The organism is Actinacidiphila sp. bgisy145, assembly GCF_057708125.1.
On record NZ_JBYIRL010000024.1, the window covers coordinates 1 to 111,047 of the forward strand.

The following is a 111,047-nucleotide window of genomic DNA, read 5'->3' on the forward strand; positions in this document are numbered from 1 at the left end:
TCCGGGTCCCGGCCCCGGCCGCGCGTGCGGGCCCGCACCGGGGGCGACGGCCCGGCTCGAACACCGCTACGATGCCGCGCCATGAGCGACGACGTGCGCAACCTCGTACTGGTCCTGGCCGGTCTGGTCATCGGCGGTCTGCTCGGCTGGCTGGTCCGCGGCTACCTGTGGCGCCGCCGGCTGCACCGCAAGCAGCGGTTCTTCGGGCTGCCGACGGACTCCGAGTGCCTGCTGGTGGTGCCGCGCGACCCGGGTGCGCGCGGCTGGAGCCTGGCCCGGCACGACGCCTTCGCGCTGCTGGAGCTCGCCGCGGTGATCAAGGAGTGCGGGGCGCACGCGGAGGTGCTGGCCCACGACACCGCCTGGCAGGGCTTCGGCGCCCGCACCGAGTTCTGCATCGGCGGGCCGACCGCCAACTTCCGGCTGGCCGCGCACCTGCGCTCGATGCTGCCGGGCGTGGAGATAGACACCGACCCGGCGCAGGGCCCGGAGCAGGGCGCGATCACCGTGGCCGGCGAGACGTACCGGCTGGAGAAGGGCGCGGTGGAGTACGTCCTGCTGGCCCGGCTGTCGTCCGCCCGCGACTCCGGCAACGAGCGGCCGGTGTTCCTGGCGTCCGGCCAGCGCGGCACAGCCAACCAGGCCGCGACCCGCTACCTGGCCCGCCACCACCCGCGGCTGATCCGCAAGTACGGCCTGGACTCGACCTTCTGCCTGCTGCTGCGGGTGGTGAACTCCCAGGCGTACGGCTCGGACGTGGTGGAACTCGTCGCGGACGTCACCAAGGCGGCGACCACCGCCCCCAAGGCGGGCAAGAGCTAGGGACGGTACGGCCGGGCCGGTGGTGCGGCGCGGGGCGTCAGGGCGTCAGCAGCACCTTGACGGCGCGGCGCTCGTCCATCGCCCGGTAGCCCTCGGCCGCCTGTTCCAGCGGGAGCGTGAGGTCGAAGACCCGGCCGGGTTCGATCTCGCGGTCCCAGATGAGCCGGATCAGCTCGGGCAGGTATTCGCGGACCGGGGCCGGGCCGCCGTGGAGGTGGACGCCGGTGCTGAAGAGCAGGTCGCCCGGGATGCTGACGCCGTGGGAGACCCCGACGAAGCCGACGTGCCCGCCCGCCCGCGCGGCGTGGATCGCCTGCATCATGGCCTCCTGCGTGCCGACCGCCTCGATGACGCCGTGCGCGCCGAGGCCGCCGGTCATCGCCTTGACCTTGGCCGCTCCCTCGTCGCCGCGCTCCTCGACGATGTCGGTGGCCCCGAACTCCCGGGCCAGCCGCTGCCGGTCGGGGTGGCGGCTGAAGGCGATGATCCGCTCCGCGCCCAGTTGCCGGGCGGCCAGGACGCCGAGCAGGCCGACCGCGCCGTCACCGACGACGGCGACGGTCCTGCCGGGCCCCGCCTGCGCGGCCACCGCGGCGAACCAGCCCGTGCCCAGGACGTCGGAGGCGGCGAGCAGGGACGGGACGAGATCGGCGTCGGGCAGGCCCGGGGTGGCCACCAGCGTGCCGTCGGCCAGCGGGACGCGCGCCCGCTGGGCCTGCGTGCCGATCGAGCCCATGACGGTGCGGTGCACACAGTGGGACTGGTAGCCCGCCCGGCAGATCTCGCAGGTGTTGTCCGAGGTCCAGAACGAGCCGACCACGAAGTCACCGGCCTTGACCGTCCTGACCTGCGGGCCCACCTCCTCCACCACACCGACGTACTCGTGCCCCATGACCTGGTGGTCGACCTGCTGCACACCGCGGTACGGCCACAGGTCCGAGCCGCAGACGCAGGTGGCGGCCAACCGGATGACCGCGTCCGTGGGCTCCTCGATCCTCGGGTCGGGGCGGTCCTCGACGACGATCTCACCGGGCCGGGTCATCACTACTTGACGCATGAAAGCTCCGTCTCACTTGCAGTTGCTTCCGGGCAGCGCGGATCAGCGGGCGAAGGCCGGGAGGGCGCTTCGCGAGCTGATCGTTTCACCTGGCCGGCTTGAGTTGCCCGACCAGCGCGCGCGCCTCGGCGGCCAGTCGTTCGGCCTCGGCCTCGTCGCCGGCGGCCACGGCGTGCCAGTAATCGATCTTGATCGTGACGTACTTGCGCCGGGCCCTGACCAGCCGGGCTTCTTCGGCCAGCCGCTCGGCGCGCTCGCTGAGCAACGCGATCTGCTGCGCCGCCGCGGCCGGGCCGAGCCGGCCGTTCTCGACGTAGTGCCGCATGTCGCTTACCGGCATGCCGGTCGCCGCCATGCACGCGACCGCGGTCAGCAGCTCCACGTCCGCGTCCGTGTAGACGCGGTGCCCGCTGCTCTCGCCGCGGGCGACCGGCGCGGTCACGCCGATCGACTCGTAGTAGCGCAGCGTGCTGGCGGGCAGCCCCGCGAGGGCCGCGGCTTCCTTGATCGTGTACGTTCGCTCGCCGATTCCTGCTGTCACCCCATCGACGGTAGAAACTTCGAGTGCTTGAAGTCAAAGAACGCGCTGACCTGGGGGTTCCGCCTCCGTCGGCCGCCGCCCCTTGGGCGGGAGGACGGTAGCGGTCGGGCCCGGCCTAGTTGGCGAGGCCGATCACCATCCACATGATCCCGGCGCCGCCCACCGTGCACAGCAGCGTGGAGGTGGACGGGTGCGGGCTGTGGGCCTCGGGGAGGATGTCGGAGGTGGCCAGGTAGAGCAGGAAGCCGGCGAAGAAACCGAGGTAGAGGCCGAGCACCCCGGCCGGGATGGTGAACGCCAGGGTGATCGCGGCGCCGGCCACCGGGGCCAGCGCGTCGGCGGTCAGCAGCACCTGCGCCCGGCGCCGGCCGTTCCCGTAGAGCCGGGTGATCGTGTACGTGTTGAAACCGTCGGCGAAGTCGTGCGCGACGACCGCGATGGCCACGACGATGCCGACGGTGTCCCCGGCCTGGAAGGCGGCGCCGATCGCGAAGCCGTCCATCACGCTGTGCCCGACCAGGGCGCACGCCGCGGCGACGCCCACCCCCTTGACCGGGTCGTGCGCGTGGCTGTGGCCGTGGGTGTGCGAGGCGTACTCGCCCTCGTGGGCGCGGTGGATGGCGACCGCGCGCTCCACGACGTGCAGCGCCAGGAAGCCGGCCACGAACATCAGCAGGCCCGCGGGCACCCCGAAGACGTGCCGGGGCTGGTTCTCCAGCGCCTCCGGCAGCAGGTCGAAGCCGACGACGCCCAGCATGAGCCCGGCGGCGAGCCCCAGCACGAGATGGCGGCGGTCCCCGATGTGCTGCGCGACGACGCCGCCGACCAGGGTCATCACGAAGGCGCACATGGCTATCAGGACCGGCATGCGGTAATGATCCAGGACGGCGTCCGCGCTGGCGAATCCGGGTCGGCTTGACAGGGTGCCGGCCGGCGCGCGGACCAGGCGCGAAGTGCGCGGGCGTCCCGAGCGGCGCGGTCGGCGGCCCGGCGGCGGGCCCGGGGCGGGCCCCGGCGGGTCACGCCCGGTGACCGGCCGGTGCGGGTTCCGCTTTTCCCGGCCGCCGCCCGTGTGCCGGTGTTGATCGCGGGCATGCGTGGTGTGAGGAGGTGCCGAAATGTCTCTTTCCGAGCAGCACATGGTCCAGCTCGCGCTACCGGCCGGTTCGATCGGCCCCTTGGTGATCGGAATCTGCATCGTGATCGTCCTGATCGCGGCCGTGGTGTTCGGGATGCGGCGGATGGGCCGCGACCCCCGGGTGCCGACCGGTACCCGGCCGCGTTCGGGCGCGTGGGCGACCCGCCAGGAGCACGACCAGGGCGCGCCGCCGGACCACGGTCCCGGGCACCAGGGCGACGGCCGGCGCACCCACGACGCGCGGAAGATCGAGGCCGACGAGATGCCGCAGGACGGGCGGCGGCGGTTCCCGCACGAGGTGCACGACTCCGGCGTGCGCGCGGGCCGGGTGCCGAGCCACCCGCGCCGCCACAGCGGCCCCAACGTCGATTAGCGTCTGTCGTTCGGCCCCGCTCCTTCTCCCGCGGAGATCCGAACGACAGACCCTCAGTCGACCCGGCCGGATGCCGCGGTGCTGGGCGCTCCCGTGAGTTCGGGGGCGCCCAGCACGCGGTCGACCAGGGTGTCCCGCTCGGTCTGCGGGATCGCGGTCCACCGCATGCCGCGCAGCGCCCCTTCGAGCGCCAGCAGGGTGTGGGTGCGGGCGTCCTCGGGAAGCTCCGGGCGGATCTTCTCGAAGGCGCGGCCCGAGCCGAGCCGGCGCAGTTCGCCGGCGTCGCCCACGCCCGCGCGGCGCAGCCGGTCGGCGAGCACCGCTCCGATGTTCGGCAGTTGCTGAAGGGAGTCCACGTCATTCCTCCGTACAAGCCGGTGGTGAAGGTGGTCTGAAAGCTGAGGGAGCGTCAGAAACCGTCGGGGGACGCTCCGGTGTCCGTTGGCGCCATCATGCACGCGCGGCGCGCGCCTTCGCCCGATCCGCGGCGGACACGCCCGTGGCGGTCCCCCGCGCTGATGACCCCGGTGGGCCGCACGCCGCACGGCCCGCCTCCCGCGCCACCACCCCTACCTCCGGTCACACCTGGAGGTCGACCACCACCGGCGCGTGGTCGGAGGCACCCTTGCCCTTGCGCTCCTCGCGGTCCACATAGGCGTCGGAGACGGCGGTCGCGAACGGCGCGTTGCCGTAGACGAGGTCGATGCGCATGCCGCGGTTCTTGGGGAAGGCGAGCTGGCGGTAGTCCCAGTACGTGTACGGGTGGTCGTACTTCAGCGGGCGGGGGACCACGTCGCTCAGGCCGGTGCCGCGCAGGGCGGCCAGGGCGGCACGCTCGGCGGGGGTGACATGGGTGGCGCCCTCGAACGCGGCCGGGTCGTACACGTCGGCGTCGGTCGGCGCCACGTTGTAGTCGCCGAGGACGGCGAAGGGGCGCTGCCCCGCCGCGTCCCCGGCGACGGCGGCGGTCAGCGCCTCGAACCAGCGCAGCTTGTAGGCGAAGTGCGGGTGGTCGACCTCCCGGCCGTTCGGCACGTAGACCGACCAGACGCGGACCGGGCCGCAGGTCGCGGCCAGCGCGCGGGGCTCTGCGAGTTCCTCGTACTGCGGGCCGTCGGGCAGGCCGTGCACCACGTCGGCCAGGCCGACCCGGGAGAGCACCGCCACGCCGTTCCACCGGCCGGTGGCCTCGACGGCGGCCTCGTAACCGATCGCGCGCAGCTCCTCGTGCGGGAACTGCTCGGCGGTGCACTTGGTCTCCTGGAGGCACAGCACGTCGGTGCCGCTGCTCTCCAGCCAGGCCAGCAGCCGGGGCAGCCGCGCGGTGATCGAGTTGACGTTCCAGGTCGCGATACGCATGCCCCCCAACCTAGCCGCTGGGTACGACAGACCCCGCGCGCCTCAGACGGCGAGGGCCTCCCCCGGGGCCAGCCGCAGGTGGTCGGCGCCGCCGAGGTTGCCGATCTGCATGTCGTAGATCGGCCGGGCGAGGTCGGTCAGCAGGGCGTCGTGCACGTCGACCGAGCGGCGCGGCCTGACCTCGCGGACGTAGTCGATCACCTCGGAGATCTTGCTCCAGGGCGCCTGGACCGGCAGCAGCAGCGTGTCCACGGCGTGGCCGGGCAGGGTCAGCGCGTCGCCCGGGTGGAAGACCGCGCGGTCGATCAGGAAGCCGATGTTCTTGATCCGCGGGATGTCCGGGTGGATCACGGCGTGCAGCTCGCCGTGCACCTGCACGTCGAATCCGGCGGCGGTGAAGCTGTCGCCGTGGCCGACGGTGTGCACCCGGCCGGGGAAGGCCGCGGACATCGCGTCCGCGACGCTCGCCAGTGTCCACAGCTCCGCGGCCGGGTTGGCCTCCAGCCCCGCCCGCAGCCGGTCCTCGCTGAAGTGGTCCGCGTGCTCGTGGGTCACCAGGATCGCGTCGACCCCGGCGACCGCGTCCGGCTCGGTGAACGCGCCCGGGTCGATGACGAGGGTCCGGCCCTCCCGCTCCAGCCGCACGCACGCATGTGATTTCTTGGTCAGCTCCATGTGCCCATCCTGCCCGGCCCCGCTCCGGCCCGCCCGTCACCCCTTGCCGGTGGCGGTCTCCTCGGCGATGACGCTGCGGGCGCGGTCGACGGCGGCGCGGGCGGCGGGCAGGCCGCAGTAGACGGAGGTCTGCAGGAGCGTCTCCTCTATCTCGGTGGGGGTCAGGCCGCCGCGCAGCGCCGCCCGGGTGTGGTCGGCCAGCTCCTCCAGCTGCCCGAGCACCGTCAGGGCGGTCAGCGCGACGAAGTTGCGGGTGCGCCGGTCCAGGCCCGGGCGGGTCCAGGTCTCGCCCCACCCCCAGCGGGTGGCGTAGGAGTCGAAGCCGCTGCCGAACGTCTTCGCCCGGGCGACCGCGGCGTCCACCTCGGCCTCGCCGATCATCTCCCGGCGGATGCGCAGGCCCTCCTCGTAGGCGTCGGGCCCGGGCGGCGGGGCGGCGGGCGCGGGCAGCCGGGGCGCGACCGGGGGCGGCGCGGGCGCGTACGGGACGGTGCCGGAGGTGCGGTCGGCCGTCCAGGCGGTCTCGAAGTGCCGGACCAGCAGGGTGCCGACGGCGGCCGGCTCCTCGACCGGCGCGAGGTGCCCGGTGGCGGGCACCACCGCGAGCCGCGCGTCGTGGATGCCCGCGACGAGCAGCCGGGCGTCGGCCGGGGGCGTCTCGGTGTCGTCGGCGCCGGCCACCACCAGGGTGGGCACGGTGATGCTGCCGAGCTGCTCGCGGATGTCGAACCCGGCGAGCGCCTCGCACGCGGCGACGTAGCAGGAGCTGTCGGTGGTCTTGACCATCTGCACGGCCCACTGGGTGATCGCCGGCTGGGTGGCGCGGAACGGCCCGGTGAACCAGCGCTCGGGGGTGTTGACGGCGGTGCGGTCCAGGCCGTTGGCGCGGACCACCACACCGCGCTGCCGCCAGGTGTCCGCGCTGCCGAACCGGGCCGCGGCCGACACCAGGGCCAGCGCGGCCAGCCGGTCGGGCCGCAGCAGCGCCAGCCGGGCCCCGACCGCCGCGCCCAACTCGCAGCCGGCGTACCCGAAGGTGTCGACCTCCTCGTCGTCGAGGACGGCCAGCAGCCGCCGGGCGAGGTTGTCCACGGTGGAGGCGGGCTCGGCGGGCGCGCCGCCGTGCCCGGGCAGTTCGTACCGCAGCACCCGCCACTGCTTGGTGAGTTCGGGCAGCTGCCGGTCCCACATGTGCCAGGTCGAGCCGAGCGCGGGTCCCAGGACCAGCACGGGGGCGTCGTCGGGGCCGTCGAACCGGTACTGCAACGGGGGTTGCAGGTCGTCGCGTTCGTCGTCCGGGTCGGTCGCGGAGTCGTCGTCGCCGGTCAGCGCGCCGCCCCGGTCGCCGTACGGGGGGTACGCGGCCGCGGCGTACGTGCCGAGCCGGTCGGTCTCGTCGGTCGCGTCGCTCATCGCCTCACGCTATCGAGTAAAAGGGCGGGACATGGCAGGGGCCTGACTCGCGGGTGGCGCTCAGCCGCCCCCGAACCCGTGCTGGAAGTTGACGGTCGACACGACGTAGACCCGGGGACGGTCGGGGTTGGTCATGTCGACGGTGATGTCGTGGTCGGGCTTGTCACCCGGCTGGTGCAGGCTCTCCCCCGCCCAGGTGCGGGGGATGGCGAAGTTCCAGCCCGCCGCCTTGCACTGGGCGGCGGACATGGCCACCGTGCCGGTGCGCAGCGCGGCGCGGCTGGTGCCGATCCGGGCGAGGAAGGTGTCCAGGCCGCCGGCGGTGGTGACGAACTCGGCGTACAGCTCGCTGTTGTCCCAGGAGTTGGTCTCCAGGTAGCGGACGTAGCGCGAGCCGCGCGGGATGGTCACCTGGTAGATCCGCTGTTGGAGCTGGGTCGGGTACACCTGGGTCAGCGCGCGGCCGGCCGCCTCCTGCCGGGCGTCCTCGCCGCTGCCGCGGCTCTGCGCGGCGGACACCCCCACGTAGCCCATCGGCACCAGCACCAGCAGCGGCACCACGGTCCAGCGCACCCAGCGCGGCGGAGTGCGCGGCGGCCGGGGTCCGGCGGCCGCGAACTCCGCCTCGGCCTCGGCGAGTTCGTCCGCGACGGCCGGTTGCGGGCCGCCGCTGTGCTGCGGTGGGGTCACGGCTGGGCCGCCTGCCTTCCGAGGGTGCGTCCGTACCGTTCGTAGCGCTCGACCCGGCGCCGGTTGGCGCGGCGGAACCGGCGGGCGACCAGCCGCGCGAGGTCCGCGGCGCCCACCATGCCCGCCTCCGGGCCGAGTTCGGCCTTGGCGATGCGCGCCTCGGGCCGGTAGCCGCGGCCGGTCAGGGTACGCCGGAACGCCTCCCGGGCCGGGGCGATCAGCAGGTCGTCGGCGGCGCTGACACCGCCGCCGATGACGAAGCAGGACGGGTCGAGGGCAGCGGCGAGGTTGGCGATGCCGACGCCGAGCCACTGGCCGATGTCCTGGAACAGCTCCACGCACATCGGGTCGCCCTCGCGGGCCAGTTCGGTGATGAGCGGCCCGGTGATGTCGCGGACGCTGCCGCCGACCCGGTCGTTGATGCCGTACGCCACCGGGGAGTCGGCGGCGGCCATCTCGCGGGCCTCGCGGACCAGGGCGTTGCCGGAGCTGTACTGCTCCCAGCAGCCGCGGTTGCCGCAGGCGCAGCGGTGCCCGCCGGGCACCACCTGCATGTGGCCGAACTCGCCGGCCACCCCGTAGCGGCCGCGCTTGACGTGGCCGTCCTCCAGGATGGCGCCGCCGATGCCGGTGCCCAGGGTGATCATCACCAGGTCGGCCTCGCCGCGCCCGGCGCCGAAGCGCCACTCCGCCCAGGCGGCGGTGTTGGCGTCGTTGTCGACCATGACGGGCACCAGCAGCCGTTCGGAGAGCCGGTCGCGCAGCGGCTCGTCCCGCCAGGCCAGGTGCGGGGCGAACAGCACCCGGGAGCGGTCGGCGTCCACCCAGCCGGCGGCGCCGATGCCGACGGCGTGCACGTCGTGCCGCTCGGACAGGTCGAGCACCAGCTCCACGATGGTGTCCTCGACCACCTTGGGGCTCTTGGACTTGTCGGGGGTCTCGGTGCGCAGCGTCTCCAGGATCTGCCCGTCCGCGTCCACCACCCCCGCCATCACCTTGGTGCCGCCGATGTCGATGCCGACGGTGGGCACGCGGGGCGCGGTCAGGTGGGAGCGGCGCTCCCGGCGGTCGCGCATCCCGACGCTCTGCCACACCGTGGCGCGCGCTGCGCCGCCGCGGTAGACACGTTCTCGATTGGCACTCAAGCGCTGGTCTCCGGGTCGGCTGGGTCGGTGGCGGGCAGTGGCTTCGGCGTCTTCGGTGTCTCGGGCGCCTGTTCCGCGGACGGGGCGGACGGGGCGGCGTCCGTTGCCATTGTGCCGCCTCGCCGCGTCCGGTTCAGCTCGTGGGTCAGTTCGTCCAGCTCGCTGCCGCCGGCCATCTCCCGCGTCAGCTCGTCCAGCGTAATGTCCTTCTTGAGGTGGCTGCCGGACATGGTGCCGCGCTTGAGCAGCACGAAGCGGTCGCCGACCAGGTAGGCGTGGTGCGGGTTGTGCGTGATGAGCACCACACCGAGCCCCGCGTCGCGTGCGGCGGCCACATAGCGGAGCACCATCCCGGACTGCTTCACGCCGAGCGCGGCGGTCGGCTCGTCGAGCACCAGCACCTTCGCGCCGAAGTGCACCGCACGGGCGATCGCCACGCACTGGCGTTCGCCGCCCGACAGGGTGCCGATCGGCTGGTCCACGTCGCGCAGGTCGATGCCCATGCGCAGCAGCGCCTGGCGGGTGGTGGCGCGCATCAGGGCGGTGTCCAGGCGGCGCAGCGGGCCGCGGCCCCTGGTGGGCTCGGAGCCGAGGAAGAAGTTCCGCCACACCGGCATCAGGGGGACCACGGCGAGGTCCTGGTAGACGGTGGCGATGCCGCGATCCAGCGCCTGCCGGGGCGAACCGTGCCGGACCGGTTCGCCGGCGATCGTGTACGTGCCGGTGTCGTGGGGGTGCAGGCCCGCGATGATCTTGATGAGGGTGGACTTGCCGGCGCCGTTGTCGCCCAGCACGCAGGTGATCTGCCCGGCGTGCACTTCCAGGGACACCTCGCGCAGCGCCCGTACGTTGCCGTAGGACTTGCTGACGCCGGTGAGCGCCACCAGGGCGCCGGGCGCGGCGCCGGAGGGGCCGGGGGCCTTGCCGTCGTCGACCGTGATCACTTGCTCGCCTCCGCCCGCCTGCGCACCCACGCGTTGAGCAGGGTGGCGAGCAGCAGCATCGCCCCCAGGAAGAACTGGAACCAGTCGGGGTTCCACTGCGCGTACACGATGCCCTTGCTCGCCATGCCGAAGATGAACGCGCCGACCGCCGAGCCGATCGCGCTGCCGTAGCCGCCGGTCATCAGGCAGCCGCCGATGACCGCCGCGATGATGTACAGGAACTCGTTGCCGACGCCCTCGCCGGACTGCACCACGTCGAACGAGAAGAGCAGGTGCTGCCCGGAGATCCAGGCGCAGAAGGCCACCGCCATGTACAGGCCGACCTTGGTGCGGGCCACCGGCACGCCGACCGCGCGGGCGGCGTCCGCGTTGCCGCCGGCCGCGAAGATCCAGTTGCCGGCGCGGGTGCGCAGCAGCACCCAGGTCGCCACGGCGACCAGGCCCAGCCACCACAGGATGGTCACCTGGAGGTCGACCGAGCCGATCGTCCAGTGCGAGGCGAACAGGTCGCGGCAGCTGGGGAAGCCCTGCATGTCGCCGATCGACTTGGTCGCCACGGTGCCGCTGATCAGCTTGGTCAGGCCGAGGTTGAGGCCGGTGAGCATCAGGAAGGTGCCGAGGGTGATGATGAAGCTCGGCAGCCTGGTGCGCACCAGCATGATGCCGTTGAACGCGCCGAGCGCCAGCGTCACCAGCAGCGACACCCCGACGCCGACCCAGGTGTTCGCGGTCATCTGGAAGCTGAACATCGAGGAGACCAGCGCGGAGCTGGTGACCATCACGCCGGCCGACAGGTCGAACTCGCCGCCGATCATCAGCAGCGCCACCGGCACCGCCATGATGCCGATCGTGGACGACGCGTACAGCACGGTGCCCATGCTGGAGGCGCGCAGGAAGGAGTCGGCGACGACCGAGAAGAACAGGAAGACCGCCGCCGCGCCGACCACCGCGCCCAGTTCGGGCCGTCCCAGCAGCCGCCGCAGCACCGATCTGGGCGCCAGGCGCTCGTCGCCCGCACCGATCACGTCGAGGACGTCAGTGCTCACCGGGTGCCCCGCTTGGTGTACTCCAGCAGCGCGTCCGCGTCGTCCTTGGTGACGATCTGCGGGCCGGTCAGGACCGGCTGGCCGCCGCCGAGGGTGTCCTTGTTGTAGCGGTACAGCCACAGCAGGTCGACCGCCTCGTAGCCCTGGAGGTAGGGCTGCTGGTCGACGGCGAAGCCGAGGGTGCCGTCCTTCAGGGCGGCGGCGACCTGGGCGTTGAGGTCGAAGGTGTCGATCTCCGCCTTCGAGCCCGCCTGCTGCTTGGCCTTGGCGGCGGTCGGGGCGAAGGGCGCGCCGAGCGTCACCACGGAGTCGATCGACGGGTCGGACTGGAGCTTCGCCTCGATCGCGGACTGCACGTCGGGCATGTTCGTGCCGTCCACGTAGAGCTTGTCCATGCGGCCGTGGAAGTGCGCCTTCACCCCGGCGCAGCGCTGCTCCAGGCCGACGTTGCCCTGCTCGTGCAGGACGCACAGGGCGTGCTTGCGGCCGCGCGTGTTCAGCTCGTCGCCGACGGCGTTGCCGGCGACCGTCTCGTCCTGCCCGATGTGGGTCAGCGCGCCGAACTGCTCGGACTGCTCGGCGCCGGAGTTGACGGTGATCACCGGGATGCCCGCCTTGACGGCCTTCGTCACCGCGGCCTTCATCGCGTCCGGCTTGGCGAGGGTGACGATCAGGCCGTCCACGTGCTGGTCGATCGCGGCCTGCACGAGCTGGGCCTGCTGGTCGCCCTGGTCGCTGTTGGAGTACAGGAACTTGATGTTGTCCTTCTGCGCGGCCTGCTTCGCGCCGCTCTGCACGATGTCCCAGAACGTGTCGCCCGCGCCGGAGTGCGTCACCATCGCGAAGGTCCAGTGCGGGGTGTTCACCGCGGAGCCGTTCGCGGCCAGCTGCTTGGCCCGGTCCTCCGCGCGCTTCCCGCCGGTGGCGCTGCACCCGGCCAGCGCCGCGGCGCACAGCGCCACCGCGAACAGGCCGCCGGCCAGCCGGCGCGTCCTGCGCTTCCCCCCGCGATCACCGCGGTCGCGTCCCGCCCTTGCCTGAGCCACGTGGCCCTGCCTTTCCTTCACGTTCAGTGGTGCCGCCGGGATGAGAGTGCTGCGTGAGACCCTCCCGGCGGCCCCAGTATCCGTCAACCCTCCGCACCTGCCGACTACCGCCTCCGGGTGACGCGCGCGGCCCGGCGGCGGGCGCGGTCTGACGCTCGCACGGGTGGCGGCGGGGCGGGAGGGCTGTTGGGAGGGGGTGGAGGGGGCATGATGGCGGGAGATCGTGTGGGCGACCGGGCAGGTGGGGGACGACGCGGAGGGGGCCATGATGCGGATCGGACTGGTGGGGGCCGGGCGGATCGGCGCTTTTCACGCCGGGACGCTGGCGGCGCACGGGGACGTGGCGGAGCTGCTGGTGGCGGACGCCGACCCGGCGCGGGCCGGGGAGGTGGCGGCCCGGCACGGCGGGCGGGCGCTGCCGGTGGCGGAGCTGTTCGCGGCGCGCCCGGACGCGGTGGTGATCGCGGCGGCGACCGGGACCCACGCGGAGCTGCTGGCGCGGGCCGCGCGGCTGGGGGTCCCGGTGTTCTGCGAGAAGCCGCTCGCGAGGGACCTGGCGGGCACCGTGGCGGCGGTGCGGGCGGCCGAGCGGGCCGGCACGCTGCTCCAGGTCGGGTTCCAGCGGCGCTTCGACCCGGAGTACGCCGCCGCGCGCGAGGCGGTGCGCGCGGGGAAGGTGGGCCGGCTGCACACCGTGCGCACGGTGAGCTCCGACGCGGTGCCGCCCCCGGCGTCCTATGTCCCGCTCTCCGGGGGCCTGTACCGGGACTGCCTGATCCACGACTTCGACGCGCTGCGGTGGGTGACCGGCCTGGAGGTCACCGAGGTCTACGCGGCCGGCGCCAATGTCGGCGCCGACTACTTCCGGGCCGCGTCCGACGTGGACACCGGCGCGGTGCTGCTCACCCTGGAGGGCGGGGTGCTGGCGACGGCGACCGCGACGCGGTACCACGCCGCGGGCTACGACGTACGGATGGAACTGGCGGGCACGGACGGGCAGGTGACCGTGGGCACCGGGCCGCGCGCGCCGCTCGGCGCTGCCCTGCCGCCGCCCGGGCCCGGCCCGCGGCGGCCGGCCCCGCCACCACCGCCCTGGTCCGGCTTCCTCGACCGCTTCGCCACCGCGTACGCGGCCGAACTCGCCGTCTTCCTGCGGGTCGTGCGCGGCGAGGCCGCCAACCCCTGCCCGCCGCGGGACGCGCTGCGCGCGCTGCTGATCGCCGAGGCGTGCGAGCGCTCCCGTGCCGAGCACCGCCCGGTGCGGCCGGCCGCACCGGACCGGCTCACCGAGGAGTGGGCGGCGGCCGCACCGGCGGCGCCGGGGGACTGAGGGCGGCAGAGCCGTCCGGGCGGGTAGGACGCGGGTAGGTCCTCGGACGGGGACACGACGCGGACACGGACGAGACCGGACGAGACCGGAGCAGCAGGCGCCGGGCCGAGCGGCGGGCCGGCGGGCGAGCCGAAGGGAGTGGTGGTGGCATGAGGCGCGAGCGGATCGCCGGGGCACCGATTTCCTGGGGGGTGTGCGAGGTGCCCGGCTGGGGCCACCAGCTCACCCCGGACCGCGTGCTGGCGGAGCTGGCCGGACTCGGCATCGGCGCGAGCGAGTTCGGCCCGGACGGCTTCCTGCCCGGGCCGCTGCTCGCCGAGCACGGCGTCACCGCGGTCGGCGGCTTCGTGCCCGCCGTCCTGCACGACCCCGGCCGGGACCCGCTGCCCGGCATCCGCGCCGCCCTGGACTCCTTCACCGCCGCCGGTGCCCGCACCCTCGTGCTGGCCGCCGCGACCGGGCAGGACGGCTACGACGCCCGGCCCGCGCTCGACGCGGCCGGCTGGCGCACGCTCCTCGCCCGCCTCGACGCCGCCGCCGACCTCGCGGCCGGCCTCGGTGTGACCACCGCCCTGCACCCGCACGTCGGCACCATGGTCGAGGGCCCCGCCGACGTGGACCGCGTCCTGGACGGCAGCCGCACCGGGCTGTGCCTGGACACCGGGCACCTGCTCGTCGGCGGCACCGACCCCGTCGCCCTCGCCCGCCGCGCCGCCGACCGCGTCACCCACGTCCACCTCAAGGACGTCGACGCCGCCCGCGCCGCGGCCGTCCGCGACGGCGCCGCCACCTACACCGCCGCCGTCGCCGCGGGCCTGTACCGGCCGCTCGGCACCGGCGACCTCGACCTGGCCGCGCTCCTCGCCACCCTCGAGGCCGCCGGCTACGACGGCTGGTACGTGATGGAGCAGGACACCGTCCTCACCGCAGAACCGCCCCCGTCCCGGGGCCCGGTCGACGACGTCCGCACCTGTCTGACCTGGCTGGCCGCGCAGTGACGGCCTCCGACCCCGCCCCCGACACGGCACTTGGCACCGCCCCCGGTACGGCCCCCGACACGGCTGCGGCCGACCGCCCCCGGCGCCCGCACGACGTGCTGACCCTCGGGCGGGCCGGCGTCGACCTCTACCCCCAGCAGAGCGGCGTCGGCCTCGCCGAGGTCGAGACGTTCGCCAAGTCCCTCGGCGGCACCGCCGCCAACGTGGCGGTGGCCGGCGCCCGCCTCGGCCTGCGCACCGCGACCATCACCGGCGTGGGCGCCGACCCCTTCGGCGGTTACGTCCGCACCGCGCTGCGCGGCTTCGGCGTCGACGACTCCTTCGTGCGCACCGTGCCGGGCACCCAGACCCCGGTGGTGTTCTGCGAGCTCTTCCCGCCCGACCACTTCCCGATCCACTTCTACCGCCGCCCGATCGCCCCCGACCAGTGCCTGACCCCGCAGGACCTGGACCTGGCCGCGGTACGGGCCGCGCGGGTGCTGTGGATCACCGGCTCCGCACTGGCCGTCGAACCGACCCGCAGCACGCTGTTCGCGGCGCTGGACGCCCGGGAGGAGGGCACGGAGGTCTGGTTCGACCTGGACTGGCGCCCGGTGTTCTGGGCCGACCCCGCCGACGCCCCGGCCCTGTACGCCCGCGCGCTGTCGTACGCGACGCTCGCGGTCGGCAACGTCGCCGAGGCGGAGGTCGCCACCGGCAGCCGCGACCCGGCGCGGGCCGCGGAGCTGCTGCTGCGCCGAGGGGTGCGCACGGCCGTGGTGAAGCAGGGCCCGGCCGGCGTGCTGGGCCGTACCGCCACCGAGTCCATCACGGTCCCGCCGGTGCCGGTCCGGGCGGTCAACGGGCTCGGCGCCGGCGACGCGTTCGGCGGCGCGCTGTGCGCCGGGCTGCTGGCGGGCGAAGGGCTGCGGGACGTGCTGCGGGCGGCGAACGCGGCGGGCGCGCTGGTGGCGTCGCGGCTGGCGTGCGCGGACGCGATGCCGACCCGCGCGGAGATCGACGCGGCACTGCGGAAGGAGCCGGTGTGAGCACGGAAGAAGCCGGTGCGGGCACGGAAGGAGCCGGTACGGGCACGACGGACTGCGACCGGCCCCGGACACGGGCCCGGCATGTGCCGGCCGGAAGCACGGCACGGGACGGCTACGACCTGTGGGTGGACCCGCGGTCGGCCGGCTGGGAGCACTCCGCGCTGCGGGTGCTGACGCTGGCGCCCGGCGGCTCGGCGGACTTCGCGGCGGGCGACAGCGAATGGGTGGTGCTGCCGCTGGGCGGGGGCTGCACCGTGGACGTGCAGGAGGCCGGGCCCGGCGCGCGGCCGCGCTCGTTCACCCTGCGCGGCCGCGCCGACGTCTTCTCCGGCACCACCGACTTCTGCTACCTGCCGCGCGACAGCCGCGCGGTGATCGGCAGTACGGACGGCGGCCGGTTCGCGCTGGCGGGGGCGCGCTGCGCGCGGCGGCTGCCCGCACGCCGGGTCCCGGCGTCCGCGGTGCCGGTGGAGCTGCGCGGCGCGGGCAGCGCGAGCCGCCAGGTGAACAACTTCGCGGCGGCCGACGTGCTGGACTGCGACCGGCTCATCGCCGTCGAGGTGCTGACCCCGGGCGGCAACTGGTCGTCGTACCCGCCGCACAAGCACGACGAGGACGGGCCGCACGAGACCCGCCTGGAGGAGATCTACTACTACGAGCTGCGCGGCGGCCCGGCCGCGATCGGCTACCAGCGCGTCTACCCCTCGCCGACGGGCAGCGGCGACGTGCTCGCCGAGGTGCGCGGCGGCGACGCGGTGCTGATCCCCGACGGCTGGCACGGCCCGAGCATGGCCGTGCCCGGCTACGACATGTACTACCTGAACGTCATGGCCGGGCCGGGCCCGGTGCGGGCCTGGCTGATCAGCGACGACCCGGCGCACGCCTGGGTGCGGGAGACCTGGCGCGACCAGCGGCCCGACCCGCGGCTGCCGCTGTACCGGGCGCCGCGCGCCGCCGAGGAGGAAGAGGAGGACGTATGAGGCTCACCGTCGCGCAGGCGCTGGTCCGCTTCCTGTCCGCGCAGTACACCGAACGCGACGGCGTACGGCACCGGCTGGTCGCGGGCATGTGGGGGATCTTCGGCCACGGCAACGTCGCGGGCGTCGGCCAGGCGCTGCTGGAGGCCGGGCCGGAGGCGATGCCCTTCCACCAGGGCCGCAACGAACAGGCGATGGTGCACGCCGCGGTCGGCTACGCGCGCACCACGCACCGGCTGTCCGCGATGGCCTGCACCACCTCGATCGGCCCCGGCGCGACCAACCTCGTCACCGGCGCCGCGCTGGCCACCGTCAACCGCGTGCCGGTGCTGCTGCTGCCCGGCGATGTCTTCGCCACCCGCCCCGCCGACCCGGTGCTCCAGCAGCTCGAAGTGCCCTGGGCGTACGACGTGTCGGTGAACGACGCGCTGCGGCCGGTCTCCCGCTTCTTCGACCGGATCTGGCGGCCGGAGATGCTGGCGCCCTCGCTGCTCCAGGCGATGCGGGTGCTGGCCGACCCGGCCGACACCGGCGCGGTCACGCTCGCCCTGCCGCAGGACGTGCAGGCCGAGGCGTACGACTTCCCCGACGAGCTGTTCCGGACCCGGGTGTGGCCGGTGCGGCGGCCGGTGCCCGACGCTGAGGCGGTCGCCGAGGCGGCGGCGCTGCTGCGCGGCGCGCGGCGGCCGCTGGTGGTGGCCGGCGGCGGGGTGCGGCACTCCGAGGCGGGTGCGGCGCTGGCCGCCTTCGCCACGGCGACGGGGATTCCGGTGGCCGAGACGCAGGCCGGCAAGGGCGCCGTGCGCTGGGACCACCCCGGCAGCCTCGGGGGTCTGGGCCACACCGGTACGGCGCCGGCGGACACCGCCGCGCGCGCCGCCGACGTGGTGCTCGGCATCGGCACCCGCTGGACGGACTTCACCACCGCGTCCGGCTCGCTGTTCGGCCCGCGGACCCGGTTCGTGAACCTCAACGCGGCCGCGTTCGACGGCCACAAGATGGCGGGGCTGGCGCTGACCGGTGACGCCCGGGCCGGGATCGAGGCGCTGGCCGCGGAGTTGGGCGGCCACCGGTTCCCGGTGCCCGAGGACCAGGCGGCGGCCGTCGCCGACTGGCGGGCCCGTACGGACGCGGTGTTCACCGGCGCGGGCCCGGACAGCGGACCGGCGGGGGGCCTGTCGCAGGGCGAGGTGATCGGCGCGCTCGACGCGGTGCTGCACGACCGCGACGTGCTGGTCAACGCGGCCGGCTCGCTCCCCGGCGACCTGCACCGGCTGTGGCGGGCCCGCGACCCCGGGCAGTACCACCTGGAGTACGGCTACTCCTGCATGGGGTACGAGATCCCCGCCGCGATCGGCGTGAAGCTGGCCGCCCCCGACCGCGAGGTGTTCGCGCTGGTCGGCGACGGCACCTACCTGATGCTGCCCACCGAGATCGTCACGGCCGTGCAGGAGGGCATCCCGATCAACGTGGTCATCGTGCAGAACCACGGCTACGCGTCGATCGGCGGGCTGTCCGAGCAGGTCGGCGCCGAACGCTTCGGCACCGCCTACCGCTTCCGCGCCCCCGACGGCTCCTTCACCGGCGCGCCGCTGCCCGTCGACCTCGCGGCCAACGCCGCCAGCCTCGGCCTGGAGGTCCACACCGCCCGCACCGCCGAGGAGTTGCGCGCCGCGCTGGCCGCCGCCCGCGCCTCGCCGCGCCCCACCGCCGTCCATGTCACCACCGACCCGGACCGCCCGGGCCTGCCCGCGCAGGCCTGGTGGAACGTCCCCGTGGCCGAGACCGCCACCCGCCCGGCGGCCGTCGCCGCCCGCGCGGCCTACGACGCGGCGAAGGGCGCGCGCTAGGCCGGCCCGGACTGCGCCCCCGGGGAGTCAGACGTCCCAGGTGCGGCGCAGGTCCGCGAAGAAGGAGTGGAACTGCGGGAACGTCTTCTTCACGCACCCCGGGTCGTCGAAGGTGGTGCCCGGGGTGCGCAGGCCCGCGACGGCGAAGCTCATCGCGATGCGGTGGTCACCGTGGCAGGCGATCTCCACCGGCCGCGGTGTGCCCGGGCGGATCTCGATCCAGTCCCGGCCGGTGGCGACCTCGATGCCCTGCGCGCGCAGGTTCAGCGCGCACGCCTCCAGCCGGTCGCACTCCTTGACGCGGGTGTTGTAGACGTCCTCGATCCGGACCGGGCCGTCCGCGAAGGGCGCGATGGCCGCGAGGGTCGGCATCGTGTCGGAGATGTCCCGCATGTTGGCGGTCAGGCCGTGCAGGGTGCCGGTGCCGGTGACCGTGGTGGCGTCGGCCGTCGTCTCCACGTGCGCGCCCATCCGGCGCAGCACCTCCACGAAGCGCAGGTCGCCCTGGAGGGCGTCGCGGCCCAGCCCCGGAACGGTGGCCGTGCGCCCGGCCAGCGCGGCCGCGGCGAAGACGTAACTGGCGGTGGAGGCGTCCGGCTCGATCGGGTAGTCCTGGGCGCGGTAGCCGCCCGGCGGGACCACGAAGGTGTCACCCTCGCGGGTCACGTCGACGCCGAAGCGGCGCATCATCGCGAGCGTGATCTCCACGTACGGCACCGACACGATGCCGGTCACCCTGATCCGCAGGCCCTCGGCGGTGAGCGGGCCGACCAGCAGCAGGGCGGTGAGGAACTGCGAGGACAGGCTCGCGTCCAGGTCGATCGCGCCGCCCTTGAGGCCGGCTGCCGCCAGCCGCAGCGGGAGGTGGCCCTCCTGCTCCTCGTACGCCAGGTCCACGCCCAGGGTGCGGAGCGCTTCGGTGAGCGGGGCGACCGGGCGGCGGCGCATCTGCGCCGACGCGTCGAAGCGGAAGGTGCCGTGGCCGGCGGCGGCGAGTGCCGGCAGGAAGCGGGCGGCGGTCGCCGCGTCCCGCGTGAACACCTCGGCCCGGTCCGCCGGGGGGCCGGCCGGGCGGCCGGTCACCCGCCACTCGCCCTCGCGCCGCTCCACCTCGTACCCGAGCCGGGTCAGGCCCTCGGCGAAGCCCTCCGTGTCGTCCGATACCAACGGGCCGCGCAGCACCGTCGTCCCGTCGGCCGCCGCCGCCAAAAACAACGCCCGCGCGGTCACGGACTTCGAACCAGGCACACCCATCACGGTCACCCGCCGATTCTACGATCCCCTGCGGGCGCGTCGTGGCGGGCCGCGGGTGCGCTCTGCCCCTCCCGGGTGCGTCGCGGTCCGCGGCTGCGTCGTGGCGGGCCGCGGGTGCGCCCTGCCCCTCCCGGGTGCGTCGCGGTCTGCGGGCGCGTTGTGGCGGGCCGCGCAGTTCCCCGCGCCCCTGGCGTACGTGCGGCTGCTCCGCAGCGCACAGCACCGGACCACGGCGAGCAACCACAACAGGGGCGCGGGGAACTGCGCGCGCAACCACCCACCGGGCGGCACCCGGCCGACTAGAGGCACCCCCCGGCGGGGAACCGTCAGGAGGAGTCGGCCAGGCGGTCGAGGAGTTCGGTGAGGCGCTTGGTGACCGTGGAGCGGTCACCGTCGGTGAGGGCGGAGCCCATGCCGACAGCGACCGCACCCGCGGCGACCCAGTCGGGCGCCTCGCTGACGGTGATGCCGCCGATGGGCAGCAGCGCGGCCTGCGGGATGATCGCGCGGACGTCCCCGACCCAGGCGGGGGTGAACGCGGTCGCCGGGTAGAGCGTGAGCGCGTCGGCCCCGAGCTCCATCGCCCGGACCGCCTCGGTGGGTGTGGCGACCCCGGGGAAGACCGGAATCCCGTAGCGGTGCCCGGTGCGCAGCACCGACTCCTCGAGGTTGGGCGACAGCAGGAAGCGGGCGCCCGCGTCGATCGCCATCCGCGCGGAGACCTCGTCGAGCACGGTGCCCGCGCCGATCACCGCGTCGTCGCCGACCTCGCGCACCAGCGTGGTGACGGCTTCCAGCGCGAACGGCGTGGTGAGGGAGATCTCCAACGTCGTCAGGCCGGCCGACAGCAGCGTGTCCGCGGTGGCGGCGGCCTGGTCGTAGCTCTCGCTGCGGATCGTGGCGAATACCCGCTGGGCCAGCGCGGCCCGGGTGATCTCCCAGCGGTACACGGCTGTCGGTCCACCTTCCTGCGCGGATGCCACGCGCGGGTCATGCGGGGCTGCGGGATGCACGTGATCAGACGCTACCTGCCGGGCGGTACCGCCTTGGACCCCGGCGGAGGAGCTGTCACCGCACCGTGACATGAGAGGAGCATGAGACCCGAGGTGCGGGCCGGTCAAGGCGGCCCGCACCGGGGAAGCGGAACCGCTCAGCCGGCGTGCGTGGAGAACAGCCCGCCGGTCGGCCCCTGCTTGTCGCCGCCCTGCGCCTTCTTCAGCGCGTTGGCCAGCCCCTCGATCGTCATGGACTGGAGGATGACCTGCCCGTTGCCCTCCAGCGTGGCCAGCGACAGGCCCTCGCCGCCGAAGACGGCGTTCATGATGCCCTGCCGGTTGAGCCCGCCGATGCGCTGCACGCCGTACTGGATGCCCTCCTCGAAGGCGACGATGCAGCCGGTGTCCACCTCGATCCGGCCGCCGAAGTCGGCCGGGTTGAGGTCGATGAAGTTGCCGGCGCCGGCGATGATCACGGTGCCGGTGCCGGTGAACTTCTCCAGGATGAAGCCCTCGCCGCCGCTCATGCCCTGCCGTCCGCCGGCGAAGGCGATGCCGAAGCGGACGCTCTCCTCGGCCGCGACGAAGGCGTCCTTCTCGGCGAACCAGGCGCGCGAGCCGTTGAGTTCCAGGGCGCGCATCTCGCCGGGCAGCACCCCGGCGAAGCCGACGGTGCCCTCGCCGCCGGCGGCGGTGAAGTACTGGAAGGCCAGCGACTCGCCGGCCAGGGCGCGCTGGCCGACCTGCATCGCGGTGCCCATCGCCTGGCGCAGCAGCCCGCCCATGCCGCCGCCCTGCCCGCCGGGGCCGCCGCCCTGGCGGTTGCCGCCGCCGGGGCCGCCGAGCCGGGTCTCCATGCTGACGTTGGCGGTCTTGAAGAGGAACTTGCCCGCCTCGCAGTACACGGTCTGCCCGGGGTCGAGGCTGCAGACGGCCATCTGCATGGCGTTGCCGACGATCTGCTGTCGAAGGGTCATGGGCGGGCTCCTGGGGGCATGCTCGGTAAAACGTGACAATACGGTGCGGAAGCGGGCGTTCCGCGGTGCCCGCGGTGCGCCCCGCACCGACGTGTCAACGTACCGTCCGGGCGGATCGGTTCCGTACCGGAGCGCCGGGAACGCCACCCGAACGTGACCCGCGGCCCGCCGCCTGGGGCGAGGGGCCGCGGTCCTGCGCGGGCAGCCGCACCGGCCGCTCGCCGCCGGTGTCGAGGAAGCGGGCCAGCGGCAGCGTCGCGGCGCCGACGGTGACGGCGTCCGCGCCGAGCCGGCCGAGTTCGATCGAGGTCTGCGCGCAGGGGTGGCGCAGCGCGTACGCGGCGGCCACCTCGCGTACGGCGGGCAGCAGCCGGGGGCCCAGCAGCAGCCCGGCCCAGCCGCCGATCACGATCCGCTGCGGGTTGAAGAGGTTGATCAGGTCGGCGATGCCCGCGCCGAGGTACTCCGCGGCCTCGGCGAGCACCTCGGCGACCTGCGGGTCGTGGTCGGCGGCGGCCAGCAGCGCGGCGAGCGCGGTCTCCTCGCTGACCCCGCGCGGCGCGTGCGGCCAGCGGCGGAGCAGCGCCTCGGCGCCGACATACGCCTCCAGGCAGCCGCGCGAGCCGCAGCGGCAGGCGCGGCCGCCGACCCGCAGGGTGGTGTGCCCCCACTCCCCCGCGCTGCTGCTGGCGCCGCGGTAGGGGCTGCCGTCGGCGACCACGCAGGCGCCGACGCCGGAGCCGATCAGGGCGATCACCACGTTGCGGAAGCCGCGGCCGCCGCCGAACCACATCTCGGCCTGGCCGAGGGTCTTGGCGCCGTTGTCGATGAACAGCGGCAGGTCGGTGCCGGCCCGCAGCAGGCGGCCGAGCGGCACCGCGTCCCAGCCGATGGTCTGGCCGTGCACCACGATGCCGTCGCCGATCCCGGCGGCGGCGTCCGGCGGCTCGCCCTGCGCCACGATGCCGGGCACGCCGATGCCGACGCCCAGCACCTCCCGCTCGTCGACGCCGGCCTCGCCGACCACGGCGGCGATGCCCTCCAGGGCGAGCCGGACCACCAGGTCCACGTCGTGCCCGCTGTCGGACAACGGCAGGTCCGCCGACGCCCGTTCGGTCAGGGCGAGGTCGAACAGCTCGACCCGCACCCGGGTCTCGCCGACGTCCACGCCGATCACGTGGCCGTAGCCGGGGGCGACCTGGAGCAGGGTGCGCGGGCGCCCGCCGTCGGAGTCGACGGCGCCCGCCTCCTCGACCATGCCGTCCGCGATCAACTCTCCAACGACGTTGCTGATCGAGCCGGCGCTCAGGCCGGTGTCCCGGCCCAGCTCCTGCCGGCTGAGGGGGCCTTCGAAATACAAATGACGCAGAAGCGAGGCACGGTTGCCGCGCCGCAGGTCACGCACCGTGCGCTTGGCCCGCTCAGCCATCTGGGCTCCCCTCTGCTCCGCCCCGCTGGAACCTATCGCTGCACGGGGTCTTGACGCCACCTTTTCTCACAAGTTAAATCACGGCCTGAATTAAGTCACAGGCGCTGTTCACTTCCTGAAGCGACCCCACCCCTGAGAGGGAACCGTTATGCGCACCAACAGAGTCTTCGCGGCCACCGCCCTCGTGGCCGCGCTGGGCCTCACCGCAGCCGCGTGCGGCGGTGGTTCGAGCGACAGCAGCAGCGGCAAGAACGGCAGCGACAAGGGCGTCACCCTGACGTACTGGGCGAGCAACCAGGGCACCAGCCTCGGCAACGACAAGCAGGTGCTCACCCCGGAACTCAAGAAGTTCGAGCAGCAGACCGGCATCAAGGTCAAGCTGGAGGTGATCGGCTGGGCCGACCTGCTCAACCGCATCCTCGCGGCGGCCACCTCCGGCCAGGGCCCGGACGTGCTGAACATCGGCAACACCTGGTCGGCCTCCCTCCAGGCCACCGGCGCCCTGCTGCCGTTCGACAGCGCCAACTTCACCGCCATCGGCGGCAAGGACCGCTTCGCCGCCTCGGCCATCGCCGCCTCCGGCGCGGCCGGCCAGGACCCGGCCGCGGTGCCGCTGTACTCCGAGTCGTACGGCCTGTACTACAACAAGAAGATGTTCGCCGACGCCGGCCTCCAGCCGCCGACGACCTGGGCCGAACTGGACGCCGACGCGAAGAAGCTGACCAAGGGCGGCGTGCACGGCATAGCCGTCGAGGGCAGCAACGGCGCCGAGAACATCCACCACGCGTTCGTGCTCGCCAAGCAGCGCGGCGCCGACTGGTTCGACTCCTCCGGCAAGCCCACCTTCACCGGCGACGCCAACGTGGCCGCGGTCAAGCAGTACGTCGACTTCATCGCCAGCGGCGAGGCCGCCAAGGGCGACGCGGAGTACGACCAGAACCAGACCATCACCGACTTCGCCACCGGCAAGGCGGCGATGATGATGTGGCAGTCCGCCGCCGCCACGATCAAGGCGCACGGCATGTCGCAGGACCAGTACGGCGTGGTGCCGGTGCCGACCCAGACCGCCGGCGCGACCGGTGACGCCGGGATCACCTCCATGGTGGCGGGCATCAACATCGCGGTGTTCAAGAGCACCAAGCACCAGTCCGCGGCGCTGAAGTTCGTGAACTTCATGACCAGCCCGGCCGAGCAGAAGATCCTCAACTCCACCTACGGCACGCTGCCGCCGGTCACCGCGGCGCAGAGCGACCCGGCGTTCCAGACGCCCGACCTGAAGACGCTGGCGAGCGTGCTGTCCAAGTCGGCCGCGCCGCTGCCGCAGGTGCCCAACGAGAGCCAGTTCGAGACCACCGTCGGCACCGCCATCAAGGACCTGTTCGCCGACGCCGCCGGCGGCAAGTCGGTCACCACCGCCGACGTCAAGGCCGCACTGGTCAAGGCGCAGTCGCAGATGCCCGCGTCCTGAGGATCGGCTCTCCCCCATGACTGCCACCACACCCCTGGAAAGCGCCCCCGAGGCCGGTCCCGACAGCGGCAAGCCCGCTGGCCGGGGCCGGCTCCGGCGGCGCGTCACGGCACGGCTGCGCCAAGGCGGCCTGCCCTACCTGCTGTTGCTGCCCGCGATCCTGCTGGAACTGCTGATCCACATCGTGCCGATGCTCTTCGGCATCCTGATCAGCTTCAAGGGCCTGACGCTCTTCTACATCCGCAACTGGAGCACCGCCCCCTGGACGGGCTTCGACAACTACAAGATCTCGGTCAAGTTCCACCAGCCGATCGGCGAGGCGCTGCTGCACTCGTTCCGGGTGACGCTGGAGTTCACGGTGCTGTCGGTCGGCCTGTCCTGGCTGATCGGCACCGCGGCGGCGATCCTGATGCAGGAGACCTTCCGCGGCCGGGCGGTGATGCGCGCGATCTTCCTGGTGCCGTACGCCCTGCCGGTGTACGCGACGGTGATCACCTGGACCTTCATGTTCCAGCAGAACACCGGCCTGGTGAACCACGTGCTCCACGACCAGCTGCACCTGACGTCGGACAAGTCGTTCTGGCTGATCGGCGGCAACAGCTTCTGGGCGCTGCTGATCGTCTCGGTCTGGAAGTCCTGGCCGTTCGCGTTCCTGGCGCTGATGGCCGGCCTGCAGAACATCCCGCGCGAACTGTACGAGGCCGCCGCCATGGACGGCGCCGGGGTGTGGCAGCAGATCCGGAAGATCACGCTGCCCTCGCTGCGCCCGGTCAACCAGGTGATGGTGCTGGTGCTGTTCCTGTGGACCTTCAACGACTTCAACACGCCGTACGTGCTGTTCGGTTCGGCGCCGCCGCACCAGGCGGACCTGATCTCCCTGCACATCTACCAGTCGTCGTTCATCACCTGGAACTTCGGCGAGGGCTCGGCGATGTCGGTGCTCCTGCTGCTGTTCCTGCTGCTGGTCACGGCGGTCTACCTGCTGCTCACGTCCCGGAAGCGAGGCGACGCCGATGCCTAGGACCTCAGTACCGCGGTCCCCGATGGCGCAGCCCAGGTCGTTCGTCTGGACCCGGCGCGTCGTGCTGACCCTGCTGCTGCTGTTCGTGCTCGTGCCGGTCTACGTGATGCTCAGCTCCTCGCTGAAGAGCCTGTCGGACGTGCAGGGTTCGTTCCAGTGGATTCCCCGGCACGTCACGGTCAAGCCGTACGTCGACATCTGGCACACCATCCCACTGGCGCACTACTTCGCGAACTCGCTGATCGTGTCGGTGAGCGCGACGGTGCTGTCGGTCGCGGTGGCGATCTTCGCGTCCTACGGTGTCAGCCGGTACCGCTTCGTGGGCCGCCGGCTGTTCACCGTCACGGTGCTGTCCACCCAGATGTTCCCCGGCATCCTCTTCCTGCTGCCGCTGTACCTGATCTTCGTCAACATCGGGAACGACACCGGCATCACGCTCAACGGCAGCCGGCTCGGGCTGGTCATCACCTACCTCACCTTCTCCCTGCCGTTCTCCATCTGGATGCTCGTCGGGTACTTCGACTCGATCCCCCGGGACCTGGACGAGGCGGCGAAGGTCGACGGCTGCGGGCCGATGGGCGCGCTGTTCCGCGTGGTGGTGCCGGCCGCGATCCCCGGCATCGTGGCGGTGAGCGTCTACGCCTTCATGACCGCCTGGGGCGAGGTGCTCTTCGCGTCGGTGATGACCAACGAGGGCACCCGCACGCTCGCGGTGGGCCTGCGCGAGTACGCCACCCAGAACGACGTGTACTGGAACCAGGTCATGGCCGCCTCGCTCGTGGTGAGCGTCCCCGTGGTCGCCGGATTCCTGCTTCTTCAGCGTTACTTGGTGGCCGGGCTGACCGCCGGCGCCGTCAAGTGACCCCCAGCGAAAGGCAACTCGTGAACGACCTGAGCGCTCTTCCCGCGGATTTCCTCTGGGGGGCGGCCACCGCCGCCTACCAGGTCGAGGGCGCGGTGGACGAGGACGGCCGGGCCCCGTCCATCTGGGACACCTTCTCCCACACCCCCGGCAAGGTCGCGGGCGGCGACACCGGCGACGTCGCCTGCGACCACTACCACCGCTGGAGCGAGGACCTGGGGCTGATGAAGTCCCTTGGCCTGGACGCCTACCGGTTCTCCATCGCCTGGCCGCGGATCGTGCCCGCGGGCGGCGGCGCGGTCAACCAGGCGGGCCTGGACTTCTACGACCGGCTGGTGGACGGCCTGCTGGAGGCGGGCATCACCCCGAACGCGACGCTCTACCACTGGGACCTGCCGCAGGCGCAGCAGGACCGCGGCGGCTGGCCGGAGCGGGAGACCGCCGAGCGGTTCGCCGAGTACGCGGCCGTGGTCGGGCAGGCGCTCGGCGACCGCGTCACGTACTGGGCGACCCTCAACGAGCCGCTGTGCTCGGCCTGGATCGGCCACCTCGAAGGCACCATGGCCCCGGGCTGGACCGACCTGACCGCCGCGGTCCGCACCTCCTACCACCTGCACCTCGGCCACGGGCTCGCGGTACAGGCGCTGCGGGCCGCGCACAGCGGACTGCAGATCGGCATCGTCAACAACCTCAGCCCGTGCCTGCCGGCCAGCGACCGCGCGGCGGACGTGGCCGCCGCCCGGCGCGCCGACGGCCACACCAACCGCTGGTGGCTCGACCCGATCCACGGGCGCGGCTACCCGCAGGACATGGTGGACCTGTACGGCGTCGAACTGCCGGTCCGGGACGGCGACATGGAGCTGATCGCGGCGCCGCTGGACTGGCTGGGGCTGAACTACTACTTCCCGCAGTACATCACGGACGACCCGACCGGCCCGGCACCGTGGGCGAAGATGGCCTACCGCCCGGGGGTGCCGCGCACCGCGATGGACTGGGAGGTCGACGCGGACGGCCTGGAGTCGCTGCTGGTCCGGCTCAAGGAGGAGTACGGGCCGCACAAGATCTTCGTCACGGAGAACGGCTCCGCCTACCGCGACGTGGTCGGCCCGGACGGCCAGGTGGACGACCCGGAGCGCACGCGGTACCTGGAGGACCACCTCGCCGCCTGCGCCCGAGCGGTACGGCGCGGGGTGCCGCTGGCCGGCTACTTCGCCTGGTCGCTGCTGGACAACTTCGAGTGGGCGTACGGCTACGACAAGCGCTTCGGCCTGGTGCACGTCGACTACGCCACGCAGCAGCGCACCATCAAGGGCAGCGGGCGGCGCTACGCCGACATCGTTGCCGGGCACCGCAGGAAGGGGCGTCGCGCGGCCTGACCCGCGCGACCGGTGGACCCGGCGGCGCGTCCCGCTCCAGGGGCGTGCCGCCGGGTCCGCTGCTGTCCGCGGCTCAGTTCCGGGCGGCCGGGCGGGTGATGAGGCGGCCGGCCGGCTCGCCCGTCGCGCGGGCCGGGCCGGCGCCGCCCACCTGCCCGGCGACGAGGCGGCCGCGCAGGTAGGTGGCGCGGACCACGCCGTGCAGGGTGCGGCCGGCGTAGGCGGTGATCGGGTTGCGGTGGTGCAGCCGGGCGGGGTCCACGGTGAAGGTCCGCTCCGGGTCGAGCACCGCGAAGTCCGCGTCGCGGCCCGGGGCGATCGCACCCTTGACCGCGTCGAGCCCGGCCAGCCGGGCCGGACCGGCCGACATCCAGCCGGCCACGTCGGCGAGGGTGTGCCCGCGCCGGCGGGCCTCGGTCCACACCGCGGGCAGGCCGAGCTGGAGGGAGGAGATGCCGCCCCAGGCGGTGGCGAAGTCCCCGGTGTCCTGGTGCTTGAGGTCGATGGTGGACGGCGAGTGGTCGGAGACGACGCAGTCGATGACGCCGTCGGCGAGCGCCTGCCACAGCACGTCCTGGTTGGCGGCCTGCCTGATCGGCGGGCAGCACTTGAACTCCGTCGCGCCGTCGGGGACTTCCTCGGCGGTGAGGGTGAGGAAGTGCGGGCAGGTCTCCACGGTCAGCCGGACCCCCTCCCGGCGGGCGGCGGAGATCAGCGGGACCGCGCCGGCGGAGGACAGGTGCAGGACATGCACCCGGGTGCCGCGTGCGGCGGCCAGTTCGATCAGCCCGGCGATCGCGTGGTCCTCGGCGGCCGGCGGGCGGGAGGCGAGGAAGTCCGCGTAGCGGCGGCCGCCGCGCTGCGGGGCGCCCTCGATCAGCGCCCGGTCCTCGGCGTGCACGATGAGCAGGCCGTCGAAGCGCGCCAACTCGTCCATCGCCTCCGCCAGTCCGGGCCGGTCCAGGTGCGGGAACTCCTCGACGCCCGAGGGCACCAGGAAGCACTTGAAGCCGAAGACGCCCGCGTCGTGGAGCGCCTCGAGGCCGGCGGTGTTGCCGGGCACCGCGCCGCCCCAGAAGCCGGTGTCGGTGTGCACCCGGCCCACGGCGGCGGCGCGCTTGACCTCGAGGTGGGCCGCGGTGGTGGTGGGCGGCAGGCTGTTGAGCGGCATGTCCACCAGGGTGGTGACGCCGCCGGCCACGGCGGCCGCGGTGGCGGTGGCGAAGCCCTCCCACTCCGCGCGGCCGGGGTCGTTGATGTGTACATGGGTGTCCACCAGGCCGGGCAGCAGCACGTCGTCGCCGAGGTCGGTGCAGCGGGCGCCGGGGGGCGGCACCGCGTCGTGCGGCAGCACCGCGGTGATCGTGCCGCCGGCGACGAGCACCGCTGCGGGCCGTTCGCCCTCCGGGGTGACCACCCGCGTCGAGCGCAGCACCTGCTCCTCCACCATGCGACCTCCGCCGTCCGGCCCGCTTCAACGTTCTGTTGACGGACATGGTGGGCAGCGCGCCCCGGGACGTCAAGGGCGGTAGGATTCCGCGAAGCGAAAACCTCCTTCCGCGCAGGAGGTGCGGCGCCCCCGGGCGCGGCCCGCCGCGAGGTCCGCCACAGGTCCGCCACAGTGGTCCGCCACAGGTCCGCCACGAACGAGGGGAACGCAGGTGCCTGCTGACCGCGCCGGAGGCGTGCAGTCGCTCGCACGCGCCTTCGACCTGCTGGAGCGGATGGCCGACGCGGGCGGCGAGGTCGGGCTGAGCGAGCTGTCGGCCGGCAGCGGGCTGCCGCTGCCGACCATCCACCGCCTGATGCGCACCCTGCTGGACTGCGGCTACGTCCGCCAGCAGCCGAACCGGCGGTACGCCCTGGGCCCCCGGCTGATCCGGCTCGGCGAGAGCGCGTCCCGGCTGCTGGGCACCTGGGCCCGCCCATACCTCGCCGAACTCGTCGACGCCACCGGCGAGACCGCGAACATGGCGCTGCTCGACGGCGACGAGGCGGTCTACGTCGCGCAGGTGCCCTCGCGGCACTCGATGCGGATGTTCACCGAGGTCGGGCGGCGGGTGCTGCCGCACTCCACGGGCGTCGGCAAGGCGCTGCTGGCGCAGCTCCCGGACGAGCAGGTGCGGGCGCTGCTCGGGCGGACGGGGATGCCGGCCGCGACCGAGCACACCCTCACCGACCCGGACGTCTTCCTCACCGCGCTGGAGCGGGTCCGGGCGCAGGGCTACGCCGTCGACGACAACGAGCAGGAGGCCGGGGTGCGGTGCCTGGCGGTCAGTGTGCCCGGTGCGCCGACCGCCACGGCGATCTCGATCTCCGGCCCGGCCGGGCGGGTGACCGAGGCGGCCACGGCCGCGATCGTGCCGGTGCTGCGGGACGTGGCCGGGAAGTTGGCGCTCGCGCTGACGACGTGAGGCGCGAAGGCGCGTCCGCGCGGGGAGCGGGTGCCGATGGAGCGCGTGCCCATGGAGCGCGTCAACAGGTCACCGCGGGCGCGGGGTTCAGGGGCGTGGTGGGGCCAGCAACTCGACGGCCTCGCGCAGGGCGTCGAGCGGGGCGGTGAGCGCGCTCACCGAGCCGATCACGGCCACCACCAGGAGTAAGGAGTGGCGCATCCGCTCGCAGTCCGCCGGGTCCGGCACCTGGTCCATGGCCGCGGCCGCCCGTGCCAGCGCGTCGAGTTCGTCCTCGGCGACGGCCCGGTCCGGCAGCGGCCGCCGGTAGGCGATCAGCTCCCGGCGCATCCGGCCGACCGCGGCCGCCAGGCCGGCGCCCAGCCCGCTCCCGGCCGGGCCCGTGTCCGCACCGCCGCACCCGTTGTCGAGCACGCGCGTCTCCCCCACCGCCACGTATGACCCACCCTTGCGTCGAACTGCGCCCGGGCGCCGTCCGGCAAGGGGCGCCCCGGGGCCGATCAGTATTCGCCAACCGGCGTTATTCCGCCACTGAGTTGACGAAATCTGCGCTGATTCCCGTACCCGGGGCGGAACGGCCGGCCACCTCGTGCCACACGGTGACGTCGAACACGGCTGCGGTGTCCGGGTTCTGACGGGTCGGCAGCTGACGGAACGTCACCAATGCGGTGACGGTGCCGTCGGCGGAGCGCACGCACAGCCGGGTGCCCGTGCCGAGCGTGGCCGCTTGGACGGAGTCCACGGCGTTCGAGGACTGGCAGGTGGCGGCGGTCCCGGCGCGGCCGGCGTCGATCAGGGCGAGGGTGTCCCGGGAGCGGTCCACGGTGAAGGCGCCGGCGTCCGCGGTCAGCCCGAAGTCGCCGCTGTAGGTGCCGGAGCCGACGGTCGGCGGGTCCGAGCGCAGCGACACCCCGTGGCCGGGCGGCAGCTTCAACTGCTGGTAGACCAGGCCGGTTTCGGGCGGTGAACCGGTGGCGCCGCCACCGGGCGGCGGCGAGGTCGCCCCGGGCGACGGCACCCCCTGGGCGGTCGGCGTCGTCGTGGGCGAGGGCTGCGGAAGGCCGCCCTGCGGCTCCTGGGACCCGACGGACGGCTGCCCGCCGCCCGAGGACAGCGCGACCGCGGCGGTGGCCGCGACCGCGACACAGGCGACCGCGGCCACCACGCCGACCGCCTTGCGCCGCTTGCGCGGCAGAGGCAGCGGCACATGGACGTACGGGGCGCGCGGCCACTGCTGCGGGTGCCACAGGTAGGTGCCCGGCGGACCGGCGGGGGGCGCGGGCGCCGGTACGGGAGCCGGTGCCGGTACGGGCGCGGCCTGGGGCGGCGCGGCGGGCGCGGGAGCTGCGGCGTCGGGCCGTACCGGCTGCGGGCGCGCGGCCTGGGACGGCGGCCCGGCCGGGGGCGGGGAGAAGTGCGGCGGGGGTATCGCCGGGAGGATCGCGGCGAGCAGCGGTGCGGGCAGCCAGGACACCGGGCGGGACTCGGGCGCGGCCTGCGCGCACATCGTGGTGATCTGGGCCAGCGAGGGCCGCAGCGCGGGGTCCTTGATCAGGCAGCGGGTGACGATCTCCCGCAGCTGGCCCGGGAGTTCGTTGAGGTCCGGCTCCGCGCTCTGCACCCGGGAGCCGTCGCCGAAGGGCGCGGCGCCGATCGAGGCGTACGCGGCTATCTGCCCGAGTGCGAAGACGTCGGTGGCGGGCCGGGCGGGCTGGCCGGCGGCCTGCTCGGGTGAGCGGAAAGCGGTCGCCTCACCGACCGCGGCGGGTCCGTCCGCCGCGCCGGAAGAGCCCGCGGCCGCACCCGCGCCCGGCTCCGTACCGGTCCCCGGCTCCGTACCTGTGCCCGCGGCCTGTTCGCGCGCCGCAGCGGCGTCCGCGCCCTCGCCCGTGCCCGTACCGGCAGCGGCACCGGCACCGGCACCGGCACCGGCACCAGCACCCTTGCTCGCGCCCGCCGGATCGGCGCCTTCCGCGACCCACGCCAGCCCGTGGCCCTTCACCCGGGGGCCGTCGCCGGCGAGCAGCACATGCGCCGGGCGCAGCCCGCCGTGCACCACGCCGGCGTGGTGCATCGCCTGGAGCCCCTCGGCGAGCGCGGCGACCAGCCGCAGCACCACCCCGGTGGGCAGCGGCCCCGCGCCCTCGACGGCGGCACGCAGCGACAGCGAGGGCACGTAGCCGGTGGCGATCCAGTACCGCTCGCCCTCCCGCCCGCTGCCGACCACCGGCACCGCGCGCGGCCCGGGCACCCGCGCCGCGGCCTGCGCGTCCTGGTGGAAGCGGGCGGCGAAGCCGTCGGCGGTGGTGAGTTCGGGGCGGATCACGGTGAGCGCGACCGGCTGCCCGCCGGGCTCGTAGGCGAGGTAGGTGACGCCCGCCGCGCCCGGCCCGTCCGCGCCGAGGCGCGCGCCGATGCGGTGCCCGGACACGCTCGCCGGGTCCTCGTCGGCGAGAGGTGCGAAGACCGGGCCGCGGAAGTCCGGCCCGAGGTCCTGACCGAAGTCCGGACCGGTGTGCGCTGGCCCCATCAGTCCCCTCAGTCCCCGTTCTTCACCTGGCAACCGCCCCCACCCGCAACAGGGCCAGACGATACCGGAACACGCCGCGCCGAAGGCGCCCTGTTCCGCGGCCGTGACACGCGGGGTATGCAGGACGGATGAACACACAGGGCGAGGTGGCCGGACTGCTGCTGGCGGCCGGTGGCGGGCGGCGGCTCGGCGGGCGGCCGAAGGCGCTGCTGGCCTACCGGGGGCGGCCGCTGGTGGAGCACGCGGTCGCGGTGCTGCGGGCGGGCGGCTGCGGGCCGGTGCACGTGGTGCTGGGCGCGGCGGCGCGGGAGGTGCGCGAGCGCGCCGAGTTGGCCGGCTGCGTGCTGGTGGACAACCCGCACTGGGCCGGCGGCATGGGCTCCTCGCTGCGCGCGGGGCTGGCGTCGCTGGCCGCCGCGGCGGCGGAGCCGGGCGGGCCGGTCGCGGCGGTGGTCTGTCTGGTGGACCAGCCGGGGGTGCCGGGCGCGGCGGTGGCGCGGGTGGTCGCGGCGGCCCGGGCCTCCGGGGACCTGCCGTCGGGACTGGCCGCAGCGGTCTACGGCGGCCGGCGGGGGCATCCGGTGCTGTTCGGGGCGAGCCGCTGGGCGGGGGTGGCGGGCAGCGCGGAAGGGGACCGCGGGGCGCGGACGTATCTGCGCGCGCACGCCGGGCAGACCGTGGCGGTGGAGTGCGGGGACCTCGGCGACCCGGCCGACATCGACACTCCGGCCGACCTGCGGCTGCTCGGCTGAACGGCGGGCCGCCCGCATCACAGAACGTTGAACTTCCGCACTGCGAAAACTATGATCCGCTGTGCAGAAGTGAGCGCGCGCCCCGGGTGTGCCCCGGCCCCGTGCCACCCCCGCCTCCCGGAGGAGTGACCCGCATGTCAGCAAGCGCGCCGTCCCCGGCCGCCGTCTCCGCGGCCGCCGGTCCCGTACCCCGCTCGCAGGAGGTGCTGACTCCCGAGGCGCTGACCTTCGTCGCCGAGCTGCACCGGCGCTTCGCCGCCCGCCGCGACGAGCTGCTGGCACTGCGCAGGGAGCGCCGCGCCGAGATCGCCCGCACCGCCACCCTGGACTTCCTGCCGCAGACCGCGCACATCCGCGCGGGCGACTGGCGGGTGGCCGACGCGCCGCCCGCGCTCCAGGACCGCCGGGTGGAGATCACCGGGCCGACCGACCGCAAGATGACGGTCAACGCGCTCAACTCCGGCGCCCGCATCTGGCTCGCCGACTTCGAGGACGCCTCCGCCCCCACCTGGCACAACGTCGTCAGCGGCCAGCTCAACCTGACCGACGCCTACGAGCGCCGGATCGACTTCACCTCGCCCGAGGGCAGGAGCTACGCCCTCAAGGACGCCGCCGAGCTGGCGACGGTGGTGGTGCGCCCGCGCGGCTGGCACCTCGACGAGCGGCACCTGACCGTCGACGGCGAGCCGGTCGCCGGCGCCCTCGTCGACTTCGGCCTGTACTTCTTCCACAACGCGCAGCGCCTGCTGGACCTCGGCAAGGGCCCCTACTTCTACCTGCCGAAGACCGAGTCGCACCTCGAAGCGCGGCTGTGGAACGACGTGTTCGTCTTCGCCCAGGAGTACACCGGCATCCCGCGCGGCACCGTCCGCGCCACCGTGCTGATCGAGACGATCACCGCCGCGTACGAGATGGAGGAGATCCTCTACGAGCTGCGCGAGCACGCCTCGGGCCTGAACGCGGGCCGCTGGGACTACCTGTTCTCGATCGTGAAGAACTTCCGGGACGCCGGCGAGAAATTCGTGCTGCCGGACCGCAACGCGGTGACGATGACCGCGCCGTTCATGCGCGCCTACACCGAACTGCTGGTGCGCACCTGCCACAAGCGCGGCGCGCACGCGATCGGCGGCATGGCCGCCTTCATCCCCTCCCGCCGCGACCCCGACGTCAACAAGGTGGCCTTCGAGAAGGTCAAGGCGGACAAGGACCGCGAGGCCGCCGACGGCTTCGACGGCTCCTGGGTGGCCCACCCCGACCTGGTGCCGATCGCCCGCGCCTCCTTCGACGCGGTGCTGGGCGAGCGCCCGCACCAGAAGGACCGGCTGCGCGAGGACGTGCACGTCACCGCCGCCGAGCTGATCGACATCGCCTCCCTGGACGCCCGCCCCACCTACGAGGGCCTGCGCAACGCGGTGCAGGTCGGCATCCGCTACATCGAGGCGTGGCTGCGCGGCTCGGGCGCGGTGGCGATCTTCAACCTGATGGAGGACGCGGCCACCGCGGAGATCTCCCGCTCGCAGATCTGGCAGTGGACCAACGCCGGGGTGGTCTTCGAGGGCGGCCGCCAGGCCACCGCGGAGCTGGTCCGGCAGGTCGCCGCCGACGAACTCCTCGCGATCCGGGACGAGATCGGCGAGGACGCGTTCATGGCGGGCAGGTGGGCCGAGGCGCACGACCTGCTGATCCGCACCGCGCTCGACGCGGAGTACGTCGACTTCCTCACCCTGCCCGCCTACCAGCACCTGGTGGGGTGAGCGCGGTGGCGGCGCCGGTGCTGCGCGACGCGACGGCCGCGGACTGGCCGCTGATCTGGCCGTTCCTGCAGCGGATCTGCGCCGAGGGCGAGACGTTCAGCTATCCGGTGGACCTCACGCAGGAGGTGGGCCGCGGCTACTGGATGCTCCCGCCGCCCGGCCGTACGGTCGTGGCCGCCGACGCCGGCGGCCGGGTGCTGGGCACCGCGAAGATGAACCCGAACCAGATGGGCAACGCCGGCCACGTCGCGAGCGCCAGCTTCATGGTCGACCCCGCGCACGCCGGGCGGGGCGTGGGGCGGGCGCTGTGCACGGAGGCGCTGCGCTGGGCGGCCGCGGAAGGCTACCGCGGGATGCAGTTCAACGCGGTGGTGGCGTCCAACACCCACGCGGTGGCGCTCTACCGGTCGCTGGGCTTCGAGGTGGTCGGCACCGTGCCCGACGGCTTCCGGCACCCGCGGCTGGGCTACGTGGGGCTGCACATCATGTACAAGTCGCTCTAGCGCCAGGGCCGCCGCCCGGCGGCAAGGGTCACCGGGCGGCAGCCGTGCGGCGGTTCTTCGGCGGTTCAGACCAGGCCGGCGATCCGCGCCAGGCGGCGGGCCTCGGCGCGGGTGAGCTTCGCGACGGCCTCCTCGTCGACCCGGGTGAGCCGGCCGTCCTCCACCACCGGGCGGCCGCCCACCAGCGACAGGGTGACCGGGGCGGCCGCGCCCAGCACCAGCGCCGCGACCGGGTCGGCGATCGAGGCGTGCCCGATGCCGTCGAGCCGCCACAGCACCAGGTCGGCGAGCTTGCCGGGCTCCAGGGAGCCGATCTCCCGCTCGCGGCCGAGCACTTGGGCGCCGCCGTAGGTGCCCAGGCGCAGCGCCTGCCGCGCGGTGAGCGCCTTCTCGCCGCCGCGCAGCCGGTTGACCAGCAGCGCGTTGCGCAGTTCGGTGTGCAGTTCGCCGGACTCGTTGGAGGCGGTGCCGTCGACGCCGAGGCCGACCGGGACGCCTGCGGTGAGTAGGTCCGGCACCCGCGCGATCCCCGCGGCCAGGCGCGCGTTGGAGGACGGGCAGTGCGCGACGCCGGTGCCGGTGCGGGCGAAGGCCGCGATGTCGGCGTCATTCATGTGCACGCAGTGCGCCATCCACACATCGCCGCCCAGCCACCCGGTGGACTCGAAGTAGTCCGTGGGGCCCATCCCGAACAGCTCGTGGCAGAACTTCTCCTCCTCCAGGGTCTCGCTGCCGTGGGTGTGCAGCCGCACCCCCTTGCGGCGGGCCAGCGCCGCCGCCTCCCGCATCAGTTCGGTGGAGACGGAGAAGGGCGAGCAGGGCGCGACGGCGATGTGCAGCATCGACCCGAAGGACGCGTCGTGGTGGGTGTCGATCGCGGCCTCGGTGGCCGCCAGCGCCTCCTTGGTGGCCTCCACCGCGAAGTCCGGCGGCAGCCCGCCGTCGGACTTCCCGCGGTCCATCGAGCCGCGGGCGGCGGTGAAGCGCACCCCGATCTCGGCGGCGGCCCGGATCTCCGCGCCGAGCAGGTCGCCGGTGCCGCGCGGGAAGACGTAGTGGTGGTCCATGGCGGTGGTGACGCCGCCGCGGACCATCATCGCCAGCGACCCGGCGGCGCCAGCGTACACCATGGGCTCGTCGATCCGGGCCCAGGTCGGGTAGAGCTCCACCAGCCAGTCGAAGAGGTTGCTGTCCTGGGCCAGGCCCCGGGTGAGCCACTGGTAGAAGTGGTGGTGGGTGTTGACCAGGCCGGGGGTGGCCAGGTGCCCGGTGCCGTCGACCCGGCGGGCGACTCCGGCGAGATCGGCGGGCGCGGGCCCGGCGCCGACCGCTTCGATGGTGCGGCCGGCCACCACGACGTGCCCGGAGGCGTACTCGGTGCCGGCGGCGTCCACGGTGGCGATCGCGCAGTTCTCGATCACCAGGCGCGGCCGCGCCGCGCCCCCCGCCGTACCGGTCGGGATCTGCTCTGCCATGCCTCGTGCCCTCTCAGTCCGTCACCGGGATCGCGGCCTGCGCGCCCTCGCGCAGCACGGTGCCCTCGATGAGCCCGTACGGGCGGTCGGCCGCGTAGTACACCTCGTTGTCGTTGGGCAGGCCGAAGGGGGCGAGGTCGACCAGGAAGTGGTGCTTGTTCGGCAGCGACAGCCGTATCTCGTCCACACCGGGGGTCTGCTCGATGACGCGGGCGCCCATCGCGTACAGGGTCTGCTGGAGGGAGAAGGAGTAGGTCCGGGCGAAGGCCGCCAGCAGGTGGCCGCGCACCCGCGGGTACTGCTCCTCCCAGGCGGGCACCGGCTGGTCGTCGCTGCTCCAGGCGTGCCGCCAGCGGGCGTGGACCTCGGTGGCGAGGATGCGGTCGCGGGTCTCGGCCAGGGTGGTGAACTCGTCCCGGACGAAGCCGTGGAACTCCGAGTCGGTGGTGTTCAGCACCACCAGGTCCTTCAGCCCGGACACGACCTGCCAGCGCTCGCCGTCGTAAGCGGCCTCGGCGGTGCGGGTCTCGCGGGCGTCGCGGACGAAGGAGTGGCCGCTGTCCTGCGGCCCGATCCGGTCCCAGGCGTACTCCTCGACGCGGACCCGGGCGCGGTGGACGGCGTCCTGGCTGCTGACGAAGTGCCGGGCCAGCCGGATCGCGAACGCCTCCGCGGACGCCACGCCGTACTTCTGCGCGAAGGCGTAGACGGTGTTCTTGGTGGCGTCGGTGGTCAGCACGTTGGCGTTGGAGCCGGACAGGTGGACGTCGTCCATCGCGCCGGACAGCGCGATCGACACGTTGAGGTCCTTCAGGTGGTGGGTGGCGCCGTCGCGGACCACCCGCACCACCCGCACCTCGGCCTTGCCGTACTGGTTCTGGCCGAGGCGGGTCAGGCGGGCGGGCGCGGGGCCGGTGTCCGGTGCGGTTCCGGCGTCCGGCGCGGGGCCGGTGTCCGGTGCGGTCATGGTGCTAGCTCCCTCGGTATACGGAGTAGCCGTACGGGCTGAGCAGCAGCGGTACATGGTGGTGCTCGCCGGGCGCGACCGCGAAGACGGCCGCCACTTCGGGGAAGAACGCGGCGCGGGCCGCGCCCGCCGGGTCCTCGCCGGCCGGTCCGGTGAGGTAGGGCGCGACGGCGAAGCTGAGCCGCGCCTGCACGGCGTGCGCGGGCAGGGCGGGCAGGTCCGCGCAGCGGCCGTCGGCGTCGGTGGCCGAGGCGGCGTGCGCCTGCCAGGGCGCCCGCGGCCCGGTCCTGACCGCCAGTTCGACGCCGACGCCGGCCGCGGGGTGCCCGGCGCTGGTGTCCAGCACGTGGGTGGAGACCGAGGCCGGAGCAGCCTGGCCGGGCAGCGGGTCCTGCGGCACTGCCGTCATACGGGGTCCTCCTCGATGCGGCGGGTGAGCCTGATCCGGTTGATCCTTCCCAGTTCGGCCCGGACGATCTCGCGTTCGGCCGCCGCGCTGTTGCCGATCCGCTCCTTCAGCGCCGCCAGCATCTCGGCGCCGGTGCGGCCGGTGGCGCAGATCAGGAAGACCTGGCCGTGCGCCTGCTCGTAGGCGAGGTTGAGCCGGCGCAACTCGGCCCGCTCGCCGCCGCCGACACCCCCCTGCTCGCGCGCGGACTGCGCGTCACCCGGGGTGGGGCGGCCGATCGGCGGATGGCCGGCCACGGCCTCGCGCAGGTCGGCGGCGGTCAGCGCCGCCATGGCCGCGTCGCTCGCGGCGAGCAGGTCGTCCAACCGGGCGTACGGGCGCCCGGCCGCGACCGCGGCGGCCCACGCCCGGGCGGCGCACACCTCGCGCAGCAGTTCGGCGGCGCGGTCGCGGTCCGCGTTGAACCGGGCCAGACCCGGCGAAGCGCTGGTCGTCACCCCCGCAAACTACGAGCACCCGCACGGGCGCGTCAACAGTTTGTTGAACCCGTCCGCGGATGGCCGATCCACGGCATACCCCGGCGTACCGCGGCTACTTCGCGTCGTGGGCCGCGTCCTGCCGGTTCAGGTAGTTGTAGACGGTGAAGCGGCTGACCCCCAGCGCGGAGGCCGCCGTCTCCACGCCGTGCCGCAGCGCGAACGCGCCGCGCTCCTCCAGCACCCGCACCACTGCCTGCTTCTCCCGGCGGCCCAGCTCGTCCAGCGGGCCGTGCCGGCGCCGCAGGTCGGCGAGCAGGTGGTCCAGGGAGTCGGCCAGGTGCGGCAGCCGCACCGCGAGCGCCGGCGCGCCCGCCCAGCTCAGCACCACGTCGTCGGCCCCGGCCTCACCGGGCGGCAGCGCCTGCCCGCCGATGGCGTCCACCAGCGGCTGCACGGCGGCGGCGAAGGCGAGCCGCCCGTCGGTGTCGCTCACCGCTCCGCCCCGTCCACCACGCTGACCTGGAGTGATATCCGGGTGGCGCCCGCCTCCGTGGTCCGCCGCAGCAGCTCGCCGACCGCCGCGACCACCGCGTCCCGCTCGCCCTCCGCGGTGTTGCCGAACGGGCCGACCTCGACCGCCGCCAGCGCCCCGCCGGACTCCGCGTCCCACAGCACCTCGCGCGCGGTCAGCGCGTGCGCGGGCGGCTCCGCCAGGTCGAACGGCTCGGTGGTGAACTCCAGTCTCATGCGCACGGCGGCCCCCACGGTATCTGCGGCTCCTTGGGCCCTCCACCGCGGAGGCGGCCCGCAGGCGACCCTAACGGACCCCGCCCCCCGCGTACCGCCGCGCCTACTCCATCCGCTCACTGGTTGCGAAGGAAGGGTCCCAGCGGCGCCGGCTTCCTGCACTATGGGTGCACGACGCCCCGGCCCCCGAACCCGCCGGGGCCGGACAGGAGTTGCGAGCGATGGCTGAGAGCGTGCCGGTGCGCTGCCCCGCCTGCGGGCAGGAGCACGGCTACACCGCCCCGACGTTTCCGTGCGCCTGCGGCAAGCCGCTCGCCCCGCCGGTGCTGGCCGGCGGCGCGCCCGTGCAGGTGGTGCACCGGTCCTGGGACGACTCCTGGGTCCGGCTGCGCTGCCCGGAGTGCGGGCGCTCCGACCAGTGGCCGCAGCCGGAGTTCGACTGCGTGTGCGGGGCGCTGGTGCGGCTGCCGGTCGCGGGCTGCGCCGCCGAGCAGGGCGAGGTGCGGGTGCCGGTGCCGCATGAGGCGGCTCCGGAGCCGACCGGGCAGGTGCCGCCGCCGACCACCCGCCGGCCGCCCTTCCGCCCGGTCACCATCCGCACCGCCCGGGACGCGCTGAGCGCCGCCGCCCAGTACCTGAAGTGGCTCGGCTTCGGGAACGTCCGGCTGGCCGGGGACCGCACCGCCAACGGCATCGACCTGCGCGGCGACGACCTGGTGGCCCAGGTGGACCCGGCGACGCTGCCGACACCGCTGCGGGACGTGGAGTGCCTGTGGCTCAACTGCCTGCACGAGGACGCCACCGGCGCGTTCTTCTCGCTGGCCGGATACGCCCACGACGCGCGGCTGCGGGCCGACCAGCTCGGGGTGCCGCTGTTCGTGCTGGACCTGACCGGCACGCCCCAGCCGGTCAACGACGCCGCCGACCAGCTCACCCGCTCCGGTCCGCACCGGCCCGTGTGACGGCGGCCCGGGCCGGTGCGGCGCGGCTGAGGTATCACTGGTGCGCCGCCGGGGGCGCGGTGAACTCCTCGCGCAGCTGCACCTTGCGCACCTTGCCGCTGACCGTCATCGGGAACGCGTCGAGCACCCGCAGGTGGCGCGGCACCTTGTAGTGCGCGAGCCGCCCGGCGCAGAAGCCGGCGATCTCGTCGAGGGTGGGCGGGTCGGCCGGGTCGCGCGGTATCACGCAGGCGAGGACCTCCTCGCCGTACCGCGCGTCGGGCACGCCGACCACCTGCACGTCGGAGACCTTCGGGTGGGTGTAGAGGAACTCCTCGACCTCGCGCGGGTAGACGTTCTCGCCGCCGCGGATGATCACGTCCTTGATCCGGCCCACGACGGCGACGTAGCCGTCCTCCCGCATCACCGCGAGGTCGCCGGTGTGCATCCAGCGCCCCTCGTCCACGGCTTCGGCGGTGCGTTGCGGCTCGTCCCAGTACCCGAGCATCACCGAGTAGCCCCGGGTGCACAGCTCACCCGGGGTGCCGCGGGGAAGGGTGATGCCCGAGGAAGGGTCCACGACCTTCACCTCCAGGTGCGGCAGTACCCGGCCGACCGTCTCGGTGCGGTGTTCCAGGTCGTCGTCCCGGCGGGTCTGGGTGGACACCGGCGAGGTCTCGGTCATGCCGTAGCAGATCGACACCTCGGCCATGTGCATCTCCGACATCACCCGCTTCATCACCTCGGTCGGGCACGGCGAGCCGGCCATGATCCCGGTGCGCAGCGAACTGAGGTCGTAGGAGGCGAAGTCGGGCAGGCCCAGCTCGGCGATGAACATCGTGGGCACCCCGTAGAGCGAGGTGCAGCGCTCCTGTTCGACCGCGCGCAGGGTCGCGGCCGGGTCGAAGACCGGGGCGGGGATCACGATGCACGCCGCGTGCGAGGTGATGCCGAGGTTGCCCATCACCATGCCGAAGCAGTGGTAGAAGGGCACCGGCAGGCAGACCCGGTCCTGTTCGGTGTAGCCGACCGTGCCGCCCACGAAGTAGCCGTTGTTGAGGATGTTGTGGTGGGAGAGGGTGGCGCCCTTGGGGAAGCCGGTGGTGCCGGAGGTGTACTGGATGTTGACCGGTTCGTCGCAGCTGAGCGACGCCTCCCGCACGGCGAGGAAGTCGGCGGGCAGGTCGGCGCCGGCGGCCATCAGCTCCGCCCACTGCGGGTCGCCGATGTGCACCACCTCGCGCAACCGCGGGCAGTCGCCGCGGACTTCGGCGGCCATCGCCCGGTAGTCGCTGGTGCGGTACTCGGTGGAGGCGATCAGCACCTCGACGCCGGACTGCCCCAGCACGAACGCCAACTCGTGCAGCCGGTAGGAGGGGTTGATGTTCACCATGATCGCGCCGAGCCGGGCGGTGGCGTACTGCACCAGCACCCACTCCGGGCAGTTGACCGCCCAGATGCCGACCCGGTCGCCCTTGTCCACGCCGTGCGCGGCCAGGCCCCGGGCCAGCGCGTCCACGTCGCGGCCGAACTCGCGGTAGGTCCAGCGCCGGCCGCCGGCGACGTCCACCAGCGCGTCGCGGTCGGGGTGCGCGGCCAGCGCCCGGTCGAGGTTGCGCCCTATCGTGTCGCCGAGCAGCGGTGTGCCGCCGGTGCCGTGGGCGTACGACGGCTGGGCGGGCGTGGTGTCGGCGACGGGCGTGTCGGTGTCGCTCACCGGTGGTCCTCCTCGCGGTATTCGCGGCTGCCGTCGCGTGCGGTCGCCTCGCGCAGCTCGATCCGGCGGATCTTGCCCGAGACGGTCTTGGGCAGGTCGGCGAACTCCAGCCGCCGCACCCGTTTGTAGGGGGCGAGCACCGCGCGGGAGTGCGCGAAGATCGCCTTGGCGGTCTCGCCGTCCGCCGCCCAGCCGGCCGCGAGCACCACGTACGCCTTGGGCACCGACAGCCGCAGGTCGTCGGGGGCGGGCACCACCGCGGCCTCGGCGACGGCCTCGTGCTCCAGCAGCGCGCTCTCCAGCTCGAACGGCGAGATCTTGTAGTCCGAGGACTTGAAGACGTCGTCGCTTCGGCCCACGTACGTGATGTAGCCGTCCGCGTCGCGGTGGCCGATGTCGCCGGTGTGGTAATAGCCGCCGGCCATCGCCTCGGCGGTGCGCTCCTCGTCGCCCGCGTAGCCGGTCATCAGGCCGACCGGGCGGGTGGACAGGTCGAGGCAGATCTCGCCGTCGTCGCCGGGCTCGCCGGTCTGCGGGTCGACCAGGGCCACCGCGTACCCGGGGGTGGGCCGGCCCATCGAGCCGGCCTTCACCAGCTGCCCGGGCGGGTTGGCGACCTGCACGGCGGTCTCGGTCTGCCCGAAGCCGTCCCGGATCACCACGCCCCACAGCCGGCGGACGTGCTCGATCACCTCGGGGTTGAGCGGTTCGCCGGCCGCGACGGCCTCCCGCGGCGGGTTCGCCAGCGCCCGCAGGTCGGCCTGGATGAGCATCCGCCACACCGTGGGCGGCGCGCAGAAGCTGGTCACCTCGGCCCGGTCCATCTCGGCCATCAGCCGGGCCGCGTCGAACCGGGTGTAGTTGTGCACGAAGACCGTCGCCTCGGCGTTCCACGGCGCGAACAGGCTGGACCAGGCGTGCTTGGCCCAGCCCGGCGAGGAGATGTTCAGGTGCACGTCGCCCGGGCGCAGCCCGATCCAGTACATGGTGGACAGGTGCCCGACCGGGTACGACAGGTGGGTGTGCTGGACGAGCTTGGGCCGGGCGGTGGTGCCGGAGGTGAAGTACAGCATCAGCGGGTCGTCGCCGCGGGTCGGCCCGTCGGGCAGGAAGAGCGGATCGGCGCGGTAGCCGTCCTCGAAGGCGTGCCAGCCCTCGGGGGCGCCGCCGACCGCGATCCGCGTGTAGTCGCCGGGCACGTCGGCGAACTTGGCGGTGTCGGCGGCGCGGACCACCGCGTGCCGGGCCCGGCCGCGGTCGATCCGGTCGCGCAGGTCGGCGGGGCCGAGCAGCGGGGTGGCCGGGATGGCGACCGCCCGCAGCTTCATCAGCGCCAGCGCGGTCTCCCACTGCTCGGTCTGGTTGCCGAGCATGACCAGCACCCGGTCGCCGGCGCGTACGCCGCGTTCGCGCAGCCAGTTCGCCACCCGGTCGGTCCGGGCGGACATCTCGCGGAACGTGGTGCGCGCCTGGCTGCCGTCCTCCTCGACGATCCACAGCGCGGGGCGGTCGGCGCGCGCGGGATCGGCGGCGATCTCGTCGAACCAGTCCAGCGCCCAGTTGAAGCGGTCCGGCCGCGGCGCGGTGTAGCCGTCGTACGCGGCCTGGTAGTCCGTGCGGTGCCGCAGCAGGAAGTCCCGGGCCTCCCGGAAGGTTCCGGTCGCGTCCGATGCCGCCATGTGTCCTCCTCGTCGACGGACCCCTGAGTAGCATCGTCGGGTAGTGACGTGGGTCTCACTACCCCCGTAAGGGGGTGAGGGGGTGAATGCGGGTGAACGGACGCGGTGAGTCGGTCGAGGTGCGTGCTGCGCTGCTGCGGATGCGCAGGTCGGGGCTGCTTCCGGTGTCGTTCGGCGGGTTGGTGCCGGGCGGCGGCGGGCTGCCGGCCGGGTACGGGGCGCGGCAGTTCCGGATCAGCGAGCTGGCGGGCACGGCCACCGAGTCGCTGCGCGGCCTCGCGATCACCACCGGCAACGGCCTGGGCGGCAAGACGCTGGCGATGGGCCGCCCGTACGCGGTCACCGAGTACCGCGAGTCGCGGGTGATCAGCCACGAGTACGACGCGGCGGTGGCCAGTGAGGGCCTGCGGTCGGTGCTCGCGGTGCCGATCGTGGTGCAGCGGCGGGTGCGCGGGGTGCTCTACGGGGCGCTGCGGCAGCCGTTCGCGCTGGGCGACCGGCCGCTGAACGTGGCGGTGGACGCGGCGCGGGAGCTGGAACAGGCGCTGGTGATAAGGGACGAGGCGCAGCGGCTGCTCTCCCTCGCGCAGGCGCCGGTGTCCGCGGACCCGCGGGCGTGGGAGGAAGTGCGGGAGGCGCACGCGGAGTTGCGGGCGCTGGCGGGGAAGGTGCCGGACCCGCGCCTGCGGGACGAGCTGCTGGGGGCGTGCACCCGGCTCGCGGCGGCCGGCGCGGCGCCGCCGGCCGCGCGGACCGGTCCGGCGCCCGGCGCCCCCCGGTTGACCCCGCGCGAACTCGACGTCCTCAGTGCGATCTCCTCCGGCGCGACGAACGCGGCGGCTGCCGCCCGGTTGCGGCTGCGGCCGGAGACCGTCAAGAGCTATCTGCGCTCCGCGATGCGCAAACTGGGCGCGCACACCCGCCTGGAAGCGGTGGTCGCCGCGCGGCGCGCGGGCCTCCTGCCGTAAGGGCGGCGCGTACTTCCCCCGCGGCGGGGGAAGCGGGCGGCCGCGACCCCGAAAACCCACCGGACGCGGCGCCGCTGACGGCCTACGCTCACGCGGAAGGCCCCCTGCCCTGAATGGAGTTCGCCGTGTCCGTCGACCGTCTGCTCGGCTTCGCCGGGATATCCCTGGTGCTGGTGCTGATCCCCGGCCCCAGCGTGCTGTTCGTCCTCGGCCGGGCGCTGGCGCACGGCCGCCGCACCGCGCTCGGCAGCGTCGTGGGCAACGCGATCGGCGCGTACCTGCTGGCGGCGGCCGTGTCGCTGGGCCTGGGCGAGGTGATGGCGACCTCGGCGGCGGTCTTCACGGGCGTGAAGCTGGTGGGCGCGGTCTACCTGGTCTTCCTGGGCGTCAAGGCGTGGCGCCACCGCGCGGACCTGGCGACGGCGACGGCGACGGCCGTGCCGCAGGCGGGCGCGGAGCCGGACCCGGGCGCGGAGCCGGAACCGGGCGCGGGCGCGGCTGTCGGCGTGCAGGCCGGTGCGGCGAGGGTGCCGGGGCGGGCCCGCAGTGACGCGCGCACCCTGTGGGAGGGCTTCGTCGTGGGCGTGACGAACCCGAAGACCTGCATCTTCTTCGCCGCTGTGCTCCCGCAGTTCGTGAACCGGGAGGCGGGCGGCGTGCACGAGCAGATGCTGCTGCTCGGGCTGGTCTTCACCGTGCTCGCCCTGGTCTGCGACAGCGCGTGGGCGCTGACCGCGTCGGCGGCCCGCACCTGGTTCGCCCGCTCGCCGCGCCGCATGGCGGCCATCGGCGGCACTGGGGGCCTGGCGATGATCGGGCTGGGCGTGGCGGTCGCGGCGACCGGCCGCGCGGACTCCTGAGCCGTACGCCGCAGAGCCGCGCCCAGGGCACGGCGGCGAGCCCGGGGCCCGGCGGAGCGCACAGCACGCTGACAGTCAGACGCCGCGGCTCCGGGCCGGGGTTGAGCCGGGAAGCTGTGAGCAGTCGCACACCCCGGCAGGCAGCGAAACGTTTGCGTTTCGATATTTCGCGTCGTACGGTCGATCGAGTACGTCAGAGTACGAAACCGTTTCGTTCCTCCTCGCGGTTCGCCGCCCGTCCCTCTTCCAGGAGTCACTTGCCATGTCGACTCATTCCCCGGCCGACCTGAACGTCGGCGACCCGGCACCGGGCAGCCCGGTCGCCCTGGACAAGCCGACTCCAGGGGCACCCTCGTCACACCGCTGGTGGGTCCTCGCGGTGATCGCGATCGCGCAGCTCATGGTGGTGCTCGACGCGACCGTCGTCAACATCGCGCTGCCCTCCGCGCAGGAGGCGCTCCACTTCAGCGACGGCAACCGCCAGTGGATCGTCACCGCCTACTCGCTGTCCTTCGGCAGCCTGCTGCTGCTCGGCGGCCGGCTCGCGGACCTGATCGGCCGGAAGATCGTCTTCCTCACCGGTGTCGTCGGCTTCGCCGCCGCCTCCGCACTGGCCGGCGCCGCCCCGAACTTCGCGGTGCTGGTCAGCGGCCGCGCCCTCCAGGGCCTGTTCGGCGCCCTGCTCGCCCCGGCCGCCCTGGCCCTGCTGAACACCACGTTCACCGACGCCAAGGAGCGCGCCAAGGCGTTCGGCATCTACGGCGCCATCGCCGGCGCGGGCGGCGGCATCGGCCTGCTGCTCGGCGGCGTGCTCACCGAGCACCTCAGCTGGCGCTGGACGCTCTACGTCAACCTGATCTTCGCCGTCGTCGCCTTCTTCGGCGGCATGGCGCTGCTCCGCAAGGGCGCCCCGGCGATCCGCCCGCGGCTGGACGTGCCCGGCACCGTCCTGGTCACCACCGGCCTGTTCAGCGTCGTCTACGGCTTCTCCAACGCCGACAGCCACGACTGGGGCTCTCCGCTGACCTGGGGCTTCCTCGCCCTGGGCGTGGTACTGCTGGCCGCCTTCAGCTGGTCGCAGACCCGCGCCGCGCACCCGCTGCTGCCGCTGCGTGTGGTGCTCGACCGCAACCGCGGCGCGTCGTTCGCCATCCTCGGTATCGCCGGTATCGGGATGTTCGGCGTCTTCCTCTTCCTGACCTACTACCTCCAGCTGTCGCTGCACTACACCCCGGTGAAGACCGGTCTGGGCTTCCTGCCGATGATCGGCTCGCTGATGGTCGCCGCCCAGCTCGCGACGAACACGCTGCTGCCGAAGTTCGGCCCGCGGCCGATCGTGCCGGTGGGCATGGCCCTGGGCGCGGTCGGCATGGCCTGGCTCACCCAGCTGGACCTGAGCAGCACCTACGCGGCGAACGTCCTGCCGCCGCTGATCGTGATCGGCTTCGGTATCGGCCTGGCGATGCCGACCGTGATGAGCGTGGCCACCTCCGGAGTGCGCGCCGACGACGCCGGTGTCGCCTCCGCGGCGGTCAACACCATGCAGCAGGTCGGCGGCTCGATCGGCACCGCGCTGCTGAACACGCTGGCCGCCAGCGCCGCGACCGCCTACGTCACGGACCACGCGACCAGCAACCCGCCGAGCAACCTGGTCCTGGCCCACGCCCAGCTGCACAGCTACTCGACGGCCTACTGGTGGTCCGCGGCGTTCTTCGCGGTCGGCACCGTGCTCGCGGCGCTGATGTTCCGCAGCGGCCGCGCGGACCTGTCGACCGAAGGCGACGCCGTGGCCGTGCACATGTAGCCGCGGCACCCCCGACACCCCGGCGCGAACCGAGCGGAAGCAGCCGGGGAAGCCGGGGGGCCGACGACCGGGTCATCGTGGGGACGGGACACCCGGCCGCCGAGCCCCCCGACGCCGACCACCGCCCCGCCCGTGCGGCACCCCCGTGCGCACCGCCGGGGCGGTGGCCTGCTCATACGGCTACGGCCCCGCCCCTGCCTCACGTAGAGGCGGGGCGGGGCCGTATCCATAGGAGCGATCCCGGCGTACGGCGCTGAGCAGGCGCCCGCCACGTCCGGCTCCGGGGGCTGCCACGTACGGGGTGTGACGGCACCGCGAGAGCCGGGAGACCGCTCGGCCGCAGGTGCGGGCGGGCCGTGCCCACACTGCCGCCAGTCCACTTACGAGCGTCCACTCGTAACGCCAGCACCCTAATGAGGTGCCTGCGCCGCCGTCAAATACGTTGCCGGACCGCGGTGTTGCCCCGGCCGATCCGGCGTCCGGCAGCCCGCGGGGCGGACGGTCCGGACGCTCCGCGCAGTGACGTTGCGCACGTCCGACCCGTCACCGCCGAGCCGCGCAGTTCACCCGTTCGGACCGCCGCCGCCCACCGGGGCGGCCACGGGCGGCCGGCGCCGGCGGGTTCCTGCCTGGTCACCGGCCGTGGGCGCCCCCGGGTCGTACACCTGTCCGGCTCCACCCCGCCGCCCGTCCGCGCCGCCCGCGCCCGCCGGTCCGGCGGGGACGCGGCGGCCGCGCCGGGTTACCGTGAAGCCATGCACGTGAGCCAGCACCAGCCGTCCGTCGCCGGTGGCGTCGAGGAGTCCGACGGGGCGACCGGCCGAGCGCTCTACGTACCGATCCGGCGCGGTCCGGCCGGCGACGTCGTACGGCTGTGGCGTACGCCCTTCGGCACCCGCACCGCGGTCGCCTTCACCACCGACCGGCGGCTGCGCTCGGTCCTCGGGCCGACCCAGCCCTGGATTCGGCTCTCGGAGTCCGCGCTGCGCCGCCTGGCCGAGCCGCTCGGCGCCCGGCACGTCACGATCGACCCGGTCCTCACCGCGCGGCCCCCGGCCTCCTGGGGCGCGCCCGACCCGGCCGGGCCGCGCACGGCGCCGCACTCCGCCCGCGGCACCCGCCCCGTCTCCCCCGCCTGACCCGGCACCCGGCGCCCCCGGGCCCGGCCCTGGGCGGGCCGGGCCGAGAGCCGGGCCCAGGTCAGGTGCAGGTCAGGGTCGGCGCTGCCCAGTCGCCGTGGTCGTTGCCGTTCCCGTCGCCGGCGTCGCCCACCACCAGGTCGACCACTTCGGCGCCGGTGACGTCCACGTCGATCGGCACGGCTGCCTGCTTTCCGCGCAGGGTCGGCGTGGTGACCAGGGTCTTCCCGTCGGCGACCACCGAGAAGGTGACCGTGCCCGCACCGCCCGTCTCGTCGTCGACCCCGACGTCCGCGGTGAGGCGGGTGCAGCGGCCGGCGAGGTAGAGCTGCACGTCGCTGACCGCGTTGGTGCCCAGGCCCTTGGCGGAGGCGACGCCGTCGATGCTGATCGGACGGCCGTCCCCGGCCGCCTGCTCGCCGACGCTGGTGTCGCGCTCCACCGGCCCCCAGCCGTTGGTGGACGACAGGAACACCAGGTCGCTCACGGCGCTCGTCCCGGCCGGCGGGGCCGCCGGGACCGCGGCGACGACCCGCTCGTCGGAACTGGCCGCCTCGCGTCCGCGCTGGACGTAGTGCGTGGTGGCGGTGAGCACCGCGGCGGAGGGCAGGGTGCCGTCCGGCGGCCGGACCTGCCAGGTGACGGTCGCCGACCGGCCCGGCGCGAGGCGCGCGGGCAGCCCGGCGCCGACGGCCGTCGCGCTCCACCCGTCGGGCACACCCAGCGAGGCGGTGAGGCCCGTGGCCGCCGGCTGCCCGGCCGGCACGCGCACCGTCGTGGTGGCGGTGAACGCCGTACCGGACTTCACGTCGTCGGGCACGTCGAGCGCGGTGGTGAGGCCGGGGGCGGTCGGCATCGCGTACTTCGCCGGGTCGTAGCCGGGGCTGGTGTTCTGCCGGACCTTCAGCGACGAGGCGTAGCTGCCGTAGTCGGTGAGCGCGACCTTGCCCAGGCCGCCGGTGCTGCCGTCCAGGTTCCACACCGCGATGGCGATGGAGTTGTCGCCGTCGGGGTTCAGGATGCCGTTCGGCACCGGGAACGAGTGCTGCGGGCCGAGGTAGTTGACGTAGTTGCCGACCTGCCAGCCGTTGACGAAGATCGTGGCGCGGTACTTGCGCGACGGGTCGTCGGTGAAGGTCAGCCCGAGCGAGGTGTCCTGGCCCTTGGGCAGGTTCAGCCGGGCGTCGGTGCGGTACCAGGAGACGCCGGGCCGGGTGTCGGTCGCCGGCAGGGTGGTGTTCGACCACGACGCGTCCGGGTAGCCCGGCAGCGACCAGCCGGCCCGCTCGCCGTAGAGGCCGCCGGTCGACAGGGTGCCGCGCACCGGGTCGATCAGGTCCTCCCCGCCCCGCACGCCCTGGAGCCGCCAGGTGACGGGGGTCAGCGGCGCGCCGATGAGGGCGGCGCTGGTCAGGCCGCGCGCGGACTTGTTGCCGTTGGACGAGTTGTAGTCCTCCTCGTGGCCCATGTTCACCGTCAGCACGGACACGACGTTGTCGCCGGTGGGTTTCAGCGCCCCGGCCGGGAAGGTGAAGTCGGCGCTGCCGGTGGTGGAGCTGCCGAGGAAGGTGCCGTTGAGCCAGGCGGAGAACGCCTGCGCCCCGCCGCCGGAGTCGGAGACCAGGTGGATGCCCTTCTCACCGTCGGCGGTGTGGAACCGGCCGCGGTACCAGGTGTTGCCGGTGTGGAAGCCGTAGTCGTCGGCGTAGAGCACCGGGAGCGAGGTGATACCGGAGGAGCTGGTGGTGGTCGACTTGTCGGCCGTCTGCCAGCTGGAGTCGTCGAAGCCGGGCGCCGACTCCGGGGACTCCTCGGCGTGCTTCCAGTTGGTCAGCGCCGGCAGCTTCACCGGGGCCGCGACGGGGATGGTGCCGCTGCGGCCGGCGGCGCCCGCGGTGGCCGTGGCGCCGCCCAGCGGGCGGCCGTTCCAGGTGACGCGGTCGGCGGAGGTGAAGACCTCGATGTCCTTGTCGTCGCCGTTGTCGCCGGTCAGGGCGACCGTGCGGCCGCCGTCCTGGCTGGTCGCGGTGCGCAGCAGGTGGCTGCCGCGGACCAGGACCGGCCCGGTGGCGGTGTCCTGCCGCCAGAAGGTCTCCGCGGTCGGCTTGTCGCCGACGAGCAGCAGGCTCGGCCGGGAGCCGCCGCCGCTGATGCCGATCCGGATCAGGCCCTGGTGCGTGTAGTTCAGCCGCAGGTCGCCGGTGGCGGCGTCCCAGGTCGTGGTGACCTTGCCGCCGGTGCTGGTCACGGTCGGCCGGGAGGTGTAGCGCAGCACCGTCTCGCCGTCGCTGCCCGCGTCGCCGTACAGCACGGAGACGTCCCGGCCGCCGATGGTCGCGGTGGTCATGATCTCGGAGGTGGAGTACTGGAGCCGGGAGTCGCCGAGCCGGTAGTCGGCGACGATGACGTGCGAGTCGCGGCCGTCCAGGGTGATCGCGGTGCCGGGCTGCTGCGGGACCACCGGGTAGGTCGGCACGGCGGTGGCGGCGGTGGGCACGTCGATGGCGTCGATGGAGACGAAGTCGTCGGTGGAGCCCGCGGCGTGGCTGCCTGCCACCACGATCTTCAGCGTGTGCGCGCCGGCGGCCAGTCCCGTCTTCTGGAAGACCACCGCCTGGTTCTCGCTGCCGGAGTCGTCGACGGTCGCGACCTTGGCGCCGTCGAGGTAGACGTCGGCGTAGCCGTGGTTGTCGGTCTTCGACCCGATCCAGCGGACCGCGGTGCCGTCGAAGGGCACGGTGACCGAGTCGCCGGCGGTGCGGGAGAACGTCTCGGTGTTCTTGTAGTCGCCGCCGGTGTAGCTCTGGTTCGCCACGTGCGACCAGTTGCCGGTGTACTGGAGTGCGGAGTCGGGGTCGTCCCAGGTGTAGCTGGTGTCCGTGACAGGCTTGGCGTTGAAGTCCAGCGCGATGTGCGTGGTGTCGACGGCGGTGGACGTGGAGTCGGCGTGCCGCAGCACATGGAACTGGGTGCCGGTGTCGGGGTTGCGCCGGGCGGTGTCCACGACCGAGGTGTCGTCCGGTGGTGCGGCCTTGATCGGGTCGGTCTTCGTCAGCGGGGCCATGGACTGGGTGAAGTACCCGATGAGCTTGTCCTCGTCGTACTTCGGGTCGAGCTGGCGGGTCTCGCGGATCGCGGCGCCGTAGTCGTAGGAGGTGTAGTTCTCCGGTTCGCCGAGCCAGCCCCAGTTGGTGCCGCCGTAGGTCATGTAGAAGCTCTGGGCGGTGGCGCCGACGGCGATGTTCTGCTTGTAGAACACGTCGGCGAACTTGTCGTCGATGAGCTGGGCGCACTTGTCGTAGCCCGGGCCGCCCCACGGGTCGAAGGCGCCGCCCTGGAACTCCGGGGTGTAGAGCGGCTTTCCGGCCGGGTGGTCGTAGCTGATGTCGGGGACGCCGTTCCACTTCGCCGGGTTGGAGCAGTTGAAGCCCTGCGGGTAGGAGTCGGGGCCGTCCACGTCCAGGGCGCCGGTCCCGGAGTTGAAGGTGCCGTTGTTGTTGCCGGTGAGCGGCACCGTGATGCCGTCGGCGCGGGCCTTGTCCTCCAGGTGCTGCATGTAGGCGCGGGCCGTCGCGGACCCGTCGTAGTACTCGTTCTCGACCTGGTACGCGATGACCGTGCCGGTGCCGTTGGTGAGCTGGTGCCGGGCGAGGATGCGGTCGATCTGCGTCAGCCACTCGTCGGCGTACTTCAGGAACTGCGGGTCGTCGGTGCGGTTCTTCTCGTCCTTGGTGGTCAGCCAGCCGGGCAGCCCGCCGCCGTCGACCTCGGCGTTGATGTACGGCGCCGGGCGGGCGATCACGTAGAGGCCGGCCTGCTGCGCCATGTCGAGCAGCTTGTCGACGTCTCGCACACCGGTGAAGTCGTACACGCCCGGCGCGGGCGAGTGGTAGCCCCAGTCGAAGTACAGGGAGGTGGCGTTGAACCCGGCGGCCTTCATCTTCTGGAAGATGTCCAGCCACAGGTCGGGGCTGGGCAGCCGGAAGTAGTGGAACTCGCCGGACCACAGGTAGGTGCGGGTGCCGTCGACGAGGAAGGAGTAGCCGTCGAAGGTGACGGTGTGGGGTGTCGCCGCGGCGCCCTTGGCAGCAGCGGGTACGGCGCCGGCGCGGTCGGCGCTCGCGGCGGCGGCCGTGTGCGCGGCTCCCGCCGCCATGGCGGGTGCGGTGGTGCCCGCGGACAGGGCGATCGCCATGGCCGCGGCGAGCCCGGCCCACCAGCGCCCTGTCCTGCGCCGCCCTGATCTGCCGGAACCTGCGTCGCCCGGGTGACTTCGCACTGCGGCCTCCACGCTCTCGGAAGAGTCAACTCCCAACAGAACCAACCGGAGTCGAACAATAAGAGCGGCTTCATGGCCGCACAATAGGCAGCACACAGGAACCCCTCGGGGCGGGCCGGGTGCGCGGGGGTCAGCGGCGGGGCAGGGTCAGCGGGCGCGCTGGAACGCCCGGCCCTCGTCGGTGATGACGGGGCCGGTGTGGAACAGGCCGGTGCTGGGGGCGCCGTCCTTGGCCGGCAGGCCGAACCAGGCGTAGCGCTGGAGGTAGGGCAGGCCGTCGAGCATGGTCGTGGCGGCGGTCAGGAAGGCGGCCTGCTGCTGGTCGCTCGGGTAGCGCGCGCTGCCGCCGGAGAAGTCGGTGAGCGCGAACTCGGTGAGCCAGATCGGCTTGTGGTAGCGGTCGTGGACGGCCTGGAGGTAGGACTTCAGCTGGGCGACGGCGTCGGGCGTGGTGAAGTCCCCGCCGTACCAGTGCAGGGTGATGAAGTCGACGCGGTAGCCCTTCTGCCGCGCGCCGGTCATGAAGCGGTCCAGCCAGCCGCCGGCGGTGTCCGCGCCGTAGGCGACCGCCGGGCTGCCGAGCACCTTCCCGGCGGACTCCAGCTTCGGCCACAGCGCCAGGGCCTGGTCGACGGTCATGTTCGACTGGCCTGACATGTCGGGTTCGTTGAAGCCCAGCAGGTAGGGTCCGGCCGCCTTCGCCTGCGCCAGCGCCGTGGAGGTCGCGCTGTCCGCGCCCCAGATCATCGGGACGAAGCCGGGGCCGCTGATCCCGTCGTGGGCGGTGGACCAGGTGTAGTACCAGCTCGCGCCGGACCGGGCGAGCGCGGCGTCGACGCCGTCGAAGGTCCACACGCCCACGCCCTTGCGGGAGGACGTGGCGGGCGCGGCGGGCGGCGCCGCGGGAGCCGGGGCGCGGGTGGCGGCCTTCGGGGTGGGTGTACGGGTGGCGGGGGCGGTGGTCGTGGGGGTCGCCTTCGGCGGCGTGGTCGGTGCCGAGGTGGTGGGGGTGCGGGTCGCGGTGGCCCGCACCGTGGTGGCGGCAGGGGCGGGCGCGGCGTGGGCGGCGGGCGCCGCCGGGTCGGTGGCCAGATGCACCGCGAGCAGGGCGCCCGCCGCGACGGCCGCGACCGCGGTGACGGCGGCGGCCGGGACGGCGACGGGCCCGTGCAGCAGGCGCGGCCGCAGCCGGTGGGCTCCCCGGTGCGCACCGCTCCGCTGTGGGGGGTGGGGGTGCGGAGCGGTGCGCTGGGTGGGGGGTGTGGGGGGTTCGGGGCTCGCGGGGGTCGCTGGGGCCGCGGGGGCTGTTGCGGGCAGCGGCGGCGGGCCGGCGTGCACAGCGGCGAGCGAGACCGGCAGCGGCAGCAGCGGCAGCCCGCTGAGCAGGCGCTCCATCGGCAGCAGCGCGGAGCCGGGCCGCCCGCACACCTGGCAGCGCCGGATGTGCCGGGCGAACCGCTTGCGCCACAGCGGGCTCGGCACGCCGTCCCAGGAGCCGGTCATCTCACGCAGGTCCGGGCAGGGTTCGGCCGCGCCCAGCGCCCGCACCACGATCCGCGAGGTCTCCAGTTGCTCCTTCATCCGCTGGACCTTCACCGCGGCGTGCTGCCGGGTGAGCCCGAGCGCGTCGGCCAGTTCGGCCCGGCCGATGTCGCCGGTCTCCTCCAGCCACCACAGCGCCAGCAGCGTACGGTCGTCGTGGTCCAGCCAGCGGGTCGCCTCGGCGATCTCCCGGCGCTGGTCGGTCAGGCCCAGCCGCAGGATCGTCACCGACGCGAAGTCCGAGGCGGGGTCGGCCACCAGCTCGGCCGCGTCCAGGTCGGTCCGCTGGTGCCAGGACGCCTTCCTGGCCTGCTCCCGGTCGCGCACCTGCCGCACCGCGATCGCCACCAGCCAGGACCGGAAGGCCGCCGGGTCGCGCAGGTCCGCCAGGCCCCGCACCACCCGCAGCAGCGTCTCCTGCACCACGTCGTCCACGTCGTCGTGGCCGTCCAGCGCCCGGCCGACGATGTTGTAGACCAGCGGCAGGCACTGCGCCACGAGCCGCTCCAGCGCCCGCTCGTCCCCGTCCCGCGCCGCGGACACCATCGCCGGGTCGGGCCCGCTCCGATCGCCTGCACGCATGCGTTCCGCCGTTCTGCTGTTCCGCTGGTCCGGTGTCCGTCGTTCTGCCTGGGCTGGGTGCCCGCACCACAGGAGACCGCCGCCGCCCGCCCCCGATAACAAAAACTTTCCCGCGCCCCCGGTGAAAAGCCCGCCGCTCCCCCGGTGCCTGCGGCGGCACTCGACGTCAAGTCCGCTTGAGGCACGAGGCTGACCGGCATGGCGTCCGCCGGACCGGAGCGGGTGCTGCCCGGACCGTATCGTGCGTGGCCGGCCGGCCGGGCGTTCCGGCGGCCGATGCCGGTGTTCACGCGGCGGCTGGTGGTGACCGACGCGGCGCTGCGGGCCGTACCGCGGTGGGCGTTCGGCGGGAGGGGCGAAGGGTCAGGGGTGCGGCCGGAGTTGGGGGACGGGCTGGAGGAGGGCGCGGCGGGTCGCCGCCCGGGTCCAGGCGGCGGTCTCGGCCGCGTCGGCGCACGCGGGGTCCCAGAGGCGGACGGTGAGGTCGCCGGGGAGTTCGTGGACGCGGCCGCGCAGGTCGCGCAGCACCCACACGGTGGAGCGCTTGGGCCGTACCGGCATGCCGACGACGGGGCCGTTGGGGGTGTCGGCCTGCCAGACCAGCGCGCGGGTGAGCGGTTCGAAGAGCGGGTCGTCGAGGTGGGCGGCGATCCAGCGGGCCACGGGCCGGCCGGGGTCGGCGTGCCGCAGCTCGGCGAGCAGGCCCAGGTGGGCGGCCATGTCGGCGCGCAGGGCGGCAAGTTGGGTCTGCAAGGCGGTGTGCAGCGCCGGGTCGCCGTGGCGGATCTTCGACGGGGGGTGGGCCAGGTGGCGGCCGTGCGGGTTGCGGAACTCCAGCCGCACGTCTCCGTCGGCGCGGACCCGGAAGACGGCGGTGTACGGGCCGGCCGGCACCTGGAGCGTGCGGCGGCCGTCGGCCGGCGGCAGGTGCGCGAGGCGGGCCTTGGCCTCGGTGGCGGCGCGGACCGCCGAGGCGGGCGCGCCCGTCAGCAGGCGGCGGTGCCGGCCGGGCGCCGGGTCGCGGGCCAGCGCGGCGAGTGCGGCCAGGCCCCCGCGCAGGAAGAGCGCGGGGCCCGCGCCGCTCGGCCCGCGGTCCACCGCGAGCAGGGCCTCCCCCAACTCCCGTACGGCCTCCGGGTCGTTGCTGACGCAGGCGGCCCAGGCGAGCCCGGCCAGCAGCCACCCGGCCCGCTCGCCGATCAGCCCGCGGTGGAGCTGTGCGGCGTGCTCGCAGTCGGCGGGCTCGCCACGGGCGGCCCGCAGCAACCGCCGTACGGCGCGGTGGGCTTCGGGCGAGTCGTGCAGCAACTCCCCCATGCCGCCGAGCCAGGCGTAGGAGGGCCGCACGCTCGTCACGCGGCCGAGCCGCTCAAGCAGGTCGAGCGCGGGCGGCCGGTAGAGGTCGGTGCCGAGCTCGCAGCGGGCCGCGGCGGCGAAGGGGTCGCCGTGCGGCAGGAGGGCGTCCACGTCGTAGGGCAGGCCGAGCAGGGCCCGCAGCCGGTCCAGGAAGGCGCCTGGCGCGGCCGGGTCGGACACCGGAGCGTCCGGCGCGCGGCCGTCGGCGGGCCGGCGTCCCTCACCCGGGGTCCAGGCCGCGGTGCGGCAGCCCATCCGCACGGTGAGCGCGGTGCGCAAATACGACACGAACGGCGCGCGCGCCTGCTCGGGCAGCTCCTCCAGTGCGGCCAGCGGTAGTTGGAGGGAGCGCTCGCCGTCCGTCCAGGTGCCCGCCGGCCGCGGTCCCTGGAGGGTGCCGGACAGCGCGGCGCGGAACAGCTCGTGCACCTGCGCGGGCCGCCACCCGCACTGCGCCGCCGCGAGCGCCTGGCCGACGTACCACTCGGCGTCGGCCGCGCCCAGCCCGCCGCGCTCCTGCTGCAACCGCAGGGCGACACGGCGCCGTTCGTGCGCGGGCAGCCGGGCCACGAGCGCCGCGCAGTGGTCGAAGGGCGGCGCGCCGCCCTTCGCCCGGTCCGGCTGCCGCCGGTTCGCCCGCTCGTCCTTCCCGGCCGCCTTGAGCAGGGCGCGCGCCAGCCGGGCCGGCCGCAGCGGGTCCTGCGGCTTGCCGTGCAAGGTCCGCGGGAAGAGCCTTCCTTCGTACGGGAGTTCGCCGCGCCGCCAGATCACCGCTCGCCCTCGCCTTCGTCTCCGCCCGGGTCTTCCCCTTCGCCCGGGTCATCGCCCTCGCCCGGGTCTGCGCCTTCCCCTGTGCGCCCCGCTCCCGCATCCCCCGCGCCACACCGCCTCGCGGACCGTTTCCGTCCGCAAGCCCCCGTACCGTGGCGCCCATGGTCACCGAACCGGTCAGCCGGCGCACCCTCAACCGGACCCTCCTGTCCCGCCAACTCCTCCTGGAGCCGGCCGACATGGGCCCGGAGGACGTCGTCTCCCACCTGCTGGGCCTCCAGTCGCAGAACGCCTCCTCCGCCTATCCGGGGCTGTGGACCCGCCTGGCCGCCTTCGACTTCGCCGCGCTCGGCCGCCTGCTCACCGAACGCCGCGTCGTACGGCTCGCGTTGATGCGCGACACCGTGCATCTGGTGACGGCTGCGGACGCCCTGCGGTTGCGGCCCTGGCTGCAACCGGCCCTCGACCGCGGGCCGCGCTCCGCCCCCTGGGCCGCCGGGCTCACCGGGGTGGACCGGGCCGAGCTGATCGCCGCCGGGCGCTCGGCGCTGGCCGAACAGCCGCTCGGGCCTGGCGAGTTGAAGGAACTGCTCGGGCCGCGCTTCCCGGCCGCCGACCCCGCCTCGCTCGTCACCGCGCTGCGCTGCTGGGCGCCCCTGGTCCAGGTGCCGCCGCGCGGCGTGTGGGGGGTACCCGGCGGGCTGCGGTACGCCTTCGCCGACGACTGGCTCGGCGCACCGCTCGACGCCGACCCGGACCCGGCCGGTCTGGTGCGCCGCTACCTCGCGGCCTTCGGGCCCGCCGACGCGGCCGACATGCAGAAGTGGTCCGGGCGCACCGGCCTCAAGCAGCTCTTCACCGCACTCGACCTGCGCACCTACCGCACCGAGGACGGCCGGCTGCTGTACGACCTGCCCGACGCCGCGCTCACCGACCCCGACACGCCCGTCCCCGCCCGCTACGTCGCCGACTTCGACAACCTCCTGCTCTCGCACACCGACCGCACCCGCATCCTCGGCGACGTGCCCAAGTCCCGGGTCATCTCCGTCAACGGCCTGGTCAGCGGCACCGTCCTGGTGGACGGCTTCGTCGCCGGCACCTGGCGCTTCACCCGCGACAAGGCCACCGTCACGCTCGCCGTCACCCCCTTCGCACCGCTGCGCCCCGCCGACCGCGACACCCTGGAGGCCGCGGGCCTGCGCCTGCTCGCCGCCGCCCACGCCGCCACCCCGCCCGACCTGCGCACGGTCCGCTTCACCCCGGCGTAGGACGCGTCCGCGAAGCCCCCCGGGACGTCGCGGGCGCACCGCCTGGACGCCGGGTCAGGCCACCGCGTGGATGGGGCGGCCCGAGTCACGGAGGGGGCGGCCGGTGGCGCCGTAGCGCAGGGCGACGATCTCGGCGGCGATGGACAGCGCGGTCTCCTCGGGGGTGCGGGCGCCGAGGTCGAGGCCGATCGGGGAGCGCAGCCGGGCGAGGGCGGTTTCGGACAGCCCGGCCGCGCGGAGCCGGTCGAGCCGTTGGAGGTGGGTGCGGCGCGAGCCCATGGCGCCGACGTAGGCGAGCGGCAGGCGCAGCGCCCGCTCCAGCAGGGGCACGTCGAACTTCGCGTCATGGGTCAGGACGCACACCGCGGTGCGCGGGTCGATCCGCCCGGCGGCAGCCTCGGCGTCGAGGTAGCGGTGCGGCCACTCCACGACGACGCGGTCCGCGCCGGGGAAGCGCGGCGCGGTGGTGAACACCGGCCGGGCGTCGCACACGGTCACGTCGTACCCGAGGAACTTCCCGGCCCGCACCAGCGCGGCGGCGAAGTCGATCGCGCCGAAGACGAGCATCCGCGGCGGCGGCACGCTGGACTCGACCAGCAGCGTCAGCGGCCGCCCGCAGCGGCTGCCGTCGCGTCCGACGGCCACGGTGCCGGTGCGCCCGGCCGCGAGCATCGCGTGCGCCTGCCCGGCGGCCGTACGGTCCCGCGGCCCGTCGCCGAGGGTGCCGTCGTACGACCCGTCGGCGCGTACCAGCAGGGCGCGGCCGAGGAGTTCGGCCGGGCCGTCGGCGACCCGGGCGAGCGCCGCGGCCCTTCCGGCGGCGGCGTCGGCCAGCGCGCGGGCGATCTCGGGCCGGGCGCGGGGGTCGATCCGCTGGACGAGGATGTCGATCTCGCCGCCGCAGCTCAGGCCGACGGCGAAGGCGTCCTCGTCGGAGTAGCCGAAGCGCCGCACCACGGTCGCCGGGCCCGCGCCGGACAGCGCGTCGCGGCACAGTTCGTAGACGGCGCCCTCGACGCACCCGCCGGAGACGCTGCCGGCCGCGGCGCCCTCCTCGTCCACGGCGAGCGCGGCGCCGGGCTGCCGCGGGGCGCTGCCGCCGGTGGCGAGCACGGTCGCGACGGCGAACGGCCGCCCGCGCGCGCACCACCGGTGCAGTTCGGTCGCGAGGTCCAGCATGGCGGTCCGCCTCCTTGCTCAACTCGGGTGCACACAGCGGGAATCGGGGGCCCGCGACTGCGGGCACGCGGGCTCAGGTGCCGGTGAGGTGCTCCGGCCGCACCGGTGTGCGGTTCAGCTCCAGCCCGGTCGCCTGCCGGATGGCGGCCAGCACCGCCGGGGTCGAGGACAGGGTGGGGGCCTCGCCGACGCCCCGCAGCCCGTACGGGGCGTGCTGGTCGGCGAGTTCGAGCACGTCGACGGGGATGGTGGGGGTGTCGAGGATGGTCGGGATCAGGTAGTCGGTGAAGGACGGGTTGCGGACCTTCGCCGTCCTCGGGTCGACCACGATCTCCTCCATGACGGCGATCCCGAGGCCCTGGGTGCTGCCGCCCTGAATCTGACCGGTCACCGACAGCGGGTTGATCGCCTTGCCGACGTCCTGCGCGCAGGCGAGTTCGACCACCTTGACCAGGCCGAGTTCGGTGTCCACCTCGACCACGGCCCGGTGCGCGGCGAAGCTGTACTGCACGTGCCCGTCGCCCTGCCCGGTGCGCAGGTCGAACGGCTGCGTCGGGCGGTGCCTGAACTCCCGTTCCAGGTCCACCGCTTCGCCCTCCAGCACGTCGGCGATGGCGGCCAGCACCTCGCCCCCGTCGGTCACCACGTGGCCGTCCTCCAGCAGCAACTCCGCGGTGGCCCACGCCGGATGGTGGGTGCCGAACCGGCGCCGGCCGATCTGGAGCACCTGTTCCCGTACGGCCTCGCAGGTGTGCTTGACCGCGCCGCCGGTCATGTACGTCTGCCGGGAGGCGGAGGTGGAGCCGGCCGAGCCGACGCGGGTGTCGGCGGGCTGGATCGTCACCTGGGTGACGCCGAGTTCGGAGCGGGCGATCTGCGCGTGCACGGTGACGCCGCCCTGCCCGACCTCGGCCATCGCGGTGTGCACGGTCGCGACCGCCTCGCCGCCCACCGCCTCGATCCGCACCCGCGCGGTGGAGTAGTCGTCGAACCCCTCGGAGAAGCCGACGTTCTTGATGCCGACCGCGTAGCCGACGCCCCGCACGACGCCCTCGCCGTGCGTGGTGTTGGACAGGCCGCCGGGCAGGGCGCGGATGTCGGCGCCCTCGGTGGTGCGCCACTGCTGCTCGGGCGGCAGCGGCCGCGCCTTGACCCGGCGCAGCAGTTCGGCGACCGGCGCGGGCGAGTCGACGCGCTGCCCGGTCGGCATGAGCGTGCCCTGCCGCATGGCGTTGCGCTGCCGGAACTCCACCGGGTCCAGGCCGAGTTCGCCTGCGACCTTGTCCATCTGGGCCTCGTAGGCGAAGCACGCCTGGACCGCGCCGAAGCCGCGCATGGCGCCGCAGGGCGGGTTGTTGGTGTAAAGCGCGAGCGCCTCGATGTCCACGTCGTCCACCGCGTAGGGGCCGACCGACAGGGAGGCGGCGTTGCCGACGACGGCCGGGGAGGAGGAGGCGTAGGCGCCGCCGTCCAGCACGATCCGGCAGCGGACGTGGGTGAGCTTGCCGTCGCGGGTGGCGCCGTGCTCGTAGCTCAGCCGGGCCGGGTGCCGGTGCACATGGCCGAAGAACGACTCGAACCGGTTGTAGACGATCTTCACCGGTCGGCCGGTGCGCAGCGCCAGCAGGCAGCCGTGGATCTGCATCGACAGGTCCTCGCGGCCGCCGAAGGCCCCGCCGACCCCGGAGAGCGTCATGCGGACCTTGCGTTCGGGCAGGCCGAGCACCGGGGCGATCTGCCGCAGGTCGGAGTGGAGCCACTGGGTGGCCACGTACAGGTCGACGCCGCCGTCCTCGGCGGGTACCGCCAGACCCGACTCGGGGCCGAGGAACGCCTGGTCCTGCATGCCGAAGACGTACTCGCCGCGCACCACCACGTCGGCGCGGGCGGCCGCGGCGTCGGCGTCGCCGCGCACGATCGGCTGGCGGTGCACGATGTTGGGGTGCGGCACGTGCCCGCTGTGGTGGTCGTCGCGGTCCTCGTGCACCAGCACCGCGCCGGGCCCGGTCGCGGTCTCCTCGTCGGTGACCAGCGGCAGTTCCTCGTAGTCGACGCGGATCTTCGCGGCGGCCCGGCGGGCGGTCTCGGGGTGGTCGGCGGCCACCAGCGCGACCGGTTCGCCGTGGTGGCGGACCTTGCCGTGCGCGAGGACCGGGGTGTCGCGGATCTCCAGTCCGTAGTGGCGCACCTCGGTGGGCAGGTCGTCGTAGGTGAGGACGGCGTGGACGCCGGGAGTGGCCAGCGCCTCGGCGGTGTCGATGGCGAGGATCTTCGCGTGGGCGACGGTGCTGCGCAGGGTGTGGCCCCAGAGCATGTCCTCGTGCCACAGGTCGGAGGCGTACGCGAACTCGCCGGTGACCTTGAGGATGCCGTCGGGGCGCAGCGTGGACGCGCCGACGCCGCCCGCGGTGCCGGCGGCGCCCTGGGTGAGGCTGGTCGGCGCCCGGTCGGGGGTGCGGGAGCCGGCGGGCCGGTCGGAGCGTTCGGGGGTACGGGAGTGCGCCGGGGACTGCCGTCGTTCGTCCATCGTCACACCGCCTGGCCGGTCCGGGCGGCCGCCAGGCGCACCGCGTCGAGGATCTTCTCGTAGCCGGTGCAGCGGCACAGGTTGCCCGACAGCGCCTCGCGGATGTCGCCGTCGGACGGTTCCGGGGTGCGCTCCAGCAACTCGTCGGCGGCGACCAGCAGTCCGGGGGTGCAGAAGCCGCACTGCACGGCGCCGGCGTCCACGAACGCCTGCTGCACGGTGGAGAGCCGGCCGTCGGGCCGCAGCAGCCCCTCCACGGTGGTCACGTCGCGGCCCTGGGCCTGTCCGGCGGCCACCAGGCAGGCGCAGACCGGCACCCCGTCCAACCGGACCGTGCAGGACCCGCACTCCCCCTGTTCGCAGGCGTTCTTCGCGCCCGGCAGCCCCAGCCGCTCGCGCAGCACGTACAGCAGGCTCTCGCCCTCCCACACGTCGTCCGCCTCCTGCGGGCGGCCGTTGACGGTCAACGTCACGCGCATGACTGGCTCCTCGGGTCGCCGCGGTACTCCTGCCAGGCCCACCCCAGGGTGCGGCGGGCCATCACGCCGAGCGCGTGCCTGCGGTAGGAGGCGGTGCCGCGCACGTCGTCGATCGGGTTGGCGGCGCCGGCCACCAGCTCCGCGAACTGCGCCGCCACCGACGGCGGCAGGGGCCCGCGGCTGTCCCACAGCCCGGCCTCGTCCAGCGCGGCGGCGAGGAACTCCTCGGCGGCCCTGGCCCGGATCGGGGTGGGCGCGGCCGAGCCGATACCGGTGCGGACCGTACGGTCGGCCGGGTGCAGCGCCAGGCCCAGGGCGCAGACCGCGATCACCATCGCGTTGCGGGTGCCGACCTTGGAGAACTGCTGCGGGCCGGTCGCCCGGGGCAGGTGGACGGCCCGGATCAGCTCGTCGGGTGCGAGGGCGTTGCGCTTCACGCCGAGGTAGAAGTCGTCGATCGGGATCATCCGGCTGCCGCGGACCGACTCGGCCTCGACCTGGCAGCCGCCGGCCAGCAGCGCGGGGTGGGCGTCGCCGGCCGGTGAGGCGGTGCCGAGGTTGCCGCCGACCCCGCCGCGGTTGCGGATCTGCGGGGAGGCCACGGTGTGGGCGGCCAGCGCCAGCCCGGGCAGGTCGGTGCGCAGGTGCTCGATGATCCTCGCGTAGGGGACGGACGCGCCGAGCCGTACGGTCTGCTCGCCGGTCTGCCACTCCTGGAGTTCGCCGATGCGGTTGAGGTCCATCAGGTGGGTGGGCCTGCGGTGGTCGAAGTTGATCTCGACCATCACGTCCGTGCCGCCGGCGATGGGCACGGCGGAGGGGTGCTCGGCCTTCGCGGCGAGCGCCTCCGGCCAGCTCGCGGGGCGCAGGAATTCCATACGGGCCCTCCTGTCGGAGCGCGGGGCTCGGGGTCCGGGGTCGGACTCGGATCGTGTTCGGGGTCGGACTCGGGTCGTGTTCGGGGTCGGGCTCGGTCAGGCTCGGGTCGGGCTCGTGGGTCCGGGCCGGCGTCGGGTCCGGCGGGGTCCGCTCCTGTGCTGTACACACGGGGTGCCGCAAGTACACGGCAGCGCGGCCGTTCGGGTGCAGTCACCGAACACATGAAGCGTTTGGCTGGCCGGGCGGCGGGTCTTGTACATTCCTCCGAAAGGGGCTGCCGCGGAAACGTCACGGCATCCCGCCGGCAACACCGGTGCCCCACACTTCGCGGGAGGCGGCGCCGGTGATCACCACGGCCGGCCCGCCGGTACGGACGACGAGGCAAGGGCGAGGCGAGGACGATGCGGCTGCGCGCACTGCTGGACACCGACGCACTCGGCCTGCGGCTGCTCGGCGGCGGTGACGAGCTGGACCGGACCGTCCGCGGGGTGATGACCACCGACCTGCGCGACCCCAGCCGCTACCTGAGCGGCGGCGAGCTGGTGCTGACCGGCCTGGCCTGGCGGCACGCGCCGTCCGACTCGGAGTCCTTCGTCCGGCTGCTGGACGCGGCCGGGGTGGCCGCCCTGGCCGCGGGCGACGCGGAGATCGGCACCATCCCGCAGGACCTCGTGGCGGCGTGCGCCCGGCACCGGCTGCCGCTGTTCGCGGTCGGCGAGCACGTGGCGTTCGCGACGATCACCGAGTACGTGGTCCGGCAGGTGTCCGGCGAGCGGGCCGGGGACCTGGCCGCGGTGGTGGACCGGCACCGGCGGCTGATGTCGGCGGGCCCGGGCTCCGGCGGCCCGGAGGCGGTGCTCGACCTGCTCGGCAGCGACCTGGACCTGCGGGCGTGGGTGCTCTCCTCGACCGGCCGGGAGGTCGCCGGCGCCGCGCACCCGCTGCCCGCCCCCGTACGGGCCGAACTGGCCGGCGCCCAGCAGGCCGCGAGCCGCACCGGGCGCCCGGCACCGTACCGGGTCGCCGCGCAGAGCGGCCGGGTCTACGCGCTGTTCCCGGTGCGGACCGCCGCGGGCGCCGACGTACGCGCCACGGTGCTGTCCGACTGGTTCCTGGCCGTGGAGGCGGACGCCGCGGACTGGCCGGGCGAACGGCTGGACCTGCTGCACGGGGTGGCGCAGCTCATCGCGGTGGAACGGGAGCGGCGGGACACGGCCCGGGCGGTGCGGCGGCGGCTGGCCGCGGAGGTCCTCGAGCTGGTCGGGAGCGGCGCGGCGGCCTCGGAGATCGGGGCGCGGCTGCGGGCCGCGACGCCGGTGCTGCTGCCGGGGGCGGGTGCGGTGCCGCAGTGGCAGATCGTGGTGGCCCGGGTGGACTGGGCGGGCGCGGGCACCGAGGCGGCACCGCCAGGACCGGTCGCGCGGGCCCTGCTCGAAGAGCTGCTGGCGGACCCGGCCGAGGCGGGCGCGGGCGCGGCGGACCGGGTGGCGGTGGCGGTCACGGAGGACGAGGCGGTGGCGCTGGTGCCGCTGGAGGCGGCGCCCCGGGCGGCCGCGGACGGCGAGGACGGCACCGCCGACTCGCCCGCCCCGGGCCGGCCCGTCGTGCTGCGGGCGGACCTGCTGCTGGCCGCCGTCCGCGGCCCGCTCGCCCGCGGCCTGGCCGACGACGGGCGCCTGACCGTCGGGGTGAGCGCCGCCGTGGACTCCCCGGAGGGGCTGCGCGGCGCGCTGGAGGAGGCGCGGCACGCCCGCCGGGTGGCCGCGGCCCGACCCGGCCCGGTCAGCGTCGCCGGGCACGACGAACTCGCCTCCCACGTCCTGCTGCTGCCCTTCGTCCCCGACGACGTACGCCGGGCCTTCACCGCCCGGCTGCTCGATCCGCTGCACGCCTACGACCGCAGGCACCGCGCCGAGCTGATCCCCACGCTGGTGGCGTTCCTGGACTGCGACGGATCGTGGACGCGGTGCGCGAGCCGCCTGCACCTGCACGTCAACACGCTGCGGTACCGGATCGGGCGGATCGAGCAGCTCACCGGGCGGGACCTGTCCCGCCTGGAGGACAAGGTCGACTTCTTCCTCGCGTTGCGCATGCGCTGAGCGGGCGCCCTGCCCGCGGTGGGCCCTCGGCGTGCGCGCGCCCTGCCCGCTCCCGGCCCCCGCCGTGCCCCCGCCGTGCCCGCGGTGTGCGCCCCATGTGCGCCGTTCGTGCGCTCGTGAAAGTGATCCCTTTCACAAGAACTGATCGCCGACCCCTTGGCGCGGGCCCCTTCCGCGTGCTGGACTTCCGCCACCGCGCACGCGCCCGCACCCCGGGCGCGCCCCGCGACGTACTGCAACGCGCCCGCACACCACATCGAGACGTACGCGCCCATACGTGTACGGACAACCGAACACAGGTAGATACAGGCACACACACGCACTTGCTCGCACTGGCTCGAAGACGCGCTTGGGGGAGATGCTGTGGCGGACACCGCCTTGTCGGAATCGGTGGTCGGGGTACCGGATGTGCGGCGGCTGCGGGCCCGCGGCTGCTGGGCGGAGGCGGCGGCGCTGCTCGCGCCCTTCGCGGCCGAGGACGCCGGGGCCGCGCTGCACAGGGCGGAACTCCTGGTCGAGGCGTGTTTCTACCAGGTCGACGGGTGGGCGGAAGCGGAGGACGCGCTGCGGACCGCCGAGGCGCTGGCCGGCACCGACGACGAGCGCGGCGCCGCCGCCTCCGAGCGCGGCTGCCTCGCCTACGGCGCCACCGTCTTCTCGGTGCACGACCGCGCCGACGAGGCCCGGTCCGCGTTCGGCCGCAGCGCCGCCCTGCTGGGGCCCGGCTCGCCCGGCCGCCCGCTGCTGGACTTCCGGCGCGGGCTCGTCGCGGAGAACATCGCGCGGAACCCGGCCGCCGCCCGCGCCGCCTACCGCCGCGCCCACGCCGGAGCCGTCGCGCACGGCGACGCCCTGCTCACCTCCTCGACCTGGCGCCACCTCGCCGGGCTCGCCGTGGCCGAGGGCGACCTCGCCGAGGCCCGGCACGGCTTCGCGGAGTCCCTGCGGATCAGGGTCGCGCTCGGGCACCTGGTCGGCACCGCGCCCGCGCTGCTCTCGCTGGCCACGGTCACGTCCGACAGCGTGGAGTCCGGGCGGCTGCGCGCCGAGGCGGCCCGGCTGCACGCGCTCCTGGGCGGCGTACCGGTCTGGCTTTCCCCCGAGCTCGCGCCCTGACCGGCCCGTGCGGGGCAGCGCCGTGGGGGGTGGGGGTGCGGGCTGGGGGGTGCGGGCTGGGGGTGCCGCCGCCCCGGAGCTGGGAGCGGGGGTCCTCGCGGGCCCCCGGTCCGGCAGGACCCGGGGCCCGCGGGACCCGGACAAGCGGGCCCTGGTTGCGCGCGGCGGCCCGGCGCAGGCTGGAGCCATGACCACCACACTGATCACCGGAGCCAACAAGGGGCTCGGCCGGGAGACCGCCCGCCGCCTCCTCGCCGCGGGCCACACCGTCTACGTCGGCAGCCGCGACCCCGAGCGCGGTCGGCGCACCGCGGAGGAGCTGGGCGCGCGGACCGTCGTCATCGACGTGACCGACGACGCCTCCGTCGCCGCTGCCGCCGCCGCGATCGAGGCCGACGGCGGGCTGGACGTCCTCATCAACAACGCGGGCATCGAGGCGCGGACCGAGGGCAACGGCATCATCGGCGCCGCGGAGCTCACCGTGGACACGATGCGGCCGCTGTTCGAGACCAACGTGTTCGGGACGGTACGCGTGACCCACGCGTTCCTGCCGCTGCTGGGCCGCTCCGCCGCACCCGTCATCGTCAACGTCAGCAGCGGCCTCGCCTCGCTGACCGGGCTCAGCACCCCGGGCACCCCGGGCTACGCCTACCCGGGCGTGGCCTACCCGGTGTCGAAGACCGCGGTCAACGCGCTCACCGTGCAGTACGCGAAGGCGTTTCCGGAGATCCGGATCAACGCGGTGGAGCCCGGCTTCACCGCGACCGACCTGAACGGGCGTACCGGCACGCAGACCGTGGAACAGGGCGCGGAGATCATCGTACGGATGGCGCGGATAGGCCCTGACGGGCCGACCGGCGGGTACTTCGACGCCAACGGGACGCTGCCGTGGTGAGGGTGGGGTAGCCGCGGGGGGCTCCGCCCGGGCGGTCCGGGCCGGGGCTCCGCCCGGGCGGTCCGGGCGGGGCGTTGCCGGCGCGAAGTACACTCCTGCGTGGCCGCTCTCCCACCTGCCCGGAACGGCACCACGAGAGGACGGCGCATGGCGAAGCGCGGCGCGGAACTGCGGAAGCACATCCTGTGGGCGGCGAAGGACGTCTTCCTGGAGATGGGCTTCGAGCGCGCCTCCATGGACGTCGTCGCCGCCCGCGCCGAGACCTCCAAGCGCAGCGTCTACGCCCACTTCGAGAGCAAGGACAACCTCTTCCTCTCCGTTGTGGACCTCGTGCGCGAGCTGTACCTCGAGCGGCTCGGCACCCCCGCCGACTACGCCGAGGACCCCACCGAGGCCACCGTGCTCTACTGCGGCCGTCTCCTCCAGATGCTGCTGTGGACCCCCACCGTGCGCACCTGCCGCCTGGGCATCTCCGAGGCCGCCCACCTCCCCCAGGCCGCCGCCGGCTACTACCACGCGGTCTTCGACGCCGCCCACGACCGCCTCGCCGCCTTCCTCACCGACCGCCTCGCCCTCTCCCCCGAGACCGCCGCCACCACCACCCGCGACCTCATCGCCCACACCGTCCACCCGCCCTTCACCCGCGCCCTCTTCGGCGTCGACCCCTCCCGCGACACGCCCCCCGACATCGCCGCCCTCCCCACCCACGTCGACCTCCCCCTCCTCCACACCGCCGTCACCACCCACCTCCCGCCTCAGACGGCGAACGACCAGGCCCCGCCGGGCGTGTAGAGGCGGCGCTCCTCCCCGGCAAGCCGCTGTGCCCGACCTGCCACGAGAGCCGACCGCGTCGTGCGCTGTGTGTGGTCGCTCCCGCAAAGCCGGTACGAGCGCGCACAACGCGACGCGATGGGCCACCTTGGCCAAGCGCGACTGGACGGAGTACATCGCCACCCGCCGTGAGCCGAACGCCTGAGCTCGCTGATGGCTCCAGAGCCAGTGACCTGTCATGCCCCCTGCTCGTACTGAGCATTTCCCGGACGGGTCGCACGCCAGAGACGTCTGAGGGCTTCCAGCTCAGTACGAGGAAAGTGCTCACCCCATTTGCCTCGGTGCCCGCGTTGTCATGCAGTTCGCCGTGGCTCAGCTCCACGATGCGAATCCACACCGTGGCGTCCTGCCGGTAAAAGACCCACCTGTAGGCGGTGGGCTCGGCTTCGAACTGCGTTCGGACCTCGGTCTGCCCGATCAGCCGGCGGCTGACGGCGTTCAGCAGGTCTTCCGGTGCATTGCTGATGGAGGACGCTGTGAGGTCTGCTTCCCGCTCGTGGTCGGCGATGGTGCAGTCGGCCCAGCCGCTGCCGCTGAGCCTCCAGGAAAGGCTCAGGTCACTCGCCATCGCGAAGCCGCCGACAGTTGGTCAGTCCCACCAGAACCCCCAGTCGTGGGCATTGACCAACTGCTTGGCGTATGCCGTGAGACTTCCGGACCCCTGCCAGACGTTGTCAGGGCAGAAGGCGAAGTGCTCGGCGGCGATGGCCAAGGCAGCGTCGGCATCGGCGGGCGGGGCGGCAACGCTCAATTCGAGGGTGCTGAAGCCGGCGCAGACCACGCGCGCACCGAAGCGGTGCTCCCAGTCGCGTAGGACAGCGGAGAACACGGCCGTGTCGTTGTCGTAGTTGGCGGGCCCTTGCCAGCCGGCGGTGGTCAAGGCGGCAGCTCCGGAAGAGGCGGCGATCAGACCGAGGCGGAGCCAGGGACGACGACCAAGGAGCACCGCTGCGTACTCGTCGGCGAGCTGATCGGGATCGCACCGCTGATTACCGCTTCGAGCGAGGCCCGGCCAGCTTCGGCCGAAGGGGGCGGTGACCGCCAGCTGTTGGTCCGGCGTGAGGTTGTCGTCGTCCTCGTGGATGTCGGTGTAACCGTGCCACCAAGAGGCGAGCAGCGAAGCGGGCTGATGGGCATCGGGCGAGGTGAGGGCCTCGGGAAAGAGCTCGCCGCTGCCCCAGGGCCGGTAGTCGTGTTCCTGGTGGTCGAGAGCGTCGAGCAGCAGAGGGAACAGGCCTGACTGCGAGTGCTCAGCACGCAGGGAAGTGACAAGGTCAACCGTGGCGGGCCCGTCGCTGAGCCACAGACTGTGGATCTCGCCTTGGCCTTCATCGGACAGTACGGTCCGGCCGCTGGGCAAAGCGGTAGCGAGACGGTACCGGTCTGGGCTCTGCGTGCGGAACAGAGGGTGCAAGTCGCGCGGCAGGGGTTCGGAGATCACGCGGGAACGCTAAGGCATGCCCGGCGGCAGCGGGCGCGAGGGCGGGGTCCTACCGCAGGTGGGCGAGCAGCCCCGGGTGCGCGAGGGACCAGCCGAGCAGGTCGCGGGCCTTACAGCCGACGGCGGGACTGTCGGCGGCGACGAAGGGCGCGAGGTAGCCGAAGTGCTCCGCCGCGCGGCCCGTAGAGACCTCGGCCGTAGGCAGGCCCAGCCGGTCCGCGAGGACGTCGGCGATGTCGCGCACAGCGCGATGCCCTCCTCGGCGACGGCGTGCAGCCGGGTTCCCGGGGCCGCGGACTGCACGACCGCGGCCGCCTGGCGCACCGCGGCCTCGAGGGCCTCATGGTCACCGAGGCCACCGCGTCGTACATCGCCCCCAGCCGCACTGACCGCACTTGCCTGCACCGGCTGGCGACGGCGAGCAGCGCCTCGATCAGCGCGCGGCCTGGAAACTTGTGGAGCAACCCCCTGCGGAAGATGCCCAGCGCGGCGAAGAAGGACATCCCCGATGCTTGATCTCATCGCCCCCGCCCTCACTCCCGAGCAGGGTGAACGCCTCACCCGGAGCGCCTACAAGCAGGAGTTCCGGGAACGGGAGGACGCGATCCGCGACGGGAGTTCCTGGAAGCTGGAACGCAGGCAGCACTTCGAGGAGCAGGGCAATCCGAAGAGTCGTCCTCGCCGATCAGGTGGCCGCGTCGGAGCGCACCCATCCGCTCCCCGAACTGGTCGTCCTCGACAGCGGCGTCCTGTTCCAGGTGCTGTACACCGAGACGGGCGCATCGAATGGCGCCATCCGCTACACCGACCGTGACCTGGTGACGCGCTGGGCGGACTACATCAAGGCGCTCCACGCGGCGGGCGAGGATGTGACCTCCTGACCGTGAGGTGGCGCACCTCGCCCCGCCGACGCTGAGCCCGGAATAGCCCGCCGGCTACGGGTTCGTCAGATCGGGAGGGCCCAGCCGGCGTCGGGGTCCGGGTCCGGGGGCGGGGCCGGGTTGAGGCGGACGCGCTGGGCGGTAGGGGTGACCGTGAGGGCGAACTCCTGTTGGTGCGGCTCCCCGGCGGCCTGCCAGCGCCGCACCGCCTCTTCGACCCGGTCCCACAAGCGGAGCGGCCCGCGCTGGATGACGGTCCACCCGCCCCGGGAGTCGGGGGCCGTACGCGCCTGGGACCCGCTGGACACGTCCCAGAGGATCTGCTCCGCTCCCGCCCCCATACGTTCGGCGGAAGGCGCCGCGAGCTGCGCGACCCACCCGCCGGTCCACCCGTCGAGCACCGCCGGGTCGATCCGGCTCGGCCGCTCCTCCCCCGGCAGCAGCACCAGCGCCGGGCGCGGCGGCCGGTCGTGCGGCCGGGCGATCATGAAGCTGGTGAACCCGGGCAGGAAACGGCCGGTCGCCTCCCCGGGCCCGGTCACGTCCAGCAGCGCAAGGGCGTTGGCGTAGCTCCATCCGGAGAGGGTGACCAGGATCTTCCCGCCCGGCCGCACCTGGTGCAGCCACGGCAGCGGGACGTACCGCACCGAACAGGTGGCGATCAGCCGGTCGTACGGGCCCCCGCCCGGGTCCCCGCGCAGCCCGTCACCGATGACGAGCCGGGGCGCGAACCCGGCCGCCGCCAGCGCCGCCGCGGCGGCACCCCCCACCTCCGGGTCGTACTCGACACTGGTCAGGCGGGCTTCCCCGAGCCGGTGAGCGCCGATCGCGGTCGAGTACCCCGTGCCCGTGCCGATCTCCAACACCCGCTGCCCGGGCCCGACATCGAGCTGCTGCCACATGCGCAGCACCAGCGACGGCAGGGTGGACGAGGAGGACGGCGAGCCGGTCACCGCTCCTCCGGCCACGTCCTCGGGCCGGACCCGGCCGTCCAGTTGGGTGACCAGCGTCCGATCGGAGTAGATCCCCTCCAGCCACCCGGGCTCGCCCTCCCGTACGGGCCGGTACGCCGTCGGCACGCTACCCGCCACCGCGCGGAAGTACGACCCGACGAACAACTCCCGGGGCACCGCGGCGGCGGCCCCACGCCACCCGGGTTCCAAGCAGCCGCCCCCCTCGGCAAGTTCCGCCACCAACGCCGCCCGCAACCGAGCCGATGTACTCACGTGTCGGACCGTCCCTCCAACTGGTCGGCAAGAGCGCAAGCAATCGCCATGGTGGTCTGCGCCGGCTGCCACGCCCACTGACCGTTCGGGTTGCACTCCAGGAAGTACCAGTCACCCGCCGCGCTGACAGCGAAGTCGAACGCGCCGTAAACCAACCGGAGTTCGCCAAGGTAGGCAACGACCGACCGTGTGACCGCCTCGGGTACCTCGATCGGTGTGCATGTCATCACATCCTGACGTCGGCGCCAGTCCAGATCGGGGCTGTCGATCCGGACTCCGAACAGCCGGTCCCCTACTGCCGTCACCCGCGCATCGAAACCCTTGTCCACCTTGGCCTGGAACATGTGCGGGCAGACGGAAACCGCATCGGTGATCTCGGCCGCGCGCACCTCTCGAACCCAGACGCTGTATGGCTGGCCGTCGATCCTGTACGGCGTGTTCCATACCGGCTTGTAGACCACTCCACCATGCTGCTGAGCGGCGAAGGTCCGAGCCTCCTCCGGATCGTTGGTGATCACCGTGCTCGGCACCAGGAAGCCACAGCGCTGCGCGGTCGCGAGTTGCACCGGCTTGAACTCCGCGGCCCGGTTGTCCCACGGGTGGTTGACATAGTGCGCACCCGGCAGTGACGCAAGAACTCCACCCACGCCCCACATTGCCTGCTCCGCGGCAAAACGACGGTCCTGCTCGCTCAGCCCCTGCGGACCCTCGTAGGGCGAGGGCCTGCGCATCCAAACGGCCCTGACCCGCATGGTGTCGAGTTCCCGACTCGCCGTGCGCAGCATGCCCCGCCTGTCGTCCATGAGGTACGCAGCAGTCAGCGAGGCGCCCGTGTGCAGGTCGGCACCGGGGTCGAGACGGACCACGGATATCCGCCGCTCGGCGAGGAGGCGCAGGACCACGTCCGCCGTCACGTCATACGGATTGGTGAGCACCAGTACCGACCTGCTGTCACTCATCAGTCGGAACTCTGGTCCTGGTCGTACGACTCGGCGCTGTCCGCGTCGGTCGCGCCGCCCGGCCCCGCCCCGTCGCCGGGGGTCGTCGTGGTGGGCGTGACGCCGCTCGTGCTGGTGCCGTGGTCGCCCAGTTCGACGGTCCGTCCCCGCTCATCCACAATGACAGCGATCTGCGTTTCCGGGTCGATCACGGGGGCGCACCGCGGGATCGCGACGGTGGACGTGTAGGGGCCCATTCGTCGCGTTCCCCACGGTGCTGGTGTCTGTGCCATCTGGATGCCTCCGTTTCCTGAGAGTGCCGCGCATTCGACGTCTTGGCCGCAGCGATTCTTTTCCAAGGCTACGGGGCGTTAGCTACGCACGTGGGGGATTTGCGCGAGATTCAGCGCGGCCTGACCCGTACACCTTGACGCGATCCGACGCCTCCGGACTATTCGGATCTTCCGACCGCGATGGCGATCTTGCGTTGGAGGGGGAGCTCGGTCCCGTGCCGCTCGGGATACCCCTATTGCCGCTTGCATCGGACAAGTTGCGGTGGATCACCGTTGCCACGGATTCGGGCCCCTACCCCGACGGCAGGGTTCAGGAGGACGGTTCGCGCCACGTTCACCCACTTCCATTCTGCGGGAAAGGGCGGGGTGGAAGTTCAGCGTTTGCGTTCCAGGGCCACGATGGGGCAATTGAGGGCGTCGGCGATTTTCGCCAGGTTCGGGGGCGTGGCATTGCGCCAGCCCGATTCTATTTCTCCCATCAACTGCTCGGAGATACCGATCTCCGTGGCGAGTTCGCGTTTCGTGAGGCCGACCCGCTCCCGGGCCCACGTGACCGCCTCGGGTTCGTGGTTGAGGCGGGTGGGGCGGCGGCAGACCCGGCGCTTTCCGCCCGGCCGGGCCCCCGGGCCGGGTACGTCGCCGCGCCTCACGGACAACGGCCTTCCGCGCCATCGCCGCCGGCGGCGGAACACTCGTCCAGCAAAGCACGGAGAAACGCGAGGGATTCCGCCGGAACAAGCGCGGCGTCCCGCAGCGAGTCGAACGCGATCCGCAACGGCTCGACCTCTTCCGGGTCGTTGGTGAGATGCCCGTTCCAACTGCCCTGCGTGTACGCCATGCTGGCCCCGTCCCGCAGATAGACCAACTCCAGCGAGCTGCGCAGGTGATGCGGCCCGGCCCCGAACGGCACCACGTGCAGCGCGACCCCCGGCCGCTGCGCCACCTCGATCAGGTGCTCCAGTTGAGCGGCCCAGGTCTTCGGGTCCCGCGCCTTGCGGCACAGCACCGCCTCGTCGATCAGCGCCCGGTAGTGCACCGGCTCCGGCCCGGACAACCGCGCCTGCCGGCCGAGCCGCGCCGCGACCAGCTCCTCCGCCTCCTCGTCACCGAGCTGCGCCAGGTGCAACTGCTCCCGCGCGTACGCCGGCGTCTGGAGCAGATCCGGCACCGTGCTCACCGCGTACTCCTGAATGCTGGCCGCGTTCGCCTCGAACGGCGCCAGCCCCAGCACCAGCCGGTCCTTCGTCTCGCGCTTCGCCAGCCACCACAGCCGCTCCAGCAGGTCCCCGGTCCCGTACACCAAGTCCAGCGCCCGCGCCGCCTGCACGGTGCCGAGCCGCCCGCCCGTCTCCAAACGGTGCAGATACGACTGCTCGTACCGGCACTTCTCCCCGAGCTGCACCAGGCTCATCCCCGACTGCTCGCGCCGAAAGGCCAGTTGGTTCGCGTACAACTCCCGCGCCGAGAACCACCCCCATCCGCTCAGGTCCATTCCCTTCCTACCCCCGTCGCCCCCGTCAGCCATCCGGTTCTCCTTTATCCGATTATCAGTTCACGTTGACCCGACACCCACACCCACGAACGCGTAATTGTGCGTAGTACGCCAAGAAGCGGCCTTGTCCGAACACGAATCGCGGCTATAAGGTCACTCCGTACGACGAAACGGGAACCATGTGGTCATCCCGCGTGGTTCCCGCTGCACGCAAGGGGGTGTGGCTAACCGACGCCGGCGCAACCGGCGTTACGACACCGCTCGCACGCGCACGGCGGCAATGCCGAACTCGTGCACACGGGCACATTTTCCGGAGCAACCTTGTAGCGCTTCCGCACGGTAATGCGTTTCCCGGACTTCGCATCGATCCGATACACGGCCAGCGTCATGCCCATGGTTCGCTCCTCTCCGTGTCGGCTTCACCGCCGAGCACGTTCAGAGTGGCCTACGGACGTGGGCCCTTCAACTAATCAGAAACGAAGGAAGAGTCGGGGGTCGGCATGGTCAACATCAAACAGCTGAACCCGGAGAGCAGCCCGCGCGCTGCCTTCGGCGCCCGTATGCGCAGGTTCCGGGAGCAACAGGGGTGGACCCAGGAAGAGTTGGCCGTCCGAGTGGCATGTTCCAGCCAGCATATTTCGGCCGTGGAAACTGGTCGCAAGCCGCCAACTCTCGGCTTTGCGAGGGGCCTTGACGTTGCCTACGGAACGGCCAACGGCCCCAACTCGTTCGAGCGCGAGCAGATCGAGCTTCGGCGCGGCTCTCTGCTGGAAGGCTTCCCGGAGTTCGTGGGCTACGAGAGCCGGGCCACGGAGATCCGTCTGTTCGAGGTTGGCCTGATCCCTGGGCTACTACAGACGCGTGAGTACGCGGAAGCACTGGCCGACGGTGACGTGCAACGCGGCACCATCACCACCGATCAGGCCGCCGAGCGAGTCCTTCTGCTCATGGACAGGCAAGCCGCTCTGGTACGGGTCCACCCGCCAGTGATGCTCGTCGTCTTGGACGAGAGCTGCATTCGCCAGGCCGTCGGCGGCGCCGACGTCATGGACGCCCAGCTCAAGCGGCTGGTTGAGCTTGCGGCCCTACCCAACTGGATCATCCAGGTCTCGCCCTTCTCGGTGGGTGCCCGGCGCGCGTTCGACCTCCCACTCACGCTGCTGACCCTTGCCGACAGGTCCGTTGCCGCGTACGCCGAGTCACAGGTACAAGGCCACCTCGACAAAGAAAGCACGTTTGTACTGCCCAAACTGACGGCCTACCATCAACTACAGGCTGAAGCGCTGTCGCAGGCGGCATCCGTGGCCATGATCAACCAGCTAAGAAAGGGCACGTCGTGACGACCGAATCCCCCCGTTGGTTCAAGTCTTCGTACAGCTCCAACGGCGGCCAGTGCGTCGAGGTCGCTGCCAACCTCATCGCCTCGCGCGGTGTGGTCCCCGTCCGTGACTCCAAGGACCCGAACGGCCCGGCCCTGGACTTCCCGGCCGCCTCGTTCGCTTCCTTCGTGGCGAGCGTCAAGTCCGGCGAGTTCCCCCTCACCTGACCGCCCGCCCCACCAGCAACACTTCCCCACGGCCCCGTCGCCTCCCCCGCAACGGGGCCGTGCCGCACCCCCGCAAGGTGTCACCACCCGCGCCCCCGGGTACGCATCGACGTGCCGTCACCGACAAAAGGGGCACCCCATGACGACCGCAACCCCGCAATGGTTCACGTCCTCCTACAGCGGCAACGGCGGCAACTGCGTCGAAGTCGCCACCAACCTCGCCACCTCCCACGGCACCGTCCCCGTCCGGGACTCCAAGGACCCGCACGGCCCCACCCTGAACTTCCGCGCAGCGGCGTTCGCTTCCTTCCTCACGAGCCTCAAGTCCGGCGCGTTCCCTCTCAGTTGAGCCGGGTCATGCCGTAGTCCGGGCGGCCGAGGCGGACCGGGACGCCTGGGGAGTAGAGCACGCTGACGGGCTCTCCGATTGGCGACGGCACGCCTGCCGAGGTGAGGAGGCTCTCTTCGCAACGGAGTAGTTCGGCCTGGTGAAGTGGCCAGCGGGGGTGGACGTTCGGGAGGTACACCGGGCGTCCGAGGAATGCGTTGTGCACGCCCCAGCGGGCGGTCAGGAACTCTTCGAGCTCGGTGGGTTGCTGAAGGCGGGCTCCCACCCGTATCGCGATGCTGCTGTGCGCGCCTCGGGGGCCGGGCCACCGCCGGCGGCTCGTGTAGGTGACCGTGTCCCCTTCGCGCCGCAGGTCCATCTCCGACCAGGCGTAGGGCAGGCGGAACGCGCCCCGGCCGACGGTCGCGGGGATCAGGCGGGACGCCTCCAGAGTGCGGAAGACGACGCCGCGCCGCCCGGCCGCGTCCACCGAGTACAGGCGGACGTTGGTCTCCGGGAAGGAGCCGAGGTAGGGGATGCCGGGAAGCCGGAACCATCCCACGCGGTGCATCCGGAAGGCGATGAGCCCGACGTAGGTGGCGCCGTTCAGGGTGTCCGGCCGCGTACCGGACGGCAGCAGCGGCGCCACGACCTCCGGGTCGGCGGCCCAGTGGAGGAAGGCCAGGTCGAGCCATGACTGGGTGAGCAGGGTGGCGCCCATCTCGCGAGGAGCGTCGGCCGTTATCGGCTCGGGTATCACGTCCGTCAGCGGCATCCGGCGAGTATGGCAGCGACGCCCGGCCCTCCCGCGGGCCGCCTGACACCTTACGGAGCAGCGTTGACGCAGCAGAGCAAGGACGAGCGGCCAAGCGTCGCCGCCGCCGTCATCGTTCACGAAGGCCGAGTCCTCATGGTCCGCCGCCGTGTGCGCGAGGGAGAGCTGTCCTGGCAGTTCCCGGCCGGAAAGGTCGAGCCCGGCGAAGAACGCGCGGACGCCGCCGTACGGGAGACCCAGGAGGAGACCGGGCTGACCGTGGCGCCGGTCAAGTCGCTCGGCGAGCGTGTCCACCCGAAGACGGGCCGCCTCATGTCCTACACCGCCTGCCGGATACTGAGCGGCACCACCCATGTCGCGGCCCCCGAGGAAGTGGCCGCAGTGGCCTGGGTCGCCCCCGGCGCCCTCCCGGAGTACGTGCCCTACGGCCTGTCCGAGCCGGTCCAGGCATACCTGGACACGGCCCTGCCCTCCTGAGCACCGCACCAACCGCCGGTCTCCTCCCGCCCCTCCCTCCCCCCTCTGCCGTGAGCGTCGCGCCCGGTGAGTTCCCGCTCGCCTGACCGTCGTCAATAGCCTCGCCGGCGCGGCCGCCGGCACCCCCGCCGAGGCCGTCCGTCACGCCTCCGAGGTGGCGTCCGCGCCGCGATGGCCGACGAGTTGACCGGGGGCTGGAACATGCGGACGCGGCCTACGCTGACCTCAACGCCCACCGCGAGGGTGGTGACCCGGGTGGTGGAGCACATGCTGGAACACGAACGGCTTCATCACAACGCACCGTAGTGTCTCGCCTCCCGAACACGCGTCGGTAGTAGCCGAGTTGGGTACGGTTTGACCGGCGGGCCGGTCGTTCTGCGGCGGAGGCGAATCATGAAGAGTGCACGCGTGGGGCTCGCGGCGTTCGAGACCAGAGCGGGCGAGGCTGCCCGGACGCTGCTGCACAACCAGGGGTACGACGGCGGGTGGGGCCTCACCCTGACCTCGGTTTCGTCGATCGTCAACACCAGCGAGGTCCTGCCGATCCTGCGGGCCGCGGGCATCGCCGGGCAGCCGGTTCGCCAGGGGCTCGACTTCCTCACCGGCGCCATCCCTGAGCACTCGCGGCCCCGCCCCAAAGGCGGCCGTGGCGAGCACACACGGTTCATCGCCTTCGGCCTGGCCGGACTGCTGTCCCATCCCCGTTTCTTCCACCACAACGGCGTCGCGGAGTCCGCGGCCTGGTGCGTCGGCTGGCTGGAGCACCACCAGGTCGACCACGGCTGGCCAGAAGTCCTCGGACTCGACGACACCTCGCTGCACCAAACCGCCCTGGTGGTGCACCGGCTCGCCGAGCTCAGAGATGTCCTCCATGACTTCGGCCCCGGACTCCTCTTACCCGGCGGGGTGGAGACCAGCGGCCTCCTGGAGCGCGTCGAACCGCTGATCGACCACGGAGTGCACGGCCTGCTCTACCACCGGCGCCCCAGCGGGGCATGGGGGTGGCGTACCTACATCGACACCGATCCGAGCCCGAGCAAGACCGCGCTGTGCCTGCTCGCGCTGTCGACCGTCTGCTCGGGCACCGGGCCGGGCGGCGAGCCCGCCTACCGGGACGGCCCGCGGGAGGAGGGCGGGGTGCACGGCCCGGTGCAGCGGAGGAGGCTGTCCGACGTGGTCACCGAGGCCGGCCAGTGGCTGCTGCACAACCACCACCGGTGGGAGGAGTTCGTCGAGGACGACAAGGACGTGCAGGGCACGGCCTGGGAACACATGGCGTACGCGCTGTGCACCCAGGCCGCCATCCGGGCCGGCGCCAGCCCTCGCGATCCCCGCCTCGCCAAGGCGTGGAAGTTGATGAACGACCTGTGGGACCCGGAGGCCGGACTGTGGAACGAGCCGGGCGCTTCGAGCAAGCGTGCCACCATCCGGGCCGCGTACTACACGGTGTCGGCCTACGAGGAAGCGATGCAGCGTCTGGTCCGAATGAACCTTGCCGACCCCGCCCCCGAGGACGCAAACGAGGTGTCGGCCGAGATGGCCATCGTCCATGTCGCCCTCGGTCCTGGCCGGACCGTCCTCCTCGGGGCAGGTGACTGCGAAGGAAAGGTGGCGTGTGAGCTGTCGGAGCGCCTGTTCGACCTGGCGAGGGTCATGTACAACGCTCCTGCGGCCGGAATGCCGACCGAGCAGATCGCGGCGAAGCTCTACGTCGCCCCGTCCTCGGTGCCCAAGTACGTTCAGCGCCTCAACCAGGCCGCCTCTGCCGCCTTCGGCGGAGTCCCGACCCGGCTACTGCTGGCCTGCACGGTGGACGGGGCCAGCGGGTACCGCCTCGCAGGGCGGTAGGCCGTCTACGACGCGGCGCGCTCCCCGGCCACCGGGTAGTTCAGCAGGGCGAACCGCGCCAGGGAACGGACCTGGTCGAAGGTCTTGAGGGTGTCGAGATCCTCCAGGCCGAACCAGGCGGCCCCATGCACCTCTTCGAGCTGCGCCTCCACGGCCTGTTCCCGGGTGCCGGGCTGCCGCTGGACGTAGAAGAACTGGACCAGCGCCGGCGTCGGGAAGCCTTCGCGCTCGATGTCCACGTAGAACGGCACGGGTTCAGGAGTGGCGTTGTGGTCGGCCGGGTGGATGGCCGACTGGCTGGAGATCGCCTCCACCAGCAGCCCCGTCTCCTCCTTGAACTCGCGCACCGCCGTGCCCGCGAAAGACTCCCCGGGCTCGATATGACCGCCCGGCGGAACCCATTTGTCGAAGCGGTTGTGGTGCACGAGCAGCACTTTGCCGCGCTCGACGAGGTAGCCCGAGCAGCAGTACACCAGACCGATATCGCGGGACGTCTGGCCGTCGTGGATCAGAATCGAGCGAGGCACCCCGTCACGATAGCCCACAGAGAACCACTCGAACTCCTGTGCAGCTGACGCGACTTCAGCGCAGTGTCAGCAGCGCGCCGATGACATGTCATCGGCAATGACAGCGCGATGTCATCACGTGCCCGTCACGGCGAGGTGGACAGTGGTCGTATCCCCGGCCCGAGGCTCCTGCTCCCGGCTGGCGATGCCCTGTCCGCCGAGGAGAGGACCCCGATGCGCTCTCGCCCGTCCCCGTGGCCTGCCCGGTACCAGCAGCGGTTTGCGGCCCCGCAGACCGTGGTGGTGCAACCCACGACCTGGTGCAATCTGGACTGCCGGTACTGCTACTTGCCCTTTCGCAAGCTCAAGCACCAGATGTCCCCGGATGTGGCCGAGGCACTGGCGCAGGCGGTGACCCAGTTCGATGACAGCGGACATCCGATCGGCATCGTCTGGCACGGCGGGGAGCCACTCGCCGTGGGCCAGCAGAAGTTCGCCGCCCTGCTCGCGCCGTTCCAGGCCCTGCGGCGGGCGGGCCGAGTCCACCACTATGTGCAGACCAACGCGACACTCATCACCGAGACGTGGTGCGACCTGCTGGCCGCGTACGAAGTCCGCGTCGGGGTGAGCATCGACGGTCCGGCCGCTTTGAACGCCGAGCGCGTCGACCTTCGGGGCAAGCCCGCCTTCGACCGCATCCTTCGCGGAATCGCGCAGCTGCGCGAGCACGGCGTCCCGTTCTCCGTCATCTCGGTGGTCGGCACCCTGGGCATCGCGATGCCGGAGGAGCTGCTGGAGTTCCTGACCTCCCTGGGCGGCCATTCGGTGGGCTTCAACGTCGAGGAGATCGAAGGGGCCAACACCGACCGGCAGCCGCCCACCGCGATCCAGGCCGAGGACTTCTGGCGCCGTACCCTCATCTGGACCCGTCGGCATCCTGGCGGTCCGGCGGTCCGGGAAGTCGAATGCCTCGCCGAGTACCTCCAGCTGATCCGTTCCGGCCGGAGAGCTGAGTGGGACGGTCGGCGCCTCGACCCGATCCCCACCATTTCCTGGAAGGGCGACGTGGTCCTGCTCTCCCCGGAACTCGCGGACACGGCGGCGCCCGAGTACGGCGACTTCGTAGCCGGCAACATCCTCGACCGCCCCCTGCCCGCGATCCTCCGGGACGCCCACCGGCTGCGCTACGTCCGCGACTTCCTCACCGGCCTGGACCGCTGCCAGGCCGAATGCGAGTTCTTCGACTTCTGCCGCGGCGCCCAGGCCGCCAACCGCTACTTCGAGAACGGAGACCTCACGACCACCGAGACCAACTACTGCCGGGTCTCCCGGCAGGCCCTGGTCACGGCCCTGTCCACGCTCGTAACCAAGGAGGCTGTTGCATGAAGATCCTGGACCGACTCGCCACTTCCGACGCCCCCGTCGTGATGGAGTTGATAGCTCCGCACGACGTCCCGACCCCGGTGATCGTTGAGACAGCGTGGGACAACCGGCCCACGTGGGACAACTGGGCAAAAACTCCGGCGCCCTTCGACAACCGCCCGACATGGGACAACTGGAACAAGAAGAAGTAGGCCGCGCTGAAAGGCTGTTGATGGACACCCGCACGATCCGCCGTACGAGCGTCACGCTCCCCGCCCTGAACGAGCCGGGCCGCTACCTCTCCAACGTCACCTCGCTGGAGGGCGGGCGTGGCCGGGTGGCGGAGTTCCAGTACGCCGACGCCGACCTGCGGGACCTCGACCTGGCCGACACCCACCTGGTGGACGGGCGGATCACCGGCCTCAAGACCCAGCGCACCCGCTTCGAGAAGCTCCGCGTCGACTCCGTGGAGTTCACCGGATGCGGCCTGTCCTCCCTACAGTGGACCGACAGCAAGCTCTCCCGAGCCGTCTTCCGCGACTGCAAGCTCATGGGCGCCGCCTTCGAAGACGTCGCGCTCGACAACGTCCTGTTCGAGAACTGCAAGCTCGACTACAGCACCCTCACCCGCGTCCGAGCCACCGGACCCGTGATCTTCTCCAAGTGCTCTCTTCGCGAGGCCACCCTCGCCGCCGCTGACCTCGGCGCCGCCCTGATCGATGACTGCGATCTACGGCTGACCGCGTTCGAAGGCGGGAAGTACCGCTGCCTCGACCTCCGTGGCAACGACCTCTCCCAGCTCCGCGGCCTGGCCTCGCTCAAGCAGATCGTCATCGACCAGGCCCAGACACTCCAACTCGCCGAGGCCCTCGCCACCGAGCTGGACGTCACCTTCGGTGAAGACCTCGACGACAAGTAGCCCCGCACCCGCCCTGGGGAGGCACGGCCATGGGCCCACGGCTCCTCTTCCACACCTTCGACGACATACGCGACCGGTGCGACCCCCTCGACGGTCGCTGGCCCACCACCCTCCTGGGGTGCGCGGCCAGCCCCGGCCACTGGGCCACCACCACGGAGGACTCCGCCACCGGTCGCCGGATCGGCCTGCATGTCGACAACTTCGACCGGCTACCGTACGCCCGACGCCACCAGGGCCGCCGCCGGCTCTGCCTCAACCTCGGCCCTGGCCCGCGCTACCTGCTCATCGGCGACCGCGACATTCAGCAGATCTGCCGCACGCTCCACGCCGACCCGGACCGGCACCACCCCCACACCGAGGACATCCGCCGGTACGTCACCGCAGGGCACCCGCTGCGCTGCCTGCGCATCCGCCTCGATCCGGGCGACGGCTACATCGCTCCGACCGAGTTCCTTGCTCACGACGGCTCGACCGCCGGGATCGACCAGCCCTCCGTGGCCGCCTTCTGGCTCGGCCAGCCACCAATCGCGTCATGGCCGGTCAGGACGTGAGGGCGCCGCACCCCTGCGCTCGACCCGAGGTTGGGAAGGTCCTGCAGTCGGAATCAGCGGAGCCGTGTCGTCGATCGCGGAGCCGCTGTACGGGAAGACCCGGGCTGCCATGCTCGCTGGAGGCCGGGAGCGGAGAGCCGCGGGCAACGGGCCGGGGCAGCGCAGTGGAACGCGATGGCCCGTCAGCTGCTGATCGCCAAGCGGGCGAGTCGGCGCGGACGCGGTGTCCGAATGGAGCCGCGCGGGGCGTTTACGTGGCGCCGTAGTTTGGGCGGGCGATGTCCGCGAGGAGGCCGGGGCCTTGGGGGTGCCAGCTGAGGCGTTCGCGGGTGAGGGCGCTGGAGGCGGGAGCGTCGGACTGTACGAAGTGGACGTGGGCGCCGAAGTGTTGGGCGGCGGCCTCGGGGGTGAGGCTGCGGACGGGGATGCCCAGGCGGCGGCCGATCACCTCGGCGATGGCCTTGACGGGTACGCCCTCCTCGGCGACGGCGTGGTAACGGGCGCCCGGCTCGCCCTGTTCGGCGGCTCGTTCGAAGGCGAGCCGGTAGACGCGGGCGGCGTCGACGTGGTGCACGGCCGCCCACCGGTTGAGGCCGTCGCCGACGTACGCGGAGACGCCAGTGCGTTCGGCGATCGCGGTGAACTGCGGGATGGTGAAGCGGTCGCCGTCGCCGTGGACGCACGGCAGGCGTACGACGCAGGTGCGTACGCCGGACGCGGCCAGCGCCGCCGCGGTGGCTTCGGCGGTGCGGCCGAGGGGGGACGCGCCGGGCGGGCGTACGTCGTTCTCGGTGGCCAGGGCGCCGGGGGCGAGGAAGGCGAACCCGGCCGTGACGACCAGCGGTCGGCCGCTGCCGGCGAGCACGCCCCCGATCGCCTCCAACGCGGCTTGCTCCGTACGGCTGTTGTCGGCGAAACGGGCGAGGTCGGAGTTGTCGAACGCGGTGTGGATGACGCCGTCGGTGCGGGCGGCCGCATCGCGCAGGGCGTCGAGGTCCTCCAGCGAGCCGCGGTGCGGGGTGGCGCCGGCGGCTGCCAGGCGTGCGGCGGAGGCGTCGGAGCGGGCGAGCCCGAGGACGTCGTGCCCGGCGGCGAGCAGGTCCCGTACGAGCGCGGCGCCGATGAAGCCGGTGCCGCCGGTGACGAAGACGCGCATCAGTCCTCCTCGGTGCGCGGGCGGCGCGGGCCCATGTAGTCGCGCAGCCGCGTGATCCGGCCGTCGGCGCCGCGGGTGACGACCCAGACGTAGCGGAGGTCGAACGGGGCGCCGGAGGCGGCGTCCTGGTGGTGGCCCTCGGCCTCGATGACGACGGTCCCGTCCGCCGCTTCGTGGACCCGTACGTCGGTGAGGGCGCCGAAGCGGATACGGCCGGAGAGCCCGGCGACGAAGGTGGCGATCTCCGCCCTGCCCTCGAGGCGCTGCGGCGCGCCCGGCGCCGCGAACGGGAACTCGTGGACGGCGTCCTCGGCGAACACGTCCGTCCAGGCGGCGGTGTCGCCGGAGGCCAGGCCCAGCAGGGCGGCGGCCAGCCACGGGGGCAGGTCGTCGTCCTGCGGGGAACCGTTCTCCGGGGTCTGCACAGGGGTCTCCACGGGAGCCTCCACTACAATTACGGACTGTGAGTCCCAAACACCGTAGCACCGTTTCGGACCGCCAGTCCGAAACGGAGACGACCAAGGCGTCGCCGACGGCGGCCCGGCGGCCCGGGCGGCCCGCGTTCCCCCGTGAACTCGTCCTCGAGGCCGCCGCCGCGCTGTTCGCCGACACCGACGCGCCCAGGTCCGTCTCCATGGACGACATCGCCGCGGCGGCGGGCGTCGGCAAGGGCACCCTCTTCCGCGCGTTCGGCAGCCGCGACGGCCTGCTCGACGCGCTCTTCGCCGCGCACGCGGCACCCCTGCGGTCCGCGCTCGAACAGCCCGACCCGCCCCTCGGCTCCGCCGCGCCCCCGCTGACCCGCGTCCTCGCCCTGTTCGACGAACTGGTCACCTTCAAACTCACCCACCGCCACCTCACCGCCGCCCGCGAACTCAGCGGCGCCGGGCTCCTGCGCGCCCCCCACTACGTCTGGACGCACGACGTCCTGCGCGCGCTCATCGCCCGCACCGACTCCCCCGCCGCCGCCTCACCCGCCTACACCGCCCACGTCCTCCTCGGCGCCCTCCGCGCCGACCTCGTGGACGAACTCCTCGCCTCCGGCCGCACCCCCGACGACATCCGCCACGACGTCGCCGCCCTCGTCCGGACCGTCCTCGCCGCCCCGCCCCACTGAGCGCGGCGCGGGGCGGGGCGGGGCGGCCGGGTGCGCCGCAGGCGGGCGCACCCGGCAAGCGCGGACCGTCAGAGCATCAGGGCATCCGGGCGTCAGAGCGTCTGGCCGATGGGGCGGATCGTGACCGTGTTGAGGTCGACGCCCGCCGGCTGGTCGAGCGCGAAGCCGATCGCCTCGGCCACCGCCTCCGGGCCCATCGCGACAGGCGGCGCCCCGCCCTCCCAGAACGCGGTGTCGATCAGGCCGGGGTTGACGAGCGTGACACCGATGCCGCGGGTCGTGACGTGCAGGCGGAGGTTCTCGGCGAGGCCGACCACGGCCCACTTCGTGGCGGAGTAGAGGTTGCCCGGGCTGTTCTTGACGCCGACCACGCTGCCCAGGAGCACCACCCGGCCGTGGGACCGTTCGAGGTGGGGCAGGGCAGCCTTGGCCAGCAGTGCCGGGCCGAGCACATTGGCGAGCACCATCGGCGCCCACAGCTCCGGGTCGCCGTCGTCGAAGACGCTGTCGCTGTCCGCGCGGAAGTGGTCCGCGGACGCGTAGCCCGCGTTCGCGATCGCCGCGTCGAGTGCCCCGAAGCGGTCCACCGTGGCGGCGACCGCCGCGTTCGTGGCGTCCCAGTCGGCGGCCTCGGCCACCAGGCCCAGGACGCGGTCGGCGTGGCCGACCTCGTCGAGGAAGGACTCGAGCCGGCCGGGGTCGCGCCCGGTGACGGCGACCTGGTGGCCGCGCCCGAGCAGGAGGCGGGCGGTCGCGGCGCCGATCCCGCTGGTGCCGCCGGTGATCAGGACCGTCTTCCCGGTGGCCGGCGAGGCGCCGGAGCCGGTACGCGTGTCGTGGGGTGAGGTGTTCATGGCCTCCACTCTGCGGGGCGGCGCGGGACCGCGACAGTTGCTCCGGAAGGTGGGGACGGCATCCCCTGGCACGGAGGGCGCCGCTCGGGGAGGCTGGGAGCATGTCGACCACGAGGTACGCCGAGCTCGGGGACTTCCTGCGTTCGCGGCGCGAGCGCATCCGCCCCGAGGACGTCGGGCTCGTGCCCGGGCCGCGGCGCCGCGTTCCCGGTCTGCGGCGCGGCGAGGTGGCCGTGCTGGCGGGCGCCTCGGTGGAGTACTACACCGAGCTCGAGCGCGGCGCCGGCTCGCAGCCCTCCGACCAGATGCTCGCGGCCCTCGCCCGCGCCCTGCGCCTGAGCCACGACGAACGCGACCACCTGTACCGGCTGGCGAACCGCCCGCTCCCGGACCAGGGCGGCACGGCGTCGCACGTCCACCCCGCGCTGCTCGACCTGCTGACGCGCATCGACCGGACCCCGGCGATGGTCTGCACCGACCTGCACGCCGTGCTGGTGCAGAACCCGCTGTGCGTGGCGATGCTCGGCGACCTGTCCACCCGCCCCGGCCGTGCGGGCAGCTTCATCCACCGGTGGTTCGCCGAGCCGGCCGCGCGGCAGGTCTACCCGCCCGAGGACCTCGCCGCGCAGTCGCGCTCGTTCGTCGCGGACCTGCGCGCGGCGGTCGGACGGCGCAGCCCCGGGGACGCCGAGGCGGCCAGGCTGCTGGCCGAACTGCGGCAGCTGTCACCGGAGTTCGAGGCGATGTGGGCCGAGCAGGACGTGGAGGTGCGCAGGGACGAGCGGAAACGGATCGTCCACCCCACCGTCGGCATGCTCGACCTCCACTGCCTCAGCCTCTTCAGCGAGGACGGCCGGCAGCGGCTGCTCTGGTTCGCCCCGCGCGCCGGGACCGACACCGCGGAGAAGCTCGCGCTGCTGACGGTCGTGGGCACCCAGGCGATGTACACGGAACCGGGCCGGTGAACCGGCGAACTGGTGAATGGTGAACCGGCTGATCCGGTGAACCGGCTGATCCGACAAGCCGGCGAACCGGCGGTGTCCTCGGCCGCGCCGACCGTCAGCCGGCGGCCTGCCGGGACGCGCCGGCGGGGGCGCGGTGCCGGTCCACGATTCCCTCGACGATCCGCATCAGGCGGTCCCCCACCTGGTCGACGCTGCCGTTCTGGGTGCTGACCTGCGCGCCTTCGAGGACGAAGGTGATCTCGGCCGCGGCCTGCTCGGGGTCGGGCAGCCCCGCCTCGGCGCACATGCCGACCAGCCTGCGCATCTGGTCGGCCTTGTGCTTCTCGATCACCTGGCGTGCGGGATGGGAGCGGTCGGGCAGTTCGGCGAGGGAGTTGATGAACGGGCAGCCCCGGTGCGAGATGCCGGGCAACCCCTCGGCGATGAAGCGGGCCAGCCCAAGGATCTGCTCCCCGGGCCGGCCGGGGTGTTCCGTCTCGACCCGGTCGAAGGCCGCCTGGTAGTCCGCGGCGACGATCCGCATCCACTCCGCGACCAGCGCGTCCTTGGTCTCGAAGTGCCGGTAGATCGCCATCTTGGTGGTCTCGGCCTTCTCGGCGATCGCCTGGACGCCCACCCGCCGGATTCCCTCGCGCTGGAACAGCTCCTCCGCCGCGTCGAGGATGCGCTCGCGAGGAGGCAGTTTCGCCACCCTGCCCGGTCTGCTGGTGGTCGATGCCATGACTGCTCCGTGACGTCCGGTCGGTGCCGCGGGGCCCCTGTCCCGCCGCTCCTACGGTACCAGTCCGTGCCACTTGATACCGTACAGTATCGTCAGCGACTCAGCAGTATCGTTCTTCCTGGTGGGAGTGGCAGTGAAAGTGACCGAGTACGTGGACTTCGACGCGGTCGGGCTGGCGGAGCTGGTGGCCCAAGGCGAGGTGACCCGCGCCGAACTGGAGGCCGCCGCACGCGAGGCCGCACAGGCGGTCAACCCGCGGATCAACGCCATCGTGGAGACCTGGCCGACCGACGACGAGCCCAAGCCCGAGCCCGAGCCCGGCTGCGCACCGCTGGCGGGGGTCCCGTTCCTGATCAAGGACATCGGGGTCACCATGGCCGGGCGGCGCACGGAGCTCGGCAGCCGCCTCGCGGCCGGCAACGTCGCCCGCGCCGACTCCGCCGTGATGCGGCGCCTGCGGCGCGCCGGCCTCGTGACGTTCGGGCGTACCGCGACGCCGGAGCTGGCCTACAGCATCACGACGGAGTCCGTGCTGTACGGCGCGACCCGCAACCCGTGGAGCCTGGGGCGGAGCGCGGGCGGGTCCAGCGGGGGCGCGGCGGCGGCCGTCGCCGCCGGGGTGGTCCCGATCGCGCACGGCACCGACGCCGCCGGCTCGCTGCGGGTGCCCGCCGCCCACAACGGCCTGTTCGGGTTGAAGCCCAGCCGTGGCCGCGTCTCCATGGGCCCCGACTTCGACGAGCTGTTCAGCGGACTGGCCGTGCACGGCAGCGTCAGCCGCACCGTACGCGACAGCGCGGCTCTGCTCGACGCGATCCGCGGCCCGGAACCGGGCGATCCCTATTTCGCCCCGCAGCCGTCCCGGCCGTACGCCGAGGAAGTCACCCGCCCTCCGGGCTCGTTGCGGATCGGCGTCCTCGCCCAGGCGTGGGGCGGGCGCCGCACCACCGCACCGGTGGCCGACGCCCTCTCCCGCACGGTACGGCTGCTGGAATCGCTCGGCCACCAGGTCGAGGAGGTCGAGGTCGGCCTCGGGGCCGCCTGGGAGGAGTACGTCCTGGCCAACGCCCGTCTGCACACGGCGAACCTCGCGGCCACGGTCGACGGTCTGGCCGCCGCCTTCGGCCGGCCCGTCGACTCCTCCACCCTCGAACCGGTGACCCTTGCCGGCTACCGCTACGGGCAGCAGGTCAGCGGCGCACAGTTCGTCACCGCGCTCACGATGCGGAACCAGGTCGCCCGGAGTCTGGCACGGTACTTCGACGCCCACGACATCCTGCTCACCCCGACCCTGCCGGAGCTTCCCGCACCGCTCGGCGCCCTCGCCCAGAGCGCGGAGACGCTGGACGGCCTCGGCTGGATCGACCGCATCTTCGACCGCTCGCCGTTCACCACGCCGTTCAACGCGGCGGGCACGCCCGCCATGTCCGTGCCGGTGACGGCGGACCCCGGCACGGGGCTGCCGATCGGCATGCAGTTCGCCGCCGGCTACGGCCAAGAGGGCCGCCTCTTCCGCCTCGCCGGCCAACTCGAACAGGCCGGCCCCTGGACGGGCCGGACTCCCCCGGTGTGGGCCGGGAATCCCCCGGCGCACTGAGGAGCGCTCCTACCTACCCCGGCGGCGGGAGGCCAGGAAGCTACGGCGGGCGTCGATCACCGGCGTGATGTCCACGAGCCGTTCGAAGGCCAGGTCCCCCATCGGGCCACGCCCGAAGGCCAGCAGGTGAACCCGTCCGGGGTCCGCCCGCAGCAGCCAGGCGCCGCCCGCCGACCGCAGGAGTCTCGCCTCGGCCGGGCGGCCGTCGATGCCGACCGTGATCTCCTCCCCCGGTGTGTCGGGGAACTCGGCGGCAGCGTCGGGCTCGAAGTCCTGCCCGGGCAGGTCCCGCCACGTCGTGATGTGCAGATGCGGCTGCCCGGTGTCCCAGGAGCCGTAGGCGAGGGTGAGCGATTGCAGCGAGCCGTCGACCGTATGGCCCTCGGCCAGCGTGCAGGGGGCGAGCCACGGGTCCCGTATCCGGTACACCGGCTCCGCACACGCCGCGAACGCCCGTTGCAGTTTCCGGTACCCGGCCTCCTGGAGGGCACGCCCCCGCTCGGGTGAATCCCCGGTCCGTTCCATGCCCCCACCCTTCCAGCCGCCCCAGCCCCGCAACAGCCCCCGTGCGGACCCGCGTTCGCCCGCGGGGCGCGTCACGACCGGCACCGATAGCCTCGGCTTCACGTGAACCGAGGGGGGAAAATGGGCTGGTACGGAGTTCGATCCGTCTACTTCCACGCAGATCTCGGCGCGTTCGAGGAGCGCGTCACCATCTGGCGGGCGTCCACTTCGGAGGAGGCCATAGCGCTCGCCGAGGCCGACTCCTCGGAGTATTGCGATGGCCTGGACGGTGTCAGCTACGCGGGATTCTCCGAATCCTTCGCAATGTACGACGTGCCGGAGAACGGCGCCGAAGTGTTCTCCCTCATGCGGCAGAGCGCTCTGCCGGCAGAGGCGTACCTCACCCGCTTCTACGACACCGGCGATGAACGCCGGACAGGCGGCTCGCCCGAAGGCGGCAGAGCGGACAAGGGAGTTGGCCGGCGGGGGGCGGCGGAGCGGGTGCGCTCGGTGGTGGGGCGGCTTCGGGGCGAGCGGGAGGTGTGGGTAGCGACGGCGCACCCTGAACACGGCCCGCACCAGGTGCCGTTGTGGTTCGTGTGGCACGAGGACGCGGTGTGGATGTGTACGAGCGCCGCTTCCGCGACCGTACGCAACCTGCGGACCGAGCCCCGGGTCCGCCTCTCCCTCCCGGACACCGCCGACGTGGTGCTGGTCTCGGGTACGGCCGCGTGCTTCCCGGCCGAGGAGGTGCCCCCGGGCGCGGCCGAGGCGTTCGCCGGGAAGTTCGGGTGGGACCCGCGCGCGGAGGAGGGCGCGTTCGTGTACCTGCGGGTGACGCCGGTGACCGTACGGGCCTGGCGCGGCGAGCCGGAACTGCGCGGGCGCACCGTCATGCGCGACGGCGCCTGGCTGGTGTGAGGCCCGCCGCACCGGCGGCGGCGAACAGCGGCCGGTGCGGCGGGTGAACTCACTGACGGATCACGTGAGTTTGAGGGTGGGCCGGTAGAGGTCGAGCCACAGCGCCAGGTCGAGGGTGCGTTCGAGGCCGCGGCGGGACGCCTGGGTGATCTGGGGGCTGTCGACGCGGACCGCCTCTTCGAGGACGCTGCGGCTGACGAGTTCGAAGACGGGGTGGCCGGGCTGCGCGAGGATCTCCTTGACGTGCTTCTGGAGGGCGACGGCGTAGGCCGGGTCCTGCGTGGAGGGGTAGGGGCTCTTGACGCGGTCGTAGACCGAGCGCGGCAGCACGTCGGCGGTCGCCTCGCGCAGCAGGCTCTTCTCCCGGCCGTCGAAGGACTTGAGTGCCCAGGGCGCGTTGTAGACGTACTCGACCAGGCGGTGGTCGCAGAAGGGCACGCGCACCTCGAGGCCGACCGCCATGCTGGCGCGGTCCTTGCGGTCGAGCAGAATCCGCACGAAGCGGGTCAGGTGGAGATAGGAGATCGTGCGCATCCGGAACTCGAAGTCGCTCTCGCCGGCGAGCCGTTGCACCTCGCCGGAGGCGGTCGCGTAGGAGTCGGCGACGTAGGACGCGAGGTCGAGGCTGTGCTTGAGGTCGTCGCGGAGGATCGCTTCGTCGTCGCCGAAGTGTCGGCCGAAGTTCTCCAGCCAGGGGAAGGTGAGGCCCTTGCGGGCCTCGGGGTCGAAGAACTGGAGGTAGCCGCCGAACACCTCGTCGGCCGACTCCCCCGACAGCGCCACGGTGGAGTGCCCGCGGATCGCCTTGAAGAGCAGGTAGAGCGAGGCGTCCAGGTCGCCGAAGCCCGCCGGCAGGTCCCTGGCCGCGATCACCTTCGAGCGCACCTCGGGGTCGGCGAGCTGGTCGGAGTCGAGCACGATGTCCTGGTGCTCGGTGCCGGAGGTGCGGGCGACGTCGTGGACGAACGGCGTGTCGGGGGTGCCGCGCAGCTCGTCGGCGACGAAGTTCTCGGCCTGCCCGACGAAGTCGACCGCGAAGCTCCGTACGGTCTCGCCGGTGCGGCCGAGCTGCTGCGCGGCCAGCGCGGTCATCGCGGAGGAGTCCAGGCCGCCGGACAGCAGCGTGCAGCGCGGCACGTCGGCCACGAGCTGGCGCCGCACGATGTCGTCGAGCAGGGTGCGGACGTGGCGGATCGTGGCCTGCTGGTCGTCGGTGTGCGGGCGGGTCTCCAGCCGCCAGTACGCGTTTGTGCGGATGCCGGAGCGGTCGACGGTCACCACGGTGCCGGGTTCGACCTCGTGCATGCCGTCCCAGAAGCCGTGCCCGGGGGTCTTGACCATGACGAGCAGTTCGCGCAGCCCGTCGAGGGTGACGGTCCGCTCGGCGAGCGGGTTGGCCAGGATCGCCTTGGGCTCGGAGCCGAACAGCACGCCGTCGGCGGTCGGGTAGTAGTAGAAGGGCTTGATGCCCATCCGGTCGCGGATCATGACGAGCTTCTGCTCGCGGTCGTCCCAGATGGCGAACGCGTACATGCCGTTGAGCCGCTCGGCGACGGCCGCGCCCCACTCCAGGTAGCCGTGCAGCACCACCTCGGTGTCGGAGTCGGTGGTGAACCGGTGGCCGCGGCCGGCCAGTTCGGCGCGCAGCTCGGTGAAGTTGTACGCCTCGCCGGAGTAGACCATGGCCACGGTGCCGCCGGGGGTCTCGACGCTCATCGGCTGGCGGCCGCCGGGCAGGTCGATGATGGCGAGCCTGCGGTGGCCCAGCGCCGCCGGGCCGCTGATCCAGGTGCCCCGGTCGTCCGGGCCCCGGCAGGACATCGTCTCGGTCATCGCGTCGACCGTCCGCCGTTCCCCGGCCAGGTCCCGCTGGTAGGCAATCCATCCGGTGATGCCGCACATGCGCTTCTCCGTCCACTCGGCACACGCAACGCGCCCGCAACACAGATTCATGTGTATTGAGCACCTAAACGGATGGTCGATCCGCCGCGGGCCGCCCGTCAACGGCCACCGGACGATAGGTGTATGCAGTAAGCAACTTTCGGTCATCATGCGACTGGCCTGCATGAACGAGCCCTAGGCGGCGCAGTGTTCACACTCCGCCGAGGCTATGGGCACGACTTTGCCGAGCGTTGGGGCAAGCGCCGCGGAACAGCGGAGGGACAGATTCCGCCGCGGGCTTCGTATCCGGACGTATACGACCCGCTCCTCCGCCGGCGGCCGGCGCGGTACTCGCGGGCAGCCCCGGCCGGGCCCCGGGTGAACGGCCGAATACCTCCCGCCCCGCTTCCGGCCACCTGGCCGGTTCCCCCGCACCGCGGACCGGTCGGGCCCCGCGGCCACGCCTCCGCCGCGCCCCGCCGGAAGCCCTATGCCCCCGGCCCGAAGTGCCGCCGCACCGCGTCCTCCACCCGCTCCGCCCCGCCGGAGGCGACCGCGTCGAGCAGCGCACCGTGCTCCGCGGCGTCGGCGGTCAGCCGCTCCCGTACGGCGAGCGCGCTCCCCTCGCGCCAGACCGCGGCCGCGGGCCACTGCGTACGGCAGTGCAGCTCGTCCGCCACCGCGACCAGGTGCCGGTTGCCGGCCAGCCCCAGCACCGCGCGGTGGAAGGCGCGGTCCGCCTCCGCGTACGCCCCGACGTCGCCGCACGCCGCCCGCGCCGCCGCCTCGTCCGCCAGCGGCCGCAGCTGCTCCCAGCGGGCGGGCGGCACCGTACGGGCCAGCCCGAGCACCACGGGGACGTCGAGCAGCGCCCGCACCTGCGCCAGTTCGGCGAGGTCGCGCGCGGTGTACTCCGCGACGCGGAACCCGCGGTTGGGCAGCACCTCGACGGCGCCCTCGCGGGACAGCGCCTGCATCGCCTCGCGGACGGGGGTGGCGGAGACGCCGTACCGCTCGGCGAGCGCCGGCGCGGAGTGCACGGAGCCCGGTGCGAGGTGCCCGGAGACGATCGCGGCGCGCAGCCCGTCGAGCACCTGGTCCCGTACGGACAGCCGCTCGGGACCGCGGGCGGGCGGCACCATCGGCGCGGCGTGCTCCACCGTGTCCCGCTCCTTCCTCCCCCGCGGGCCCCCACGGCGGCACCGCCCCGGAAAAACACCTGAACCCGGCCGGAGACGCCCGACCACTGCCCCGCGAAAACCATCTGACCTGCACCGTTACGGTCCAGCTGCCGTGTGCGCCGGCGCACTCACCCGTCCGGCGTACGGCCGCTAGCGTAAACCCTTCCGGGGGTGGTTAAGGTAAGCCTTACCATGCTTGCGACGAGCGCTTCCTACGCCCGGCTGTCCGCGGTCTTCCCGCAACTGCGGATCACCGCCGCCCCGCCGCCCACCGGCGCGGGCTGGATCGGCGCGCGCGACCTCGCCGACGGCGGCGCCGCACTCGACGCGTTCGTGACGAGGACCACAGCGGAGTCGACCCACCACCGGCCGCGCCCGCCGCGCCCCGACGTCGCGGCGACCCTCGCGCTGCACCGCTACCTGTGGCCGGCCTGCCTGCTCTTCACGGTGCCGTGGTTCCTGCACGGCCGGGTGCCGCGCCTGCCGGTCGACGACGTGGCCTTCCACGCCGCCTCGGGCCGGATCACCGTACGGACCCGGTCGTTCAGCTGCCTGCCGGACGACCCGGTCGCGGCGCTGCCCGGCGCGCGCCCCGCGCCGCACGCCGCCGCGCTGCGCGACGAGCTGCGGGCGGCGGTCGCCGAACACGTCGAGCCGGTGCTCGCGGGCTTCGGGCCGCTGCTGCGGCGCGGCCGACACGCCCTGTGGGGCATGGTCACCGACGAGATCACCGAAGGGCTGTGGTACGTCGGGCGGCTGTTCGACCAGGAGGAGCGCGCGGTGGCCGAACTGGCCGCGCTGCTGCCGGGCGACACCCACCCGTTCGCCGGCGGCGCGGGCTTCCGCCCGGCCACGGAAACTGACGTCCCGTCAGTCGTCGGCGGGTGTTCGACCGCCTCGCGCACCCGCCTCACCTGCTGCCTTTACTACACCATCAGCCCCGCGGACACCTGCACCACCTGTCCGCGGCGGCAGACCGGCGCCCGTCTCGACCGCCGCGCGTCCGCGGTCTGACCTTCCGCGCTACGATCACGCTCAACTAAGCCGTTCTGGCACGTGAGTTCGAGTACCCGGGGACCCGTACGCGTGCTCTTGTGCCGTAAGGTCTGCACCCATCCGGACTCTGCACGATGATGTCGGTCGTAAGCAGCCCCAACGGCCCGAGCGCGACGGAAGCGACACGAGGAATCGCATATGAGAATCACGGACATATCGCTGGACTGGATGATCTCGGCCGGTATCGGCCTGGTCGTCCTCGCGGCTTGCGTCTTCGTCTTCCGCAACCGCCGCACGTCCGGTGACAGCGCCGCCCAGGGCGACTCCTGGGAGCGCAGCGAGGAGCGCCGCCGCCGCAAGGAAGCGGTGTACGGCAGCGCCTCGTACGTGTTGCTGTTCTGCTGCGCCGCGGTGGCCGCCGCGCTGTCCTTCCACGGCCTGGTCGGCTTCGGGCGGCAGAACCTCGGTCTGACCAACGGCTGGGAGTACCTGGTGCCGTTCGGGCTCGACGGCGCGGCGATGTTCTGCTCGGTGCTGGCGGTCCGCGAGGCCAGCCACGGCGACGCGGCGCTCGGCTCGCGCCTGCTGGTGTGGATGTTCGCCGGCGCCGCGGCCTGGTTCAACTGGGTGCACGCCCCGCGCGGGGTGGAGCACGCCGGCGCACCGCAGTTCTTCGCCGGGATGTCGCTGTCGGCCGCGGTGCTCTTCGACCGCGCGCTGAAGCAGACCCGCCGGGCGGCGCTGCGCGAACAGGGCCTGGTGCCGCGGCCGTTGCCGCAGATCCGGATGGTGCGGTGGCTGCGCGCCCCGCGCGAGACCTACGGTGCCTGGTCGCTGATGCTGCTGGAGGGCGTGCGCTCGCTGGACGAGGCGGTCGAGGAGGTCCGCGAGGACAAGCGGCAGCGCGAGCAGACGGAGATACGGCGCCGCGAGCACGACCGGATGGAGCGCGCGAAGATCAAGGCGCTCACCCGACAGGGGCGGCCGTGGCCGCGCGGTGGCCGGGGCGGCCGCCAGGTCGAGTTGCCCGCGGCAGGCGCGGCGGGTACCGGCCAGGCCGCTTCGGAGCCTGCCATAGGCCCCTCGATGGAGCTGCCGTCCGGCGAACTGCCGGTGCGGGCGCGCCCGGCACTCCAGCCGGTGCGCGAGAGCACGGCGGCTCCCGCCAACTCGGCAGCGGAGCAGCCCGCTTCGTCCTCCGCCGAGCCGTCGGCGACGGGGTCGGGTCCGGCGCCGATCGACCTGATCGCCGAGGACGACACGCTGACTCTGCCGCGGTTGGACTCGCTGGAGCGCAAACTCCAGGACCTGGAGCGGCAGTTCGGCTGATCCCGGCAACGGTCCGGGCCGGTCGAGCTGTACGGGTCGGCTGGTCCGGGTGCAGGGCGCGACATGCGGCGGCGTGGCTGCCGGGCGGACAGCGGTCCGCCCGCGGCCACGCCGTTCGTGTACGCGCCCCCGGTGTGCGGCGCGCCGTGCGATCCGTGCGATCCGTGGCCGCCCTGCGCCGGTGGCGGCAGCAACTACGCCGCCTCTGACCGCAGTTCGAACCAGACCTCCTTCCCGCCCGCCGCGCACGGCCGCACTCCCCAGTCGTCGGCGAGCGCCTCGACCAGCAGCAGGCCGCGCCCCGAAGTGCCCTGGTCGTCGGGCCGTTCGGCGTCCCAGTGCCGCGGGCGCGGCAGGCGGGCCACGGTGTCGCGGACCTCGATCCGCAGCCGCTGCCCGGGAGCGCCGGCCGGGGTCTCCTGCGGCGTGAGCGTCGCGGTCAGCACGGCGCCCCCGCAGGTGTGCTGGAGTGCGTTGGTGAGGAGTTCGCTGGCCAGTAGTTCCGTCGTGTCCACCAGAGCGGCGGCGCCCCACTTCCGCAGGTTGTCCCGAAGGACCCTGCGGGTCTCGGCGACCGCGGGCAGATCAGCCCGCCGTACCGCGCGCCGCAACCGGTACCCCGTGATGTTCGTCCTGCTTCCCCCGTTCGGCCCGGTCTTCGTTCCCCTGTCGATAGGCATTCCCCCCAGGGATGCGTCCACTCATCCGATGCCTCCCGGCGGGCCGTTCGGCCCCGTCCGAGGGACCGAACCACCCGATCAGCGGGCACGAACCCGCCTACGGGCGCGGCACGTTGCGCAGGTTCGCCCGGGCGAGCTGGACCATCTTGCCGACGCCGCCGTCCAGCACGGTCCGGCCCATCGACAGCGCGAACCCGCCGATCTGCTCACCGGTGATCTTCGGCGGGATGGACAGCGCGTGCGGGTCGGTCACCACGTCGACCAACGCCGGACCCTTGTGCCGGAACGCGTCCTTCAGGGCGCCGCGCAGGTCCTTCGGCCGCTCCACCCGCACCCCGAAGGCGCCCGCGGCCTGGGCGATCGCGGCGAAGTCCGGGTTGCGGTTGGCGGTGCCGTACGCGGGCAGGCCCTCGACCATCATCTCCAGCTCCACCATGCCGAGCGAGGAGTTGTCGAAGAGCACCACCTTCACCGGCAGGTCGTGCTGCACCAGGGTGAGGAAGTCGCCCATCAGCATGCTGAACCCGCCGTCGCCCGACATCGAGACGACCTGCCGCCCGCGGTCCAGGAACTGCGCGCCGATCGCCTGCGGCAGCGCGTTGGCCATCGACCCGTGGGAGAACGAACCGATCACCCGCCGCCTGCCGTTGGGCGTCAGATAGCGCGCCGCCCACACGTTGCACATCCCGGTGTCCACGGTGAACACCGCGTCGTCGGCGGCCACTTCGTCCAGCACCGAGGCGACGTACTCCGGGTGGATCGGCACGTGCCGGTCCACCTTGCGGGTGTACGCCTTGACGGCGCCCTCCAGCGCGTCGCTGTGCTTCTTCAACATCCGGTCCAGGAAGGCCCGGTCGGGCTTCTCCCGCACCTTCGGCAGCAGGCAGCGCAGCGTCTCCCCCGCGTCGCCCCACACCGCCAGGTCCAGCTTCGAGCGCCGCCCCAGGTGTTCGGGCCGCACATCGACCTGCACGAGGGTCACGTCGTCGGGCAGGAAGGCGTTGTACGGGAAGTCGGTGCCCAGCAGGATCAGCAGGTCGCACTCGTGCATGGCGTCGTACGCGGCGCCGTAGCCGAGCAGCCCGCTCATGCCGACGTCGAAGGGGTTGTCGTACTGGATCCATTCCTTGCCGCGCAGCGCGTGCCCCACCGGGGACTTGATCTTCTGCGCGAGCGCCATCACCTCGTCGTGGGCGCCCGCGGTGCCGCTGCCGCAGAAGAGGGTGACCCGCCGGGCGCCGTCCACCAGCCGGGCCAGCGCGTCGATCTCGGCATCCCCCGGGCGGATCGCGGGGCGCCGGGTGACCAGCGCGTGCTCCTCGGTGCGCTGCGGCGCCTGGTGGGCCGCGATGTCGCCGGGCAGGCTGATCACCGACACCCCGCCCTGGCCCACCGCGTGCTGGATCGCGGTCTGGAGCACCCGCGGCATCTGGGCGGCGTTGGAGACCAGCTCGCTGTAGTGGCTGCACTCCTGGAAGATCCGGTCGGGGTGCGTCTCCTGGAAGTAGGTGGTGCCGATCTCGCTGCTCGGGATGTGCGAGGCGAGCGCCAGCACCGGCGCCATCGAGCGGTGCGCGTCGTACAGGCCGTTGATCAGGTGCAGGTTGCCCGGGCCGCAGGAGCCCGCGCAGGCCGCCAGCCGCCCGGTGAGCTGGGCCTCCGCGCCCGCCGCGAAGGCCGCGGTCTCCTCGTGCCGCACATGCACCCACTCCACGGCGCGGTTGCGGCGCACCGCGTCCACCACGGGGTTGAGGCTGTCACCGACCACCCCGTACAGCCGCCGCACCCCCGCCCGCGCGAGGATGTCGACGAACTGCTCGGCCACCGTCTGCTTCGCCATGCCCCCATCACCCCACGGATGGGGCGATCACGCATCCCAGACGGTCACCACCGTACGGTCGTCGGCATAGCCCTTGACCCGGGTCTGGGCGTCGGCGAGATAGGCCGCCAGGCCCGGCGGGCGGCCCTGGCCCCAGCGTCCGGCGAGGTGGTCGGCGAGCCCGGGTTCGCCGCGCAGCGGCTCGGCCAGCCCGGCGCTGCACATCACCAGCGCGTCACCCGGCTGGGCGACAGCGGCCCGGAACCGGAACGGCGCCGACGCCTCGTCCGGCGCACGGTCCAGGTCCTGCCAAGCACCCTCGCGGATACGGAACAGGCCGCCCTCACCCACCCCGAAGAACAGCCGGATACGGCACTCGGGGTCGACCGGCAGCAGCAGGCAGCGCACCGACGCGGTGTAGGCGCCCTCGTCCAGGCCCAGGTCCTCGCCGCGGGCGCGCAGCCGGCCGTAGCAACGGTCGGTCAGCCGGTGCAGGCCGGACTTCAGCGAGCCGCGGCGCGCGGCGCGGATGTCGTCGGCCAGCCGGGCCCGGCTGCGGCCGACCGCGCCCGCGATCCACCGCACCGCGTCCTGCGCGGCCCGGTGCGCGTCATCGGCGCCGCGCGCGCCGCTCGCCATCGCCACCAGCAGCAGCGCCCCCTCGCCCGTGCCGAACCGCGCGGTCAGCAGCGCGTCGCGGCGCGGCTCGCCCCGGTAGCGGGCGGAGTCGCCGCGCACCGCGGCGCTCCGCAGCGTCAGCACGCCGTACGCCGCGCCGTCCAGCACGGTGTCGGGCACCAGCGCGTCCAGCCCGTCCGGGTCCGCCTCGGGCCACGCGGTCGGCTCGGCGCCGTACGTCGGCGGGCCGCCACCGACCACGCCCACCTCGGTGGCCGCGTCCACCACCTGCACGGGCGCGGCCGCGGGCACCCACCCCGGCGGCAGCTCCGGCGCCCACCGGACCTCGCCCTCCCCGAACGCGGTGTCGCCTGCGGCGCCGGCAACGGGCGCTTCCGGTGCGGGCGTCGGCGGCGCGACGGGAGCGGGTTCGGGCGCGGGCTCCGGGGCGGGTTCGGGCTTTTCGGGTACGTGCGTTGACGCCTCCTCCGGCTGCGCCCGCCCCTCGGGCAGCTCCGGCTCCTGCGGCTCAGGGCGGTGCGCCGCCGGGTCCGGCACGAGGTCCGCGTACGGCGACGGCGACGCGGGCGCCTCGGCCGGGCGGGCGTCAACCGGGGCAGGAGGCGCGTCAACCGGCGTGCCGGGTACGTGCGTTGACGCCTCCTCCGGCTGCGCCTGCGCCTCCGGCTGCTCCGACTCCTGCTGCTCGGGGCGGTGCGCCGCCGGGTCCGGCACGAGGTCCGCATACGGCGACGGCAAAGCGGGCGCCTCGGCCGGGCGGGCGTCAACGGGCTCGTCCCGCACCGGAGTTGAGGTGCCTGCGGCCGGGTCGTCGACCAGGTCCACGTACGGCGGCGGCGCGGCGGGCGGCTCCGGTTCCGGGGCCGCTTCGGGGGTCGGTTCGGGGGTCGGATCGGGCGCCGGGGGCTGCTGGGACGACCAGTCCTCGGCCGGGGGCGGCGCGGTGGGCGCGGACGGAGTGGGAGGCGGCGGCGCCGCGCGGCGCGGGGTGACCCAGGCGTCCCACGGCGTGGCGGGCGGCGGGGCGTACGCGTCGGAGGCCCGGGGGTCGGGTGCGTGCGGCGGTTCGGGGGCGGGCTCAGCCGCCGGTTCGGGTACGGGCCCGGGTGCGGGCCCCGGCGCGGGCTCGGCCTCGTAGGCGGGCTCGGGTGCGTACGCCGCAGCCGCGCGCGGGTCCGGCGCGAAACCCGGCCGCGGCGGCAACTCCGGTGCGGCCGACGCCCGTTCCTCCACCTCTTCCGGAGCCGACTCGGGGCCGGGTGTCGGCTCCGGCTCGGGCGCCGGCTGCGGCGCCTGCGGGGGCGCCTGCGTGGGCTCCGCGAAAGTCGGCGCGGCCGCCCACGGGTCCCACGGCGGGGCCGGCGGCACCGCGGGCTCCTCCTGGCGCGGCGCCGGCGGCATCGGCGGCGGGACCACCGGACGGTTCGGCCGCGGCCAGGACGACGGCGGGGGCGGCGGCGTCGGGCGCCGCAGCCGCAGCGTCTCGGTCGGGGGCGGCGGAGGTGGCGTCATCGCGTTCAGCGCCGAGTCGAAGTGCGCGTCGAGGGAGTCGTTCCCGGCGCCCGATGCCCCGGCGGCGGCCCCCTCGTCGTACAACTGCCGCCACCAGTCGTCCTCTTGGCTGCCGCGTGCGTCGCCCTGCTGGCTCATGCACCTATTGTCCACCGCCGGGCGGACCGGGAAACGCGAAACGCCGGGTCGGCCCGGCCCCCTCCGTCAGGGCCGTCCCGGCGCACCACCGCTCGCACATGCCCCCCGGGTATGACATCCGCTGCGATGTGGATCACAGTGGCAGAAGGCGCCCGGTGGAGGCGAAAATAGGGGCGGCGGGAAACCGCCGCGGCTCGTTCCCGCCATGCCGTCGTCAACGCCGGTGTCGCGTACCGGTAGCGCGAAGCCGCCCATCCCGAGGGGGCCTTCGTTGCTCGGTGCCATCGGCCTCGACGAGGCACAGGAGTCCGCCTACCGCGCCCTGGTCGCGCTCGGCGCCGCCGAACTCGGCCAGCTGGCCGACCGGTTGTCCGTCACGGAGCAGGAGGCGGCGCGGCTGCTGCGCCGGCTGGAGGGGCACGGCCTGGTCGCCCGGTCCTCCGCCCGGCCCGGCCGCTGGGTGGTCGCACCGCCCGCGGTCGCGCTGTCCGCGCTGCTGGCCAGCCGCCGGCATGCCCTGGAGCAGGCGGAGTCGGCGGCGGCCGTGCTCGCCGCCGAGTTCCGCGCCGAGGCGGCCGAACCGGCCGTGCACGACCTGGTCGAAGTGGTCACCGGCAAGGAGGCGGTGGCACGGCGCTTCCGCCAACTCCAGCTCGGCGCCGAGTCGGAGGTGTGCGCGCTGGTCACCGGCCGGCCCGTCGCGGTCGACGGCGCCGACAACGACGCGGAGGCCGACGCCGCGCGCCGCGGGGTGGCGTACCGCGTCGTCCTGGAGCGGGACGCGGTCACCGGGCAGCACGGGCTCGCCGAGCTGGCCGCGGCCCTGGACCGCGACGAGCAGGTGCGGGTGGCGCCGCGGGTGCCGACCAAGCTCATGCTGGCCGACCGGACGCTGGCAATGGTGCCGCTGGGCCACCGCTCGGAGCCGGCCGCGCTGGTGGTGCACGCCAGCGGCCTGCTGGAGGCGCTCACCGAGCTGTTCGAGGGGGTCTGGCGGCAGGCCATGCCGCTGCGCCTGGAGCCCGGCGGCCAGGTCACCGAGGACGGCGGGGAGCAGCCCGACCGCACCGACCTGCGCATCCTGTCGCTGCTGCTGGCCGGCCTGACCGACGCCTCCACCGCCAAGCAGCTCGAACTCGGGCTGCGCACGGTCCAGCGGCGGGTGAAGCGGCTGATGGAGATCGCCGGGGTGCGCACCCGCCTCCAGCTCGGCTGGCACGCGTACGAGCGCGGCTGGATCGCCCGCGACCCCGCGTAGCCGCGCCCCCGCGGCCGTCGGCCGGGCGTAACGGTTCTCCGGCCGCCGGTCGGCTCCCGCTCCGTACGGGGCCGTGCCCGCTCCGTACGACGCCGCTTCCCCCTCTCCGTACGACGCCGGGGGCGCGCCACCCGCCCGGCCGGTGACGCATCCGCCCGGGGGACGCGATCCGGTAACACCACCGCCTCCGGCGCGTCGCCATGCGGCGGACGCGCCCGGATTCGGGCAGGCTGGCTCTCATGGGGACCGCACAGGTGTGCCTGATCGGCGCGGTGATGCTGCTCGGCGTCGTGGGCGTGTCGGCCCCCGGCGTGCCCGGGACGCTGCTGTGCTGGGCCGCGGTGCTGTGGTGGGCCACCTCGGAGCACACCACGCTGACCTGGGGCGTTCTCGCCGGTGCGACCGGGCTGCTGGCGGTGGCGCAAGTGGTGCTGTGGCTGATGCCGTCCCGCCGTATCCGCGACTCGGGCGTCACCTGGCGCACGGTGATGATCGCGAGCGGGGTGGCCACCGCGGGGTTCTTCCTGGTCCCCGTGCTGGGCGCGCCGCTGGGCTTCACCGGGGCCGTCTACGTCCACGAGCGGGTCCGGATCGGCGGCCACCGCGCCGCGTGGAGCGCGACCCGCCGGGTGATGCGCACGGTCGGCGGGTCGGTGCTGGTCGAGCTGATGGCGTGCCTGATCGTGACGGGTGCGTGGGTGGGCGCGGTGGTCGCGGGGTAGCGCGCCCTCGGCTCCCCCGGGCTCCCGTCGCCGGCTCTCCGAGCCCTGACCCGCGGTCCCCGCCCCCGCGCCCCCTGCCGTACGGCTCAGACCGCGGGGCCCTCGACGCCCCAGCTGATGATCTTGCGCGGGTGGATGCGGATCAGCTCGGGGCTCATGTGCTCGCCGTACCCGTGCGGGCCCTCGACCTGCTCGGCGGTGCCGCGGATCTCGACCCCGCGGGCGGTGCGCGGGTCGCCCGGCCGGGACATGTCGTCCACGACGAGCGACACGTTCGGGTTGACCGCGACATTGCGCCACTTGCGGGTGGTGCCCATCGCGAACCCGCCGATGTCCACGGCGCCGTCCGCCCGCAGGAAGAAGCCCACCGGGTTCGTCTGCGGGCGCCCCTGCGCGTCCACCGTGGCCAGCCGGGCGAGGAACTGCCCCCGCAGGTACTCCAGCTCGGCCTCGTTCAGTTCGGTCCGTGCGGTCCTGGTCGTCATACGGCCATCCTCCCGCCGTACGCGCGCCGGGGCATCCGCCGCGCGACCGTAAGGGGCTCCGTCGAACGGGCTCCGTCGCAGGGCCCCCGCCCGGGGTCTGTCCGGGGTCTGTCCGGGGTCCGCCCGAGGTCCTCCCGGGGTCCGGCGCCCCCGGCCCGGGGCCGACCTGGGTACGGACGAAGAGAGCGCTCTCATACGGCGCCGGCGACCCGATACGCTGTCGGTACCGAACCGGTCCCTAAGTTTTCGTTATCCGTGCGCGAAGGAGCCCTCCGTTGTCCGACCCGAGCTTCGCGCACCGCCCCACCCTGGAGGCCGTGGCCGCACGGGCCGGGGTGTCCAGGGCAACCGCTTCCCGCGTGGTCAACGGCAGCGAGGGGGTGCGCGCGCCGCTGGCCGAGCGGGTGCGCCGAGCCGTCGAGGAGTTGGGCTACGTCCCCAACCAGGCCGCCCGCGCGCTGGTCACCCGGCGCAACGACGCGATCGCGGTGGTCGTGGCCGAGCCGGAGACCCGTTTCTTCGCCGACCCGTTCTTCGCCCAGCAGGTGCGCGGCATCAGCAAGGAACTCACCGCGCACGACAACCAGTTGGTGCTGCTGCTCACCGAGGGCGCCGCCGACCACGAGCGGGTGGGCCGCTATCTGGGCGGCGGCCACGTCGACGGCGCGCTGATCTTCTCGCTGCACGACGACGACACGCTGCCCGCGCTGGCCCGCCGGGCCGGGGTGCCGACCGTGATCGGCGGCCGCCCGGACTGGTCCGACAGCGACACGCTCTACGTCGACTGCGACAACCGCGGCGGCGCGCGCGAGGCGGTGCGCCATCTGCTGGACCTGGGCCGCCGGCGGATCGGCCACATCGCCGGGCCGCTGGACCAGACCTCCTCGGTGGACCGGCTGGACGGCTTTCGCGACGCGCTGCCCGGTGTGGACCCGCGGCTGATCGTGGAGGGCGACTTCACACCGGACGGCGGCGCCCGGGCGATGGCGCGGCTGCTGGACGACTTCCCGGACCTGGACGGGGTGTTCGCGGCGTCCGACGTGATGGCCTCGGGCGCGCTGCGGATGCTGCGGAACCGGGGGGTGCGGGTGCCGGAGGACGTGGCGGTGGTCGGCTTCGACGACATCGTGTCGGTCGCGGACTGGACCGACCCGCCACTGACCACGATCCGGCAGGACATCGAGGAGATGGGCCGGATGATGGCGCGGTTGCTGCTGCGGCGGATCGAGGCGGGGGCGGGGCCGGGGGCGGGGCCGGTGTCGGGGGGTTCCGCCGGCGGGTCGGCGCAGGCGGGCGGCCTGGCGCTGTCGTCGATCGTGACGCGGACGCAGTTGGTGGTGCGGGCGTCGGCCTGATGGGCCTGCCGCCGTACGCCTTTTGTCCTACTGACGGACTGTCGTATTCCCACGAGCGAGCCAACGGGGCCGTTCGGACGGCTTGTTGGGAACGGGGTTGAGACCTCCTCACAACGGGAACATCACGATCGGGTAGCGAACGTGACGATGCGGTGAAGGCCGCGCGGATGTGAGGAGGCCGTGGCATGGCCTACAGCGTGATTTCGGGCATCGTGATCGTGGGGCTCGCCATCGCCCTGGTCATCGGGTCCTTCTGGAGCGAGGGCAGTCCGCTGGGTGTCCGGCGCCGCCACGGGAAGGGCGGCGGCGCCGGATGAGGTGACGGCGCGGGCGGTGCGGAGGTCAGTGGACCTCGCCGTGGCGGTGGCCGCCGCCTCCGCCCCGCTTGCGCACGTACATCTCCCGGCCGGCGACCGACCGCTGCTTCCACTCGCGGCGCAGTTCGGCGCGCAGCCGCTGGTCGGTGCGGGAGGCGATCCAGGCGTTCTCCCGCAGCAGCTTGCGGTAGCTGTCGAGGCGGCGCTCCGGCAGCGTGCCGTCCTCGAGCGCGGCGAGCACCGCGCAGCCCGGCTCGGTGCGGTGCGAGCAGTCCGGGAAGCGGCACCCCTCGGCCAGCTGCTCGATCTCGGCGAAGACCTGGCCGAGCCCGGTCCCGGCGTCCCACAGGCCGACACCGCGCAGCCCCGGGGTGTCGATGAGCACCCCGCCGCCCGGCAGCGGCACCATGTCCCGGGTGGTCGTGGTGTGGCGGCCCTTGCCGTCGGCGTCCCTGGTGGCCTGCACCTCCTGGACGGACACCCCGGCCAGCGCGTTGGTCAGCGTCGACTTGCCGGCGCCGGACTGGCCGAGCAGCACCGTACTGGCCGCGAACAGCACCTCGCGCAGCTCGTCGAGCCCTTCGCCGCTCTCGGCGCTGGCCACCACCACCCGTACCCCCGGGGCCGCGGCCTCGGCGTCCGCGAGCAGGTGGGTGGTGTCGGGCACCAGGTCGGCCTTGGTGAGCACCACGAGCGGCTGCGCCCCGCTCTCCCAGGCCAGCGAGACGAACCGCTCCAGCCGGCCCAGGTCCAGCTCCAGGGCGAGCGAGACGCACACCGCCACATGGTCCACGTTCGCGGCCAGTACCTGGCCCTCCGACCGCTTGGACGACGTCGACCGTACGAAGCGGGAGCGCCGCGGCAGCAACTCCCGTACGAAGCGCGGGTCGTGGCCCGCGGGGTCCACGGCGCCCCAGTCCCCCGTGCACACCACGCGCATCGGGTCCCTGGGCACCACGAACTCGGTGTCGGCCCGCACCACCCCGTCGGGCGTGAAGACGTCACACAGCCCGCGGTCCACCCGCACCACCCGCCCGGGCACCAACCCGCGCTCGGCGTACGGCACGAACTCCGCCTCCCACACGTCGTCCCACCCATAGGGCACGAGGGCATGCGAGGAAGCATCACGAAAAGAAAAAGACAACGGAAACCCTTCGAACAGGGCCCCGGCCCACGCGCCCCCAACAGGCGCGCCGCACAAGCAGGAAGAAGTCAGCCGGAGACCACAGAGGCGAACTGCACGATCAGCCGAATACGGGCAACACCCGCCACAGAAACAGCCATCGGGTCACACCTCCCTGATCACACACACGACCGACGCGGCCACCCCGACAGGCGCCGCTCTCTACCAACCCCCGCACCGTAGCCCCTCCCCCACCACCCCGCCACCGAATTACCCGCCCACTCACGCAGCAAGACCCACCCGCGCCAGTCCCACGCCTGGTCAGCCGAGTCACCGCGGCGGGCGACGGGCCAGCGGTGCCGCCCATGAACTGCTCCAGCGCGGGCACGAAGTCCCCGGACGACAGTCCGTTCAGGTAGAGCAGCGGGAGTACCCCGGAGAACGTCGGCGACCTGCAGCGCCACAGGGCCAGGATCCTGGAGGAGAATCGCTGGCGCTCGCCGGTGGCCTCGTCCACGCGACGGTCATTCACCTGGGGCGGGATGACCTCGACCGGGCCGGCCGCGGTGACCACGGTCCGGGACCTATGACGTCCGTTGCGGACCACCATGCTCCGCCCGCGCTCATCGGATTCGGCAGCCAACTCGGCTATGTAATGGTTGGCTTCCGCTTCCAGCGCGGCAGCGAGCATCCGGTATGCGCCTTCACGGACGACCTCGACTCCGCTACCCGTTCCGGTGTCGGCGGCGGCACCAGGGCCGGGGAGTCGTCGCCGACATGCCGGGAGGCGTTGAACTCGTCGACCGGGCAAACCAGCCGGACACCGAACGCTGCCTCGATCTCGGCCGCCTTGCGGGCCTGCAGGAACCGGTGGAACCCCTTGAAGATCTGCACATACTCGCGCCGGGTCGACGTCGACCGGCCCTTGACCGCCAGGTCGCCGACCACCCGGTCGATGTCCTCCGGCGTCACATCCCACGCGGGTCGGCCCAGAGCTGCGAGGGTTCGCTCCAGCAGGCCGATGTCATTGTTGATGGTCACCGGGCTGAACCCGCGGGCCCGCCAGGAGGCGACGAACGCGTCGACGCATGTGGTCTGGAACTGCCACGGGTCCGTCGCAAGCGGTTCCTGCGGGACGGCCCCGCCCGCGATGACCTGCAGTCTCGCCTCGGCCACCGGCACACCTTCCTCGCACCTGAACGGTCAAGGCAGCACCTTGAAAACCAGGGCGCTACCGCGAGAAGCAACGAGGACCTCAGGAGCGGGATACGGCCAGGTGGCAGCCGCAACTCTTGTGAGGGAACAAGTGCCAGCCCCAGATGGCTGGACCGAGACGTTTACGGACCCCCGACTCTGCGCGGCCATCGTCGACCGCCTCACCTTCAACGGCACCATCATCGAGACCGGCACCGACTCCTACCGCCTCGCCAGCACCCAAGCCCGAGCTGAGGAACCGGTCAGGGTCAGCTGAACCATCTGAGTCCGCCCCGCCTGCGGCGGGGCGGACTCAGAGCCAGGACACCTGGGCCAGCCGTGAGATCCTCTCCATCATGTTCGAGAGCGGGCGCAACCAGCGGGCGATAGCAGGCGTCGAGGCCCACGTTCGCGACTTCTTCACCGGCCACATGATCACGGTTAGCGACTATGACCTGGGACCTGGGCGAAGGGAAGCGGTTCCCGACCTGCGGATCGTCACCGTCAGCCCAGGACCGCGCGCCGACAGCTGGGCCTACATCACCGCCGGCTGCTGTTCCACGGTCGAGACGGACGGCCACGGCCTCGAATTCGTCCTCACCGCTCCCGTCCGCGACGAACGCTTTCCTGAGCTCCTGGCCATGACCGCCAATTACCACGCCGATCACCACCTCAATGTCGAGCACAGCCTGCCCATCGGGGAGCCGTGGCTGCCCGGGTCCCACTGCGACCACCTGCTGATCAGCCTCCCCTACCTCCATGGCCCTGACCTGGAGCACTGCCCGCTGCCGGACGGCCATGCCCGCATCCTCTTAGCCCTGCCGGTCACCGCAGCCGAGATGACATACCGCCGCGAGCACGGTCATGAGGCCCTTGAGCAGCTCTTCGACGAGCACGGGATCGTCCCAACCGATCCAAGGCGTCCATCCGTCGCCTGAACCTCGCGGGCACAGTCCGGGCACAAGCGGCAGCCGGGAAGTCCTCCAGCGCCGTCAAAACTCGTCGACAAGTTCAGGCGCAGCCATCACCGATTGCCGCCCAAAGTCATCGACAAACGCTGTCCGCCCTCATGAACGAAGCCACCTGACCGCCTGCCGGACAACCCGCTTCATGAAAGCGCGAGGCTAGTTAGAGACTACGAGTACCCAAGACCACCAGAGTCGGGTCCTGTCATCGCCGGGTGCGTTCGCGGACCTGGCAGCGCAGGAGGTCAGTCACGGCAGCTGTAGTTTCGACGTCTGCGCTGGTCGGCGGCTTGCGGGGCCGGTCGCGGGCACGGGTACGGCCACCGTGATCATGAACGTTTGTGACGACGTATCAGGATCAGGTGGCCGTGGAGGCCACGGTAGCCCAGGCTGCCTGGGGCCGGTTGTTCCGGGCAGCGATGGACGCGATCGCGGACTGCTTCGCACGGCGTGAGACACGCACGACAGCAGCTGAGATGGTCACAGGGCTGCTGACAGAGAGGGACACGCGCAACTGCTGGACGCTGGCCGAGGCGCTGGGGCATCCGGGTCCGCATCGGCTGCAGCACCTGCTGTCGCGCGCTTCGTTCGACCACGACCTGGCCAGGGAAGCGATCGCCCGACTGGTCGTGCGTGAACTCGCGGGCCAGGAGGTGGTGCTGGTCGCGGACGAGACGGGGGACGCGAAGTCCTCGACCGGCTGCGTCGGGGCCGGCCGCCAGTACTCCGGCGCGATCAAAGGGGTCGGGTTGTGCCAGGTCGCCGTGCACCTGGCCGTGGTCACCGCGTCGGTGCGGGTGGTGATCGACCGGGCCCTGTACCTGCCGAAGGACTGGGCCGCGGACGAGGAACATCGCGAGGCGGCCGAGTCCCCGAGGAGATCATGTTCGCGACCAAGCCGCGGCAGACCGCCGCCATGGTCGAGAACGCGCTTGAACTGGGGGTGAATGCACGCTGGTTCACCGGCGACGAGGTGTACTGCGGCGGACTGCCCGGGAGTCTGCGGGAGTTCGGGCTGGGCTACGCGGTCGGAGTGTCCCACGCGTATCCGGTCACCGATGGAGCCGGTCGCCGGTGGAGGGCCTGCCAGCCGATCAACAAGGTGCGGCCCGGCCAGTGGATGCGGATGCGGACCGGACACGGCACCAAGGGCACCCGCGAGTACGACTGGGCCTGGGTGGAGGTCCGCGCGGACGACACTCCCGACGGACACAGCGACGGCGTGAGCGTCCTGGTCGCCCGCCGGCACCGCTACACCGGCGAGGTCTCCTTCTTCCGCTGCTGGGCGCCCGGGGACGTCACCCTCGCCCAACTCGTGGAGGTGATCTGCCGCAGATGGCGGATCGAGGAGACATTCCAGCTCGGCAAGACCTTCGCCGGCCTGGACGAAGGTCAGGTGACCTGCTGGAACTCCTGGATGCGCTGGTCATTGCTCTCCCTGATCGCCGCCGCCGTCCTCGCCCTTACAGCCGCTGCCACGACCATTACCGGCCCCACCGAACCGGGCCGCCTTTTCCCCCTGACCTGCCCCGAACTCATCCGCCTCCTACGGGCGTTCGTCCTCACCCCAGCCGTCCGGAACGTGGAACACGTCCTGCACTGGATGGCCTGGCGCCGCCACCATCAAGCCGTCGCGCAAGCCTGCCACCAGCGCCGACGCACCCTCCAGGACCAGCCATAACCGGAACTACAACTGCCGTGTCAGTCCGGTCGTCCCCCAGGCGGAGGGCACCAAAGCCCCGGAAAAAATGTTGGCGACGCGCCCAGGAGCAGGTTGATGGGGCAGTTGTCGCGGGCGTGGTATTCGTAGGCAGCGGCCTCCGAACGACACAGCCTGAACTTCGAGCGACCCGCATGTGGAACCCTCGTCGTTCAAGATTTTCTCCATCCAATGCTCGTCTTGCACCATGAAGAATCATCCGCTGCTGAGGATCCCAAGTGGTCTCATGCTCTTCTTTCCGTGCGCCTCGGGCGACTTCGGAAGCACGGGGGACTGGGTTCGCAAGTCGACAAACTACTGAACTTGATTGGGTGATGTCGGCGCCGTTCGCCTGACAGCTGGCCGTCGGCGCCGATAGCCGTTGGGTGTGAGGTACGCGCAGGGCGGCGGGCTGACCGACGCCGAGAGGATCACGCGGGAGCGGTTACGGCTCCAGGCCGTGGAGCGTTTCGAGGGCAGGCAGAAGAGCGCGGAGATTGCCGCTGCCTTGCGGATCAGCTTGCGGTCGGTCGAGCGGTGGCGCAGGGCCTGGCGCGAGGGCGGCGAGGCGGGAGTCCTGT

At 73.3% G+C, this 111,047-nt stretch carries 103 protein-coding genes and 3 pseudogenes (1 of these 106 running past the window's edge); 50 read left to right on the forward strand and 56 right to left on the reverse strand.

What is annotated here, in order from left to right; all coding sequences use genetic code 11:
• The first annotated feature begins 81 nt into the window (after positions 1-81).
• The gene (locus AC3ERT_RS21710) at positions 82-822 is read left to right on the forward strand and encodes a hypothetical protein (protein ID WP_335978789.1); all 741 of its coding nucleotides are present in this window, start codon (positions 82-84) and stop codon (positions 820-822) included.
• Positions 823-859: 37 nt separating this feature from the next.
• Here the strand turns inward: AC3ERT_RS21710 and AC3ERT_RS21715 are convergent, their stop codons facing one another.
• The 3 genes from AC3ERT_RS21715 to AC3ERT_RS21725 all read right to left on the reverse strand — a co-directional run bounded on the left by AC3ERT_RS21715 (position 860) and on the right by AC3ERT_RS21725 (position 3,288).
• Positions 860-1,879: a zinc-dependent alcohol dehydrogenase family protein gene (locus tag AC3ERT_RS21715; protein ID WP_435132084.1), complete on the reverse strand. Its 1,020-nt coding sequence runs from the start codon at positions 1,877-1,879 to the stop codon at positions 860-862.
• 85 nt (positions 1,880-1,964) lie between these two features.
• The gene (locus AC3ERT_RS21720; RefSeq protein WP_335978792.1) at positions 1,965-2,420 is read right to left on the reverse strand and encodes a MerR family transcriptional regulator; all 456 of its coding nucleotides are present in this window, start codon (positions 2,418-2,420) and stop codon (positions 1,965-1,967) included.
• A 115-nt stretch (positions 2,421-2,535) separates the two neighbouring features.
• Positions 2,536-3,288: a ZIP family metal transporter gene (locus tag AC3ERT_RS21725; protein WP_335978794.1), complete on the reverse strand. Its 753-nt coding sequence runs from the start codon at positions 3,286-3,288 to the stop codon at positions 2,536-2,538.
• 250 nt (positions 3,289-3,538) lie between these two features.
• Between AC3ERT_RS21725 and AC3ERT_RS21730 the strand changes: the two genes are divergently transcribed.
• Entirely contained in the window at positions 3,539-3,931 is a 393-nt protein-coding gene (locus AC3ERT_RS21730; protein ID WP_335978796.1) for a DUF6479 family protein, read from the forward strand.
• A 53-nt stretch (positions 3,932-3,984) separates the two neighbouring features.
• Here the strand turns inward: AC3ERT_RS21730 and AC3ERT_RS21735 are convergent, their stop codons facing one another.
• The 9 genes from AC3ERT_RS21735 to AC3ERT_RS21775 all read right to left on the reverse strand — a co-directional run bounded on the left by AC3ERT_RS21735 (position 3,985) and on the right by AC3ERT_RS21775 (position 12,186).
• Positions 3,985-4,287 (reverse strand): TfoX/Sxy family DNA transformation protein, encoded by a 303-nt coding sequence (locus AC3ERT_RS21735; protein ID WP_335978798.1) that lies wholly within the window; start codon positions 4,285-4,287, stop codon positions 3,985-3,987.
• A 223-nt stretch (positions 4,288-4,510) separates the two neighbouring features.
• Entirely contained in the window at positions 4,511-5,290 is a 780-nt protein-coding gene (locus AC3ERT_RS21740) for an exodeoxyribonuclease III (RefSeq protein WP_335978800.1), read from the reverse strand.
• Positions 5,291-5,332: 42 nt separating this feature from the next.
• The gene (locus AC3ERT_RS21745; RefSeq protein WP_435132089.1) at positions 5,333-5,965 is read right to left on the reverse strand and encodes an MBL fold metallo-hydrolase; all 633 of its coding nucleotides are present in this window, start codon (positions 5,963-5,965) and stop codon (positions 5,333-5,335) included.
• Between the two features lie 36 nt (positions 5,966-6,001).
• Positions 6,002-7,378, reverse strand: coding sequence for a bifunctional 3-oxoadipate enol-lactonase/4-carboxymuconolactone decarboxylase PcaDC (gene pcaDC, locus AC3ERT_RS21750; protein ID WP_335978804.1), 1,377 nt, complete (start codon positions 7,376-7,378; stop codon positions 6,002-6,004).
• Positions 7,379-7,438: 60 nt separating this feature from the next.
• On the reverse strand, positions 7,439-8,068 hold the full coding sequence (locus AC3ERT_RS21755; protein ID WP_335978806.1) for a hypothetical protein: 630 nt from the start codon (positions 8,066-8,068) through the stop codon (positions 7,439-7,441).
• The gene (locus AC3ERT_RS21760; protein WP_335978808.1) at positions 8,065-9,213 is read right to left on the reverse strand and encodes an ROK family glucokinase; all 1,149 of its coding nucleotides are present in this window, start codon (positions 9,211-9,213) and stop codon (positions 8,065-8,067) included. Before AC3ERT_RS21760 ends, AC3ERT_RS21755 begins: the two co-directional genes overlap by 4 nt.
• Entirely contained in the window at positions 9,210-10,154 is a 945-nt protein-coding gene (locus AC3ERT_RS21765; RefSeq protein ID WP_435132307.1) for an ATP-binding cassette domain-containing protein, read from the reverse strand. Before AC3ERT_RS21765 ends, AC3ERT_RS21760 begins: the two co-directional genes overlap by 4 nt.
• The gene (locus AC3ERT_RS21770) at positions 10,154-11,203 is read right to left on the reverse strand and encodes an ABC transporter permease (RefSeq protein ID WP_435132092.1); all 1,050 of its coding nucleotides are present in this window, start codon (positions 11,201-11,203) and stop codon (positions 10,154-10,156) included. The genes AC3ERT_RS21765 and AC3ERT_RS21770 overlap by 1 nt, the downstream gene beginning before the upstream one ends.
• A complete protein-coding gene (locus AC3ERT_RS21775; RefSeq protein ID WP_488180743.1) occupies positions 11,200-12,186 on the reverse strand; it encodes a sugar ABC transporter substrate-binding protein in 987 nt (328 codons plus the stop codon). The genes AC3ERT_RS21770 and AC3ERT_RS21775 overlap by 4 nt, the downstream gene beginning before the upstream one ends.
• A 331-nt stretch (positions 12,187-12,517) precedes the next feature.
• Here AC3ERT_RS21775 and AC3ERT_RS21780 point away from each other — a divergent pair, with 331 nt between their 5' ends.
• The 5 genes from AC3ERT_RS21780 to iolD all read left to right on the forward strand — a co-directional run bounded on the left by AC3ERT_RS21780 (position 12,518) and on the right by iolD (position 18,432).
• The gene (locus tag AC3ERT_RS21780; RefSeq protein ID WP_435176337.1) at positions 12,518-13,579 is read left to right on the forward strand and encodes a Gfo/Idh/MocA family protein; all 1,062 of its coding nucleotides are present in this window, start codon (positions 12,518-12,520) and stop codon (positions 13,577-13,579) included.
• Positions 13,580-13,728: 149 nt separating this feature from the next.
• On the forward strand, positions 13,729-14,577 hold the full coding sequence (locus AC3ERT_RS21785) for a TIM barrel protein (protein ID WP_435176190.1): 849 nt from the start codon (positions 13,729-13,731) through the stop codon (positions 14,575-14,577).
• Positions 14,578-14,672: 95 nt separating this feature from the next.
• Entirely contained in the window at positions 14,673-15,605 is a 933-nt protein-coding gene (gene iolC / locus AC3ERT_RS21790) for a 5-dehydro-2-deoxygluconokinase (RefSeq protein ID WP_435176339.1), read from the forward strand.
• A gap of 83 nt (positions 15,606-15,688) precedes the next feature.
• Positions 15,689-16,585: a 5-deoxy-glucuronate isomerase gene (iolB, locus tag AC3ERT_RS21795; protein WP_435176341.1), complete on the forward strand. Its 897-nt coding sequence runs from the start codon at positions 15,689-15,691 to the stop codon at positions 16,583-16,585.
• The gene (gene iolD / locus AC3ERT_RS21800; protein WP_435176193.1) at positions 16,582-18,432 is read left to right on the forward strand and encodes a 3D-(3,5/4)-trihydroxycyclohexane-1,2-dione acylhydrolase (decyclizing); all 1,851 of its coding nucleotides are present in this window, start codon (positions 16,582-16,584) and stop codon (positions 18,430-18,432) included. The genes iolB and iolD overlap by 4 nt, the downstream gene beginning before the upstream one ends.
• Positions 18,433-18,459: 27 nt before the next feature.
• On the opposite strand, the gene aroA is transcribed toward iolD, so the two are convergent.
• The 4 genes from aroA to AC3ERT_RS21820 all read right to left on the reverse strand — a co-directional run bounded on the left by aroA (position 18,460) and on the right by AC3ERT_RS21820 (position 23,087).
• On the reverse strand, positions 18,460-19,695 hold the full coding sequence (gene aroA / locus AC3ERT_RS21805) for a 3-phosphoshikimate 1-carboxyvinyltransferase (protein WP_435176195.1): 1,236 nt from the start codon (positions 19,693-19,695) through the stop codon (positions 18,460-18,462).
• A gap of 317 nt (positions 19,696-20,012) precedes the next feature.
• Positions 20,013-20,636 carry a bifunctional 4-hydroxy-2-oxoglutarate aldolase/2-dehydro-3-deoxy-phosphogluconate aldolase gene (locus AC3ERT_RS21810; RefSeq protein WP_335979630.1) on the reverse strand — a complete coding sequence of 208 codons (624 nt, stop codon included), beginning with the start codon at positions 20,634-20,636 and terminating at the stop codon, positions 20,013-20,015.
• 200 nt (positions 20,637-20,836) lie between these two features.
• Positions 20,837-21,658, reverse strand: a complete 822-nt coding sequence (locus AC3ERT_RS21815; protein ID WP_335979631.1) for an AIM24 family protein — start codon at positions 21,656-21,658, stop codon at positions 20,837-20,839.
• A 94-nt stretch (positions 21,659-21,752) separates the two neighbouring features.
• On the reverse strand, positions 21,753-23,087 hold the full coding sequence (locus AC3ERT_RS21820) for an ROK family transcriptional regulator (RefSeq protein WP_335979632.1): 1,335 nt from the start codon (positions 23,085-23,087) through the stop codon (positions 21,753-21,755).
• A 148-nt stretch (positions 23,088-23,235) separates the two neighbouring features.
• On the opposite strand from AC3ERT_RS21820, the gene AC3ERT_RS21825 reads away from it, so the two are divergent.
• Genes AC3ERT_RS21825 through AC3ERT_RS21840 form a run of 4 tightly spaced genes read left to right on the forward strand, consistent with a single transcriptional unit; the run spans position 23,236 to position 27,814 of the window.
• Positions 23,236-24,555, forward strand: a complete 1,320-nt coding sequence (locus tag AC3ERT_RS21825) for an ABC transporter substrate-binding protein (protein ID WP_335979633.1) — start codon at positions 23,236-23,238, stop codon at positions 24,553-24,555.
• A gap of 16 nt (positions 24,556-24,571) precedes the next feature.
• On the forward strand, positions 24,572-25,576 hold the full coding sequence (locus AC3ERT_RS21830) for a carbohydrate ABC transporter permease (protein WP_435132109.1): 1,005 nt from the start codon (positions 24,572-24,574) through the stop codon (positions 25,574-25,576).
• Positions 25,569-26,438 carry a carbohydrate ABC transporter permease gene (locus AC3ERT_RS21835; RefSeq protein WP_435132112.1) on the forward strand — a complete coding sequence of 290 codons (870 nt, stop codon included), beginning with the start codon at positions 25,569-25,571 and terminating at the stop codon, positions 26,436-26,438. The genes AC3ERT_RS21830 and AC3ERT_RS21835 overlap by 8 nt, the downstream gene beginning before the upstream one ends.
• A gap of 20 nt (positions 26,439-26,458) precedes the next feature.
• Positions 26,459-27,814, forward strand: a complete 1,356-nt coding sequence (locus tag AC3ERT_RS21840) for a GH1 family beta-glucosidase (protein ID WP_435132115.1) — start codon at positions 26,459-26,461, stop codon at positions 27,812-27,814.
• A gap of 73 nt (positions 27,815-27,887) precedes the next feature.
• Here the strand turns inward: AC3ERT_RS21840 and allB are convergent, their stop codons facing one another.
• The gene (allB, locus tag AC3ERT_RS21845) at positions 27,888-29,264 is read right to left on the reverse strand and encodes an allantoinase AllB (RefSeq protein ID WP_435132118.1); all 1,377 of its coding nucleotides are present in this window, start codon (positions 29,262-29,264) and stop codon (positions 27,888-27,890) included.
• Positions 29,265-29,475: 211 nt separating this feature from the next.
• On the opposite strand from allB, the gene AC3ERT_RS21850 reads away from it, so the two are divergent.
• Complete coding sequence (locus AC3ERT_RS21850) at positions 29,476-30,228, forward strand: IclR family transcriptional regulator (protein WP_335979642.1); 753 nt, start codon at positions 29,476-29,478, stop codon at positions 30,226-30,228.
• An 87-nt stretch (positions 30,229-30,315) separates the two neighbouring features.
• Here the strand turns inward: AC3ERT_RS21850 and AC3ERT_RS21855 are convergent, their stop codons facing one another.
• Both AC3ERT_RS21855 and AC3ERT_RS21860 read right to left on the reverse strand, forming a co-directional pair.
• Complete coding sequence (locus AC3ERT_RS21855; RefSeq protein WP_435176197.1) at positions 30,316-30,642, reverse strand: DUF5955 family protein; 327 nt, start codon at positions 30,640-30,642, stop codon at positions 30,316-30,318.
• Positions 30,643-30,748: 106 nt separating this feature from the next.
• On the reverse strand, positions 30,749-32,758 hold the full coding sequence (locus tag AC3ERT_RS21860) for a protein kinase family protein (protein ID WP_435176200.1): 2,010 nt from the start codon (positions 32,756-32,758) through the stop codon (positions 30,749-30,751).
• Positions 32,759-32,886: 128 nt separating this feature from the next.
• On the opposite strand from AC3ERT_RS21860, the gene AC3ERT_RS21865 reads away from it, so the two are divergent.
• The 3 genes from AC3ERT_RS21865 (at position 32,887) to AC3ERT_RS21875 (ending at position 35,767) form a co-directional block, all read left to right on the forward strand.
• Positions 32,887-33,510: a nucleotidyltransferase family protein gene (locus AC3ERT_RS21865; RefSeq protein WP_335979648.1), complete on the forward strand. Its 624-nt coding sequence runs from the start codon at positions 32,887-32,889 to the stop codon at positions 33,508-33,510.
• Between the two features lie 134 nt (positions 33,511-33,644).
• Positions 33,645-35,264 (forward strand): malate synthase A, encoded by a 1,620-nt coding sequence (gene aceB / locus AC3ERT_RS21870; protein ID WP_435176203.1) that lies wholly within the window; start codon positions 33,645-33,647, stop codon positions 35,262-35,264.
• Positions 35,261-35,767 (forward strand): GNAT family N-acetyltransferase, encoded by a 507-nt coding sequence (locus tag AC3ERT_RS21875; protein WP_435176206.1) that lies wholly within the window; start codon positions 35,261-35,263, stop codon positions 35,765-35,767. The genes aceB and AC3ERT_RS21875 overlap by 4 nt, the downstream gene beginning before the upstream one ends.
• Before the next feature lie 65 nt (positions 35,768-35,832).
• On the opposite strand, the gene AC3ERT_RS21880 is transcribed toward AC3ERT_RS21875, so the two are convergent.
• The 6 genes from AC3ERT_RS21880 to AC3ERT_RS21905 all read right to left on the reverse strand — a co-directional run bounded on the left by AC3ERT_RS21880 (position 35,833) and on the right by AC3ERT_RS21905 (position 39,850).
• Complete coding sequence (locus AC3ERT_RS21880) at positions 35,833-37,242, reverse strand: 8-oxoguanine deaminase (RefSeq protein WP_435176209.1); 1,410 nt, start codon at positions 37,240-37,242, stop codon at positions 35,833-35,835.
• A 13-nt stretch (positions 37,243-37,255) separates the two neighbouring features.
• Entirely contained in the window at positions 37,256-38,209 is a 954-nt protein-coding gene (gene pucL, locus AC3ERT_RS21885; RefSeq protein WP_435132131.1) for a factor-independent urate hydroxylase, read from the reverse strand.
• Between the two features lie 4 nt (positions 38,210-38,213).
• Positions 38,214-38,618, reverse strand: a complete 405-nt coding sequence (uraH, locus tag AC3ERT_RS21890) for a hydroxyisourate hydrolase (RefSeq protein ID WP_435176211.1) — start codon at positions 38,616-38,618, stop codon at positions 38,214-38,216.
• Positions 38,615-39,115 carry a 2-oxo-4-hydroxy-4-carboxy-5-ureidoimidazoline decarboxylase gene (gene uraD / locus AC3ERT_RS21895; RefSeq protein ID WP_435176214.1) on the reverse strand — a complete coding sequence of 167 codons (501 nt, stop codon included), beginning with the start codon at positions 39,113-39,115 and terminating at the stop codon, positions 38,615-38,617. The genes uraH and uraD overlap by 4 nt, the downstream gene beginning before the upstream one ends.
• Before the next feature lie 94 nt (positions 39,116-39,209).
• Positions 39,210-39,590 (reverse strand): helix-turn-helix domain-containing protein, encoded by a 381-nt coding sequence (locus tag AC3ERT_RS21900; RefSeq protein ID WP_335979663.1) that lies wholly within the window; start codon positions 39,588-39,590, stop codon positions 39,210-39,212.
• Positions 39,587-39,850: a YkoF family thiamine-binding protein gene (locus tag AC3ERT_RS21905; protein ID WP_435132139.1), complete on the reverse strand. Its 264-nt coding sequence runs from the start codon at positions 39,848-39,850 to the stop codon at positions 39,587-39,589. Before AC3ERT_RS21905 ends, AC3ERT_RS21900 begins: the two co-directional genes overlap by 4 nt.
• A gap of 215 nt (positions 39,851-40,065) precedes the next feature.
• On the opposite strand from AC3ERT_RS21905, the gene AC3ERT_RS21910 reads away from it, so the two are divergent.
• Positions 40,066-40,806: a hypothetical protein gene (locus AC3ERT_RS21910; RefSeq protein WP_335979668.1), complete on the forward strand. Its 741-nt coding sequence runs from the start codon at positions 40,066-40,068 to the stop codon at positions 40,804-40,806.
• 34 nt (positions 40,807-40,840) lie between these two features.
• On the opposite strand, the gene AC3ERT_RS21915 is transcribed toward AC3ERT_RS21910, so the two are convergent.
• A complete protein-coding gene (locus AC3ERT_RS21915) occupies positions 40,841-42,502 on the reverse strand; it encodes an AMP-binding protein (RefSeq protein ID WP_435176217.1) in 1,662 nt (553 codons plus the stop codon).
• The gene (locus AC3ERT_RS21920; protein WP_435176220.1) at positions 42,499-44,181 is read right to left on the reverse strand and encodes an AMP-binding protein; all 1,683 of its coding nucleotides are present in this window, start codon (positions 44,179-44,181) and stop codon (positions 42,499-42,501) included. Before AC3ERT_RS21920 ends, AC3ERT_RS21915 begins: the two co-directional genes overlap by 4 nt.
• An 86-nt stretch (positions 44,182-44,267) precedes the next feature.
• Here AC3ERT_RS21920 and AC3ERT_RS21925 point away from each other — a divergent pair, with 86 nt between their 5' ends.
• From AC3ERT_RS21925 to AC3ERT_RS21940, 4 genes are all read left to right on the forward strand, one after another.
• Positions 44,268-45,149: a helix-turn-helix transcriptional regulator gene (locus tag AC3ERT_RS21925; protein WP_335979673.1), complete on the forward strand. Its 882-nt coding sequence runs from the start codon at positions 44,268-44,270 to the stop codon at positions 45,147-45,149.
• A gap of 113 nt (positions 45,150-45,262) precedes the next feature.
• Entirely contained in the window at positions 45,263-46,009 is a 747-nt protein-coding gene (locus AC3ERT_RS21930) for a LysE family translocator (RefSeq protein ID WP_435176223.1), read from the forward strand.
• Between the two features lie 262 nt (positions 46,010-46,271).
• On the forward strand, positions 46,272-47,813 hold the full coding sequence (locus AC3ERT_RS21935) for an MFS transporter (RefSeq protein ID WP_435176226.1): 1,542 nt from the start codon (positions 46,272-46,274) through the stop codon (positions 47,811-47,813).
• A 755-nt stretch (positions 47,814-48,568) separates the two neighbouring features.
• Positions 48,569-48,952 carry an SAV_915 family protein gene (locus AC3ERT_RS21940; protein ID WP_435176229.1) on the forward strand — a complete coding sequence of 128 codons (384 nt, stop codon included), beginning with the start codon at positions 48,569-48,571 and terminating at the stop codon, positions 48,950-48,952.
• Positions 48,953-49,013: 61 nt separating this feature from the next.
• Here AC3ERT_RS21940 and AC3ERT_RS21945 read toward each other — a convergent pair whose 3' ends face one another.
• The 3 genes from AC3ERT_RS21945 to AC3ERT_RS21955 all read right to left on the reverse strand — a co-directional run bounded on the left by AC3ERT_RS21945 (position 49,014) and on the right by AC3ERT_RS21955 (position 57,482).
• Positions 49,014-53,147 carry a beta-galactosidase gene (locus tag AC3ERT_RS21945; RefSeq protein WP_435176343.1) on the reverse strand — a complete coding sequence of 1,378 codons (4,134 nt, stop codon included), beginning with the start codon at positions 53,145-53,147 and terminating at the stop codon, positions 49,014-49,016.
• Between the two features lie 231 nt (positions 53,148-53,378).
• Entirely contained in the window at positions 53,379-55,355 is a 1,977-nt protein-coding gene (locus AC3ERT_RS21950; RefSeq protein WP_435176231.1) for a sigma-70 family RNA polymerase sigma factor, read from the reverse strand.
• Positions 55,356-55,718: 363 nt separating this feature from the next.
• Positions 55,719-57,482: a DUF4132 domain-containing protein gene (locus AC3ERT_RS21955; RefSeq protein ID WP_435176234.1), complete on the reverse strand. Its 1,764-nt coding sequence runs from the start codon at positions 57,480-57,482 to the stop codon at positions 55,719-55,721.
• 161 nt (positions 57,483-57,643) lie between these two features.
• Here AC3ERT_RS21955 and AC3ERT_RS21960 point away from each other — a divergent pair, with 161 nt between their 5' ends.
• Complete coding sequence (locus tag AC3ERT_RS21960; protein ID WP_435176236.1) at positions 57,644-58,750, forward strand: winged helix DNA-binding domain-containing protein; 1,107 nt, start codon at positions 57,644-57,646, stop codon at positions 58,748-58,750.
• Between the two features lie 54 nt (positions 58,751-58,804).
• Here AC3ERT_RS21960 and AC3ERT_RS21965 read toward each other — a convergent pair whose 3' ends face one another.
• The 4 genes from AC3ERT_RS21965 to AC3ERT_RS21980 all read right to left on the reverse strand — a co-directional run bounded on the left by AC3ERT_RS21965 (position 58,805) and on the right by AC3ERT_RS21980 (position 63,813).
• A complete protein-coding gene (locus tag AC3ERT_RS21965) occupies positions 58,805-59,929 on the reverse strand; it encodes an XdhC family protein (RefSeq protein ID WP_435176239.1) in 1,125 nt (374 codons plus the stop codon).
• A 73-nt stretch (positions 59,930-60,002) separates the two neighbouring features.
• On the reverse strand, positions 60,003-62,456 hold the full coding sequence (pucD, locus tag AC3ERT_RS21970) for a xanthine dehydrogenase subunit D (protein WP_435176242.1): 2,454 nt from the start codon (positions 62,454-62,456) through the stop codon (positions 60,003-60,005).
• Between the two features lie 2 nt (positions 62,457-62,458).
• Positions 62,459-62,935, reverse strand: coding sequence for a (2Fe-2S)-binding protein (locus AC3ERT_RS21975; protein ID WP_335979691.1), 477 nt, complete (start codon positions 62,933-62,935; stop codon positions 62,459-62,461).
• The gene (locus AC3ERT_RS21980; RefSeq protein ID WP_335979692.1) at positions 62,926-63,813 is read right to left on the reverse strand and encodes an FAD binding domain-containing protein; all 888 of its coding nucleotides are present in this window, start codon (positions 63,811-63,813) and stop codon (positions 62,926-62,928) included. Before AC3ERT_RS21980 ends, AC3ERT_RS21975 begins: the two co-directional genes overlap by 10 nt.
• A 402-nt stretch (positions 63,814-64,215) precedes the next feature.
• Between AC3ERT_RS21980 and AC3ERT_RS21985 the strand changes: the two genes are divergently transcribed.
• The 4 genes from AC3ERT_RS21985 (at position 64,216) to AC3ERT_RS22000 (ending at position 68,716) form a co-directional block, all read left to right on the forward strand.
• A complete protein-coding gene (locus tag AC3ERT_RS21985) occupies positions 64,216-65,913 on the forward strand; it encodes a PucR family transcriptional regulator ligand-binding domain-containing protein (RefSeq protein WP_435176246.1) in 1,698 nt (565 codons plus the stop codon).
• Positions 65,914-66,276: 363 nt separating this feature from the next.
• Positions 66,277-67,029 (forward strand): hypothetical protein, encoded by a 753-nt coding sequence (locus tag AC3ERT_RS21990; protein WP_435176249.1) that lies wholly within the window; start codon positions 66,277-66,279, stop codon positions 67,027-67,029.
• A 187-nt stretch (positions 67,030-67,216) separates the two neighbouring features.
• Complete coding sequence (locus tag AC3ERT_RS21995) at positions 67,217-67,924, forward strand: SDR family NAD(P)-dependent oxidoreductase (protein ID WP_335979696.1); 708 nt, start codon at positions 67,217-67,219, stop codon at positions 67,922-67,924.
• 147 nt (positions 67,925-68,071) lie between these two features.
• Positions 68,072-68,716 (forward strand): TetR/AcrR family transcriptional regulator, encoded by a 645-nt coding sequence (locus tag AC3ERT_RS22000; RefSeq protein WP_435176252.1) that lies wholly within the window; start codon positions 68,072-68,074, stop codon positions 68,714-68,716.
• A gap of 628 nt (positions 68,717-69,344) precedes the next feature.
• Here the strand turns inward: AC3ERT_RS22000 and AC3ERT_RS22005 are convergent.
• Together AC3ERT_RS22005 and AC3ERT_RS22010 are read right to left on the reverse strand one after the other, a co-directional pair.
• A complete protein-coding gene (locus AC3ERT_RS22005; RefSeq protein ID WP_435176255.1) occupies positions 69,345-70,196 on the reverse strand; it encodes a DUF4253 domain-containing protein in 852 nt (283 codons plus the stop codon).
• 49 nt (positions 70,197-70,245) lie between these two features.
• Positions 70,246-70,440, reverse strand: a complete 195-nt coding sequence (locus AC3ERT_RS22010) for a Rossmann-fold NAD(P)-binding domain-containing protein (protein WP_435176258.1) — start codon at positions 70,438-70,440, stop codon at positions 70,246-70,248.
• A 26-nt stretch (positions 70,441-70,466) separates the two neighbouring features.
• Between AC3ERT_RS22010 and AC3ERT_RS22015 the strand changes: the two genes are divergently transcribed.
• Together AC3ERT_RS22015 and AC3ERT_RS22020 are read left to right on the forward strand one after the other, a co-directional pair.
• Entirely contained in the window at positions 70,467-70,712 is a 246-nt protein-coding gene (locus AC3ERT_RS22015) for a hypothetical protein (RefSeq protein WP_435176261.1), read from the forward strand.
• A gap of 173 nt (positions 70,713-70,885) precedes the next feature.
• Entirely contained in the window at positions 70,886-71,077 is a 192-nt protein-coding gene (locus AC3ERT_RS22020) for a DUF6879 family protein (protein WP_435176264.1), read from the forward strand.
• Between the two features lie 65 nt (positions 71,078-71,142).
• Here the strand turns inward: AC3ERT_RS22020 and tgmC are convergent, their stop codons facing one another.
• The 5 genes from tgmC to AC3ERT_RS22045 form a co-directional block, all read right to left on the reverse strand.
• The gene (gene tgmC, locus AC3ERT_RS22025) at positions 71,143-72,303 is read right to left on the reverse strand and encodes an ATP-grasp peptide maturase system methyltransferase (protein WP_435176267.1); all 1,161 of its coding nucleotides are present in this window, start codon (positions 72,301-72,303) and stop codon (positions 71,143-71,145) included.
• Positions 72,300-73,262: an ATP-grasp ribosomal peptide maturase gene (gene tgmB / locus AC3ERT_RS22030; RefSeq protein WP_435176270.1), complete on the reverse strand. Its 963-nt coding sequence runs from the start codon at positions 73,260-73,262 to the stop codon at positions 72,300-72,302. Before tgmB ends, tgmC begins: the two co-directional genes overlap by 4 nt.
• Positions 73,262-73,498 (reverse strand): putative ATP-grasp-modified RiPP, encoded by a 237-nt coding sequence (locus tag AC3ERT_RS22035; protein WP_435176272.1) that lies wholly within the window; start codon positions 73,496-73,498, stop codon positions 73,262-73,264. The genes tgmB and AC3ERT_RS22035 overlap by 1 nt, the downstream gene beginning before the upstream one ends.
• A 410-nt stretch (positions 73,499-73,908) precedes the next feature.
• Positions 73,909-74,184 carry a helix-turn-helix domain-containing protein gene (locus tag AC3ERT_RS22040; RefSeq protein WP_435176275.1) on the reverse strand — a complete coding sequence of 92 codons (276 nt, stop codon included), beginning with the start codon at positions 74,182-74,184 and terminating at the stop codon, positions 73,909-73,911.
• A complete protein-coding gene (locus AC3ERT_RS22045; RefSeq protein ID WP_435176278.1) occupies positions 74,181-75,026 on the reverse strand; it encodes a helix-turn-helix domain-containing protein in 846 nt (281 codons plus the stop codon). Before AC3ERT_RS22045 ends, AC3ERT_RS22040 begins: the two co-directional genes overlap by 4 nt.
• A 500-nt stretch (positions 75,027-75,526) precedes the next feature.
• On the opposite strand from AC3ERT_RS22045, the gene AC3ERT_RS22050 reads away from it, so the two are divergent.
• From AC3ERT_RS22050 to AC3ERT_RS22060, 3 genes are all read left to right on the forward strand, one after another.
• Positions 75,527-76,366 carry a helix-turn-helix domain-containing protein gene (locus AC3ERT_RS22050; RefSeq protein ID WP_435132189.1) on the forward strand — a complete coding sequence of 280 codons (840 nt, stop codon included), beginning with the start codon at positions 75,527-75,529 and terminating at the stop codon, positions 76,364-76,366.
• The gene (locus tag AC3ERT_RS22055) at positions 76,363-76,572 is read left to right on the forward strand and encodes a DUF397 domain-containing protein (RefSeq protein WP_435132192.1); all 210 of its coding nucleotides are present in this window, start codon (positions 76,363-76,365) and stop codon (positions 76,570-76,572) included. The genes AC3ERT_RS22050 and AC3ERT_RS22055 overlap by 4 nt, the downstream gene beginning before the upstream one ends.
• Positions 76,573-76,711: 139 nt before the next feature.
• Positions 76,712-76,921 (forward strand): DUF397 domain-containing protein, encoded by a 210-nt coding sequence (locus tag AC3ERT_RS22060; protein ID WP_435176281.1) that lies wholly within the window; start codon positions 76,712-76,714, stop codon positions 76,919-76,921.
• Here AC3ERT_RS22060 and AC3ERT_RS22065 read toward each other — a convergent pair.
• On the reverse strand, positions 76,914-77,675 hold the full coding sequence (locus tag AC3ERT_RS22065) for a YqjF family protein (RefSeq protein WP_435176284.1): 762 nt from the start codon (positions 77,673-77,675) through the stop codon (positions 76,914-76,916). The two genes, AC3ERT_RS22060 and AC3ERT_RS22065, sit on opposite strands and share 8 nt — an antisense overlap.
• A 63-nt stretch (positions 77,676-77,738) precedes the next feature.
• Between AC3ERT_RS22065 and AC3ERT_RS22070 the strand changes: the two genes are divergently transcribed.
• A complete protein-coding gene (locus tag AC3ERT_RS22070; protein ID WP_435176287.1) occupies positions 77,739-78,152 on the forward strand; it encodes an NUDIX hydrolase in 414 nt (137 codons plus the stop codon).
• Between the two features lie 393 nt (positions 78,153-78,545).
• Complete coding sequence (locus tag AC3ERT_RS22075) at positions 78,546-80,000, forward strand: hypothetical protein (RefSeq protein ID WP_435176290.1); 1,455 nt, start codon at positions 78,546-78,548, stop codon at positions 79,998-80,000.
• A 5-nt stretch (positions 80,001-80,005) separates the two neighbouring features.
• Here the strand turns inward: AC3ERT_RS22075 and AC3ERT_RS22080 are convergent, their stop codons facing one another.
• Entirely contained in the window at positions 80,006-80,527 is a 522-nt protein-coding gene (locus AC3ERT_RS22080) for an NUDIX hydrolase (protein WP_435176293.1), read from the reverse strand.
• 213 nt (positions 80,528-80,740) lie between these two features.
• Between AC3ERT_RS22080 and amcB the strand changes: the two genes are divergently transcribed.
• The 4 genes from amcB to AC3ERT_RS22100 are packed head-to-tail and all read left to right on the forward strand — an operon-like array spanning position 80,741 to position 83,338.
• Positions 80,741-81,892, forward strand: a complete 1,152-nt coding sequence (gene amcB / locus AC3ERT_RS22085; RefSeq protein WP_435176296.1) for a cyclophane-forming radical SAM peptide maturase AmcB — start codon at positions 80,741-80,743, stop codon at positions 81,890-81,892.
• Complete coding sequence (gene amcA / locus AC3ERT_RS22090; protein WP_435176298.1) at positions 81,889-82,080, forward strand: multiple cyclophane-containing RiPP AmcA; 192 nt, start codon at positions 81,889-81,891, stop codon at positions 82,078-82,080. Before amcB ends, amcA begins: the two co-directional genes overlap by 4 nt.
• Positions 82,081-82,100: 20 nt before the next feature.
• The gene (locus tag AC3ERT_RS22095) at positions 82,101-82,787 is read left to right on the forward strand and encodes a pentapeptide repeat-containing protein (protein ID WP_435176300.1); all 687 of its coding nucleotides are present in this window, start codon (positions 82,101-82,103) and stop codon (positions 82,785-82,787) included.
• A gap of 29 nt (positions 82,788-82,816) precedes the next feature.
• Positions 82,817-83,338, forward strand: coding sequence for a hypothetical protein (locus AC3ERT_RS22100; RefSeq protein ID WP_435176302.1), 522 nt, complete (start codon positions 82,817-82,819; stop codon positions 83,336-83,338).
• Positions 83,339-83,588: 250 nt separating this feature from the next.
• Here AC3ERT_RS22100 and AC3ERT_RS22105 read toward each other — a convergent pair whose 3' ends face one another.
• Together AC3ERT_RS22105 and AC3ERT_RS22110 are read right to left on the reverse strand one after the other, a co-directional pair.
• A complete protein-coding gene (locus tag AC3ERT_RS22105) occupies positions 83,589-84,494 on the reverse strand; it encodes an SDR family oxidoreductase (RefSeq protein WP_435176304.1) in 906 nt (301 codons plus the stop codon).
• The gene (locus AC3ERT_RS22110) at positions 84,494-84,931 is read right to left on the reverse strand and encodes a nuclear transport factor 2 family protein (protein WP_435176306.1); all 438 of its coding nucleotides are present in this window, start codon (positions 84,929-84,931) and stop codon (positions 84,494-84,496) included. The genes AC3ERT_RS22105 and AC3ERT_RS22110 overlap by 1 nt, the downstream gene beginning before the upstream one ends.
• Before the next feature lie 26 nt (positions 84,932-84,957).
• On the opposite strand from AC3ERT_RS22110, the gene AC3ERT_RS22115 reads away from it, so the two are divergent.
• On the forward strand, positions 84,958-85,611 hold the full coding sequence (locus tag AC3ERT_RS22115) for a TetR/AcrR family transcriptional regulator (protein ID WP_435132213.1): 654 nt from the start codon (positions 84,958-84,960) through the stop codon (positions 85,609-85,611).
• A 92-nt stretch (positions 85,612-85,703) separates the two neighbouring features.
• Here the strand turns inward: AC3ERT_RS22115 and AC3ERT_RS22120 are convergent, their stop codons facing one another.
• Entirely contained in the window at positions 85,704-86,465 is a 762-nt protein-coding gene (locus AC3ERT_RS22120) for an SDR family oxidoreductase (RefSeq protein ID WP_435132215.1), read from the reverse strand.
• A gap of 101 nt (positions 86,466-86,566) precedes the next feature.
• On the opposite strand from AC3ERT_RS22120, the gene AC3ERT_RS22125 reads away from it, so the two are divergent.
• Entirely contained in the window at positions 86,567-87,430 is an 864-nt protein-coding gene (locus AC3ERT_RS22125; protein ID WP_435176308.1) for an MmyB family transcriptional regulator, read from the forward strand.
• Between the two features lie 94 nt (positions 87,431-87,524).
• Here AC3ERT_RS22125 and AC3ERT_RS22130 read toward each other — a convergent pair whose 3' ends face one another.
• On the reverse strand, positions 87,525-88,151 hold the full coding sequence (locus AC3ERT_RS22130) for a TetR/AcrR family transcriptional regulator (protein WP_435176310.1): 627 nt from the start codon (positions 88,149-88,151) through the stop codon (positions 87,525-87,527).
• Between the two features lie 133 nt (positions 88,152-88,284).
• On the opposite strand from AC3ERT_RS22130, the gene AC3ERT_RS22135 reads away from it, so the two are divergent.
• A complete protein-coding gene (locus AC3ERT_RS22135; RefSeq protein ID WP_435176312.1) occupies positions 88,285-89,748 on the forward strand; it encodes an amidase in 1,464 nt (487 codons plus the stop codon).
• 9 nt (positions 89,749-89,757) lie between these two features.
• Here the strand turns inward: AC3ERT_RS22135 and AC3ERT_RS22140 are convergent, their stop codons facing one another.
• On the reverse strand, positions 89,758-90,273 hold the full coding sequence (locus AC3ERT_RS22140; protein WP_435132224.1) for a hypothetical protein: 516 nt from the start codon (positions 90,271-90,273) through the stop codon (positions 89,758-89,760).
• A gap of 480 nt (positions 90,274-90,753) precedes the next feature.
• Between AC3ERT_RS22140 and AC3ERT_RS22145 the strand changes: the two genes are divergently transcribed.
• The gene (locus AC3ERT_RS22145) at positions 90,754-91,173 is read left to right on the forward strand and encodes a pyridoxamine 5'-phosphate oxidase family protein (RefSeq protein WP_435176345.1); all 420 of its coding nucleotides are present in this window, start codon (positions 90,754-90,756) and stop codon (positions 91,171-91,173) included.
• 60 nt (positions 91,174-91,233) lie between these two features.
• On the opposite strand, the gene asnB is transcribed toward AC3ERT_RS22145, so the two are convergent.
• Together asnB and AC3ERT_RS22155 are read right to left on the reverse strand one after the other, a co-directional pair.
• The gene (gene asnB / locus AC3ERT_RS22150; RefSeq protein WP_435132227.1) at positions 91,234-93,075 is read right to left on the reverse strand and encodes an asparagine synthase (glutamine-hydrolyzing); all 1,842 of its coding nucleotides are present in this window, start codon (positions 93,073-93,075) and stop codon (positions 91,234-91,236) included.
• Positions 93,076-93,542: 467 nt separating this feature from the next.
• Complete coding sequence (locus tag AC3ERT_RS22155; protein ID WP_435132230.1) at positions 93,543-94,214, reverse strand: GntR family transcriptional regulator; 672 nt, start codon at positions 94,212-94,214, stop codon at positions 93,543-93,545.
• A 213-nt stretch (positions 94,215-94,427) separates the two neighbouring features.
• On the opposite strand from AC3ERT_RS22155, the gene AC3ERT_RS22160 reads away from it, so the two are divergent.
• The gene (locus tag AC3ERT_RS22160; RefSeq protein WP_435176314.1) at positions 94,428-95,249 is read left to right on the forward strand and encodes a (2Fe-2S)-binding protein; all 822 of its coding nucleotides are present in this window, start codon (positions 94,428-94,430) and stop codon (positions 95,247-95,249) included.
• Between the two features lie 180 nt (positions 95,250-95,429).
• Positions 95,430-96,560, forward strand: coding sequence for a DUF2637 domain-containing protein (locus AC3ERT_RS22165; RefSeq protein WP_435132234.1), 1,131 nt, complete (start codon positions 95,430-95,432; stop codon positions 96,558-96,560).
• Positions 96,561-96,754: 194 nt separating this feature from the next.
• Here the strand turns inward: AC3ERT_RS22165 and AC3ERT_RS22170 are convergent, their stop codons facing one another.
• From AC3ERT_RS22170 to AC3ERT_RS22180, 3 genes are all read right to left on the reverse strand, one after another.
• Positions 96,755-97,240 carry an ATP-binding protein gene (locus AC3ERT_RS22170; RefSeq protein WP_335979747.1) on the reverse strand — a complete coding sequence of 162 codons (486 nt, stop codon included), beginning with the start codon at positions 97,238-97,240 and terminating at the stop codon, positions 96,755-96,757.
• 97 nt (positions 97,241-97,337) lie between these two features.
• Positions 97,338-99,080, reverse strand: coding sequence for a pyruvate dehydrogenase (locus tag AC3ERT_RS22175; protein WP_435176316.1), 1,743 nt, complete (start codon positions 99,078-99,080; stop codon positions 97,338-97,340).
• A 27-nt stretch (positions 99,081-99,107) separates the two neighbouring features.
• A complete protein-coding gene (locus AC3ERT_RS22180) occupies positions 99,108-101,348 on the reverse strand; it encodes a protein phosphatase 2C domain-containing protein (protein WP_435176318.1) in 2,241 nt (746 codons plus the stop codon).
• 271 nt (positions 101,349-101,619) lie between these two features.
• Here AC3ERT_RS22180 and AC3ERT_RS22185 point away from each other — a divergent pair, with 271 nt between their 5' ends.
• Positions 101,620-102,606 (forward strand): helix-turn-helix domain-containing protein, encoded by a 987-nt coding sequence (locus AC3ERT_RS22185; RefSeq protein WP_335979754.1) that lies wholly within the window; start codon positions 101,620-101,622, stop codon positions 102,604-102,606.
• Between the two features lie 239 nt (positions 102,607-102,845).
• Entirely contained in the window at positions 102,846-103,328 is a 483-nt protein-coding gene (locus AC3ERT_RS22190; protein WP_435132241.1) for a DUF456 domain-containing protein, read from the forward strand.
• An 86-nt stretch (positions 103,329-103,414) separates the two neighbouring features.
• Here the strand turns inward: AC3ERT_RS22190 and AC3ERT_RS22195 are convergent, their stop codons facing one another.
• Complete coding sequence (locus tag AC3ERT_RS22195; RefSeq protein WP_335979757.1) at positions 103,415-103,813, reverse strand: PPOX class F420-dependent oxidoreductase; 399 nt, start codon at positions 103,811-103,813, stop codon at positions 103,415-103,417.
• Between the two features lie 275 nt (positions 103,814-104,088).
• Here AC3ERT_RS22195 and AC3ERT_RS22200 point away from each other — a divergent pair, with 275 nt between their 5' ends.
• Together AC3ERT_RS22200 and AC3ERT_RS22205 are read left to right on the forward strand one after the other, a co-directional pair.
• Positions 104,089-105,168, forward strand: a complete 1,080-nt coding sequence (locus AC3ERT_RS22200; RefSeq protein ID WP_335979758.1) for a LacI family DNA-binding transcriptional regulator — start codon at positions 104,089-104,091, stop codon at positions 105,166-105,168.
• Positions 105,169-105,353: 185 nt separating this feature from the next.
• Positions 105,354-105,485 carry a hypothetical protein gene (locus AC3ERT_RS22205; protein WP_435132247.1) on the forward strand — a complete coding sequence of 44 codons (132 nt, stop codon included), beginning with the start codon at positions 105,354-105,356 and terminating at the stop codon, positions 105,483-105,485.
• 25 nt (positions 105,486-105,510) lie between these two features.
• On the opposite strand, the gene rsgA is transcribed toward AC3ERT_RS22205, so the two are convergent.
• A complete protein-coding gene (rsgA, locus tag AC3ERT_RS22210; RefSeq protein ID WP_335979762.1) occupies positions 105,511-106,590 on the reverse strand; it encodes a ribosome small subunit-dependent GTPase A in 1,080 nt (359 codons plus the stop codon).
• Between the two features lie 337 nt (positions 106,591-106,927).
• Positions 106,928-107,419: pseudogene (locus tag AC3ERT_RS22215) on the reverse strand (transposase); the annotation flags it as partial.
• 510 nt (positions 107,420-107,929) lie between these two features.
• Between AC3ERT_RS22215 and AC3ERT_RS22220 the strand changes: the two are divergent.
• The 4 genes and pseudogenes from AC3ERT_RS22220 to AC3ERT_RS22235 all read left to right on the forward strand — a co-directional run.
• Positions 107,930-108,079 (forward strand): annotated as a pseudogene (locus AC3ERT_RS22220) (ATP-binding protein); the annotation flags it as partial.
• Between the two features lie 79 nt (positions 108,080-108,158).
• Positions 108,159-108,740 (forward strand): suppressor of fused domain protein, encoded by a 582-nt coding sequence (locus tag AC3ERT_RS22225; RefSeq protein WP_435132252.1) that lies wholly within the window; start codon positions 108,159-108,161, stop codon positions 108,738-108,740.
• Positions 108,741-109,108: 368 nt separating this feature from the next.
• Positions 109,109-110,448, forward strand: a pseudogene (locus AC3ERT_RS22230) (IS701 family transposase).
• Between the two features lie 406 nt (positions 110,449-110,854).
• The gene (locus AC3ERT_RS22235) for an IS630 family transposase (protein ID WP_435132255.1) occupies positions 110,855-111,047 on the forward strand (it continues 871 nt past the right edge of the window). Within the gene, positions 110,855-111,047 belong to an annotated coding region that runs on past the window's edge; the region does not span the whole gene.

What these genes read in the sequence shown, in the direction of transcription:
- AC3ERT_RS21710 (WP_335978789.1), top strand. Translation starts at nt 82, where the DNA reads ATGAGCGACGACGTGCGCAACCTCGTACTGGTCCTGGCCGGTCTGGTC.
- AC3ERT_RS21715 (WP_435132084.1), bottom strand. Translation starts at nt 1,879, where the DNA reads ATGCGTCAAGTAGTGATGACCCGGCCCGGTGAGATCGTCGTCGAGGAC.
- AC3ERT_RS21725 (WP_335978794.1), bottom strand. Translation starts at nt 3,288, where the DNA reads ATGCCGGTCCTGATAGCCATGTGCGCCTTCGTGATGACCCTGGTCGGC.
- AC3ERT_RS21730 (WP_335978796.1), top strand. Translation starts at nt 3,539, where the DNA reads ATGTCTCTTTCCGAGCAGCACATGGTCCAGCTCGCGCTACCGGCCGGT.
- AC3ERT_RS21740 (WP_335978800.1), bottom strand. Translation starts at nt 5,290, where the DNA reads ATGCGTATCGCGACCTGGAACGTCAACTCGATCACCGCGCGGCTGCCC.
- AC3ERT_RS21745 (WP_435132089.1), bottom strand. Translation starts at nt 5,965, where the DNA reads ATGGAGCTGACCAAGAAATCACATGCGTGCGTGCGGCTGGAGCGGGAG.
- pcaDC (WP_335978804.1), bottom strand. Translation starts at nt 7,378, where the DNA reads ATGAGCGACGCGACCGACGAGACCGACCGGCTCGGCACGTACGCCGCG.
- AC3ERT_RS21780 (WP_435176337.1), top strand. Translation starts at nt 12,518, where the DNA reads ATGCGGATCGGACTGGTGGGGGCCGGGCGGATCGGCGCTTTTCACGCC.
- AC3ERT_RS21785 (WP_435176190.1), top strand. Translation starts at nt 13,729, where the DNA reads ATGAGGCGCGAGCGGATCGCCGGGGCACCGATTTCCTGGGGGGTGTGC.
- iolD (WP_435176193.1), top strand. Translation starts at nt 16,582, where the DNA reads ATGAGGCTCACCGTCGCGCAGGCGCTGGTCCGCTTCCTGTCCGCGCAG.
- AC3ERT_RS21815 (WP_335979631.1), bottom strand. Translation starts at nt 21,658, where the DNA reads ATGACCCTTCGACAGCAGATCGTCGGCAACGCCATGCAGATGGCCGTC.
- AC3ERT_RS21820 (WP_335979632.1), bottom strand. Translation starts at nt 23,087, where the DNA reads ATGGCTGAGCGGGCCAAGCGCACGGTGCGTGACCTGCGGCGCGGCAAC.
- AC3ERT_RS21825 (WP_335979633.1), top strand. Translation starts at nt 23,236, where the DNA reads ATGCGCACCAACAGAGTCTTCGCGGCCACCGCCCTCGTGGCCGCGCTG.
- AC3ERT_RS21830 (WP_435132109.1), top strand. Translation starts at nt 24,572, where the DNA reads ATGACTGCCACCACACCCCTGGAAAGCGCCCCCGAGGCCGGTCCCGAC.
- AC3ERT_RS21835 (WP_435132112.1), top strand. Translation starts at nt 25,569, where the DNA reads ATGCCTAGGACCTCAGTACCGCGGTCCCCGATGGCGCAGCCCAGGTCG.
- allB (WP_435132118.1), bottom strand. Translation starts at nt 29,264, where the DNA reads ATGGTGGAGGAGCAGGTGCTGCGCTCGACGCGGGTGGTCACCCCGGAG.
- AC3ERT_RS21860 (WP_435176200.1), bottom strand. Translation starts at nt 32,758, where the DNA reads ATGGGGCCAGCGCACACCGGTCCGGACTTCGGTCAGGACCTCGGGCCG.
- AC3ERT_RS21865 (WP_335979648.1), top strand. Translation starts at nt 32,887, where the DNA reads ATGAACACACAGGGCGAGGTGGCCGGACTGCTGCTGGCGGCCGGTGGC.
- aceB (WP_435176203.1), top strand. Translation starts at nt 33,645, where the DNA reads ATGTCAGCAAGCGCGCCGTCCCCGGCCGCCGTCTCCGCGGCCGCCGGT.
- AC3ERT_RS21880 (WP_435176209.1), bottom strand. Translation starts at nt 37,242, where the DNA reads ATGGCAGAGCAGATCCCGACCGGTACGGCGGGGGGCGCGGCGCGGCCG.
- pucL (WP_435132131.1), bottom strand. Translation starts at nt 38,209, where the DNA reads ATGACCGCACCGGACACCGGCCCCGCGCCGGACGCCGGAACCGCACCG.
- uraH (WP_435176211.1), bottom strand. Translation starts at nt 38,618, where the DNA reads ATGACGGCAGTGCCGCAGGACCCGCTGCCCGGCCAGGCTGCTCCGGCC.
- AC3ERT_RS21910 (WP_335979668.1), top strand. Translation starts at nt 40,066, where the DNA reads ATGGCTGAGAGCGTGCCGGTGCGCTGCCCCGCCTGCGGGCAGGAGCAC.
- AC3ERT_RS21920 (WP_435176220.1), bottom strand. Translation starts at nt 44,181, where the DNA reads ATGGCGGCATCGGACGCGACCGGAACCTTCCGGGAGGCCCGGGACTTC.
- AC3ERT_RS21925 (WP_335979673.1), top strand. Translation starts at nt 44,268, where the DNA reads ATGCGGGTGAACGGACGCGGTGAGTCGGTCGAGGTGCGTGCTGCGCTG.
- AC3ERT_RS21930 (WP_435176223.1), top strand. Translation starts at nt 45,263, where the DNA reads ATGGAGTTCGCCGTGTCCGTCGACCGTCTGCTCGGCTTCGCCGGGATA.
- AC3ERT_RS21935 (WP_435176226.1), top strand. Translation starts at nt 46,272, where the DNA reads ATGTCGACTCATTCCCCGGCCGACCTGAACGTCGGCGACCCGGCACCG.
- AC3ERT_RS21940 (WP_435176229.1), top strand. Translation starts at nt 48,569, where the DNA reads ATGCACGTGAGCCAGCACCAGCCGTCCGTCGCCGGTGGCGTCGAGGAG.
- AC3ERT_RS21945 (WP_435176343.1), bottom strand. Translation starts at nt 53,147, where the DNA reads ATGGCGATCGCCCTGTCCGCGGGCACCACCGCACCCGCCATGGCGGCG.
- AC3ERT_RS21950 (WP_435176231.1), bottom strand. Translation starts at nt 55,355, where the DNA reads ATGCGTGCAGGCGATCGGAGCGGGCCCGACCCGGCGATGGTGTCCGCG.
- AC3ERT_RS21960 (WP_435176236.1), top strand. Translation starts at nt 57,644, where the DNA reads ATGGTCACCGAACCGGTCAGCCGGCGCACCCTCAACCGGACCCTCCTG.
- AC3ERT_RS21965 (WP_435176239.1), bottom strand. Translation starts at nt 59,929, where the DNA reads ATGCTGGACCTCGCGACCGAACTGCACCGGTGGTGCGCGCGCGGGCGG.
- pucD (WP_435176242.1), bottom strand. Translation starts at nt 62,456, where the DNA reads ATGGACGAACGACGGCAGTCCCCGGCGCACTCCCGTACCCCCGAACGC.
- AC3ERT_RS21975 (WP_335979691.1), bottom strand. Translation starts at nt 62,935, where the DNA reads ATGCGCGTGACGTTGACCGTCAACGGCCGCCCGCAGGAGGCGGACGAC.
- AC3ERT_RS21980 (WP_335979692.1), bottom strand. Translation starts at nt 63,813, where the DNA reads ATGGAATTCCTGCGCCCCGCGAGCTGGCCGGAGGCGCTCGCCGCGAAG.
- AC3ERT_RS21985 (WP_435176246.1), top strand. Translation starts at nt 64,216, where the DNA reads ATGCGGCTGCGCGCACTGCTGGACACCGACGCACTCGGCCTGCGGCTG.
- AC3ERT_RS21995 (WP_335979696.1), top strand. Translation starts at nt 67,217, where the DNA reads ATGACCACCACACTGATCACCGGAGCCAACAAGGGGCTCGGCCGGGAG.
- AC3ERT_RS22000 (WP_435176252.1), top strand. Translation starts at nt 68,072, where the DNA reads ATGGCGAAGCGCGGCGCGGAACTGCGGAAGCACATCCTGTGGGCGGCG.
- tgmB (WP_435176270.1), bottom strand. Translation starts at nt 73,262, where the DNA reads ATGAGTGACAGCAGGTCGGTACTGGTGCTCACCAATCCGTATGACGTG.
- AC3ERT_RS22035 (WP_435176272.1), bottom strand. Translation starts at nt 73,498, where the DNA reads ATGGGCCCCTACACGTCCACCGTCGCGATCCCGCGGTGCGCCCCCGTG.
- AC3ERT_RS22045 (WP_435176278.1), bottom strand. Translation starts at nt 75,026, where the DNA reads ATGGACCTGAGCGGATGGGGGTGGTTCTCGGCGCGGGAGTTGTACGCG.
- AC3ERT_RS22050 (WP_435132189.1), top strand. Translation starts at nt 75,527, where the DNA reads ATGGTCAACATCAAACAGCTGAACCCGGAGAGCAGCCCGCGCGCTGCC.
- AC3ERT_RS22060 (WP_435176281.1), top strand. Translation starts at nt 76,712, where the DNA reads ATGACGACCGCAACCCCGCAATGGTTCACGTCCTCCTACAGCGGCAAC.
- AC3ERT_RS22065 (WP_435176284.1), bottom strand. Translation starts at nt 77,675, where the DNA reads ATGCCGCTGACGGACGTGATACCCGAGCCGATAACGGCCGACGCTCCT.
- AC3ERT_RS22075 (WP_435176290.1), top strand. Translation starts at nt 78,546, where the DNA reads ATGAAGAGTGCACGCGTGGGGCTCGCGGCGTTCGAGACCAGAGCGGGC.
- amcB (WP_435176296.1), top strand. Translation starts at nt 80,741, where the DNA reads ATGCGCTCTCGCCCGTCCCCGTGGCCTGCCCGGTACCAGCAGCGGTTT.
- amcA (WP_435176298.1), top strand. Translation starts at nt 81,889, where the DNA reads ATGAAGATCCTGGACCGACTCGCCACTTCCGACGCCCCCGTCGTGATG.
- AC3ERT_RS22095 (WP_435176300.1), top strand. Translation starts at nt 82,101, where the DNA reads ATGGACACCCGCACGATCCGCCGTACGAGCGTCACGCTCCCCGCCCTG.
- AC3ERT_RS22100 (WP_435176302.1), top strand. Translation starts at nt 82,817, where the DNA reads ATGGGCCCACGGCTCCTCTTCCACACCTTCGACGACATACGCGACCGG.
- AC3ERT_RS22105 (WP_435176304.1), bottom strand. Translation starts at nt 84,494, where the DNA reads ATGCGCGTCTTCGTCACCGGCGGCACCGGCTTCATCGGCGCCGCGCTC.
- AC3ERT_RS22120 (WP_435132215.1), bottom strand. Translation starts at nt 86,465, where the DNA reads ATGAACACCTCACCCCACGACACGCGTACCGGCTCCGGCGCCTCGCCG.
- AC3ERT_RS22125 (WP_435176308.1), top strand. Translation starts at nt 86,567, where the DNA reads ATGTCGACCACGAGGTACGCCGAGCTCGGGGACTTCCTGCGTTCGCGG.
- AC3ERT_RS22130 (WP_435176310.1), bottom strand. Translation starts at nt 88,151, where the DNA reads ATGGCATCGACCACCAGCAGACCGGGCAGGGTGGCGAAACTGCCTCCT.
- AC3ERT_RS22140 (WP_435132224.1), bottom strand. Translation starts at nt 90,273, where the DNA reads ATGGAACGGACCGGGGATTCACCCGAGCGGGGGCGTGCCCTCCAGGAG.
- asnB (WP_435132227.1), bottom strand. Translation starts at nt 93,075, where the DNA reads ATGTGCGGCATCACCGGATGGATTGCCTACCAGCGGGACCTGGCCGGG.
- AC3ERT_RS22160 (WP_435176314.1), top strand. Translation starts at nt 94,428, where the DNA reads ATGCTTGCGACGAGCGCTTCCTACGCCCGGCTGTCCGCGGTCTTCCCG.
- AC3ERT_RS22165 (WP_435132234.1), top strand. Translation starts at nt 95,430, where the DNA reads ATGAGAATCACGGACATATCGCTGGACTGGATGATCTCGGCCGGTATC.
- AC3ERT_RS22170 (WP_335979747.1), bottom strand. Translation starts at nt 97,240, where the DNA reads ATGCCTATCGACAGGGGAACGAAGACCGGGCCGAACGGGGGAAGCAGG.
- AC3ERT_RS22175 (WP_435176316.1), bottom strand. Translation starts at nt 99,080, where the DNA reads ATGGCGAAGCAGACGGTGGCCGAGCAGTTCGTCGACATCCTCGCGCGG.
- AC3ERT_RS22180 (WP_435176318.1), bottom strand. Translation starts at nt 101,348, where the DNA reads ATGAGCCAGCAGGGCGACGCACGCGGCAGCCAAGAGGACGACTGGTGG.
- AC3ERT_RS22190 (WP_435132241.1), top strand. Translation starts at nt 102,846, where the DNA reads ATGGGGACCGCACAGGTGTGCCTGATCGGCGCGGTGATGCTGCTCGGC.
- AC3ERT_RS22195 (WP_335979757.1), bottom strand. Translation starts at nt 103,813, where the DNA reads ATGACGACCAGGACCGCACGGACCGAACTGAACGAGGCCGAGCTGGAG.
- AC3ERT_RS22205 (WP_435132247.1), top strand. Translation starts at nt 105,354, where the DNA reads ATGGCCTACAGCGTGATTTCGGGCATCGTGATCGTGGGGCTCGCCATC.
- AC3ERT_RS22225 (WP_435132252.1), top strand. Translation starts at nt 108,159, where the DNA reads ATGTTCGAGAGCGGGCGCAACCAGCGGGCGATAGCAGGCGTCGAGGCC.